Genomic DNA, 115,343 nt, shown 5'->3' with positions numbered 1-115,343 from the left:
CCGCAGGTCCGTCAGAAAGGTATAAGGCTGGCAGTCCTAACCGGGGAGTAGGCACTATGGTTCCCACAGCTCCGGGTATGCCCTCTCCCGGATCAACACTTCCCATGGCCGAAGCAAGACCTGAACCCTTTAACAGGTGGATCTTTTCTTCTGTTGTCATCCGGGCCAGCACATCCTCCACCCGTGCATCGACGGGCAAACGACTATCCTCATAGGCATCCAGCGTACCATTTCCATTGCGGTCTGTAAAAGTAAAGCCCTCACTGTTTAGCTCCGGAAAACTCCTTTTCTCTGTAAAGTCGTTTTCAAAATCCAGGAATTCGGATTTCACATAGATCCAACCTCCAAGGGCAACAACGGCAAGCAATAAGAGTAGTATTCCAAGGATGCGGAGGGTTATTCGAACAGATCTCTTCAAGGTATTTCGGGTTTCAGTTTCCTTAAATATAAAGAAAAGCAAGTATTGGACGTTTTAACTTACTGTATTTCGAATATATCCATATATTAGAATCAGGGTACCAATCCCCATTGAACCCTGAGTTTACCATAAAAAACCTCAAAATTTTAAACATGAACTTGAAACCCCTTTTTATTATCCTGTTTACCAGTCTCACTGTCGTTGCACAGCAAAAAGATGTAAAGCAGCAAATTGCGAACGAATTCACCGAATACCAGGAAGCGATTTCGGATAAAGATTTCGAAAAGGCCCTGGATTATATAGTGCCGGGCTTCTTTGAGATCTATCCAAAGGCAGATCTGCTTAAACTTATGGAGCAATCCTTTAACAATCCCGACATTACCTTTGAGATCACCAACCTGAAGATCGAAAATATCGAAGCGCCTGAACACATCGATGAGAAACATTATGCCCTGCTCACCTATTCCAACCAGATGAACATGAAATTCATGAGCCAGGACTCACTTACGGATGAAGAGAAAAAATCACGAATCAGTATGACCCTGATCTCGCTGGAGCAATCGTTCGGATCAAACAATGTGAGTTATGACGCCGCTACCGACTTTTTTAGGGTGAAGGCTGAAAAACAGGTCTATGCCATTTCAGAAAATGGCAGCTCCGACTGGAAGTTTCTCGCCATAGAAAAGGGGCAGAAAGCGATCCTGGAACAATTGCTTCCGGCAGAACTTTCCAGGAAGCTCTGATCTTTCCCCGAAATAAAAACAGGGTTCAAAGCTATTCCTGAAACAGGATTAATGAACTCCGGAGTTCATTAATCCATTCTGATTTTTATGATCAAAGCCGAGATCAATGTTAAGCATGCAATGACTCCAACAGATGGTAACACCCCCCACATATCGGCAATGACCCCGGTCAAAATAGCTCCTGCAGCATAACCAAGGTCTCTCCAGAGGCGAAATACTCCTATACTCTTTGCGCGTTGTTCCGGATGGGTAAATTCTGCCACCCCGGCCAGAAAGGTAGGGTATACCAGTGCGGTACCTGCTCCCAGAACCACAGAAAGAAGCAGGAATTCTGAAAAGCTAACCGCCCAAAGCATAGCACATAGGGCAAAAGCCTGGCTTAGCATTCCTGTAAAGAGCAACTTTTTTTTCTGAAAATGATCCGCCATCTTGCCGGTCAGCAGTTGTCCAAGCCCCCATACAGACGGATAAACCGCAACAATAATCCCGATCTGATCCAGGGAAAAGGACCTGGATGCTAATAGTATGGGAAGTAACCCCCAAACCATCCCGTCATTCAGGTTATTCACGAAACCGGCCTGGGTAATCGAGCCCAGGTTCCTGTCCGTCCAGGTCGTTTCCCTGAAGATATGCCTTAGTTTACGTACGGAGCTGGTCTTTGTCTCGGCAGCCACATGGTGGCGGGTATCCTTTACCAGCAACCAGGACCCCAGTATGCCCATTACTGCAAAAAAGATTCCCAAATAAAACGGATATGGCCGGATACCATAACGGGAAGCGATCCATCCTGTTAGAAAAGCTACCCCTCCAACGGCCAGGTACCCGGCAGATTCATTCAGGCCCATGGCCAGCCCCCTGTCTTTCTCCCCCACCAGGTCGATCTTCATGACCACTGTACTAGACCATGAAAGACCCTGATTGATCCCCAGAAGTATATTTGCAAATACGATCCATCCCCAGGTAGGGGCCAGCATGAGTATCAGCGGCACAGGAAGGGCAAACACCCACCCGATGACCAGCAAGTTCTTTCGCCCTACCTTATTTGCCCAGGCCCCTGCATAATAATTCGCCACTGCCTTGGTGATGCCGAACACCACAATAAAAGACAGGATGGTCGACTTTACCACCATCCCGAATTCCTGCTCGGCAAGTTCAGGCAAAATAGTACGCTCTAATCCAACCATACCTCCGACGAAGGCATTGATAAGAACGAGTAAGGTAAATTGTTTCCAGTTTTCCCGGAGTCCGAGGGAGATGGATGGGTTTTGGGAATTATTTATCAAAGCAAAATCTCGTTTGTGGTCTCTAATTTGAATCCTTAAAATGGAATACCCGCATTCGCCCGGCTTTATGCAGCACCTGCTGTCCGGGGAAAGGAGTCATATCTTTCCCCAGAATTTTCATGCAAAACTGATAACAGGAACAATCCCTTGTGTGGGGAGATCCTGTCGTTATTCTGAAAGCAAACAGCTCCTGCAGGCAGAAATTACTCCTACGAAATTAAAGGTGGAGTACAGTTAGATCTGCGACCCTTAAGATCCCTTTTTAACAACAACCCGACCCGGGCGTACATGCTCCTGCAGTCGCCTGCAATTCAGAAAGTCGCACTTTTGGCTTTTTCTCCGGGATACCACAGGCTTCTTTAGCCAGGCAATCGGTATGAGTGGGAGTCAACATAAAGTGCTTCCCGTTAAATTCCAGGCCGTATTTTTCAATGGTGCTCCCCTGGTACTCCACTTCGATCTCATGGTCATCCAACAACAACTGCTTTTCCGATACAGCGATGATATCCTTTAACTTGGTTGCAAGAAGCCTGTGATCATAGTCTTCTGCAGTGAATAATTGAAAATTGATCACCGTCTGTTTTCTCAGTGTTCCCCCGCAGTCAATAAAGCGCCTTTGCACTTCCCCTATCTCGGTAACATGGAAATGTGACGGTACCATACTTCCATCCGGCAATTCAAAATACAAGGCATCAATCTGTGCCAGAGCTGCTTTTACTTCCGATAATTTCATGAGTGTTCGTTTTATTTATTTTTTGATGAATTACACTTTTCTGTTGGGGCTTCCATACAGGCAGATAATTGCGCGAAATATTCCATAACTGCATTCCAACCCTCCCGGTCGATACAATAGCACATGTTTTTTCCTGAGATCTCTCCTTTGATCAGCCCTACCTTTTTGAGTTCCGATAAATGCCTTGATACTGTTGGCTGCGCCAAAGGCAATTCAGATATGATATCACTGCAGATACATGATGGACTTTTTGCCAGGTATTCCATGATGGCCAGACGGGCCGGATGCCCTAGGGCTTTAATGACCTCTGACATGTGCAGGACCTGAGGATCGAATCCTTCTGTTTTCGTTATTCCCATATTGCAATATTACAATATGTTATTTTAATGGCAAAGAGTTTTTTTAAAGGTGGGGATATAGGGATTTGGGGATGTAGGGATGTAGGGATGTAGGGATGTAGGGATGTAGGGAGATAAGAAAACAAATCCGGATCCTTCAATATAGCATCCATCTATAGGTTAGTCGCGTATTCCTACCCTTAGCTGGTGGGCAGCCGGCTGGTATGCCATAAGAAAAACTGCACACCTCTTTAGTAAGTATGCGTTACCCGATCTATCCCATTAGTGTCCTACCCGAACAGATCCTTCTTCCGTTTCTCCATCTCTTCGGCAATGGCCCTTGCATTGGGATCTCCTTCCCGGAGATGGGTGATAACATTCTCAAAGCTTTCCCTGTCCTTATCCTGGCTGAGCTTAAACACATGGTCCATATCCTCTACCTCCACCTCAAAAGCCACGATATAGTCCAACAGGCGGCTGGTATAATGCCCGGGGAGGTTCTCATAAACAGTCGGAGAGTCTTCCCTGTATTTTTCAAAATGAAGCGTCGTTTTTTTAAGGATATTTACAAGTGCTTCCCTATCCCGAAAATGTATCTTACCCCTGATCTGGACACTCATATAATTCCATGTCGAGGCCTGACTCTGATGGGCATAGGCAGTGGCACTCACATAGGTATGAGGCCCGGGGAACACCAGCATCACCCTTGGGTTTTCCTGAAAGGCCTTATGGTGCTCGGCATCCCGAATCAAATGTCCGCGAACCAGCCATTTTCCCTGTTCTTTTTCGAGAAATACCGGCACCTGGGTGGCTACAGGATTATAATTTATATCGCAGCCCGATAGCACGGCAAAGGGGTGGTTTGCAACGAATTCCCGGATCGCATCGGGATCCTTGTCCTTGTAGCTATTATCCTGATACATCTGTTCTCACTTTTTGGTCATGCAATTTAATACAATAAGCCCGAAAGAGGAGTTTAACTCCAATAGATTGTATTTCATATTGTAAACTGTGCAGCTGCCCCCAAAAAAGTCCGCCTACACTACAGAATACCTTATATTTAACAATAAAACAGAACCACGATGTCGCTTCATATCAGACTGATAGCATTACTGCTAATAGGACAAGGACTTTTATCGATTTCCTGTAAAAATGAAAAATCGGTTACTGCCGGCCCAACAGCATCATCTTCGGATGTAACTCAAATGGCCCCCGACCCTCCTGAAGACATGGTGTATATTCCAGGCGGTCAATTTACCATGGGTGCCCCTGAAAGCGACCGGCAGGCATGGCCTCATGAAAAACCGGCACATCCGGTAAAGGTAACTCCCTTCTTTATTGATAAAACCGAAGTGACCAATGCCCAATTTGCTGCCTTTACAGCAGCGACGGGTTATAAGACCATTGCCGAAAGGGCTATTGACTGGGAAGCGCTTAAAACACAGGTCCCTCCCGGTACGCCAAAGCCTCATGACTCTGTCCTGCAACCGGGGTCTCTGGTCTTTAAGCAACCCGAACAACCGGTAGCCAATCTTCAGGATTATTCCCAATGGTGGATATGGAAAACCGGGGCCAACTGGCGTCATCCGAAGGGCCCGGAAAGCACCATTGAAGGCCTGGAAGATCATCCCGTGGTGCATATTGCCTATGAAGACGCCGTAGCCTATTGCGAATGGGTGGGCCGAAGACTGCCAACAGAGGCTGAATGGGAATTTGCTGCCCGTGGCGGATTATTGAAGGAAAGATATCCCTGGGGCGATGATCGCGAAAAACTGGAAATCTCAAACAACAGCTGGACAGGTGCCTTCCCGATGTCGAACGACCAGGAAGATGGGTTTATCACCACCGCTCCTGTAGCCTCCTATCCGCCTAACGGTTTTGGCTTATACGATATGGCCGGAAATGTTTGGGAGTGGACCTCAGACTGGTACAACAGCAATTACTACGCCCGCGCCCTGGAACAGGGTATCCTTGAAGATCCGGAAGGTGCTTCCGAACATTACAATCCCGGGCAACCCTATGTCCTTCAAAAGGTGGTAAAAGGCGGATCTTTCCTTTGCAGTGACAGCTACTGCGCCAGTTACCGGGTATCGGCACGCATGGCTACCGACCTGGATTCCGGCCAGCAGCACCTGGGCTTCAGAACGGTTAAGGATATTGAATAGAACACCTGTACAGATATGCCATTTCTCTGTAAGGAGGGCACCACACTTCCTACCAATGCTAAAACCCTTCAAAACATGAAAGTCAGCGACTCCATTTCCTGTTTACTTTTTAGCGGGACCCATTGTGGTATCTGCCAGGCCATAAAACCGAAACTCCAAGCCATGACAGCACAATACCCGGAAGTAGAATTCCATATTAAAGACAGTGCGGAGCAGCCTGAACTGGCTGCCCGTCATTCCGTATTCAGCATTCCCACCCTTCTTATTTTTGCCGAAGGCAAGGAGTACCGAAGGTATCATGGTGCCTTTTCCATCCAAACGGTGGAAGATGACCTGGGACGACTTATTTCCCTGATGCATTAAAAAAGTCCGCAGTATCAATGCTACTGCGGACTCTCCTACTAACTAACTTAAAAATATAAAGCTTAAATACCGCCTGACCCGGCGATCAATTCTGCAAGTTTTTTTGTATCTCTTTGTATCTGCATCTCCAGATAGCAAGCTTCAACACTTTCTGCCGGAACCCCTTTACATTCGGTAAGTTCCCTGTATTCTTTCAAAAGTCTCGCTAATTTCGATGACAGTCTGGCGACTTTAAATTCAACCGCCTTCAGTTCACCCCTTGATTTCAAGTTCAGGATATCCCTGGGAGTGTTTTCATTAGGTATCGATTTTTTCATAGATGGTTGGTTTTAGAGGATTACTCACCTCCGCAAGTAACTAAACCTTAGTTGAAAATTGATTGTTTTGCAATGGACCAATTAAATTAACATTTTTTTTAGATATACAATAGTAAAATCGCAAAAATCTCATTATCACAACATTAGGTTAACTTATGATGAAATTCATATCAATTGCAAACCAGGGTGCACACCACACTACCAATTTATAGGCGCACATTGCATCTCCACATAGGCGTCATCTACAATCGCATTGATCTCATCCTGTTCAAGAAAGAAAAAGAAATCCTCACAATTACTCAGTTCTTCCAGGAGGACACGGCAAAATTCCCTGGACCGTTTAAAGCTGTTGGTGATAAAATCCATCTGGGCAGCGATCACAGGGATTCCCACTGCTTTCAGATCGCGTTCGAGGTTTTTTAGAAAGGTCTTTTTACAAATGTCTTTTAGCAATTCTTTTTTCATAGCAATTTTTTAATTCTCCAGTAAATCGATTGGTTGTAATCCAAATGTAAACATTAACCCGCTACAGACAGAAAATCTCCTATATTCTTCGTCAAAAAGTTGTAATTCCCCCCTTAAAATAGCGTGGTTAACATGGTCTTAGTCCTGGGCTTACAATTCCTTAACATTGTTACTGTAAGGAATTCCCCATGGTATCCATCCTGGATCTCACCTAAATTTTCTATCTTAGAGCTGCCGGATCTTCCTTTTAAACTCCCTGCCCCGAATAACCTGCGCCACGCTGTATTCCCCCATCATTTCTTAGCTCAACCGCTTATGCCTGCATAACTTCATCAAAAACATTCAGGCTATTATGAGCATTCGATCTTGTCTAATTATTCTCTTGTCAGCAGTATTGTACAGTTGCGGACCTGCATCTGTAACCAAAGGCAAAAGAGCGCAGTCTGTACAGGTAAACATCGACCTTACAGCAGTATCAGACGACCAGGTACAAGTTTCCATTATCGCTCCGGAAATAACCCAGGAAACCATCCACTTCATGTTTCCCAGTATTATTCCGGGCACCTATTCCATAGCCGATTACGGCCGGTACGCAGAAAATTTTCAGGCTTTAGATGCCGATGGAAACGAACTGGCTGTGACCCGTTTAAACGACAATACCTGGCTCATCGAAAATGCCACTATTCTGGAAAAGGTAACTTACAGGGTCAACGACACCTTTGACAACGAAGAGGCCGATTTCTTTACCCGGGAGGGGACAACAATATTTTCCCCGGCGGGAACTAATATTTTGGAAGGGCAGAATTACCTGTTAAACATGTGTGGATTTGCCGGGTATTTTGAAGGTAAGGAAGAGCTGTCCTACACCATAACCATCGACCACGAGGCCACCTTGTATCCCGGTACCGCACTAAAAGACATGGACCCGGCAGAAAACAGGGTTGTCTACCAGACGGCCAGGTATGCCGAACTGGTAGACAACCCCATTATGTTCTCGAATACGCCTGCTATTTCTTCGGAGGTCGCCAACCTGGAGGTCCTGCTTCAGGTGTATGCCCCTTCGGAAAGTTCGGTTACGGCCACAGCACTGATGCTGGATCTGGAGGCCATGATCGCAGCTCAAAAGCACTATCTCGGCGAGATCAATAACACCGGTAAATACGCCGTACTTACGTATATAACTTCGGGAGCTGAGGACGATGCCAAGGGTATCGGAGCCCTTGAGCACAATTATTCGACCACTGCGGTCTTCAGCGAAGACATGACCTCAGAAGACCTTACTGATGTGATCTCACATGAATTCTTTCATACCCTGACCCCCTTGAACGTCCACTCGGAATACATACAGTATTGGGATTTTAACGCCCCGGAACTTTCCAAACACCTATGGATGTACGAGGGGATCACCGAATATTTCGCCCAGCATTTCCAGGTGGCAGAAAACCTGATCGGGGAAGAGGAGTTCTACCGCAGGATGTATGAAAAGATGAATTTTTCCATGCAGTTTAAAGATCAGCTTTCTTTTACCGAAATGAGCGCGAACATACTCGATCCGGATATGAAAGAACAGTTTCCCAACGTTTACCTGAAGGGCGCCCTCATGGCCATGTGTATGGACATCATTATCCGGGAACAATCTGAGGGAGAAAAGGGACTTCTGGACGTTATGGGCGAACTCAGCAAGCGGTACGGGCCTGACCAGCCTTTCGAGGAAGACGGGATCATTTCTGAATTCACCAGCCTGACCTATCCTGAGGTGGGGGATTTCCTGCAAAAACATATTGTGGAAGGCGGCCCTGTAAACTACGATCAATACCTGGCAAAGGTTGGGATAACCCGCGCAGCAGCGATGGTTCCGGAACAAATTGCCTTCATCATAGCCAAAAAGCCCTATATCCGTATCGACCAGGCCAGGGAGCAGGTAATCGCTTCCTTCCCGGACGACAAAAACGTTTTCTTTAATACCCTCGGGGTAAAAGAAGGAGATGTATTGCTAGAGCTCAACGAGAAACCCTTCGAGAGTGACGATCTGATGAAAGTGGCTATGCTGGGCTACGCCCTTGAAGAGAATACGCCTGTACGCCTTAAAATACTCCGGGACGGACAGGAGATGCTCTTAGAAGGTCCGGTGCAACTTAATTATAAGAAAGGGGAAACCTATTCGTTTACTGATAATTCAAAACAAGCCCTGAAAAATGACTGGCTGATGCAGGATTAAAACCACTTTGCCCTTCAGTGCTGCCACCCCTCCTTATAGAGGAGGGAATCACGGCAACTATTCATGGAGGTTTGTTAAGGAATTCCACCGAGGCACATGGCATAAGCCGCCGCCAAAAACCAGGCAGATCGCCACCGTTTACTTCTCAAACTTCACGAATACAAATACCTTCCAACTCCATAACCCTGAAAAACAAAAAACCCGGCTCCAGGAGCCGGGTTTTTAAAAAGAAAACTTAACACTTAATTCTTCACAATCTTCTTCACAGACTTCGCATTCGCTGTCACCATTTCTACATAGTAGACTCCTGGTGTCAGGTCAGAAACCGAAATTTCTATTGTGCCGTCTGATCCGTCAGACTGTGCAGACTTGATCAGCATACCAAGTGCGTTATAAAAATTGATATCCATAGATTCCATCACCGGGCTGTACATCCTGATATTCATGATGTCGTCAACCGGGTTAGGATGTACTTTCCAACTGGCATCGAGCTGGGCATCCTCGGTTACATTACCGATAACAACCACATCGAAACTGGTGGTGATCTCTCCACCTCTCGGATCGGTACCTTTCAGGGTAACCGTAGTAGTTCCGAGCTTGATCGGAGTGACCATAATGGCATTGTCGTTCCTGAACAGATCAGCAACACCTTCATCCGAGATCGTTGCAGTGTAATGCACCTGCTCACCGTCCGGATCGGCAAATATATCGCCAAAATTAAGCTGGTAATCTCCGCTGTACAGGTTGATGTACTGCGTAGGTATTTCTGCCACTTCCGGCTTTCTGTTGACATCCTGAACGTCTACACGGATCACCGAAACCCCTTTTATGCCATGTTCATCTTCTGTGGCGATATCAAAGGTATGGATTCCGCTATCCTCATAACCCGGAGTATAGGTAAAGGTGATCATTTCATTCTCAAAGGTCATTCCTGCCCCTGCTTTTTCCGTAAGAAGAACAGCCCCGGAGATCATATCACCTTCCAGGTCATCCAGCTGAAGGTTCAGGGTGAGGGTATCATTTTCATTTACATAATACACCTCATCTGCCACCACCTTCGGAGCCTGGTTGATATCCAGTCTCACCGGGATGCTTACGTTTCGCATTTCGGGATCGTTGGTCGTGATCAACAGGCTTCCCGTATTTACAGCAGCAGACGCCCTTTGAGGATTCAATTGAATTCCGAGGTCAAATGTACCTCCGGCTGCAACCTCTCCCTGCATATCTCCAGGAATACTGATCCAGTTCTTCTCTGCAGGCGTTACTTCTCCGGCACGTACCATCCAGCCTGAACCGGAGTATCCGGCATCAGCAAGATCATACCAAAAACCTCCGGAAACGAACTGGAACCTGTTCGTCACATCTTCCGCCACTTCGGCAATTCCCTGAGGGTACTCAGCTCCCAGTGGGTAGGTGAATACAACATAAAACTGCTCGTACGGCAACAACTCTACGGTTTTCCCAAGTTCAAAGGTAACCAGGCTTCCGTCAAAATCTTCTTCACTAACCGCATAGGACAGGGTTTCCTTATGCAACACTTTTCCGGATGCCACATTGCTACCCACGCGAATCTCCACCTTGATGTCAGAATCAAGCCAGGTTCCCGGTGCATACCACGTTTGTACATGCGACAGGTTAAATCCGCCTTCTGGAGCAACAAACCGAGTCGAGGTGGTAAACTCAGATCCTCCTCCATACCCAAGAGTGGTATACGCCTGCTGGTTATTATCATGGGCCAGCAGATTGGCAAATGTGGCATTGGCCGGTATTATTGCCGGGGTATTTCCGGCCGGGCTTAGCGCATTGCTCAACAATACAGCTTTACCTTCCGAAGCCTCCATAGCCTCTGCGGCAGTAGCATCGGGTCTTTCATAATCCATCCCAAGGGTATAGACCAGGGGCGATTGTCCTTCCGCATTCCCCATCTGAAGCGTATGATCATATACATCATTATTGTATGCCATATGATACACCGGCTCCTCATTCACTGTAAAGGAAGGCGGCAACTTGAAGTCGGCCATGATCGGCATTTCTTCGGTAGTACCGAAATCGGTTGTTGCTACCACCTTATTCACATATTCAGGGTTCGCCTCAGCAGGCGTTACCGTAAGTCTGAACGTTTTGGATTCAAATCCGGGAGCTACCGTAAAAGCGTCCGTTGATCTGACCGCTCTCCAGCTCGGACCAAAGAATCCGTCTACCAGATGTTCAAGAATAGCCGTAGCGCCATCTTCAACATGCAGGTTACTTACCGTCATCTCCTTTTTCCCGGTATTAGAGAAAGAGATATCATAGGAATATGATTTTCCAGGCAATACCATTTGTTCTCCCATATCAAGGGTGTCCGGGTTAAAGGTGAATCTTGGTTCTCCGTTCACCGTAATTTCCACGGGTACTTCCACCTCAGGTGTCAGCGGAGTATTATTGATCACTTTAAGGGATTCAGTGTACACTCCGGCATCAGCCCCCATGGTGCTAAACTTCAGGTCATAAGACCTGCTGGCTCCGGCTTCAAGGGTTTCCTTTTTCGCGGGATAGATATCCACGGCCACGCCATCTGCAAAGAAGGGCTGGAAGTAGGCAATTTCGAATCCTTTCGTTCCATCCTCATTCTCAATACCAATTAATCCGCCAGAGGCTGAACCATCCTTGTACTGGAATTTGATCTTTCCGTTCTTATAGAGAATGGCCTGGAAGCTGTAGGTACCTCCAAATCCACCGGGGGTATACGATCTCCACTCAAAAACCACCTTATCATCAAAGGCTTTCATAAAGCGGCCCCAGGCAGCTTCGTCTGAAGTTACATTCGGACCACCCCTTCCAAAATATGGAGAGATGATGGCATTCAGGTTATCATCTTCGGGGATCCTGTTCGGGATGAATGTACTGTATGATTCATCTACTTCCTCCTGCAGGCTCAGTACCCCCTGGGTACCCATCCAGATCTTGGTATACTTTTTCTGGTAGAACTCAAATTCAAATGGAAGATCCAGTTGCTCCCAGTTATCACCCTGTGCCAGATAGAATGGCACCTTATCTTCCAGTCCAAGCTTTATCCACTGGAAGGTAGGCTTGGAACCGTCATCATAGGTAGAGCGGTATACATAAGTGTACTCTTCTACAGCATTTACAGCAGCTTCCGGTTCATTTACCGTAACGTGTTCTGAAGCAGCAAGGGCATACTCCAGGGTAGCGTTACCGGTATTGGTTACCTTAAACGAACGCATGACCTCCGTATCGGGTTCCATGGTTTCTGCATAGGCAGCTTCCATGACCCCGATCCCGGGCGCATCAACGATCTCACCACTAAAGGTGGTCTCGTAGGTGCTGCCCTGGGCATCCGTCACCACAAGCACATCAGAGATCTGTCCGAGGTCCTGCGTGTTCAGGGTATAATCAATATAATAGGTTTGGTTGGGTTCGATAATTAAACTGGTCTCCCCGTCAAAGCTCAGCTGACCATTGGCAAATGCGATATCGGTGATATCGATCTGACGTGAACCGTCATTCTTTACTTCAATAACTCCGGTTACATCCGCCTGTTGGAATACATTTCCAAAATCCACCCCGGTTTCACTAAGCGTGAGCTGGGAAACGCCTCCCCCGATCACATTGAGGTTGATCTCAATAGCCTGGGAACTGTTATTCGGATCGTTGGAGAGCACAGAAATATACTCGGTGTGATTCCCTTCGATCAGTTTCTCCTCATCAATAACGATAAGTAGTTCTTTAGAACCACCGGGCTGCACCAATCCTTTTGGCTCCGTAACGCTCTTGATCAGGCCAATCCCGGGACTGTGAATGTGAACGATCTGCTGGGGCGCATGGGGTAAACTCACCTTATCGTTCTGGGAATGAACTATCACCCCATCAGTTTTTGATTCATTTTCGATACCACTATAGTACCCGTTCAATTGAAAGGAGAACAATCCATCGAACTTATCATAGATAAATTTAATGTCTCCGTTACTGTACAACTCGATCTGGAAGGTTAGGGCCACGGTGGCTCTATCCCTGCTGTTTCTCACATCGGTATACTGCAGGATAAATTTACCCGGCTCTCTTTTATAATGCACACTTCCCCCAAGGGTGAATGCGTATTCCCTAAGTGCAGCCGCAATGTATCCATCCGGCATAAATGAACGCCCAAATCCCGGGGAGGAAGCAAAATTACTGTTAGTCCCAATGGTCAGGGCCCCCTGGTTGGTAATATTCAGGTTATCATAATACCCTCCGTAATACGGGAAGTCGAATCCGAGTTCCACATTGTAATAATCTACTCCCGAATTATTAATAAAGAAGTCTGTTACATCGGTACCGGTAGTGGAGATATCGTTAAACACGTAATCGTTATACGGGGTTTTCTCCATGACATAATTGTACTGCGGCACATTATCAGGCAGGTTTTCAATATGACTCAGATCATCTGCAAAAGCAGGAAAACCATATTGTAAAGGATATTCCCCGTTATTGGTAAGGGTAACACTTGCCTGGGCAGGCTCTCCTACCATAAGGCTATCCATATCGATCACAACCGGTGCAACCTCCATTTCAGCAGTTGCAGTACCCACACCAAAGACATTGAATTCATGAACATCACCATTGGCACTGGTCATGGTGATCACAGCGTTTTCGTTACCAATTCCCGAGGGCGTGTAGGTAATGGATAATGTATATTCTGATTTAGCATCGATATTCGGCAGACTCCACCCTGTATTCACTACAAAGGCAGGATTGGAAGAGGTAATAGACTGTGTCTTAAATCTTCCAAGTCCACTATTAACGATGGTCATTTCCCTGGTGGAGGAAAGCCCTTCAAATACACTTCCAAAGTCAAGGATATTAACGGTGCTCAGTTCAGGCTTCTGTCCTGAAACACCAACACGCACAGGTACCCTGTAAAAAGGCTCATCTGCATCGTTAGATTGTATTACAATATTGGAATTATAGGTACCATTGATCAGGTTGCTGGCGTCAACAGCCACTTCCATATCTGTTGTACCAATACCGGCGATCTGCCCTTCACTAGGTGTAAGGGTCGTATATTGCCCCAGGGGCGCATACTGGCTGGAGGCGGTTACCACCCAACCCCAGGCATCACTTCCAATGGCTTGCGAAATCGGCACCCAGCTCTTTCCAAGGTCAAAACTCATCAAACAGCGGTCTGAATAACCCGGAGTAGTCTCCGGAGCCATACCTACTGGATACAGATTATTGGCAGGCACATGGAATACCACCCAGAAGCTTTCTCCCTGCTCAAAGAACAATTGTTCCTGCATGCTGCTGAAGTAATAGCGCGTATCATTTTCCTTATTACCCTCGAAATTATTATCGCGGTAGATCAGGTTATCCTCATGGATCTGAGTTCCTTTGTAGATCTCCATTACTGCAGGCCCATCTTCCTTATCCAGGTTTAAATAGGTAGTGATACGGGTAAGGTTAAACCCATCCGGCTCGGTAACGTCGAACCTGGTGGCCGTGGAATTGGTCATGGTCGTATCCTCTTCCCCGATTACATAAATCGGGCTTGCGGTATAATCCCTTTTCTCCGAAGGCTCCCATGCATACAGCACTGCCTCCTTTGTCGGGAATGGCTCAGGCATTTGTATTTCCTGCATTTCCACATTGAGCTGTGCTGTGGATTTTGCTGTACCTGCAGCAGGCATCTGTACACTGGTCCAGGAAGCCTGGTTGGAAACCTGTCTGGTTTCTGCAGTCCAGTTCAAGATTCCATCCTGGTCGTTTTGGATCTGTAACATTTCCGCTACAGAAGTGACCGTGGTCACATCCAGGGTATAGTTCAGGCTGGTCAGGTCTGTATTAATATCAGGACCCTGGTTGGTTTTATCAGAAATGATCTGTGACATTTCAGACCTGTTCCCCCATCGGTCTTCAGCGACAACTGAGAAATAATACACGGTCTCGAAATCCAGGTCTTCAATAGTAACTTCGATCACATCTCCAACTTCCCGGAAATCATTGGTAACGATCAGTTCCGATTTTCCGCCCATGTTTTCGTTGGCAGACCAATACACGTGGTATTTTTCCGGAGTACCGTCTCCTTCATCAGAAGGAACGCTAAAACTCAAAGAGGCAAAATCCTGAGAAATTCCCACCAGGTTTAAATCGGTTATCGTATTAGGGGCTGTATTATCATTTTCTGCAAGCGCCAGGGCTGCATCCATGAAACCAAGTCCTAATTTCCCGGCATATTCCGGGTTATACGATTCAATATCTCGTACTCCTGTAAGTAATCTTTGCTTAAGCTCCTTATTGGTAAAGGTTGAAGATCCATATTTAGACACGATAAGTGCTGCCACACCCGAAGCATGTGGGGTGGCCATGGAGGTACCCTGAAGGTATCCGTAACCATTCGCGGGAATGGTACTGAGCACCTGGTTCTTAACGCCCTGGCTAACATCTCCACCGGTGGTGGTAAGATCTACCCAGTTTCCGTAACTTGAGTAAACTGCTTTTTTGTAGTTTGCACCGGTTGCCGCAACGGCAATGGTCTTTTCATATACCGATGGGTAATGCAATTCTTCCACTCCATTGTTACCGGCTGCAAATAACACTACTCCACCCTTCATCGGGCTTCCCGGATAATTCCCGGCTTCTTCCACAAAGTAGTCGATAGCGTCCAGTACGGCCTGCTCGTAGTATCCACTGGTCTGGTACCCCCAGGAATTCTGAGAGATCACTGCCCCGTTATCTGCACCGTAAACGATGGCAGCAGGGAAGTTCCCTCCTCCTCCATTGGGAGAAAATACCTGGGCCGAGATCATACGAACCCCGTCTCCGTTTCCGGATCCACCGGCTACCCCGGCAACTCCCTTACCATTATTGCTGGTAGCAGCAACAGTACCAGCTACGTGGGTCCCGTGCTCATGAGCAACAATGTCCCCCTGACGATCCACAAAGTTATACCCGTGTACATCATCAATATACCCGTTAAAGTCGTCGTCTACTCCGGGCTCTCCATTCAACTCGGCTTCATTCACCCATAAATTATCACGCAGGTCCTCGTGTTCGGTATCGATACCTCCGTCTACTACTGCCACGATCACATTTGGCGTACCGGTGGTAATATCCCAGGCCGGTCTGACATTGATATCAACTCCCGGCTCGGATTGCGGAAGGGTTCCGTCATTGAAAAGATGCCACTGATCGGCCAGATACGGATCGTTGGTGCTCATTGGCATCGCAGGGGAAGAAGGCATTTCCACCCTTTCAACTCCCGTGTAATCCACAGATTTTACGCGAATGGCCTCTGCCATTTCCACGTACTCGTTTCCTCCGTATTCACTAACAACGGTTAGCAGATCGGCCTCATTTTCTACATCGATCTCATACCACAGGTGAAGCCCGTGCTTAATGTGGCGGGATTCATTTTTTCCGGCATGGGGGAATACCCGCTCCATTTTGGTAGCGGCAAATTTGGCACTGATCTTATCGAAACTGCTCAGTCCGATTTTAAGTTGCCCGATGGCCGTGGACTTTTTCATGCCCTTGGCGACCATCTCTACCTGGTTCGGTTTTATTTTGACCCGAACCTTACCCGGCACAAAATCCTTATTTTGTGCCATCACATTTAAAGAACCGGCCATCCATAGGACTAAGGTCAGGACGCCCAGTTTTTTAAACAACTGTGTAATTTTAGTCATAATCTTGTTTTTAGTTGCATTACTTGTATCGTGATCCTCTTCAGAATCAATCTCTTGTAATTCTTCATTTTTCAATGCGTGAAGCATTGAGCGAAGTGCCTTTCGCTGAGACGCATTGCGTTTGAGCCAGCTATCGACACCATCTTTGTCCAGCTCATCCATTTTCTATTAATTTAGTGCCGCGACGTCGTCTGTGGAGTTCTGCTGAACATTGGCGTTATTGCCAAAAACAAAACTCAGGGAAAACCGCAGGGTATTTTCCAGCGGGCTTACCACATCGGAGGTGTTCACCAGGTAAGAGATGTCCAGACGGGCATTCCTAAATGCCACCCCTCCACCAAAAGAAGCGAACTGCCTGTTCCCGGAATTTTCTCCTTCATGAAAGTATCCGGTACGCAAGGCAAATACATTATTGTATTTGTACTCTGCGCCCAGGGCATAAATAAGGCTTCCGATATCGTTATTAGACACAAGGAGGGAATTCAATTCCAGGTTGGTGGTCAGGGAATTTTTGGCATCCAGTAAAAACTCGTACCCCGTTCCCAGTTTCAGGGTGGTTGGCATCTGAGACTTTTCAGCTCCTTCCACTAATTCCACCTTGGAACCGATATTATTAAGGGATAGTCCGGCACGCCAGATACCCTGCATCTTACCGATTTGCTGAAGATCAGACTCGTAGTACCCTCCAACATCGGCCACCACGGTATTCACCGTCCTCAGATCCGAGTTTTCAACGCGCAATGCGTAATCAGAACGCACGTAGCGCCCGGATACGGCCATGGCAAAATTTTCACTGAGCTTAAGAGAGTACGAACCGTCGAGTGCCAGTTCATAAGGCGTCTCCGTTCCCATACCGTTTCCTGCCCCATCAGACAGTTGTATAGCACCCAGGGAGAAATAACGCATCCCAACACCCCATGTACTTCTTTCATCTATACGTTTCGCAAAAGAAAAACTACCGAGAAACACTTCGTTTGTAAGGTTTCTTAACCATGGGGTATAGTTAAGACCTACCAACATATCCTCTTCCATAAAGGCATATTTGGCCGCGTTGAAGAATTGAGAATTCGCATCGGTAGACGTAGCCACCCCCATATCAGCCATCCCCCCGCTTCGGGCATCAGGCACAATTAAAAGAAAGGGTGCTGCGGTAGTTTGCACTCCTGAATTCTCCTGGGCTAAACCAACTTTCACCGACAAAGGCAAAAGGAGAATCCAAAACAATAATTTTTTCATCTTAATTCAAGTTTTTGGCGCTTAATGAAAACCGCCGATTTCTGATATCTCAAATGAAAAAAACAATAGCGAACCACCCCTAATAAACAGGGTCACAAAATCTATACAACCCCATTTTTACAGGTTACAATATGTATACAATGGAAAACAAACAGCTGATTTACAGCGAAATGCACTAAAGGCTGTTAAGAAAGGTAGTGAGATTCACATCTGCGTTATTGATCCCTAATTTTTTGCGCAAACGGTACCTCCCTACATCAATGGTACGGATACTTTGCCCGGTCAGGGAGGAGATCTCTTTGGATGAGAGTTTGAGTTTTGAAAAGGCCGCCAGTTTCATTTCGTTAGGGGTTAACTGAAACTTTGAGGAAAGCTTGGCGTAAAAATCGGAATGGACCTCCTGGAAATACAGGTCAAATTCTTCCCAGGATTCGGCACTGTGATGGTGCTTAAGCTGGAGGATGATCTCTGAAATGATCTTATCGCCCTCTGCCTTATTTCCCTTTTTGGCATCCCGAAGTTTAAGAATAAGACTGGAGATCAATTCATTTTTCTGGAGCAGGAACATCAGATTAGACATGAGTTTCTTGTTCTTATAATCCAGCTCCTGCCGCAGCAAATGCTTTTCCTTTTTTATATTCTCGTTAAGCAACTCGCCCTGGCGCGTCTTACTTTTCTGAAGCAGGTAAAGGATCAGGGCGATGATGAGCAGCAACAGCATGACCCCGAAAATAAATTTATAGACCGTTTCCCGGAATTCGCGGTTTTTGGCGGCGATCTGCTTTTCCAGCTCGTATTCGTATTTTGCCTTCAGGCGCTCCTGGTTTTTTACACGCTCTTCATTAAACACCCGGTCTCTGAAATCAAGCTCCAGTTGCTGCACCTCAAAAGCCCTGGCAAATTCTCCTTTTTGAAAATAGATATCTTTTAAGGGTACCGAAGCCTCTATAACCTGTTTGGCATAACCCATTTGCACTCCAATATCCAAAGCTCTTTTAAAATTCTCCTCGCTTTTTGCAAGATCTCCAAGAAGGGAATAAACTACACCCAAATGATTCAGCGACTGACAAATACCCAGGCTTAAATTTTCTTTTTCCCTTATTTCCAAAGCCCTGCGATGCCACTCCAATGCCTTAGGATAATCCTCCATCCTGGATTTCAGGGATCCCATGTTGCTGTAGGCGTTGGCCAGGTTGTACTTCTCAGAAATCTGCAGGGAAAGATCGATGGCTTTCCGGTAAAGCGTTTCTGCCTCAGCATAGTTCCCGAGATTCTCATTGGCAACCCCCTCGTTGTTATAGATCACACAATAAGGTAGTAAATTAATATGCGTGGAATCTGTTACCCGATAATGCTCCCGGATATGCTGATAACGCCCGAGCGCCTTCTGATAATCCTCTCCATCGAGGTAAATTCCGGCTATACTGATCTCTGCATATAATTTATAGGTAGAATCCTCTTCTGAGCCGGTAAAATCGAGAATCTCAAGGTAGATCTCCAGGGCACGGTCGGCCTGTCCCTTTGTCAGGTAGGCATTTCCAATTTCTAAAAGCACGCCAAGACGCTGGCGAAGGTAATTCTTATCCTCCAGGAACACATCCAGCTGCTCGTAGTAATACAAGGCAGAGTCCAGGTCGGTTTCCCTTAACCTGTTCGCCTGCTTGTAAATCTCTGAATAGAACAGACTATCGGCCGGGGCCAGGTGATCGGTTTGACTCCAACCATCGAACCCCCATAATAAAAACAACAATAATAGCTTCTTCATTATTTTCCCTTGTCTGGCAATTTTGATCCCGGTTTTCAAAAAGCCCCTCATATTGGTTCCCATGAACTGTGATTTCTCATGAAAAATCAATTGTCGCGCAAAAGTAGAAATTTTGATCTACTTCCCTTGAATTCAAGATACTTTTCTGAGGAGGGAGATGGGAAGGTGGGGATATAGGGATGTGGGGATATGGGGATGTGGGGATATGGGGATGTGGGGAGGTAGGGAGGTAGGGAGGTAGGGAAAATGAGGAATTTAAAATTAATAAGTCAAGGCAGGAGTGCGAGGGGTTCTCAACGCTAAAGTTCCGTAACAAAAAAAGCCTTCCAAATTAGGAAAGCCTTTCATTGGTTTAACTACTAAACCACGATCGCGACAAGCGCGATCAAACAACACAACTAATCTTAACACGCCAAAAAAAGCCTCTGAATTTGGAGGCTTTTCAGGCTTCCGGTTTCCCGGATTGTTGGCGGTCTGGACGGGACTCGAACCCGCGACCCCATGCGTGACAGGCATGTATTCTAACCAACTGAACTACCAGACCTTTCTTGATTGCGGTTGCAAATATACACCCCATTTTTAATACCGCAAACGTTTTGTGAAAAAAAATGAAACTTTTTTCACCCCCTATCAGGCAAACTTTTGTCGCTCAACCAGGTAGGTCATTAAAATTTTTTGCAAATCTCTGGAGGTATCTGCCTCCACATACTTAATACGGTATTGAAGACACTTTAACCGGATCTCATTCAGGAAGCTATTTACGTATTCCCGGTAGGGTTCTCTCACATTCTCTGCGAACAACTCCAGCTCCTCCCCGGTTTCCACATCCTTAAATTTCCGGGGGGTATTATCAAAATTAAAATCGACCTCTGTTTCCTTGTGGATCACATGAAACAGGATCACTTCGTGCTTGTTGTATTTCAGATGCCTGAGGGCGTTAAAAAGCTCTTCCCTTCCGGTTTCTACCTGGAACATATCGGTAAAAAGAAAGATCAGGCTGCGACGGTGAATCTTTTCGGCGATCTGATGCAAATAGGTATACGTCCGGGTTCCCGACCCGGCAGCCTTGGGACTCACCAGGTCTTCCAGATGGGCCATCAATTTCTGAAAGTGACGCTCACTACCCTTCTCAGGCGCATACAATTCATAGGCATCCGAGAAAACACTTAACCCCACAGCATCACGCTGGCGTTTGAGCAATTGCATAAGACTGGCGGCAGCCAGAACAGAGAACCCTATTTTATTGAGGTTAGCGGCAGTTTGTTCCTTCACCCGGGGGTAATGCATGGAAGACGAATTATCGATGATCAGATGACATCGCAGATTTGTTTCCTCCTCGTACTTCCTGGTATACAGCTTATCCGTTTTGGCGTACAATTTCCAGTCGATATGCCTGGTACTTTCTCCCTGGTTGTAGATCTTATGCTCGGCAAATTCTGAGGAAAACCCATGAAACGGACTCTTATGTAGTCCGCTGATAAATCCTTCAACCACCTGTTTGGCCAGAAGGTCCAAATTCGAAAACAGCTGTACCTGCTGTAATTCATTCTGTATGTTCATAGGCTTTTTCCTTTCTTTTCCCTCGCCTGTTCCTCCATAGGACGCAGGGTATAATAAATAAATGTATTTACAGGAACCGACAAACCAAGACGGGCTGCTTCCTGCACAATATAACCATTAAAATCGTGGATCTCCGAGGGTTTTCCATCCATCATATCCCGTTGAAGAGAAGCGGTAGAATGATATTCCTGGGCATCGATGGCACGAAAGGCGCGATCCATATCGTTGCGGGTAAGTCCCACCCCCTTATGGGCGGCAACCTCCAGGATCTCTTCTGCAGATCTTTCCATAAGCTCCCGGATCCCGGCATCCTCCCGCATCACTCCAATCTCCTGTCTGCAAAGGGCCCCCATGCCGCTTATAACACAAATGAAGAGGAACTTCCTCCACATATCCAACCGGATATCCTCAGATATCCGGGCATCAATTTTAGCAGACCGGAAAAGGGCTTCCAAGCGGACAGTCCGTTCGCTCCTGCTGCCATCAACCTCTCCGAAAATAATTTCGGGATGAAATGCAAAATGATCGATGACCCCGGGCTGTTCCATTTTAGAAATGATCTTACACAATCCGCCCAAAACCTGCTGCTCCGGCACATGCTTTATAAGCCGCTCCACGCTGCTCACCCCGTTTTGCAACGGCAGAATAACGGTGTCCCTGTTGATGCGGCTTTTAAGCTCCTTCCCTATGGCCTCGAGCTGCCAGGATTTGGTACAGATCAGTACCAGGTCCGGGGCTTCAATGGTTTCCAGGCTGCTGTGCACCTGATCCGGATAAGCGATGAAATCGCCATCCACGCTTTTCACCTTCAGTCCGTCGGCTGCGATCGTCTTCCCGTGCAGGCCCCTGGCCACGAACTCTACCCTGTGACCGGTAAGTGCCAGGCGACCGCCAAAATACCCTCCGACACCACCAATACCAATCACAATAATATGCATGACTTTCCTGTTAAGAGATTATATCGATTAAATTTACTTTATTACTTTTACACATCCAATTTTACTATCCATGAGCAGATCTTTTGAACGCTACCAGCGGCGCAAACTAATATCTTCATATTTCTCTGTTGTCCTGAGTATTGGTCTGGTACTATTCCTTCTCGGCATTTTAGGATTACTGGTAATCAACACCAAGAAACTGGCCAACCACTTTAAGGAACAGGTCGCGGTAACGGTTTTCCTGAAAGATAACGCCAAGGAGGTGGAGGTAACCCAGCTGCAAAAGAGCCTGGCCATGGCCCCGTATACCAAAACGGCCCGGTTTATATCAAAGGAGGAAGCGGCAGAGCAACACAGCAAGGAGATCGGTGAAAACTTCCTGGAATTTCTCGGTCATAATCCCCTGCAAAACTCCATAGAGGTCCATTTGAAAGCCAATTATGTGGAATCAGACAGCATACGTGTTATTGCGGATAAACTCGCCGGGAAAGACTATATCGCCGAGGTCGCCTACGACCAACCCCTGGTATCACTACTCAATGAAAACGTGAAACGCATCAGTTTGTGGATATTGATCGCCAGCTCGGCCTTCACCCTGATCGCTGTATTACTGATCAACAGTTCGATACGGCTTTCCATCTATTCGAAAAGATTCATTATTAAGACCATGCAAATGGTGGGAGCTACCAAGAGCTTTATTCGTCGCCCGTTCATTATGAAAAGCGTACAACTCGGTATCCTTGGAGCGGTTATCGCCCTGCTGTCTATCGGAGGCCTGCTTTATTACCTTTCGGGAAAATACCCCCAATTAGGGCTGTTTGACGATTTGCCGGTTATCGGAATGTTATTCGCAGCAATTTTTCTCGGGGGAATTGTAATTACATGGATTAGCACTTATATTGCAACCCAGAGATTTCTCAACCTCAGAACAGATGATCTCTACTATTAAAAACGATTTATGAAAAAAGTTCAGGGTAAAAACAACACGAAGGATCAGGCTTCTCCCAACGGAGAAAAGGATTTTGTATTTCACCGTAAAAATTACACCGTCATGTTTATTGGCCTGGCCATCATTGTGCTCGGGTTTATCCTTATGAGCGGGGGCGGAAGTGACAATCCGGAAGTCTTCAACCCTGACATCTTCAGCTTCAGACGGATCCGTCTCGCCCCCACCCTGGTACTGATCGGGTTTGGGATCGAGGTCTATGCCATCCTGATGAATCCTCACAAGAAAAGAAAGAATAAATAATCCGGCCTCCTGCTGCTTTTATGGAAATACTTGATGCCATTATCCTTGGAATCATTCAGGGGCTGACCGAATTTTTACCTGTTTCCTCCAGCGGACACCTGGAACTTGGGAAAGCATTGCTGGGTGACAATATGGTTCCTGAAGAAAGTCTCCTGTTCACGGTTATCCTGCATTTTGCAACGGCCCTGAGCACCATCGTGGTATTCCGAAAAGACGTGGGCGAGCTCTTTGGCGGACTTTTTTCAAAAGGGTGGAATGAAGAAAAGAAATTTTCCCTGAAGATCATCCTTTCCATGCTTCCCGCAGCCCTTGTAGGCGTGTATTTTGAAGACCAGCTGGAGGCGCTTTTCGGAGGGAACATCCTGTTGGTAGGCTTCATGCTTATTGTAACGGCACTGTTGCTTTACCTCGCAGACAAGGCCAGGGAAACAGCTAAAGACGTGAGTTATTCCAACGCTTTTGTGATCGGAATATCCCAGGCCATTGCCATGCTGCCCGGTATTTCGAGAAGCGGCGCTACCATATCTACCTCTGTTTTGCTGGGAAATGACAAAAGCAGGGCTGCACGATTTTCATTTCTCATGGTAGTCCCCCTGATCCTTGGTAAGATCGCCAAGGACATTTTGTCGGGAGAGCTGAGTTATGAGAACACCCAGATCAAAATTCTGTCCATCGGATTCCTGGCTGCTTTTGTATCGGGAATTATCGCCTGTACCTGGATGATCTCCCTGGTGCGGCGCAGTAAATTGGTGTATTTCTCCTTCTATTGCTTTATTGTAGGTCTTCTTGCCATTGTTCTGGGCTATTATTATACCTAACTTTGTCCTGTTTAAACCGGAACAGGTAATGGTATGATAAAATACACCCAGGAAGACATAAAACAAGGCCAGATCCTCCTTGTAGACAAACCCCTTGAATGGTCGTCATTCCAGGCAGTTAATAAGATCAAATGGGCCATAAAAAAAGGCTTTAAGCTCAAAAAGATCAAGGTAGGACATGCGGGCACCCTGGATCCGCTTGCTACAGGACTCCTGGTGATCTGTACCGGAAAATTCACAAAAAAAATACCCGAACTTCAGGGAATGGTCAAAGAATACACAGGGACCATTACCCTTGGAGCCACAAGACCCTCCTTTGACATGGAAACCGGCATTGACGCCACATTTCCCACGGATCATATCACCCCGGAACTTATCGACGAAACCATTGCGAATCAGTTTCTGGGCACCATAGAGCAGTATCCGCCGGTTTTTTCTGCCGTAAAGAAAGACGGAAAGCGATTGTATGAATTTGCCCGGGAGGGAAAGGAAGTAGAGATCAAACCCCGGAATGTACATATCGACGCCTTCGAGATCACAGGGGTGAATTTCCCGGAACTTTCCTTTCGGATCGTATGCAGTAAGGGCACTTACATCCGGTCTATGGCCAGTGACCTGGGCAAAGCCCTCAACAGCGGGGCCTATCTTTCTTCCCTGCGAAGAACCAAAATTGGTGATTTCAACGTAAGTAATGCCATGAGTCCTCTTGACTTTCCCGACATGCTGGAAAGAGAGGCTTTGTAATTTTTACTATATTTAAACACCAAGTCCCTGTATAATGAACCTGAATAACAAACAATTATCCTTTATCATCACCTTCTGCCTGATGGGGATCATTGTGCTCACTGCCTACAATATCAAGCTCCGCGACCAGCAGGAAGAAGAATATCTCTATGAACTTTCTTTTGACGAGGAACTTCCCGAGGAAGAGATCCCGGAAGAAGAACCTGTTCCCATGCAGAAGCTGGAGACCCATATGGCTTATAACGAAGCGAACGAGAGCAGGTTTGCACAGGAACTGGAAGACTTTAAAACCCTAGAGGAATTGCAGGAAGAGATCGAAAAGATGGAGGCTGAACAGGAAGCAGGTGAAGAGCTGAATGAGCTTTCTGAAAACCTCAACCTTGCCAAGGAATATTCCGAAAAGCTAAAAAAGCAGAAGGAAGCTATGGAGAAGCTGTTGAAGGAAGAAAAGAAGGAGCCTCTAAATATCAAAAGGCGAACTACCATTACCTATTCCCTGAAAGACCGCTATAAACTCGATATTCCCAATCCGATCTACACCTGTGAAAGTTTCGGGAAAGTAGTCATCAACATCGAGGTGGACGATAAAGGCATGGTGATCGACGCCGAATTCAACCAGAAAAGTTCTACCACCACCAACAAGTGCCTGGTGGAGAACGCCATCTACTACGCCCAACAGGCCAGATTCAACGCAGAATCCGGGAAATTAAAACAACTCGGATCTATAACGTACCTATTCCAGGGAGAGTAGCCGGATAAGATCCCCGGCGATATCCCTGCCTTTATCCTTATTATACCACATTTGGAGTGCGGCCCTGAATTCGGGGCTAAGCGTTCCTTTCTCTTGTTTCTCCCGCTCTACCATGGCTGTAGCTTTTGCAGGCCTCGGGCCCCAGGTAGCCAGCACCACTCCCGAACCATTATCGATCATAATAAGCTTAGGTATGGAGCGTGCCCCATTGGTAAGATAGGCATCCATAAGGGCCGGCCATTCGTCCCGTATCACAATCCTCAGGGCAATCCCTTCATTGAGGTCTGCGATCCTTTTCATGACAGGAAGGGCATGGGCGCCATCTCCGCACCACCCTTCTGTGATCACCAGCCAGGTGACATCTCCCGAAAAAGCCCTTACCTGTTCCACCTGATCATCAGACATTTTAAACGTCTTTTCCCAACGATCCATACGCTTTTCATTCATCAAGGTGTAATGAAGGTAGGCATCGCTCTGCTGTATTCCCGTCACCCGATTGGTATCGAGCAGGGATTGCACTTCCGACCGAAAATCTTCATAAGACAAAGCCTCTTCCAAAGCGCTGTACAGAACCGGGTCAAGAACCTGGGAACGGTTATTTTCCATCATACTCAAAGTCACTTTTAAAATCCATCTGTATAACTTAGTGGCAAAGTTACAGAAACCTTACAAAGCGTATCTTTGCCTTTATTAAATCAATTGTGATCTTCATGAAAAGATGTTCCTGGTGCAAGGGCGACCCCTTATACGAAACGTATCACGACACCGAATGGGGGGTCCCGGTAAAGCATGACGACAAACTATTTGAATTCCTCATTTTAGAAACCTTCCAGGCCGGCTTAAGCTGGATCACCATCCTGCGAAAAAGGGAGAATTTCAGAAAGGCCTTCGACGGGTTCAACTACAGAAAGATCGCCGCCTATTCAGAAACTAAACTCCTGGAACTCATGGAGGATCCGGGAATAATAAGAAATAAACTGAAGATCCGTGCAACGGTATCCAATGCCAAAGCGTTTATGGAGGTACAGAAGGAATTCGGCAGTTTCAGCGAATACATTTGGGGTTTTGTGGATCACCAGCCCATACAAAACCACTTTGCATCGCATTCCGACATTCCGGCCAACACCCCCCTGTCTGACCAGATCAGTAAGGACCTCAAAAAGCGGGGATTCAAGTTTGTTGGCAGCACCGTGGTGTACGCCCATATGCAGGCTACGGGTATGGTGAATGACCATGTTACCGATTGCTTCCGGTATGAAGAAGTGCAGAATTGAAAAAACAGGCAGTTATAATTACAGAGAAAGATGAAAGATCATACGGTAGTTTCCATTTTTGAACAAATCAATAGCAACCCGAAAAAACCGGCTCTTGCACTCCTTAACTCATCTACCGGCCAATGGGAGGACCTCCGGGGAGGGATCATTGAAGAACAGATCAGGGAAATTGCTGCTGCCCTAATCGATCACGGAATAGCCCCTCAGGAAAAGGTGGCCATTTTTGCCCAGAATTCCATAGAATGGATACTCACCGACCTGGCCATTATGAGCATAGGAGCGGTTACGGTACCCATCTATGCCACCAATACTTCTAAACAGGCTGAATATATTATCAACGATGCTGCGATCCGGTTGGTTTTTACCGGAAGCAGGGAACAGTTCAACAAGGCCCATGCCATCCTGGAGCGTGGTTTAACCCCATTGGAAACCATTGTTTCTTTTGAGGATACAGGGAAAACGAATGACCCTGCGCCCCTCTTATTATCTGCATTCAGAAAGGTCACTCAGGGTCCGGAAATCATTGCTGAACTTGAATCCCGGATGAAATCCACAGGGAAAGACGATCTGGCCACAATAATCTATACCTCCGGAACCACCGGAGAACCCAAAGGGGTCATGCTCTCTCATTCCAATATGGTTGCCGCCTTTGATATCCACGATAAATACCTTTCGTTTATTACAGACCAGGACCATTCGCTTTCCTTCTTACCCCTGAGTCATGTTTTTGAACGCACCTGGACGCTTTATTGCCTGCACCGGGGGCTCAAGGTTTCTGTACTGACCCACCCGAAAGCGATCATGGAAGCCCTTCAGGCGGTAAAACCCACGCTTTTCTGCACGGTACCACGGCTGTACGAGAAGATCTATAATGAGATTCAAAACCGTCTTGAAACCGCTTCTCCAGGCAAAAAGAAGGTCTTCCATTGGGCAGTGGAACAGGGCAGAAATTACCAGAAGATCATAAATCAGCATGGGAGAGTGCCTTTTTCTACAGGAATAAAAAAACGCATCGCAGATCAACTGGTACTGAACAAGATCAAAGATATAGTGGGAGGCCACCTGAAAATGACCCCCACTGCCGGCGCCCCCCTTTCCCCGGAGATCCAGGACTTTTTGATTGCTGCGGGCATCCCGGTAACCATAGGATATGGCCTGACGGAAACCACCGCCACCGTTACTGCCTTCAGCAGGCACCACTATAAGATCGGTTCTGTTGGAAAGCCCCTGGAAGGCATTGAGATCAGGATCGGGAAAGATGACGAGATCCTGGTAAAGGCCCCGACTGTTATGAAAGGGTATTACAACAAGGAACAGGAAACCAGGGCGGTCTTTGAAGGCGAATGGTTCAGAACCGGAGACGCAGGTCGCATAGAGAGTGACGGGAGTCTGTATATTACAGACCGGATAAAAGACCTCATGAAGACCGCAGGGGGTAAGTATATCGTCCCCCAGCAAACGGAAAGCCTTTTGACCAATGATAATTTCATAGAACAGGCCATGCTGGTGGCCGAGGGTAAGCCTTTTGTTACTGCCCTGGTCGTACCCAACTTTGAAGCCCTTAAAAATTACGCTTCCCAGTTATCGCTCGACTATCAGGGTATAGCAGACCTCCTTAACCATACAGAAATCAAAAAATTCTTTGAAGACAAGATCAACCTGTTGCAGGAAGAACTTGCCGAATTTCAGAAGATCAAAAGGATCAAACTGCTCCACAGGGAGTTTTCCCAGGAAGAGGAAGAGCTCACCCCTACCCTGAAGATCAGACGAAAGATCATATCCGCCCATTTTGAAAAAGCCATAGATGAATTGTATGCGTCTAAAATGACAGATTTCGTGATTTAGGTAGAATTATGAGATTATGAAATAATGAGATTATGGGATTGTAGAGCCTCCCAATGGGCTTAAGCATTACAAAACAGCGTACCTCCTCCGCCACACGTTACCCGAACCACCTCCTCCTTCGAGGGGGAGGGTAGCAATCCTTTTCTCCGTCCACTGCATATGAACCCCTCCTCTCCCCGCCAACGGCGTGGCAACCCTTTCCTGAGGGAGAAGAGTCTCTTTTTTTCCGCATAAACAGTATAATGTGAAATCGGGGGATACCCCCGCCTTTCCAAGGAGGGCCTGCCATCCCTAACGAGAGGAAATCCTGCCATTACCTACAGACAGGGTGACTCAGGACAACGTCCTGAGACGGGGCGGTTACCCCCTGTTCAGAATACTCAGAAACACCTCCCTGTCGATCTCCCGAGCCCCGAGACTGGCAAGATGTTGGGTATACACCTGGCAATCGATAAGTTTACATCCTTCCGACTTTAATCGCTCTACATGCTTAATAAATGCCAGTTTGGAAGCGTTACTGGTTTTGGCAAACATGCTTTCACCACAGAAAACATGTCCCAGGTTAATGCCGTATAATCCTCCAACGAGTTCTTCTCCATCCCAAACCTCTACCGACCTGGCGATACCCCGATGGTGCAAGGTAGTATATGCTTCTATCATTTCTGCCGTGATCCAGGTCCCGGACTGTCCCGGGCGATTGATCAGGGCACATTCGCGAATGACCTGTCCGAAGGCTTTATCCCAGGTAACTTCCAATTGGGTATTTCGCATGAACTGCTTCATACTCTTATGAATTTTCAGTTCTTCCGGATAAAGCACCATTCTGGGATCCGGGCTCCACCAAAGGATTGGAGTCCCATCCTCATACCAGGGAAAAATACCTGAGCGATAGGCCAGGATCAGGCGATCGGGATGAAGGTCTCCCCCGGCAGCCACTACTCCTTCAGGTGAAGCGGAAGATACAGGAGGGAAATAATGGGTTGAGCTCAGAAAAAACATATAACGCAACTATTTTACTAAAAAATTAATGACATATCAATTTTTGATGATTTTTCTTGGCAAAACAAAAAAAATATTTAAACTTTATAAAGCCTTTAAAAACCACTTATTTCATCATTGCTTTTTGAGTTTATATAAAGGCAAAACCTAAAACCACAACATTAGTCCCGGTTAACCTCCGGGGCTTTTTTTATACAAAAAAAGGAAGGTGAACCACCTTCCTTTTTAATATGTTACACGTTTCTAGAACGGCAGATCATCGTGATCTTCCTCCTTAAAATCATTTGCCGGTTCAAATGCGTCTGCCGGTGGTACCGGTGGCATTCCTGCAGGAGCATCCTGAACGAGATTTTCTATTCTCCACCCCTGAACGGTATTGAAGTACTTGGTTTCCCCCTGCGGGCTTACCCATTCTCTACCCCTGAGGTTGATACTTACCTTTACTTCCTGCCCAACGTTAAAATTATTCAACAGGTCGGTCTTATCCTGAACGAATTCGATCATAATGTGTTGCGGGTATTGCTCTTCAGTGGTAACCACCATCTCTCTCTTTCTAAAACCGTTGTTTCCGAAGGTCTTAGTCTCTCCGATCATCTTGATTCTTCCTTGTACTTCCATGTAAAAATGATATAATTAAATAAAGTTATTTAACAGCCGCCAGAAGTAGTTTCCAGGCGTCTGCTGTTTTATCTGTTCTCAATAATTCCTGTGCCATAAGATGCACCTGATCCAGCGCTCCTGAACTCAGTACTTTTTTGGCCTGGAGCGAACTGCTTACAAAAGCCTCCACCTCTTCCGGATCGGGCAAGCGCTCCACATTACCCAGTTTTCCCAGATCATTCCCGGTAAGCACCTTACTGAGTCTTACCTGTTCAGGTATCCGGTCTACCCCGATTCCGAGACTGGACAAGGGCTTAGGCACTTCGAAGAGACCGGCGTTCGCCCGGGAATACCAATTACCCCCCATCCGGCTTACCAGGTCTATTTTATCCTGGTCTATCTGTCCTTGTGCGTCGAGCACCTCTTCGTTGATATGAAGCCTGACGACCTCACAGATCACCAGGTTTCCGGCACCACCTTCGGTACCGAGGGCTTTAACCTCAAGCACCCTGCATTCGAACTGCACCGGCGATTCCTTAACCCTGAAAGGCGCCACAATTTCTGAGGTCTCCATAGTGAGTCCGGCCTTCTCAAACTCATTTACCCCTTCAGGATATTCGGTACTGCTAAGCGACATCTGCTGTACCATGTCGTAATTTACCACATTGATCACCACCTCTTTGGTGGCAATAACATTTTCCAGGGTATGCTTGGTCGTATTATCGCGTACCCGCCTTGCCGGAGAAAAGATCATCACCGGAGGATTGGCACTGAACACATTAAAAAAGCTAAAAGGAGACAGGTTAACTTTTCCATCTTTACTCAATGTGCTTGCAAACGCTATAGGCCTTGGTCCAACAGCCCCCAGAAGGTAGCCGTGCAACCTGGCCGTCGGAATGTCTTTGGGATCAATGGTTAGCATGGTGAAATTTTGAACAAAAATAGCCATTCTCGGATAGCTGAGAAAATGTTTTTGCAGCAGAGCAGACAATAATCGTAAAGGTTTTTCATTTATATTTATAGTAACGCTTAGTCAAATGAAAGCACTTTCATGAACAAAACCACCCGCTGGATCCTTATAATATCTTCCTTTGCCATCGTTGTTTCCATTCTTTTCAATACCTACATTTTCTTTCAGAGGTTCAAGGAGGAAGAACGCACCAAGATGAAGATATGGGCGCAGGCACAGGCAGAGTTTCTTCAGACCACCGACCTGGACCGCGACCTCGGAGACCTGACCCTGGAGGTCCTGAAAAACAACAGAAGCACCCCGATGATCTATGTGGGGATGGACGGAGAACTGCGGTTAAACAACATCCCGGAAACCAAAGTCAATGACAGCATTTACCTCTTCAATAAGATCCATCAATTCTCCCAGGAGAACGCGCCTATAGAGGTCACATATAAAAACGATAAGTACGGCACCCTGTATTACGGAAATTCAGAGGTACTGAACAATCTCAAATACTACCCCATAGCGCTGATTCTGATCATTGTACTTTTTGCGGCAGTGGTTTACTTTTTTTACCACACTTCCATGATTAGTGATCAGAATAAATTATGGGCTGGAATGGCCAAGGAAACTGCTCACCAGATCGGTACCCCGATCTCCTCACTATTGGGATGGACCGAGATCCTGAAAAGCGAGGAGGGCGTAGATCCGGAGGTGACCAGGGAAATCGAAAAAGACATCAGCCGACTGGAGACCATTACCGAGCGATTTTCTAAAATAGGGTCTATCCCCTCCCTGGAGCGAAAGAACCTGGTAGAAGAGACCCTGGCTACCCTGGAGTACCTGAAGGCACGCACCTCCAAACAGGTGAATTTCGCTTTTAAAAGCGACCAGGAAGCCCACTATTCCATGATCAATACCCAGCTCTACAGCTGGACCATTGAGAACCTGGTAAAAAATGCCATTGATGCCATGAAGGGAAAGGGAGACCTGAAAGTTACGATTTCCGGCGACCATAAATTTGCCCGAATAAATATTACGGATACCGGAAAGGGCATTCCCAAAAACGATTATAACCGTATATTTGACCCGGGTTTCACCACCAAAAAAAGGGGGTGGGGTCTGGGCCTATCGCTGGTTAAGAGAATTATAGAGGACTATCATGACGGAAAGGTGAAGGTGTTGCACTCTGCGATAGATAAAGGAACAACCATGCAAATCATCTTAAAAACCGCTTATCCATGAACCTGAGCAAAAAGGTATTTCAAACGGCAACGCTATCGAGCAATTGCCCTGAATGCTTCTCCAACAACAGCTTACTTTTTACCGTATCCCAGAAGGAGGTGAACACGCCCTGGTTTTACCGCCTTACGGACGATCTTTCCGAAAAGATCGAGTGCCAGAAATGCGAGACCACCATCTACCCGGTGCGTTATACCGATGATATTGAACGGGTAAAGGCCTTTTACCTGAGAAGTATGGGTACTCCAACCACCACTTTCCGTTTGAAGGGACTCACCTACGCGATCCTTGCCCTTATCATGGTGGCTGCGGTGGCTTCCTACCTGTTTTTAAACACCCCGGAACTGTTTACAGCTGCTCCCTGACCCTGGCAGCGAGTTCATCGAACTGCTCCGGAGTCATTTTTTCCTTTTCCTGAAAGGTCATCTCCCCCATATGATTTAACGGGATAAGGTGTACGTGAACATGGGGAACTTCCAGGCCTATAACCGCCATCCCAACGCGTTTACAATCTACGGCCTTTTCCAGGGCAATGGCCACTTTTCTTGAAAATGCCATAAGCCCCAGATAGGTTTCCTCATCGAGGTCAAAGATCTTGTTCACCTCCTTCTTTGGCACGCACAGGGTATGCCCTTTGGCATTGGGGTTGATATCGAAGAAGGCAAAATAGTTTTCGTCTTCAGCTATTTTATAACAAGGGATCTCCCCATTGATGATACGTGTGAAAATACTTGACATATGGCGGAATTTAGTGGTTCATATCTTATGCGCAAGGGACAGCAGCGTCATCCTTTTTAAGCCCGGCTTAAAAAGATACAGCGGATGGCCCGGTCCCGTGAATTTTGCGAAGCAAAAACTTCACAGGGATGCGCCCTCTTAAAAATAAAAAAGGTTTGACCTACCGCCAAACCTTTCTTTTATAATGAGGATGTTACTTCTTCTCAGAGCAGTTTATCGATGGCCTCAGAGTATACGTTCTTAGGAGCCACACCTACTTGTCTTCCTACAACTTCTCCGTTCTGGAACACCAATACGGTAGGAATGTTACGTACCCCGTATTTCGCGGCAAACTCCTGATTTGCATCTACGTCTACCTTACCAACTACCGCCTTACCATCGTACTCTTTGCTGAGCTCATCGATGATAGGACCTACCATACGACATGGTCCGCACCATGCTGCCCAAAAATCAACCATTACCGGTTTGTCACTTTTTAAAACTACTTCATCAAAAGTAGCATCGGTTATTTCTAATGCCATTGTATTTAATTTTAATTTAATTTTTCCTTTCTGACGTTAAACCGCAAAGTTTGTCAAATAATTACCTAATCCTTACAGCCTGAATATATGTTTTGGTTATCCTGTTATTTATAAACTCAATAGATTCATCTAATTGAGCTTGTAAAGTACTTCGGCCTGTTTCAGCTCCTGCAGGAACTCGGTACTGATCTCTACCTTCTGTTTCCTGCTGGGCATTTTGATCTGCATATTATCTTCTATACCATGCACGGTAACATAGAGGGGCTTATCTCCTTTATGCAGGGTAACGATATCCTTCAGGGCCACCACCTGCTCTTCTTTCAGGTCCTCCAGTTTGAGGTGTAAGGTAATCTTTTTTGCAAAAGTTTCCATAACATCCTGCAACTGCATCATGCTGTTAAACTGCAGGCGGGGATCGCCCTTTTTCCCGGTATCCTTATTGGTCCACCCTTCCCTCACAAAAACCTTAAAGAACACAAAGCTGTTAGGCACCAGGAAGTGGCGAAGCTTCAGGTAGTCTTCCCCGAAGATCCGGAACTCATAGGAGTCATTATAATCTTCCACCATAAACGCGGCCCAGCCTTTCCCGTTCTTCGACACCTTATGCTGCACGTCTGAGACCACCCCGGCAAAGGCGATTTCCCGGTTTACAATACTGTGCAGATCGTGGAACATCCCTATATGTCCGTTACAGAAGGTTTCGAGTTCGGTCTTGAAGTCGTCGAGGGGGTGACCGGAGATATAGATCCCCACCACCTCTTTTTCCTTGCGGAGCTTTTCCATGGTTCCCCAGGTATCGCAAGGAGGTACTACCGGTTCCGGAATCTGCACTTCGCTGGCTTCCCCGAAAAGGCTTACCTGAGAAGAGTTGGCATTTTCCTGGTATTTTGCCCCATATTTGATAGCCTTTTCCAGGAAGGTGATCCCGTCGCCTTCGTTATGGAAATACTGGGCTCTGTGGGTATCTGTAAAGGAATCGAATCCGCCGGCCAGGGCCAGATTCTCAAAGGCCTTCCTGTTTGCCGCCCGCAGGTCGATGCGTTTGGCCAGGTCGAAAACCGAACGGTAACGTCCGTCCTTCCTGTGCTCCACGATAGTATCTACAGCACCTCGTCCAACACCCTTGATAGCTCCCATACCAAAGCGTATCGCATATTCCTTGTTTACGGTAAACTTGTAAAAGGATTCGTTTACATCGGGCCCCAGCACTACGAGTCCCATTCGCTTACACTCTTCCAGGAAGAAGGTAACCTGCTTGATGTCGTTCATATTGTTTGACAACACAGCAGCCATGTATTCTGCAGGATAGTTGGCCTTGAGGTAGGCGGTTTGGTAACCGATCCATGCATAACAGGTAGAGTGCGACTTATTAAATGCATAGGAGGCAAAAGCTTCCCAGTCTTTCCACACTTTCTCCAGCACATCCCTGGGGTGTCCGTTGGCCTCTCCTCCATCCAGAAACTTGGGCTTAAGTTGCTCCAGCAGGGCAAAGATCTTTTTACCCATAGCCTTACGCAAGACATCTGCTTCCCCCTTGGTGAACCCGGCGAGCTTCTGGGAAAGGAGCATCACCTGCTCCTGGTATACCGTAATCCCGTAGGTTTCCTTGAGGTATTCTTCCATGGCCGGGAGGTCGTAAACGATCTCCTCATCTCCGTGTTTCCTGCGAATAAACGACGGGATGTATTCCAAAGGACCCGGACGGTAGAGGGCGTTCATGGCAATAAGGTCTGCGAAAACCGTTGGCTTGAGATCCTTCATGTGTTTCTGCATCCCGGCAGATTCGTACTGAAATATCCCCACGGTTTCTCCCCGCTGGAAAAGCTCATAGGTCTTTTCATCGTCCAGGGGGATCTCATCGGGATTCAGGTCTATCCCGTGCCTGTATTTAATAAGCTTTACAGTATCCTTGATAAGGGTCAGAGTCTTTAACCCAAGGAAATCCATCTTAAGCAGGCCTGCGCTTTCCACAACCGAGTTGTCGAACTGGGTCACATACAGGTCAGAGTCTTTAGCGATGGACACAGGTACGAACTTGGTAATATCATCGGGGGTAATGATCACCCCGCAGGCGTGTATCCCGGTATTCCGCACCGATCCCTCCAACACCCTGGCCTGGTTAACCGTAAGGGCTTCCAGGTCGTCGCCCTCAGATATTCCGATCAGTTCCTGAACCTTTTCCAGCTCTTCAGATCTCAGCTTCTCCTTTAAACCTTTCTCATCCAGGCCAAAGATCTTACCGAGTTTCATGTTGGGAATGAGCTTGGCGATCCTGTCGGCATCACTCAGGGGAAGATCGAGAACCCTGGCGGTATCCCTGATAGACGACTTCGCTGCCATGGTACCGTAGGTGATGATCTGAGCTACCTGGTTGGCGCCGTATTTTTCGATCACATAATCCATGACCCGGCTTCGGCCTTCATCATCAAAATCGATATCGATATCGGGAAGGGACACCCTGTCCGGGTTGAGGAACCGCTCAAAAAGCAGGTCGTAGGCAATGGGATCCATATTGGTAATTCCAAGACAGTAGGCCACTGCAGACCCTGCTGCAGACCCCCTTCCGGGCCCCACCGACACCCCCATCTTCCGGGCAGCATCAATAAAGTCCCAAACAATAAGGAAGTACCCGGGGTAACCGGTATTTTCAATTACACTCAACTCGAAGTCCAGACGTTCACGGATCTCATCGGTGAGCTCTTCGTACCGCATCTTAGCCCCTTCATAGGTAAGGTGCCTGAGGTATTTATTTTCTCCCCGCTTACCGCCGTCGACATCATCTTCGGCTACCTGAAACTGCACCGGGATATCAAATTTAGGCAACAGTACATCCCGTGCCAGTTCAAAGGGCTCCACCTTGTCTACGATCTCCGCAAGATTCGTGATCGCTTCGGGAAGATCCCTGAACAACTCTTTCATCTCATCCTGCCCCTTGAAATAGTATTCTTCATTAGGCAAGCCATAGCGATAGCCGCGGCCGCGACCAATGGGGGTATCTTTTTTCTCTCCGTCTTTAACGCAAAGCAGAATATCATGCGCATTCGCATCTTCCTGGGCGATATAATAGGTGTTATTGGTAGCCACCAGTTTAACGTGGTGTTTACGCGCCATTTGCACCAATACCTCGTTAACGCGATCTTCATCCTCCTGACCATGCCTCATGAGCTCCATATAGAGATCGTCTCCAAACTGCTCCTTCCACCACAGGAGTGCTTCCTCGGCCTGGTTCTCTCCTACATTAAGCACCTTGGAAGGTACCTCCCCGTAGAGGTTTCCGGTGAGCACCATAATATCTTCCTTGTACTGCTCCACCACCTGTTTATCGATACGCGGCACATAATAGAACCCTTCGGTAAAGGCAATAGACGACATTTTCGCCAGGTTGTGGTATCCCTTTTTATTCTTGGCCAGGAACACCACCTGGTAGCCGTTATCCTTAACCGACTTATCCTTATGGTTCTCACAAACGTTCAGGGTACACCCCAGAATGGGCTTCATCGGGATGGTCTCCGGTTCTTCCCCGTTTGCCTCTGCCTCTTTAAGATGGGCCTCGGCATTCTTGTTATGGGCGCCAACCTCCTTCACGAAATGAAAGGCCCCCATCATATTACCGATATCGGTAAGTGCTACAGCGGGCATTTTTGCCTTTGCTGCGGCCTTCACCAGATCAGGAACACTCGAGGTGGCCTGGAGAATGGAGAACTGAGAATGGTTATGGAGATGTACAAAACTTACATCGGCAAGTTCCGCTATGTTCTGCCTGATCTCTTCCCGGGAAAGTTTATCTGAAGGGGCTGCCTGTTTAAGGGCCTCCCTTATCTTTTCCGATTCAGCCTTGAGGTTCAGGTGTTTTAACCCGATAAGGGGAATGGTCTGAGGATTCTCCCTGGAAAAGCGGTCAAAATAATCCGGGGTTACATCCAGCTGCTCGGCCGTAAACCCTTTCCCTCTTCGGATCAGCTCGAAAAAACATCTTGTGGTAGCCTCTACATCGGCCGTAGCATTGTGCGCCTCAGCAAAGGGTTCCCCGAAGAGGTATTCATGCAGTTCAGTTAGTGTAGGCAGTTTAAACTTACCTCCACGTCCCCCGGGAATCTGGCATAACATGGCAGTCTCCTCTGTACAGGTATCGAGCACCGGAAGTTCCTGCAGGGCATTGTTAACCTCCCTGCGGTAAAATTCGGCGCCCATGATATTCACATCAAAACCCACATTCCGACCCACGATAAAGGTGGTTTTCCTGAGGGCTTCGTTGAATTTTTCGAGCACCTCATCCAGGGGAATCCCCTGTTGCTCGGCCAGTTCCGTGGAAATTCCGTGCACCTGCTCCGCGTCGAAGGGAATATTGAAACCTTCCGGACGGATCAGGTAATCCTGGTGATCTACCAGGTTCCCCATATCGTCATGCAGCTGCCATGCGATCTGAACGGCTCTTGGCCAGTTCTCGGTATCGCTTATGGGCGCATCCCAACGTTTGGGTAATCCGGTGGTTTCAGTATCGAAGATCAGGTACATAAATTCTCGTTTTGACGCTTTTTTTAAAGACTATACCCCGCATAATGCAGGCCGATACCACAGACTTTTAAGGGCTTACGCTTCAAGAGGATACGACACTGCTACCAGGGGGTGTGGGGGTTAAAATTAAGCAGAAATTTTACCCGACAAAAGGGGAGTTGTTAAGAGTTATCAACGGAGGGACGGAGGGACGAGTTTGAGTTTGAGTTTGAGTTTGAGTTTGAGTTTGAATTTGAGTTTGAGTTTGAGTTTGAGTTTGGGTTTGGGTATAAGGCTTGAGTTATGAGGTACGAAGTAACCGAAAGGGTGTTGTGAATGGCAAATGGATCGTCTTCGCGAGGAGCATCTGACTCAGATGCGACGTGGCGATCTCCTTAATAAGAGTTCGGAGGGACGAGTTTGAGTTTGGGTTTGAGTTTGGGTTTGAGTTTGGGTATAAGGTTTGAGGTATAAGGTTATGAGGTACGAAGTAACCGAAAGGGAGTTGTGAATGATTACTGGATCGTCTTCGCGAGGAGCATCTGACTCAGATGCGACGTGGCGATCTCCTTAATAAGAGTTCGGAGGGACGAGTTTGAGTTTGAGTTTGAGTTTGAATTTGGGTATAAGGCTTGAGTTATGAGGTACGAAGTAACCGAAAGGGAGTTGTGAATGACTACTGGATCGTCTTCGCGAGGAGCATCTGACTCAGATGCGACGTGGCGATCTCCTTATTAAGAGTTCGGAGGGACGAGTTTGAGTTTGAGTTTGGATTATGAGGGTACGGAGGTACCAGTTTGAGTTTGAGTTTGGGTAGAAGGCTTGAGTTATGAGGTACGAAGTGAGCCGGAAGGGAGTTGTGAATGACTACTGGATCGTCTTCGCGAGGAGCATCTGACTCAGATGCGACGTGGCGATCTCCTTAATAAGAGTTCGGAGGGACGAGTTTGAGCTTGAGTTTGAGTTTGGGTATAAGGCTTGAGTTATGAGGTGCGTAGTGAGCCGGAAGGAGGGGATAATTTCCTTTCCAAAATAAACAGCCTCCTAGCATCACGGGGTAACCGCTCAAATCCATACCTCCATAACACAGCACGGCATCTCCGCATCACAAAAAAAGCTGCCTCAGGGCAGCTTTTTTTTTAAAACACGTAACTTAAAATATAATGATTGTCGACTTTAAAACGAGACGGTTATACAAGTTCCTTTTGGGGGCCGGAACCTCAACCTGCCTCAAAAATAGGTTAAGCAATATCTTCGAACGGCTGATGCAATCGCACCGTGATCTTTTCTGATTTTCAACGATGCAAAGATACGCCGGTACACGGGTTGACAGATTGTAAAATCCGGGCTTTAAATTGCTGATTTAAAAACCTTTTGAAATTTTCGTGGAATTAGACCTGCACCTTAACGAACTCTTCCCTACCCCATCATAGCTACTGAAAACCGGCTCAGCTCACAAAGGAACTCTTCCGATTTCCCACCTCTTTTCTCGCTTAAAATTGTGCGCTAATCGAAGGATTTAAAATCAAATTTCCGTAAATTGTAGACAGGAATTGTAACGGGAAGACCCCTTAAAAACTTTTCTTTAAGTAAGATTTCATCAACTTTTCAAACGCAAATTTAACACCGTAAAAATATGTCTATATCAGATCTTTATTCAAGCGGGTTCAGAGAGAGAAACCGCGATCATTTTGCAGCCATAGTCAGGGTCGCGTTATCTGACGGGGAGATCACTCCCGAGGAGCATGAGTTTTTGAGCAGGCTGGCAAAAAACCTGGATGTGGAGCCCCCTGAATACGAGAAGATTCTTGAAAACCCATTTATCTATCCTGTAAATCCACCCTTATCGCATGAAAAACGACTTGAGCGTTTGTACGATATTGCCCGCATGGTCTACGTGGATGAGATCGAAGATGAACCGGAAATTCAGATCATGAAGCGGCTATGCATCGGGTTGGGGTTTAAAACAGACAAGGTGGATGCTGTCATTCAAAAGGCAATGGACCTGATTCATGAAGGAGCCACCCTTGATCGATTTAAAGACGAAATGAAATACATGCCGGAAACGCATAAATAATTTTCCATTTCCATTAAATAAAAGGCCGGTATAACAACCGGCCTTTCGTATTATTTTGAAGAATACTCCTGCATAAAGGCCTCTGCCTTTTCCACCATCTTCCTGCTTCCGCAGAAAAACGGGACCCGCTGATGCAATTCTTCAGGCTGTATATCCAGAATGGGCTCAAAACCGTTACTTGCTTTTCCTCCCGCCTGTTCCGCAAGAAAAGCCATCGGGTTACACTCATAGAGTAAGCGGAGCTTTCCATTTTCATTTGCACTGCTCTTCGGGTACATATAAATTCCACCCTTGATCATATTCCTGTGAAAATCGGAAACCAGGGAACCTATATATCTCGATGTATACGGCCTGTCTCCTTCTTCTTTCTGACAGTATTTAATATACTGTTTCACCCCCTCCGGGAAATGGATATAGTTCCCTTCATTCACAGAATAGATCTTCCCGGTTTCGGGAAACGTCATATCCGGATGAGAAAGGTAAAACGTCCCTATCGCCGGGTTCAGGGTAAACCCGTTTACTCCGAAGCCCGTGGTGTAGACCAGCATGGTAGAGGTGCCGTAGATAATATATCCGGCGGCCACCTGCCTTCTGCCAGGCTGCAGAAAATCTTCCAGGGTCACAGGGGTTCCTATAGGCGTTACCCGACGGTAAATACTAAAAATAGTTCCTACAGAAACATTCACGTCGATATTACTGGAACCATCCAAAGGATCGATCAGCACCACATACTTGTTCTGATGGTTGTTATCTGCGCTGTTGATGCGGATAAAATCATCTTCCTCTTCCGAGGCGATCCCGCAAACGATCTCCCTGTTTGCCAGGGTCTGTATAAAGCGTTCGTTGGCAAGCACGTCCAGCTTTTGCTGGGATTCTCCCTGGATATTGGTATCACCACTGGCTCCAAGAATATCCACCAACCCTGCCTTATTCACCTCGTGGTTTACCACTTTGGCTGCTAATCGGATGGCATTGATGAGTTTGGATAACTCTCCTGAAGAGTACTTAAAGGCGGTCTGGTTTTCAATAATGAATTCTCCCAGGGTTTGTTTTTTTATCGACATTTAGGAATTAGTCTTGTGTTTTGGGTCACAAATATCGGTATTTTTGTGAAACTACAACGTTTTCGTAAAACTTCATTTTTTTGCAATTATAACTTAATGTTATATTTGTAACAGTTATGGAATACACAATTCGCGATGCGCGCCCGGAAGACATGGGCCAGGTTTTAGAACTCATTCAGGAATTAGCCACCTTTGAAAAGGAACCCGAGGCTGTAGAGATCTCCAGGGAAGACCTGGAAAGAGACGGATTCGGGGAGCAACCCTTATTTCACTGTTTTGTGGCAGAGACCGGAAATACCCTGGCCGGGATGGCCCTGGTGTATCCGCGGTACTCCACCTGGAAAGGAAAAACCATTCACCTGGAAGACCTGATCGTACGGGAACCTCTGAGAGGCACCGGCCTTGGCAGCGCCTTATTTTCCAGGGTTATCGCCTACGGCCATGAACAAGGGGTTAAGCGTATCGAATGGGCCGTACTGGACTGGAACGAAGGCGCCATACGGTTTTATGAGCGCAATGGCGCACAGGTCTTACGCGATTGGGATACCGTACAACTGGATGAAGATGGTATTAGAAATTATTTATCAATTTAACACATGAGGATTTTTAAGTTCGGAGGGGCTTCTGTAAAAGATGCCGATGGGGTAAGAAACGTTGTAAAGGTTTTACAAACCACGGGATACGAGAACACGCTTCTGGTGATCTCGGCCATGGGCAAAACCACCAATGCCATGGAGGTGGTGGTAAAAAATTATTTTGATAACCGCGATGCCGTCCCGGCAGCCATTCAGGATGTTGCCGACTATCATCTCGGCATCATGGAAGAGTTATTTGAGAATAAAAATCATCCCGTATATGACCGCTTTCAGGAACTTATCGGCGAACTGAAAGGATTCCTGGCCTGGAACAAATCGCCAAAGAAAAGCTTCGTGTACGACCAGGTAGTAGGATATGGCGAACTCATCTCCACTGCCATTGTAAGTGCATATTTTCACGATCAGGGTATTGTTAACACCTGGTTGGATGTACGTAATTATATCAAGACCAACAACGAATATCGCGACGCCAAGGTAGACTGGGACCACACCCAGCAACGGATCCAGACCGGGATCAATACCAAAATCCTGAACATCACCCAGGGATTTTTGGGAAGCGACGAAAACAATTTCACCACCACCCTGGGCAGGGAAGGATCCGATTATACGGCTGCAATTTTTGCTTACTGCCTTAACGCCGATTCTGTAACCATCTGGAAAGATGTTCCCGGAGTGCTCAATGCGGACCCGAGGCATTTTAGCGAGACCCGTCTGTTAAATACCATTTCCTACCGGGAAGCTATCGAGCTGGCCTTCTACGGTGCCTCGGTAATACACCCCAAGACGCTGCAGCCCTTGCAACGCAAGGAGATTCCGCTTCACGTGCGTTCGTTTCTCCAACCCGAAGTTCCGGGAACCATGGTTTCCAAAGGAAAAGGTATTGAACCGAAGGTTCCGTGTTTCATTATCAAGAAAGACCAGGTACTCATGAAATTGTCATCACTTGACTTTTCCTTTATTGTGGAAGACAATATCAGCGAGATCTTCCGCCTTTTTCACGATTACCGGATGAAAGTGGATCTGATCCAGAACTCGGCGATTAGTTTTTCAGTTTGTGTCGACAATAAATTTGACAAATTAGAAGACCTTCTGCAAACCTTGCGATCGAAGTTCAAAGTATCGCATCACGAAAATGTAACCCTTTATACGATAAGACATTTCAATGAAGAATCCATAAAATCCCTTCAAAACGAAAACAGGATTTTACTGGAGCAGCGTACCCAGGAAACGGTTCAACTGGTAGTACAATAAACCCTTGAAAACTTAGTTTTTCTATATTTGTACATACTGTTAAACTGCCAACACATGGGATTAGTTACCGCAAAGGAAGTTGCTCAGGTCATCAACGCAGACAAATACGGACCCCTGGGTACCTTTATGGGATGGATGCTTATGAAGGTTCTTAAGATCGAAACGCTGAACGAGATCTATCTGAAGCACCGGGACAAGGAGGATATCGACTTCCTTAAAGCGATCCTCGATGAGTTTGAGATCAAGTTTGAAATTCCGGAAGAGGACCTGAAGCGGTTACCAAAGGACGGTGCCTATATCACCATTTCCAATCACCCCCTTGGGGGCATAGACGGGATTTTGCTGTTAAAACTTTTACTGGAACAGCGTCCGGATTACAAGATCATCGCCAATTTTCTCCTGCACCGTATAGAACCTTTGGCTCCATACATCATGCCGGTGAATCCTTTTGAAACCCATAAGGATGCCAAGAGCAGTCTGGCGGGGTTCAAACAAAGTCTCCGGCATCTGCACGATGGCCACCCCCTGGGGATCTTTCCTGCCGGAGAGGTGTCTACTTACCGCGATGGCAAACTTATTGTTGACCGTCCCTGGGAAGATGCCGCCATGAAACTTATCAAAAAGGCCGAAGTACCGGTAGTGCCCATTTATTTTCACGCAAAGAACAGCAAGTTGTTCTACCGGCTGTCTAAACTTAACGACACCCTCAGGACCGCCAAGCTTCCCTCGGAGCTCCTTACCCAGCGAAACCGGGTCATTAAGGTTCGTATAGGGCGCCCCATTTCGGTGGCGGCTCAAAAGGAACACGAAAATCTCAATGAGTTCACCGATTTCCTGAGAAGAAAGACCTATATGCTTTCTAACGCCTATGAGAAAGAAAGCCTGTTTAACAAGGTGCCAACTTCCTTTAAAATTCCCCGCTCTCCCAAGGAGATCGAAACCCCGGTAAAAAAGGAGCTCATGGCTGCCGAAGTTACCGAACTGCGCAATACGGACCACCGATTGCTCCAAAGCAAAAACTACGAGGTTTTTCTTGCCACGGCAGATAAGATGCCCAATATCATGAGAGAGATCGGCAGGTTACGGGAAATAACCTTCAGGGCCGTTGGGGAAGGCACGAACAAATCCATAGACCTGGATCAATACGACAACTACTACCACCATCTTTTCCTATGGGATAACGAGGAGGAAGTGCTGGTTGGGGCCTACAGGATGGGATTAGGAAAGCATATCTATGAGAATTACGGGATAGACGGATTTTACCTGTGTGAGCTTTTCCGCTTCGAACCGGAACTCCACAAGATGATGAGCGAATCCATTGAGATGGGCCGCGCCTTCATCATCAGCGAATACCAGCAGAAACCCATGCCGCTGTTCCTGCTTTGGAAAGGGATCGTGCACACCACGATCAGGCATCCGGAGCACAAATACCTGATTGGCGGGGTCAGTATAAGCAACCAGTTCTCCAACTTCTCCAAGTCGCTGATGATCGAGTTTATGAGATCACATTACTGGGATCCGTATGTAGCGAATTTTGTAAGTCCGAAAAAAAAGTTCAAAGTTCAGTTAAAAGACGCAGACAAGGAGTTCATTTTTGATGAAACGGAAGCCGACCTCAACAAGTTCGACAAACTCATAGATGAAGTTGAGCCGGGGGAACTGAGGCTACCTGTACTGATCAAAAAATACATCAAACAAAATGCGAAATGTGTGGCCTTTAACGTGGATCCGCTGTTTAATAACTCTGTAGACGGCCTCATGTACATTCGCATCGCCGATCTACCGGAAAGCACTGTAAAGCCAGTAATGGAAGAGTTCCAGGCAGAACTGGAACGTAAATTCATGAACAACGGTATGCCCGAGAACCCGGAGCAAGAGGAGCAGGAAAATTAAGATGCTAAAAATTCAATAACAGTTCTGATGCGTGGTGTTGAAGAATTGGTTCAACACCTGCTTTACCTCGTAAAGCTTGTCGATATTGATACGGTAGTACATCTTTTTTCCATAGGCCTTGCCTTCGATGATACCGGTTTTCTTCAACTCCGATAAGTGTTGTGAAATGGTAGACTGAGCGAGATCGATCTCTTCCACCATATCGGTACAGATGGAATTTGGCTGGGTGGAAATATATTGCAGGATGGCTATTCTTGCCGGATGGCCAAAGGCCTTAAAGATCTCTGCCAGTTGATTTTGCTCAAGTGTATGAGCCATGCGTTTGGTATATCCCATAATAGCAGGTTTAGGTAGTTAACAACACGGACACCCCGCTCAGAACCAGGGTTTATGCCCTACGACATAGGTATTATAAAAATCGATATCACTCTTGGTCAAATAGATCACGCCTTCAATTAACCCCACTACGGCTACCAGGTAGGCCGCCACCCCGCAGGTAAAGGGCCCCAGCAGCAAACTCACCCCCAGCATCACCAGACCTTCGCGGGTATACCCCAATACGAACTTATGTACTCCGAAAGCGCCAAGAAAAAGGGCGAGAACACCAGCAAGCAACCGTTTATTTTCTCCGTCTGCAAAGGTTTCCTCTGCACCTTTACGAAATTCCCTTGCGGTTTCCCGGGCCTCCCTTCCGGCCTCTTCAAAAATCCTTTTAGCCTTATCTCCAAGATCTTCTTCCTGTTCAGACATGTATATGCTCTAAATTATTGACCTTTACTAATTTAGTAAAAATTCCTGCTAACCGATTAAAAATCGTTCAGCGGTTGCCATAACTCTATCTTATTCCCTTCCGGATCAATGATCCAGGCAAATTTCCCGTAATCATAGGTTTCCGGTCCACCGGCGAGTTGTACACCCTCGCTTTCCAGGACAGGCAATAAGGCCTCCAGGTCCTCCACTCTGAAATTGATCATCCAGGAGCCTGAAGCGGGTTTAAAATAGTCGGTGTCTTCGCCAAATACGCCTAGTTGCGTCATAGGCGCCGGCAGCTGGTCGTCCTGCCATTTGAACCCCCACCCGTATTCATCCGTAGCTATCCCCAGATGCTTTTTATACCAGGCGAGCAATGCGGCAGGATCTTTTGCTTTAAAAAAAATGCCCCCAATACCTGTTACCCTTCTTTTCATCTTTTTACATTTTTCTCATATACTGCGATCCACTGTTCAGGGGTTACCTTCCCAAAAAGTTTCGCCAATAACGCATAGGGGATGTCGTCCATTTTTTTGAACCGGACACAACTTTTCCCCATATCCAGGGCATAACGGCAATGGCCGGGATATTCTTTCACAAACCAGTCATGAAGCGATTTATCGGCATAGATCCCGCTGTGATAAACGGCGATGAAATTCTTTTGCGAGGCCAGGTTCAGGAATGGCAACGGAAGTTCGGGGTCGCAGTGATACCCGGGTGGATAGAGTTCATGGGGAACCACATAGCCAATCATGCCGTAGCTCATGGTTTCTTCGAACCCTTCAGGCAGGTGATCTGCGGCAAGTTTTCTAAGGTTGCGGATCACTTCCCTTCGATCTGCGGGTAAGGCTGCCTCATAGTCATCGGGGGTATTGGCCTGGTATTTCATCCTGAACGGTTTTTACGTAAGTCTATTTTAAAAATGCAGCCTCGATCTTATCGACAATGGTTTGTGCTAACTTCTGTTTGCTTTCGGCCGTCCATCCGGCAATATGCGGAGTAAGCAATACATTATCGGCATGCAGGAGGTAGTCAAAGGCTTCCGGCACCTCCCCACCGTCAAAGAGCTGTTCGAAGGAGGCTTTCTCATATTCCAGCACATCCAGGGCTGCTCCAAGTACCTTGCCGGTTTTCAGGGCCTCAACCAGGTCGGCTGTAACCACGCTCTTCCCCCTGGCTGTATTGATAAACCAAAAAGGGTTGGCAAAAGATTCGATAAAATCCCGGTTAACGAGACCAAGGGTTTGCGGGGTCTGGGGTGTATGCAGGCTCACCACTTCAGCATTTCGCTGAAACTCCAGGATACCCACCTGTCGCGCGTTCTCATCTCCCACTCCACCTTCAATGTCGTAACAGATCACTTCCACATCCATTCCCCTGAGTTTTCTGGCAAAGGCCTTTCCCATATTTCCATAACCATACAGGCCAACAACCTTCCCTTCCAGTTCAAAGCCACGGTTCTCCTCCCGGAGCCAGGTGCCTTTGGACACTTCCCGATGGGCTTTTGCGAAATTATTCATCAGTGCAAGCAACATGCCCAGGGCATGTTCTCCAACGGCATTGCGGTTGCCTTCCGGGGCATTAATGAGAGTTACACCCAGTTGCCTGGCATACTCGATATCTATATTCTCCAGGCCCGCTCCGACCCTGCCAATAAATTTTAATTGGGTAGCCGCATCGAGAAAGGCACGGTCCACAGGGAACCTGCTGCGTATGATCAATCCGTCATATTGAGAGATCTTCTTCATGACCTCCGCCTTGCCAGAGGTATAATCCTCTTCATTTATAAATCCCATGTCTTCCAGCTGCTCCTTAAGCAGTGGATGGTTGGTGTCTACGTGAAGTATTTTCATCTATTAAAAGCTATTCCAGAATTAAAAGAAGATCAGGTAAGGTTATGCTTTGGAAAGGGACTGCTATCTCAAAGTTACAAATTATGACAAGAAAGGTGGGGATTAAAATCCGAGAATGACCTTGGCGATATAAAAAAACAGGAAGATCCCGAAAATATCATTACTGGTGGTAATGAAGGGTCCTGTAGCGATCGCAGGATCCACACCGCGCTTATCCAGGATAATAGGCACGAAGGTACCGATCAGGGCCGCCACCACGATAACTGCCATCATAGACAAGGCTATGGTTGCACTAACGGCGAGGGGTTGATTGATCACAAAACCAAAAGCTATCACCAGCAGAGCCAGGGCACCACCGTTAATAAGACTTAATCCGACCTCTTTAAGAAGGCGATCCAGCAAACTTCCTTTTACCACATCATTGGCAAGACCCTGTACGATGATCGCAGATGACTGCACTCCCACATTCCCAGCCATAGCCGCTATAAGTGGTGTATAAAAGAAGAGGCTTCTGTATTCCGGGTTCGCCATAACATCCTCGAAACCTTCAAGGATAAACACAGATCCGAGTCCGCCCAGCAAACCTAAAACCAGCCATGGTAATCGCGCTTTGGTGAGTTGCCATACACTGTCGTCGGCCTCCACCTCCTGGGTAATACCTGCCGCCAGCTGGTAATCCTTATCGGCCTCTTCCTTGATCACATCCACAATATCATCAATGGTAATGCGACCTACCAGTCTTCCGATCTCATCGATCACCGGCACGGCCTCCAGGTCGTATTTAGACATCATCCGGGCTACGTCTTCTGCCCGGTCGCCTACCCTTACATAATCTACTTTTGGAATATAGATCTCACTGATCTGGGTTTTGGTGGAGGTGGTTAACAGGTCTTTTAAAGACAAGCGTCCCTTTAGTTTTTCCTCGTCATCCACCACATAAATAGAATGCACCCGGGTCACATTTTCTGCCTGTCTGCGCATCTCTTTAACACAGGTAAGTACATTCCAGTTTTCATTGACCTTTACCAGCTCTTTAGCCATCAGTCCCCCTGCAGAATCCTCATCATAGCGCAACAGCTCGACAATATCCTTTGCATGCTGAGGGTCTTCGATCTGGCTGATGATCTCCCGCACCCGTTCTTCAGGCAGCTCGGCAATGATATCGGCAGCGTCATCGGTATCCAGTTCCCCTATCTCTTCCGCAATCTCCTTGGCAGAAAGCCGGGTAAGGATCTGTTCCCTTTTATACTCATCAAGTTCGGTAAGAATATCTGAGGTGCGCTCGCTATCAAGGAGCTTGATAATATAGGTACCTTCATCCAGGTTCAGGTCGTCTATAATCTCAGCAATATCCGCATAGTGGAAGTCCTCCATCAGGTCCAGCAAAGACTGGTCGCTTCTGGACTCTATTAAGGTCTTGATATTTTCCAGTAACTCTTCGCTTAGCTTGAAAGGAGTCATGGCAGAGTGCTTTTTATCTGGCCGCTTGGCACTGGCAGTCCGGAAAGGAAAGGACGGAATCCCAGGGCTATTCCGGTTGCAAGGGTTATTGTTCAGTTTCCAGCATCCGAACCAGTTCAATAAAGGCAGAAACACTTAATTGCTCCGGACGCCGACCAAAGATAGCATCTTCTTTTAAATTATCGGGCACCCCTAAACTTTTTAAACTGTTGCGGAGGGTTTTCCTTCGCTGCTGGAAGGCCATTTTAACCACCTGGAAGAAGCGCTGCTCATTACACGGCAATTTGTAATTTTCACGTCTGCGCAAGCGAAGCACTCCCGAATCCACCTTGGGCGGCGGATTAAAAACTCCGGGGGGTACCGTAAACAGGTATTCTGCTTCATAAAAGGCCTGGGTTAATACCGATAGTATACCATAGGTCTTACTCCCCTCCTTCTCACAGATACGCTGGGCAACCTCCTTCTGAAACATACCGGTAAACTCCGGTACCTGGTCTCTTAATTCCAGGGCCTTGAACACGATCTGAGAAGAGATATTGTAGGGATAGTTCCCGGTTATGGCAAATGGTTGATCCCCGAAAAGGGCATGGATGTCATATTTCAGAAAATCGGCCTCCAGAACGGTAAAGCCCTCCTTTCTTCCGGGGAGGTACTGACTTGTAAAGGGACCATTGAGGTAGGCTATCGAATCAGAATCCAGGTCCATGGCATACACATCAACAGGTTTTTCCAGGAGGTATTTGGTAAGCACCCCCATTCCAGGACCAATTTCCAGGACCTGGTCGTAACCTTCCAGGCTCAGGGTATCTGCGATCTTTCGGGCTATATTCTCATCTTTCAGAAAATGCTGTCCGAGGTGTTTCTTTGGCCTTACTTTACCGCCCTCTTTAACAGGTTTACTGTATTTGCCCGGAGTTCTCCCTTTTTTCATATTAATGTTCGCTTATGATCTCCAGTTCGGTTCTGAAAGCGACGAACTTATCCGGGAATTTTTTCAAGGCATCCGAACGAAGCCGTTCGGCATCTTCGCGATAATAGCGCTCCAGGGTATTTTTATTCTCGGTGTAATACTGCACCGAATAGGTGATACCCCCCATTTCCTCTTCCACCATTACCCGTACCATGCGCGCTCCCGAAAACTTCCCGGTTGCGATCATATCCGGGATATGCTGCTCCAGCATCCATTGCACCCATTCCCGGTGAACGGTTTCCTCAATATTTATCGTAACATTATAGATCAACATAAAATCCGCGTTTTGATTAGAGAAATTGCATTAATTAACAGGATCTCCCCGGAGTTCCCTGAATTTTTTCCGGGCCTCCGGAAAATAAATGCTGTCCTGGTGGTCAAAGATAAGGCGTTCCAGCAAGGGTTTCGCCTTTTCCGGTTCATTTAATTCGCCGAGATAGAGCTCGGAAAGCCTGTACAAGGCGTCATCCATAAAAATGTCCTGCGGAAAGAATTCGATCACTTTCAGGTAATTGAGTTCTGCCCGTTCATAATCCCCGAGTTTTTCAAATAACCCTGCCTGCATCATCAGTGCTTCATCTTCAATAGCTTCTCCTTTATGGTTCTTCAGGATATCGTCTATGGTTGCTATGGCAGCCTCATCCTGCTCCTGGTACGCCAACAGGTGAGCCCTGGCATAGGTCTTCAATGCCGTTTGAAGGGAGTCCTGGACAGAGTTATCCGAAATGATCAACTTGAGCTGCAAGGCATCGTTCGCTATAAGCTGGGAAGTAGACGATTTTAAAACCTTTAACTGGGATTCTGCCCAGTCAAAATCGCCTTTGTAAAAACTGGTTCGCGCCACCTTAAACCTGGCCATCTGACCGGTAACGTCATTTTTAAGTTCCTTTTGCACCTGGGAGTAATAGATAAGAGCCTGGTTGAACAATTCCTGATAGACCAGAATATCGGCCAGTTCCATCTTTACCGTGGCCAGGCTGTAGCGGTCCATGGGCAGTTCCATAAGCGCCTTCAGATCGGCAACAGCCTCCTCAGGCAGGCCGGCGTGAAAAGCCATGAAATTAGCCCTTAGCACCTGCAGCCCCACCGTGGTCTGGTCCCTGCCATATTCATCCAAAAGGTTGTCAAAAGCAGTAAGCAGGGTTTCTTCCTGTCCCTCTTCCATTTCTGCTACGGCAATCTTCATCAGATAATAATCGGCCTGACCCCGGTAAGAAGGGTCTCCTGAATTTTTAACGATGAACTCAAAAGCCTCCCCCGCTACCCCGTTCTCACCGTCAGAATAAGCGATCAATCCCAGGTCTCTGATACCATCCAGATGCGGCTCCTCCGATCTCTTGTATATCGCCTTTTCCTGGCTCAGGGCATTACTGTATTGTTTCTGCTGAATAAACAGCCAGCTTAAAAGTTCGTTCCATACGATGTTCGGGTCCGATTGCACCCGCTGCAAAAGCACTTTGCGCAGCACCTCATTGCCCTGACTGCTTCCATCCTCGAAAAGGAATCTCCCGATATTTCTTTTAATATTTTCCTTCAGATTGGTACGTTCCAGGATCAGGTCCAGATAGGTATTGTACATCTGTTCCAGATCGCCCTGTTCCCCGTAGATATAGGCCAGGTCGTAGTTAAAATTAAGTTTGGGATTCAATTCCATTCCCTTCTTAAAGGCCTTTACCGCCTCCTCCAGCAATTGTTTCGACCGGAATCCCTGCCCTACCATATAGGCGTAAGACGGATTTAATTCAATGGAAGCCATAGCAAGATCGTACTGCTCCTTTGCCAGGGCCTCTTCTCCCATCAGGCTGTAATTATAACCCAGTTCGATATGCACAGCAGGAGGTATTCTGGGCCTGGACAACTGGTCTTTGAGCAAAACCTCAGCCTTTTCCGTCTGTTCCAGCTGCTGGTAGCACTTTACCAATGCACCCAGGTAATTCATATTGTAGGGATTGGATTCAAAGAGCTTTTCGTAATAAAACAGCGCCTTCTCATATTCACCCTTATCCATATACACCTTGGCCATGGCATCTTCGGCCTGACAGTATCCGGAAAGGGAAAGAAGCAGCATAAAAAATATCAGGAAGGTTCTTTTCATACGTTCGTGCTTACTCAAAGATAGCGCACATGATTTTAAATTCCTGTTAAGATAAAAAGATAAAGCCCAAAAACGCGGTGTTTTTGGGCTTTATGCAGGGATATATTATTTCATGACATCAGGAAATGATATCAAAACCTGTATAGGGTCTCAGGACCTCAGGAACCACAATACCCTCGGAGGTCTGGTAGTTTTCAAGAATCCCGGCAAGCACTCTTGGCAGGGCCAGGGAACTGCCGTTCAGGGTATGAGCAAGGCTCTTTTTTCCCTGGGCATCCCTGAAGCGAAGCTTCATACGGTTCGCCTGGAAGGTTTCAAAATTAGAAACCGAACTGATCTCCAGCCAGCGTTCCTGGGCGGTGGAATACACTTCGAAATCGTAGGTGAGGGCCGACGAAAATGTCAGGTCCCCTCCGCATAAGCGCAGGATCCTGTATGGTAATTTCAATTCTCTGAGAATTCCTTTAATGTGATCTACCATCCCTTCAAGGGCTTCATAAGACCTTTCGGGATGCTCGATGCGCACGATCTCAACTTTATCGAACTGATGCAACCTGTTCAGTCCGCGCACATGGGCCCCATAACTACCGGCTTCTCTTCTGAAGCAGGGCGTATAGGCTGTTGCCAGCAGGGGCAGATCGCCCTCATTGAGCAATTCGTCCCTGTAAAAGTTGGTGACAGGCACCTCGGCGGTTGGGATCAGGTAAAGATCATCCTGGCCGATATAGTACATCTGTCCTTCCTTATCCGGAAGGGAGCCTGTACCGATCCCGGAAGCCTCATTGACCAGATGCGGAACCTGGTATTCGGTATAGCCGGCCTCTGTATTTTTGTCCAGGAAATAAGCGATCAGCGCTCTTTGCAGGCGGGCTCCTTTACCTTTGTAAACAGGAAATCCCGCTCCTGTGATCTTGGCGCCAAGGTCAAAATCGATGATGTCGTATTTTTTGGCCAGCTCCCAGTGTGGTAATGCCCCATCCTGAAGACTTGGAACTTCACCCTCTTCAAAGATCACCTCATTATCTTCATCAGAATTTCCTTCAGGAACAGAATCGTGAGGTATATTAGGCAGGGTATAGAGAAGCTCTGTTAATTGCGCTGCCACCGAATTGAGCTTTTCGGTCAGTTCCTTAGACTCCTCTTTAAGACCGGCCGTTTTTTTCTTGATCTCATTGGCCTCCTGGGCTTTTCCGCTTTTGAATAGCATCCCTATCTCCTTGGACAATTTATTGGACTCTGCCAGGATCGCATCCAGGGTGGTCTGGGTAGCTCTGCGTTCTTCATCCAATTGCAATACCTGCTCAATCTGACCGGAAACTTCAAGATTTCTCTTTGCCAGTTTTTGAATTACCTCTTCCTTGTGGTCTCTGATAAATTGTACCTGAAGCATATTTAATAGGGATTTAAATTAACAAGGCCCAAATGGGCCTGATTCCGCAACAAATTTAAGGCATTATGCGGTTTTAGGAAATCTAATCCTGCTCTTTTTTAAAGGGTAATATCCAGGGTTGATGCTTCCAGATATACCAGCGTTCATCAGCCAGGTCTGCTTCGGGATCGATCAGCCGCTGCGCCTTTCTTCCGTTCACACTTACCCCGCTTCGATCCACATATACGGCCACCTCCTTACCCCGGGCAGCGTATTCCTTCTTTAACCGCTGTGCAAACTGCCAGATCACATCCGGTTTCGTAGCAATTATACCCTGCTGTTTATCAGACAACCTGTTCCCCGGATGTACCATATACGTTTCCCCCGTAGCTTTATCCACCACCTTAAAGCGGATGTACCCGGATTTGGTTCGCAACATCATCCGCCAGCTTAACCGGTGTCCCTCTTCCGTCCATAAGACATCCCCGGGAATGAACCAGTGTCGCAGCGGCAAGGCAAGTTGTACAGCAAAATAGACGGCTCCGATACCCAGCAGCCATGGCCTGTATGAAGGAACAACAACCTCCCCTCCTGTATACGGTTCCTTTTTCGGAAGAAAAATCTTCCGGATGGTTTCCGGCTCAAAAAAGAAGAGGGTAAAACCTAAAGACAGGTAAGGGAAGATTCCGATGTGAAAGATCACAGAATTGAAAATATGGAAGAAAACGGAGGCAATAAAGGCAAATATCCGGGTGCGCTTCCACAACAGCAGGGGCACCACCAAAAGGTCAAAAAGGATACCGAAGACTGCTATAGAAACATGCATCCAGGGTTCCTGCAAAAGATCCCCTACCAGGTAATAATGCGAGCGCGCCTGCATCAGCCGGGACGGAACGGTCAGATCGATCCAGTCAGGATACCATTTGGCTACAGACGCATAGGTATATACGATCCATACCTGTAAAATGATCAGCCAGGAGTTCCATCGGTACATCCAGTTGCGTTTAAGAGAAGGTTCCCGTTTCACATCGAGAGAAGCATAACGGTGTGCCGGCAGCAACAGCATAAGCACACACAGCAACATCAACAGGTAGTAGTGATTGTTATAACTGGCCTTTTGCATGAGATACACCCCGCTCCAAAGAAGGGTGAAAACCGAAAGGCTCCATCGGTAGCGGTAGCCAAGCATTACCAAAATACCACAACATGCCATCACGCCAAAATATACATGCATCCAGTTGCCGGGTAGCGGCTGCAAAAACTCAAACCCGATAAAATTAAAGGTGAATTCCGGTTCAATAAGGGTCCGTTTAACCCAGCCCGTAAGGATGGCACCCCCGGATTCGAGAAAGATCAGTAGTCCGAAGATTACCCTGAAAACGATCAGGGCACTGTTATCGATACGTTTGAACAACCAACGGTCAAGCATGGGAACGCGAAATATAAGCCAAAGACCGTTCTTTATCCTTATACAATTGCTGTTTAAGCTCGTCTATGGAATCAAACCGGGTTTCCTCCCTCAGGCGATGCAACAGCAACACCCTGATGTTTTTCTCGTACAGGTCTTCCTGAAAGTCGAAAAAATGCACCTCAATGGTTTTTTCAGTTCCGTTCACGGTGGGATTATACCCGATATTCATCATCCCGAATACCTCCCGGTCATCGATCCGGCTTTTCACCACATAAACCCCGTTTTTCGGGATCAGCTTGTAGGATTCTTCAATATGGAGGTTCGCAGTGGGAAAGTCCAGTTGCCTGCCCAAGCCCTTACCCCGGGTAATATTGCCGGATAACATGTATTCATACCCCAGGTATTCATTAGCCGTTTCCACATCACCTTCGTCCAGCGCTTTTCTGATCTTGGTGGAACTTACCGAAACCTCATCGATCTCCTCGGCAGAGATCTGCTCCACCTCAAAGCCATAACGCTCTCCGAACACTCTGAGGTCTTCAATGGTGGCAGTGCGGTTCCTTCCAAAGCGATGGTCATACCCGATGATCACTTTTTTAGTTTGCAGGGCACCGACCAGCACATCGCGAACGAACTCCTCGGCGGTCATTCTGGAAAATTCTTTGGTAAACGGATGGATGATAAGTTGCTCAAGTCCGGTAGCCTCCAGGATCTCCATCTTTTCATCAAGGGTATTCAACAGCTTCAGATCGCTGGCTTGCTGCAATACCATTCGGGGATGGGGAAAAAAGGTAAGGATGGTTGACCTGAGACTATTCGCCCTGGCGTTAGCCACCAGTTTTTCGATGATCTTTTTATGGCCTACATGCACCCCGTCAAAGGTTCCTATGGTAACCACCGTATGGTGATTATCTTTTTTATCAAAAAGATTGCGCTTTACGATCACTTAAAGGCTGTTTAATTAAAACATGATGTACTGCACAAATTAACAAATTCTAATCCGAAAAAATAATTATTTCAACGAGTCTCTATCGATTTCGCGAAGAAAACACCATCTATTTTTACTAAATTTACTGTAGACCGACATAGAATGAAAAAAAGATTCCTCCTTACTTTACTTACCGGGGTATTTATGGGCCTTCTGGCCCTCCAGGCACAGCAAGCCCAACCCTGGACCAAATCTGCTATGCTGTCTGAACACAAAAATCTTAGAAAGGGGGTACAGGTAAGCACGTACAGGCTTGACAAAGCGCTCTTAAGGGAAGAATTATCAAAAACAGACAACCGCAATCTGAAAAACGGCTCCGCCAGACAGGGCTCAGCTATCTCTTTTCCTTCCCCGGAGGGAAACCCGGAAACATACCGGATTGTTCGCACCAGCGTACTTTCTGAAGGCCTGTCAAAAAAATTCCCGGAAATACAGTCTTACAAGGGGATTTCCACGGAACACCCCGGCAGGTCCATCTACTTCTCTGTGGATAAAACAGGGTTTCACGGGATGATCTACGAAAAAGGCCGCTCCTGGTATCTGAATCCTGAAACCACCGGAAGCTCACAGGTATACCTCGCTGCGAAAGCAGCGCTTAGTCCGTCTGACTACCAGTGCAAGGTTGAAGATCAGATCGTAAAACAGGCTGCCCGGGAGTCCCAGGTACTCCTGCGTTCTTTCGACGATTCGGTTTTACGAACCTTTCGCCTGGCCCTTGCGGCAACCGCCGAATATTCCATCTATCATATCAATCAGGCCAACCTTTCCAACGGTACCGAAACCCAGAAAAAGGAAGCTGTACTCGCCGCCATGAATACCACCATGACCCGGGTCAACGGAATTTTTGAGAACGACCTGGCCATTACTATGGAGCTCATCGAAAACAATGAGGAGATCATATTCCTGGACCCGGAAACAGACGGACTCACTAATGATGACGGAAGTGCGCTCTTAAATGAGATCCAGGACATTATAGACAATGCCATAGGATTTGACAATTACGACATTGGACATGTCTTCAGCACCGGCGGTGGAGGAATTGCGCTGGTCTCTTCGCCCTGTACCCCCAACAAGGCCAAAGGAGTTACAGGCCTGAACATTCCTGAGGGCGACCCTTTCGATATCGACTTCGTGGCCCATGAAATGGGACACCAGCTGGGCGCTACCCACACCTTTAACAACTCCTGCGGAGGCAACCGTACAGACATCTCCGCAGTGGAACCCGGAAGTGGCTCGACCATCATGGCCTATGCCGGTATTTGTCCGCCTGATGTTGTGGGGCAGAGTGACGATTATTTTCACGCGCTGAGCATTCAACAGATCTGGAGTAATATCACTATCGGGAACAGCAATTGCGCAGCCACCACAACCCTTGCCAACAATGCGCCCGTGCTCAGCACTTCTTTGGATTACACCATCCCGGCAGGAACCCCTTTCGTGCTCGAGGCAGTGGCCACAGATGCAGATGGCGACCTGCTCACTTACAGCTGGGAACAGCAGGACAATGAGATCACCCAGCAACCACCACAAAGCACAGCGACAGAAGGACCTCTATTCCGTTCATTTCCCCCAAGTGAATCCCCTAACCGTTATTTCCCGAATCCGGGACTCCTTTCCAACAACCTTTCTCCCCAATGGGGGCCCTTACCTACGGTTTCCCGCAGGCTGAACTTCTCCATTCTGGTGAGAGACAACAACTCGGCAGGAGGACAAACGACAAGGGGCGATTCCCAGATCCAGGTTATTGAAACCGCCACGCCCTTCAGCGTTACTTCTCAAAGCACAACACAGACCCTGGAAGCGGGGCAGGTAGAAACCATTTCCTGGGAAGTGGGAGAAACCAACCTGGAACCTATAAATACCGGCTTTGTCGATCTTTTGCTCATTGTTGACAACAACCTCGACAACCCGGTAATCATTGAAGAGAATACCCCCAATGACGGGAGCCAGGACGTGGTGATACCTTCGGGAATCACTACTTCGAATGCGAGGATCATGGTGAGAGCCGTTGATAATATTTTCTTTGCGCTGAATAAGGAGGCCCTCCGGGTGGAACAATCGGGATATGCCCTTGACCTGCCTTCACTGGAATATAACATCTGCCAACCGGACAACCTGGTATTGCCCTTCACCTACCTCACCTATGCGGGCTTTAATGAGACCACCACCTTTAGCGCCACCGATATCAGTCCGGGCTTGTCTGTTGCATTCAGTCAAACCACTGCCACTGCCAACGACACCGCTATTGAAGTCACTGTATCCGGAACTTCTTCTGCCACGGCAGGAGCCAACGGCTTTACACTTATAGCCACCTCCTCCGGAGACCTGGTCAAAACCTATCCGATTTCTATTAATATTTTTAACGATACTTTCGAAGCACTGCAGCTGCTAAACCCGGCGAACAACAGTTCAAACCTGCTACTGGATACTACCTTAAACTGGGAGGCCACTCCTAACACGGCTTCCTACCAGGTAGACCTGTCTACTGACGCCGGCTTTACCAACATCATAGAAACGGCTTCTGTTACCAACCCCATTTTCAACCCGGAAAACCTGGAAGGCGGAACCACCTATTACTGGAGGGTGAAGCCCATTAACGACTGTGGGGAAGGCAATTTCTCACAAACCTTCAACTTTACCACTATTGTTATAAATGCTGCCAATTATGAAAACTCAACGGTCATCCCCATTCCGGAAAAAGGCACCCCGGTGGTGAACTCTACCATATTCGTTGATAAGGAAGGAGACCTGAATAAGTTAAGCGTAGGAGTAGACATTTCGCATTCCTATGTCCAGGACCTTACTATTACCCTGACCTCCCCTAATGGAAGAAGGGTTACCCTGTTAAGCCTGCCCTGCGGGGAAGAAAATGATATCGATGTTATTTTTGATGACGAAGGCGACAATCTTACCTGCGGCACGAACCCGGCAATTTCCGGTGTTGTAATTCCGAAGGAAGCGCTCGCAGCCTTCAAGGGCGAACCTATCCTAGGGCCATGGACTCTTACCGTGAGTGACGGCTATGATCTTGACGGGGGCAGTCTCAATAAGTTTTCCCTTGAGATCCTTGTTAACGGAGCGTTCAAGGAAGACCAGGACAGGGACGGCGTTTTTGATGAAAATGACCTGTGTCCGAATACCCCGGCCGACACCAAGGTAGATGTAACCGGTTGTCCTATATTTTCACTTCCCGTTGCCAACTACCTTATCCAGACTGAAGGAGAAAGCTGCCGGAACAGGGAAGATGGCCAGGTAGCGATAACCACAGCAGAAAACCAGAATTACACCGCCCGTATTACCGGAAACGGGATCAGCGAAACCGCCAGCTTTAACACCACAGCCTCCTTCAATTCTTTAGCCTCAGGAAATTATCAGCTATGTTTTACGGTAGAGGGACAGCCAGACTATGAACAGTGTTTTGAAATCACCATTGAGGAACCCGAAGCACTTAGCGTGCTCTCCAAACCTGACGAACAAACCAGGCAGTTAAAACTCGATCTTTCGGGGGCCGAACTGTATTTCATTGATCTGAACGGAACACTCATCACCACAGAAGACGGGGTGATCGATCTGCCGCTTCGCGAGGGACTGAATCTCCTGGAAGTAAGTACTTCCAAAGCCTGCCAGGGCGTTTATAAGGAGGAGATCCTGATTGGGGAGGTATTCCTGGTATACCCGAATCCGGTGAATACAAACCTGTTCATACATACTATGGAACAAAACACCACCCTGGAATTAAACATTTACTCCGTAACGGGGCAACGCATCTGGAATCAGAGCGCCGTGACCAACGCAACGGGAAAAGCCGAGGTAAACGTTTCGGAACTGCCCAACGGGGTCTACCTTTTAGAGATCGATGGGACCAGCACCAATAAGACCATAAAACTCGTGAAACGATGAAAATGACCCGGCTTTTGATTTGTATTCCAATCCTTCTGCTCGTATGGGCTTGTGGTGGCGATAATGACCAACCCGCTCCGCCATCGGCACCTCAGCTGCAGTTCCCGGAAAATAACAGTGAATGTTTTGAAGGGGTTGTGAACAGTGTGAATCCGAATGTTTCTTCCATAGAATTCCGCTGGGAGCCCGCTTCGAATGCGAGCAGTTACCAGCTCAATATTAAAAATCTCATTTCGGGTCAGATGCGCAGTCAGACCACCAGCGGCGCCTCTTTGGCTGTAGAGCTGGACCGGGGAACCCCGTATTCGTGGTACGTTGAAGCCTCCTCCTCTGCCACCCCAAACGAAACCGCCCAAAGTGCCACCTGGAAATTTTACAATGCGGGAGAAGGCATCGCCTCTTATGTTCCCTTTCCTGCCGATCTCATTTACCCGCCATCCGGGGCTTCTCTTAGTCTCAACGGATCTTCAGCACTTGATCTGCGCTGGGAGGGAGCAGATCTCGACAATGACATTTCTGATTATGAAGTGTTTTTTGGTACGGATTCTCCTCCGGCAACCTCGATCGGTAGCTCCGGAACCGCTCAGCAGATAAGGGTGGAAAACCTTTCTCCGGGCACCACGTATTACTGGAAGGTGATCACCACAGACCAACAGGGCAACAAAGCCGATTCTGAGATCTCCGAATTCCGGATTGCAAACTGACCTAGGTATTGTTAAAGGTATTCATGGTATTGGCAAGTCCGGCCGTACCAAAAGAGCGCACCAGGGCAGCACCTCGTTTCAGGCGCTCCTTGAGCTTTTCTGTTTCTTCCGGAGACCATTCCCCGAGGACATAATCGACCTGCCTGCCTTTGGCGAAATCATCCCCCACTCCAAATCTGAACCTGTTGTATTTGGTAGTACCGAGCTTTTCCTGAATATCCTTTAACCCGTTATGCCCCCCATCACTTCCCTTAGCTTTCAGGCGAATGGTACCAAAGGGGAGATTAATATCATCGGTGATCACCAGGAGATTATCCGGTTCGATCTTCTCCATCTTCATCCAGTACTGAATAGCCTTTCCGGACAAGTTCATGTAGGTACCGGGCTTAAGCAGTACGAAGGTGCGCCCTTTATACCTGAAGCTCGCCATATCTCCCAGTTTCCGGGTCTCGAAAGACACCCCTTCTTCTTCCGCGAGGGCATCCAGCATTTTGAATCCGATATTGTGCCGGGTATTTTCATATTTGGCACCGATATTGCCCAGGCCGGCGATAAGGAACTTTTTCATGTCAGGTGTACGTTGTTTTTTAACAATGCCCAGCCATTGTAACAGGGAATCGAGCATGAGTGGTTTTTTCACAAAAATAAAAAAGCACCCCGAATAATCGGGGTGCTTTCATCAGAGTGTGATCTGAAATTATTTCTTGGCAGCTTCTTTTTCTGCTTTGGCAGCCTCCTGAGCCGCTTTCATTGCCGCACGAGAGATTCTTACCTGACATACCACCGTGTTGTCCGGGTGCATGATCTTGAAGTTCTCCTGCTCAATAGCAGTAACATAAAGCTTGTTACCGATGTTCAGGTTAGAAACGTCTGCATCGATAAAATCAGGAAGGTTAGCAGGAAGTGCTTTAACCTTAAGTTTACGCTGATTCATACGCAGTACCCCACCAGCGATAACCCCCGGAGAGTTTCCTTTCTTTCTTACAGGAATGTCGATGGTTACCTCTTTGTCATCAAACAACTGGTAGAAGTCGATGTGCAGGATAGCATCGCTTACAGGGTCAAACTGAATGTCCTGTAAGATTGCGTTATGCTCCTTACCATCCTCCAACTTGATCACCACAGTGTGTGCATTAGGAGTGTAAACCAGGTCTTTGAATGCAAGTACTTCTGCTGAAAAGTGCAATGGCTTATCCCCTCCGTATAACACGCAAGGAACCTTTCCAGCATTACGTAAGGCTTTAGTCGCCGACTTGCCCACGCTTTCTCTTTTAGATCCTTCGATAGTGATTGACTTCATTATATAAAAATTAAATTAATATTCTACATTAAAAACTTCGATGCGATCGAAGTATTGTGATGTACCCTGTGCATCACATCTGCAAACAGATCTGCACAGCTCAACACCTTTATTTTTTCACTCTCCTGCTTTAACGGGATCGAATCGGTTACGATCAGCTCCGTTAGTTTTGAGTTTTCAATTCGCTCATAGGCGTTTCCTGAAAGAATAGCGTGTGTGGTAATTGCTCGCACACTAAGTGCTCCTCTTTCGATCATCAGATCTGCAGCCTTGGTCAGTGTTCCGGCAGTATCTACCATATCATCCACCAATACCACGTGTCTGCCACTCACATCCCCGATAAGCTCCATATGATCGATCACGTTGGCAATTTTGCGCTGTTTGTAACAGATCACCACCTCACTGCCCAGGAACTTACTGTAGGCATAGGCCCTCTTGGAACCTCCCATATCGGGGGAAGCCACCGTCAGGTTTTCCAGCTTCAGGCTTTCCAGGTAAGGCAAAAAGATGGTAGAGGCAAACAAATGATCCACCGGTCTTTCAAAGAATCCCTGGATCTGGTCTGCGTGAAGATCCATGGTAATGATTCGGGTTGCCCCGGCCTCTTCCAGTAATTTGGCAATAAGCTTGGCCCCTATCGGAACTCTTGGCTTGTCTTTTCTATCCTGGCGCGCCCATCCAAAATAAGGCAACACCGCGGTAATATGTCGGGCTGAAGCCCTTTTGGCCGCATCCAGCATCAGGAGCATTTCCATCAGGTGATCTGAGTTGGGGTGGGTAGACCCGATGATAAATACACGGGACCCTCTTACCGACTCTTCGAAGGAAGGTTGAAACTCTCCGTCGCTATACCTGGAAAATTTAACATTCCCCAATTCCTGCCCGAAGGCTTTGGCAATTTTCTCTCCTAATTCTCTACTTTGAGTACAGGCAAAAATCTTCGGATCCGGCACTGAATATGGCATCTTAATGTTCTGTTTAGTAGTTTGTTAATGTTGTGTTGTTTTAAACAGGGTGCAAATTTAGAAATTTATTCCTAGTGGTAAAGGATAAATCTTGGTATTTTTGGGTTTACAAATAAAAATATTTTATAGTTTTGCAGACCGAAATGCTCGAGTGGCGGAATTGGTAGACCTGTCTGCCGACAGGCAGGCGCGCTGGACATGATTATAGTATATGCCATAGCGAGTGAGGAGTTCAACTACATTTACGTAGGGCAAACTCAGGATCTGGAGAACAGATTGAAAAGACATAATAAAGGATGGGAGGCCACAACCAAGTCATACCGTCCATTTCGATTGATCTTCACTGAAGAGTGCAGTAATCGGAAAGAAGCCAGAATCCGGGAAAAGTACTGGAAGTCTGGCACAGGAAAAGAAAAATTACGATCTCTCCGAGATCAACCATAATGCTCGAGTGGCGGAATTGGTAGACGCGCTGGATTCAAAATCCAGTTCTTTCGGGAGTGTGGGTTCGATTCCCACCTCGAGTACTTTTAAAATTCCAATTCACATCAAAACCCCGTAAAACACCAGTGTTTACGGGGTTTTTCTTTTTTACTGATTTCATTTGATATCAAAAAACACCACTTAAAAGGTGTCTAATTCGGTGACTATCATCAGCGCAGATCTTGCGCCACCGAATTAAACGCAAACCCCTGAAAACAAAGGCACTCCCGTTTTATTTTAAAATTCTTTTCGTCTATCTTTAAGTAGAAATCAGGCACTTTTTTATGCAAGATCTGCTCTCCATATTGTTCTATATCAGAAAAAACAGGCTTAAAGACCCGGAAAAAGGCATGATCTATTTGCGTATCACCTACAATGGCATGCGCGCAGAAGCCAGCACCTTCCTCTCTGCAAATCTCAAAAGATGGAATGCAAAGGCCAATAAGGTGATGGGACATTCGGCAGAGTCAAAATATGTAAACCACCATCTGGATATTATCAGAAAGCATGTATTTATCACCTATCAGGAATTATTAGACCGGGAAGAGGAGATCACAGCTAAAAGGATCAAGAACAGATATCTCGGTATTGAAGAGACTCACAGGTACATCCTTGACGTCTTAGAAGTCCACAATCAGAAGATGGAGAAACTGGTAGGCAAAGAATTCTCCTTCCGCACCCTCCAGCGTTATAAAACCACCAAGAGCCATCTTAGTGACTTCATTCAGGCCAATTACGACGCTGAAGACATCAATGTCAAACGCATTCAAACCACCTTTATCAATGCGTTTATATACTACTTAAAAACAGAGAAACACCTGGCTCATAACTCGGCAATGAAATACCTGGCATACTTTAAAAAGATCGTCCGGATATGCTATGGTAACGGATGGATCGACCAGGATCCCTTTTACAACTTCAAATTAAAATTACAGCAAAAGGACAGGGAGTTCTTAACCCGGGAGGAGCTTATTAAGATCATCAAGAAAGAATTCAAATTCACCCGCCTGGAACAGGTAAGGGATCTGTTTATTTTCTCCTGCTACACCGGACTTTCCTATAGCGATGTCTGCAAACTCACCCCGGACGATATTGTTCTGGGTATCGATGGTGATCAATGGCTAAGGGTGAAGCGAACCAAAACAGGAACGATTAGTAACATCCCCTTACTGGAAATGGCTCAGGAAATCATTGAAAAATACAGGGGCCAGGAACTTCCCAACAACGGCCTACTACCCCACTCCAGCAATCAAAAGACCAACAGTTTTCTAAAGGAGATCGCTGTGCTCTGTGGCATCACCAAAGACCTTACCTTCCATATGGCCCGTCATACGTTTGCCACCACGGTAACCCTGGCCAATGGTGTGCCTATCGAATCGGTAAGTAAGATGCTAGGCCATCGATCGATCAAGACTACCCAGCATTACGCGAAGATCATTGATCAAAAGCTGGGAGAAGATGTAGGCTTGCTCAAAGAGAAATTAAAGCATCTGGACCAAAATAACTCCGCTATCAAATAACCCTTCTTTCCCTATTAATTTTTTATCCTTTTTATGTTTGGCTTGTTTGGATGGTTCCCTGAAAAGGGAAGCATAAAAATAGCTCGTTTACCCGGCCTGGTTCGAGGGCCTGTAAACGAGCTTGAGAACTTATTACTTATAGTTTATATACGGTGTTGTGTTTAGTTTTGATATTCTGTTCGTTCTGGCGGCCAATCAATTTTTACTCGTTCAATTATTTGATTTCTATTTTGAGCCCATTCTGGATATCTTTTCCATTCTTTTTCGGAATTGAAATAGAGTACTTTACTTTTTCTGCCTACAAGCATTTCTCCTTCAATTTCAATGCCTTTCCATTCATTTCCAATTTTCTCCTGATAAATAATATTGTCTCTTCCGGAAGACTTTGTTCGCCAACCTCTTTTGTTTTCTTTTGGGCGTTGAAACAGGAACCATTTAATGTTGTAGAACAATATTATTCCAATGATTATTAGAATAATTAAAGCCAAAACATATATTATCAGTTTATAGATCATTGGTCTTGAAGTTGTTTCCCAAAATTAAACACAACGGTAAGGCTATGGCTCGTGGCGGGCGGTTGCAATGCTGTGTCCGACGGAGATGGAAGGCCTGGTTGAGTTCATGAATTTATTATTTTTTGGAGTAAGAAACTAGCCATGAGATATAGCCAGTGTTGTGCTACGTTATTTTTTTTATAAGCTTATCATATTCATATTCAATTTCCTCTCTATTAATAGCCTTCCCTTTGATTAGCCCGTAAACTGTGTTGGATTCCGGTTTGTATTCTATCGAAGTTTCTGAGCATCCCCACATAAAGAAATCATCTTCTTTTTCATTTGAAAATCTGTCAAAAGAGTACTTAGATAATGTTGGTGCAATCAAATAACTGTTACCCTTTTCAAAGTGTTCAATTCCTGATCTGCAAACAGCACCTCCGAATGAACCAAATAGTCGTATTTTTTTCTTTTTCAGGACACCTTTAATAACAGATAAAATTTCTAAATCTACAGATTTCCAAATTTCTGCAGATCCCTTATAATCTAATTTCAATGTTTCATTAATTGATTCTTTAAGCGAAGGAAACGTTTTACCATTGTCAAGATGGAAATTTTCTTCAATAACTTTTACTAGAATTACTAATTCCGCATTTTTACCAGTTCGAATAAAATTCCCTCCCCATTCACAAGTACAAGCAAGTCCGTTTAGGGAATTAAGCATTACAAAAAGTATGAGAATCTGTTTTTTCATAATGGAGCACAACGGTCAGGCTATTGCTCGTGGCGGGCGGGTTGATTAATGCGTCCAATGGAAACGAATAGCCTGGTTGGGTTCATGAATATTTTTTTCTTTTTTAGAAGTACTACACTAGCCATGAGATATAGCCGATGTTGTAGCTAGTCTTTTTTTACTTCCTTTTCTGTTTTAAGTGCTTCCCTTTTTAATCTTTTCTTTTTTTGTTTTTCAGTCTCAATTACAAAGACAATAGGCATGGAGAAGGTTACTGGACCTATAAACTCACCACTTTTACTTTTCGGTGGGTCTAATGTAGGAACCATATTTAATAGTTTTATTGCTTCTTCTTCAAAGGCTTTATGTGGTGCCCTAACCTTAAGTACTTTCAATTTACCAGTACTATCTATTTGGAAATTAGTGTAGACTCTAATTTTATCACCTCCTTTAAGATTTAGAACTTTAGCGATACTGTCAATTTTATCGTAATCTGTATTTTCTTCTATTAACTGAGATGTTTTTTGAGGGTCTATCTGTGCTGAAATATTTTGGCAAAGAATCAAGACAATGAAAGTAAGTAGGATGTTTTTCATGTGTTTTTTTAAGATTAGCTACAACGGTCGGGCTATGCACCGGTGCGGTATGGGGCAGCTGGGCGACCTTTTGGCCTTTGGCGTTGGCGGAGACCAGCAACCTTGACGAGGTGCATTTTTTCTTTTTGTTCAGGAGATTAAGATAAAGAAAATAGTCTAATTCTTGTAGGATCTAGCACTGGGGTATAGCCTCATGTTGTGTGTAGTGTTTTGATTAATTTTTGTTTTTCCTCATTATTAGGAAACCATAGCCAAAGCCCAATTATACCAAGAAATATGATCTTCCAAGTATTATCCCATTTTTCCTTCTTTTCAATAGGGTATCTACTCCAAATGTACCAAAGAATGAATCCGATGTAGATTAAGTGAATCATTCTTACTATAGAAATTGTAAAAAGTAGAATAAAAGGGCTATAAAAAATTATCAAAACTAAATAACCGAGAGAAAGAACTGTATAAATTTGGAGGCTTACTTTTATTGCTTTTAATTCTTTTAGAAGTTTCTTAGGATCTATCATTGTTATTGACATTACACACAACGGTCAGGCTATGGCTCGTGGCGGGCGGTTTTAAAGCTGTTTCCGACAGCGATGGAAAGCCTGGTTGGGTTCATGAATTTATTATTTTTTGGAGTAGGAGCCTAGCCATGAGCTATAGCCAATGTTGTAAGTAGTTTTAAATAATATAGAGTAAAATGCCGATTGCTATTATGACGATTAATCCTAGTAAAATCAGATTATTTCTCCTTTCTACCTTGAATTTTTCTCTTATTTCACTTTTGACTTTTTCTAATTCAGATTCAGAAAGTTTTGGGAAATCAAACTCTTCTTTTTCGCCTGAATTTTTAAAGCCCATCTTTTTACGATCGAACTTACCTTGGGCTTTTTCCTTTCTAGCCATTTTCCTGGCTAAGGTGGCTTTAAATTGAGCTAAACTTCCATCAGCCATTTTTCATTGTTTTTTGATTTCTTAAAATTACTTACAACGGTCGGGCTATGCACCGGCGCGGTCTGGGTTGCTGGGCGACCTTTTGGCCTTTGGCGTTGGCGGAGACCAGCAGCCTGGACGAGGTGTATTCTTTCTTTTTTGGTTCTGGAGATTAAGATACAGAAAATAGTCTAATTCTTGTAGGGTCTAGCGCTGGGGTATAGCCGATGTTGTGCGTAGTATGTTATTTTTCGCTTTTAATAGGAACATTAAATTCCGTTCCAGTTTTTTCTCCATTTATTTCAAAACGCAGTTTTATATTTAGAGTATCAGAGTCCAAATAGTTACTTGGAACAGTTATTTCTGTTTTTGTGATTCCATTATCAGTTCCGAGCATTTTTATTCCAGTTCCTAAAATTGAACCCGTTTTTGGATCGATCTTTTTCCATTTAAAATCGGCAAGGATCGGAACGTCATAGATCAAGAAATCATTTCCATTCAAGATTACTAATTCTACACTACTCTCACCATTTTCATATAGAAAACTCGATTTGTTTTTACTAGACTTTGAACAGGAGATTAATGTTGTAATTAGCACCCCTAATAGGATGATTTTATTTAAGGTCATGAGTTTTTTCATATTACGCACAACGGTCAGGCTATGGCTCGTGGCGGGTGGTTTTAATGCTGTGTCCGACGGAGATGGAAAGCCTGGTTGAGTTCATGAATTTATTATTTTTTGGAGTAAGAACCTAGCCATGAGATATAGCCAGTGTTATGCAATGGTTTTTATTCCCTTAATGAAATTTACAAGGTAATTTTGGTTTTTGGAAGCAATTTTACTCTCGCAAATATTATAGCTAATGATGTTAAGTCTCCTAACTTCATTTGAATTTGCAAAAGTAATTGCGGGCACATGTATTTTCTCTTTAAAAATCTTTTCGGAAAAAACATGAATATAAATTTTGCTAGTTAGTGGTATACCGATATAGGCAATTTCCCTAATATCGGGATTAAAATAGGTGTTAATTTTAGCTCTTTCTGTTACTGAAGAACAGTCTGGCAAAACAAAATAATCGTTTTGATTTTTAGGAATTACGACATTAAAAATTAATTTACCCATTAACTGTAATATTTTATCTGACAATTCGGAGTAATCAATTAAATTACTGAATTGACCACCCTTCTTATAGGCAAGCATGTCCCCGATTTTTTCTTTAAACTCTGATGTGTTATTACCAAAAATTTGAAGCATGGCTTCCTTAAATTCATTAGCCATTAGCTGTTTATGCCGAGGTGTTCTGAAGTCACCTATTACGCCATATTTTGAAAAATAATTGAGAGCATTATTTACCTCTGACGTAAGTTTTAAATCTGTAATAAAACGTTTTAATACAATTAGATTATCTTGAAAGTCCTTCTCAAAATATTTATTTAGATCACTTTCTAAAGAGTTGAAATCTTTTTCATTGTCAATATTTCTGGTATTTAAGTCCTTTTCGCTAAAAAGTGATTTCGTTGTTGTCTTTTTATAATGATTGTCTAAATTTTTGTCGTAAACGAAAATACATCCTTCATTTTCATTGAAAAATTGCTTCAAATGGATTTGCGAGACAAAATGATGATTTCTAGGTGTACTCATTTAAACTATTGCATAACGGTAAGGCTATGGCTCGTGGCGGACTGGTTGTATGCTGCGTCCGATGGAAACGAATAGCCTGGTTGGGTTCATGAATATTTTTTCTTTTTTAGAAGTACTACACTAGCCATGAGATATAGCCAGTGTTACCTACAGTTATTTTATTTTTTCATGAATAGAGTATGTTTTTTCATTCCCTAATTCAAGTTTTTCTTTAGTTAAAAGTTTGATTTTGATTTCAATAGGCTGTTGATATATTAATCCATCAGAGCCTTTAGTTATTGCTCCTTTTTGAACAAATTTCTCACTTCTTTCTTTATTGGAGAGAACTGTTTTAGGAGATATTCTGTGTGTTAAAATTAAAATGCTATCCTGGATTTCCCATTTACCCTGTTCGGTAAGATCATTTGTGTAGTAATTAGTAAATTCTCCGTTTTCAATGAAGGTCCTAATTGGATATCCAGTTCGATCATCAGTTTCAATAGGGTCCCAAGGAATATCTTCATATTTACTTTTTTCATTCGTTGATCTTAAATCTATTGTTTTTATATATTTCCAATTCCCCAATATTAATTCTGAAGATTTTTCCTGAGCACTAGAAACTTCAAAAAGGAGTAATACTATTATTAAAAGACGAAATCTCATAATTGTAGGTAACGGTCGGGCTATGCACCGGTGCGGTATAGGGCAGCTGGGCGACCTTTTGGCCTTTGGCGTTGGAGGAGACCAGCAACCTTGACGAGGTGCATTTTTTCTTTTTTGTTCAGGAGATTAATATAAAGAAAATAGTCTAATTCTTGTAGGATCTAGCACTGGGGTATAGCCTCAAGTTATGTCTTGTTTTATTTTTTCACCATTCTGTTTTCTATAAATTGATCACTGAAGAATATTATTATCAATGAGAGCAAGATCGTTTTGAAATCTTCTTTTAGCAGGGTAATTAATTCTTCCGCAAAGCTGAAATAATAATTGTTTGAAAAGTATATGACGTATTGAGCCAATAAAGCGCTTAAAGCTAATCCTGATAAGACTTTTAAGTAAATGACTGTGCTTTTGTGTTTTGAAATAACGACTATTAAACTGACTGAAAAAATCACAGCCCAAATGTATGTGTAAACGGAAGGGGAGATGAATGAAGCTAAAATTAGTATTGAGGCATAAACAAATAACAAAATACAGGAGCAATAATATAACCACTTGCTCTTGAAAAATGCCTTTTCTATTAGTTTAGGCTCAATGATTTTAGGTTCAATTTTTTTCTCTTCAGATTCAATTTTTGCACCTTCCTCAGTTTTTATTTCTAAGAGCCATTTGGCTGCTTCAATAGCTTCTGGTTGATATCTATTTGGGTTTTCTACGTAATCCAATAATTCATCAATTTCTTTCCTTTCAAATTTTTGGATGAATTTATTGTTTTTAGGTTGTTCCATAAAATAAGACATAACGGTAAGGCTATGGCTCGTGGCAGGCGGTTTTAATGCTGGATCCGACAACGACGGAAGGCCTGGTTGCGTTCATGAATTTATTATTTTTTGGAGTACGAAACTAGCCATGAGATATAGCCAGTGTTGTGGGTAGTTTTAGCTTTGTTCTCATAATTCGATCCTAATAAGTTTCTCCTTATTGAAAAAACAAAGGAGATTCTTTTCCGAGTCTTTTATTGGGATACTACATACATTGTAATTTTTTGAATCATTATAAACTTTCATTGGTTTTAATTCAGAGCAACTTATAGGGTAATTGTCTTTTAAGCTTTCGTATGAAGTACTTTTATCAAGTTTAATCCTCCCAATAATGAGTGAGTTTATTTTTTCATCAAAATCAATGGATGCTGAAATGCATTTGTTGTCTTTTGTTGTATACTCAAAATAACTATTTCCAATATAAATTAAAGAGTCGGCGGTAGACATGTCCATCAATTCTGGAACAGATATTATGCTGTCAATTTCAATTTTGGATTTTAGTTCTTTTAAGGTTGTTATAGCCTTAATTTCCCCATTAACTTTTATTGTATTCAAGTCTATAGCTTGGGAGTTTCCAAAAAAGGAAATTGAAGTTATTAGAAGAAGAATTACGTTTTTCATTTTTTCTAAAATTACCCACAACTCTCTTATATAGATTGATTTATGGCTTATACACCCCATTATTAGATGGTAAACTCATAATTTTTCAATATTGTCGAATATAGCCTATAAATCTTAATGTTCAAAGAAAACCATATTGTATCGTGATCTAATTCCTACGTTTTGAAGTGGACAACATTTTGAGTTTTGATTGGCTTTTATAAAGTCGATGAATATAAAAACCCAAAAACATTGAATATCCAACTTATTCATAATTGGAAAGGGGAATAGCAAGAGGGCAACGCGCTGAAGCTCGTTGCTTTTATCCATAATTCCCCTTAGCCCCTATCATTACTGAAGAAATCGCATGTTGCATCTTAAACATGCGAAATAGCGTTTTTACCACAATTTTATCCCAAACATTACATAGGTTAGTTATGGAAGATATAGGGGCTGGAAGTTGTGTGAAAATTGGAATTTAATCACCTAAAAGGATAGACTTAATTTGCCGACGCGCCAGCTGGCCCCTTCGCTAAAAACAGCCACTGGCTGTTTTATTAACGCTCGGTCCCCCATGCCCAGGGCGGGGAGCCCGTATATAGTTGTATTCTGTAGAAATCCCCACAAATGACATCAAGATTCAAGCGTCAGGAAGTTAAACTTTGTTAAAAGTTTCGCATTCGGTGGCACTCCTAAACACACCTTTCGGAGGGCCTTTAAATACTGGGGAGATCTACTATTAAAACACTCCCACCTCGAGTACAGATGCATAAAAAGCCAGGACAATTGTCCTGGCTTTTTTGTTTTCAGACGGCCGTCAAAAACTCGTTTTTGTAAGGGCGGATGGAAACAAAAAAGCAAGACCCGAAGGGGCTCGGCTTTTTATGCTCAACATGACGTTATGGGAATCCAGCGACCGGAGGGAGCTAACTCCCACCATGCAGTTACGAGGTTATGAGGTTATAAAGTGATCCCCATAGGCTTGCTTTCTTTTAGTCAGCCAGCTAACTTCGAATACCCCTTCCGTCAGTGCTTTCAGCACTGACACCTTCCCCTTGAGAGGGGAAGGAGAACGTTCATCAACTAACATTTCAGGAAAAAAGCAAGACCCGAAAGGGCTTGGCTTTTTATGCTCAACATGACGTTCCCGGAGGGCCGAGCGAAAAAAAAAGATCCCGTGGACCTTTTTAGCGATGGAGCCAGAAGGCGCGCTGGCATTTCCTAAAATAATAAGGCCCCTGTTCCATTTTTCAACGCATTAGGCATATTTACTAACAAAGCGAGCTAACTCCCACCTTCGACACTTTTAAAACCAGCGTTCAGCTGGTTTTTTATTGGGTAAAACAGGAATGGCTTCACCGGTACCCGGAGTACCCGGAGAACCGAATCAAGTTTTAAAATTAAAAGCTGTATTTTATACGCTATAAAGTAAGAAAAATGATCAAGAAACTTCTTCTTAGCCTGGTGGTTATCATTTTAGTTTTTATAAGCTGGTTCACATGGTACAATCTCAAAAGTGACGACCCAATGACTGTCATCACAGAACTACCTTCTGACGTTCAACCCAAATACGATAGTTCAGACGATTGGTGGAAATCCACAACAGTATACCAGATCTACCCCCGCTCCTATTATGATTCTGATGGCGATGGTATCGGTGACCTGGCTGGTATCATTCAAAAACTCGACTACATAGATTCCATCGGGTTTGAAACCATCTGGATCTCACCCTTTTTTCAGAGTCCGCAGGAGGATCACGGTTATGATATCGCGAACTTTCGTGAAATAGACCCGGAATACGGCGATCTCGAACTGGCAGACAGTCTTATTGCAGAGGTTCACCGTCGTGACATGAGGATTGTTTTTGACATGGTTCTTAACCATACCTCTGATCAGCATGAGTGGTTTCTGGAATCAAAAAGCTCACGTGACAATCCGAAAAGTGATTGGTATGTATGGCGGGATGGAAAAAAGGACGCTCCCCCTAACAACTGGAAAAATATAGTCGGACAGGAAAGCGCCTGGAAATATAATGAAGCCCGCGATCAATGGTACTATGCAGCTTTTTTACCCTTTCAGCCCGATCTTAACATGCGCAATCCGGAGGTAAAAGCGGCTGTTTTTGATATGGCGCGCTTTTGGCTGGATCGTGGGGTAGATGGATTCCGGCTGGATATTTTTAACTTCATTTTTGAAGACGAGCAATTACGGGATAATCCGTTTACTTTTCGCTACCTACCCGATTTTGACAATCGCAAATGGCTCTTCAGAAATCATCTCTACAATTTTCACCAACCCGAAGTGATCGCCTATGCCAAAGAGCTTCGTAAAGTACTGGAAGATTACCAGGAAGAGAAGTTTATGGTGGGCGAAGTTTTTGGATCACATCACCACATGCGGGAATTGCTGGGCATGGAGTCACATGATGGGTTAAACCTGGTTTTTCTGTTTGATATCGTGGAAGAATTCGAGTTTTCAGCCGATTTCTTTCGAAGTAAATTGAGTGAGTTCGAAGCAGCCTATCCGAAACCCCTGGCACCAACCTATGTTTTCGGTAACCACGACCAACCCCGGATACTTTCAAGAGTGAATAATGACCCCGAAAAACATGAAGTGTTGGCTACCTTTCAATACACTGCACGTGGCGTACCCTTTACCTATATGGGAGAAGAGATCGGCATGCATTCCGGTGATATACCATTCGAAGAGGCACAGGACCCTCTGGCAAGCTACTGGGTGGATCTACCTGAGTTGATTCGTGAAAACTCCCCCATATTCAACCGCGATAATTGCCGCACACCCATGCAGTGGAACAGTGAGGCAAATGCCGGCTTTACCACAGGGCCAGATACCTGGTTACCGGTAGAAAAACACTACAAAGAGATCAATGTAGCGAAATCGGAGGCCGACAGGAGCTCGCTGTTACATCTTTACCGTGACATCATTCACCTGCGTAACTCCCATCCGGCCCTGCAGACCGGAGACCTGGAATTGATCACGGAAGACGCATTGCCTGATAATATTCTTGCCTACCATCGTCAATCTCCGGAAGAAAAGTTGCTCATTTTATTAAATTTTTCAGAAAAGGAAGCATTGATCGATGCGCAGCGCCTGAATTTACCTTCCGAAACGCTGTATGCCCGAAGAGCACAATCAGACGGTAAGAATTTGACCTTGGGTGGATTTGGAATTGCCATTTATCGTTTACCATAAAACGGATACACTGTGTTCTTCATCCTTTTAGAAAAAGGATGAAATACGGCATTGGCTGATAACACATAAAGATCATAAGTAATGGTAAACCCCGGCAGAAGACCTCTGTAGCACCGGATTCAAAATCCAGTACTTTCGGGAGTGTGGGTTTCCCCGACGCTTCCGGGTCACCTCGAGCCGAGATGAACACAAAGCCAGGACGAATGTCCTGGCTTTCTTCTTTTCAGATGACGTAGAGCGCTTGGTTTTTATTCAATATAAATCGCAGATCTCTTGAATATAGAGCATTCTGTATCAAAAAAGACCTCCTACTGCCTGTCGCTTTAAATGTCTCACTATCTTTGCCCTGCATTTCGGAGGACTGCGTTTATTCTTCCCATTAAAAAGCAAATACATGTCATCTTTTCAAGAATTCAACATTTCCAAACGATTACAGCAAAGCCTGAGCGAACTTGGGATTACCCAACCTACACCTATTCAGGAAAAATCATTTTCGGTTATTAAGTCCGGGTCTGACATGCTCGGAATAGCACAAACAGGTACCGGAAAGACCCTTGCCTACCTGTTACCGGTATTAGATCAACTGAAATATTCCAAAGATCCGCATCCCAGGGTGCTGATCGTAGTCCCCACAAGAGAGTTGGTCGTTCAGGTTGCCGATACTGCTGAGACCCTTTGCAGGGATCTAAACCTCCGGGTTCTTGGGGTATATGGAGGAACGAATATCAACCGCCAAAAAGATATGCTAAGCTTCGGCTGTGATATCCTGGTAGCTACCCCCGGAAGGCTATACGACCTGGTCCTTTCCAGGGCTGTGCAACTACGTGCTGTGGATAAATTTATACTCGATGAAGTAGATATCATGCTGGACCTGGGTTTCCGATTTCAGCTGACTAATATTTTTGACCTGCTTCCCGAACGCAGACAAAACATTATGTTTTCTGCTACCATGACCGAAGATATTGAAGCCTTTATATTGAATTTCTTTACCAATGTGACTAAGGTTTCCGTAGCGCTTAGCGGTACCCCCCTGGAGAACATTACCCAAACAGCCTATGCAGTCCCTAACTTTTACACCAAAGTAAATCTGCTGCGTGATCTCCTTGCAGATGAGGAAGAGTATCGCAAGGTCCTGGTGTTTGTTTCCAATAAAAAAAGTGCCGACCTGCTGGCTGGAACCCTGGAAGATCCCTTTGGAGAATCGCTTGGCGTTATTCACTCGAATAAAACCCAGAATTACCGCTTGCGGTCCCTGGATCAATTTGAAAATGGCCAGCAGCGCATATTGGTTACCACTGATGTGAGTTCCCGCGGACTCGATCTAGATAAGATCTCACATGTGATCAATTTTGACACACCGCATTACCCGGAAAACTACATTCATCGTATAGGCCGCACCGGTAGGGCCAAAGAAATGGGTTCTTCTATATTATTGTTCACTGAAAAAGAACAACCCCTGAAAGACGCAATAGAAACCCTTATGGATTTCAAAATCCCGGAAATTTCGATGCCCGAAAACATCACGATCGCAACGGAGCTCAGCCCCGATGAACGGCCACATAAAAAGGAAGCCCACAATCCATTGACCTATTCCGATAGCGATGCCCCCGGACCGGCATTCCATGAAAAAAAGGAAAAGAATCAGAAGACCAACCAAGGTGGTTCCTATCGCAGGACCATCAAACAGAAATATAAAAAGCCTAAAACGAGAGGTGATAAAAGATTTAACAATCGTAAAAAAAAGAAATAGTCCACATAGGCTTCCGACACTTCATCCTGCAGAAGCACTCCACGTCTGAGGAGCACTCCTACTTAGAAAGGTGGGGATTGTTGGATTTCCAAAAAAGTTTTTGGTAGGCTAAGATCATTGACCAATAGTCGGGAAAGGCTATTGGCCTGTTGAAAGAATAATTGAAGCAATCGGACCAAATCACCTCCGCTACCAAACAACTCTTTCCTCCTTTTATTTTTTACCCTTTTAGTATTTGACCTTTTACAGCATAACACCCTACTGATCCGGCCTCAAAAACGGGCTTATACATGTGCTGGATTAAAATCACCCGGGGGACTAATCCCAATATCATCCCCCGTATTTACTGGGTTTACCTCAATTGCAGGGTACATTTGTTCAAAATCAAACACTGAACATCATGAATCAAAAAACAATCGTATTCGCACTGGCTTTGCTTTTTATAGCAAACGTTATTGCTCAGGAAAAAAGGACTATTAAGGTGATCGTGCCTGATCAATCTGACGAGGTTTATATCACCGGCAACCAGGACGCTCTCGGGAACTGGGATCCGGGTGCTGTGAAAATGAATAGAATATCGGATTTCGAAAGAGAAGTTGTTCTGGACATTTCCTATCCGGTGGAATTCAAATTCACAAAAGGTAAATGGGACAATGAAGGGATCGTTAATGATCTTGAAAACAATCCGAACCAAAAGCTGGAAAACAGCGATTCAAGAAACATATTTTTCATCAAGGGTTGGGCGAACGATTCCAATGCCGGGGCATTAGGGCTGGACTATACTATAAAGAATTTCAAATCCGAGTACCTGGAGGCCGAGCGTATGATCAAAATTGTGCTGCCAAAGAATTATGACCCAGCCAAAAAGTATCCTGTTTTTTATACCACAGATGCCGGATGGAATATCTTTTCTGTAGTGAAAAATTATATGGCCAACCTGGCCCTTGAAGAATATAAACTCATGCCGGAATCTATTTTGGTTGGAATTGTTCACGGAAGCACAAATGACCGCTCCAACAGAAATGACGACCTGGATGTTTATTACCAGGAAAGCGGCAAAAAATTCAAGGACTTTGTATTTAAGGAACTTGTTCCCTATATCAACACGACGTATAGTACCTCTGACTTCAATGTCATGATCGGACATTCCAACGGAGCTGAGTATAATCACTTCCTGTTACTCGAGGAAGAAAACCCATTCAGAGGATTTATATCGTTATCCACCAATTTCTACGCCAGGGATGTCAGAAAGGAAATAGGTGACCTTATGAACAACTACACAGGCAAAAACCTGAACTACTTTGTTGCCAATGCTACCTCAGATTCACCAGACCGCATTGAAGCAGGAAATGACTATGAAAAACTATACGAGGGGAATACGAATCCGAACTTCCACTTCAAAAAGAATACCTACGAGGCCAATCACAATTCGGTAGTGCCCCTTGCGTTAATCGATGGTATTCAATTTATTTTTAAAGACTATAGAAACCTTAAGAACTATGCCAACCTTGCGGCGTACAAAGATCATTATCTGGAAGACATGCGGGCTAACTACGGCATAAAAGAAGCGTATTCTATTACCGATATGGATCCTGTTTTTACGGATATCATGAAGGGCAAGAAAAAGGATGAGCTGGAGGTACTCTTAAAGTTTGTTGAAGATGAAAAATTATGGAAATTTCCAAAAATGAAAGAAGCCGGAGGTTTTGACGGGGCCAACAAAGGGAATTTCTACTATATCGTAGAAGATTATAAGAAAAGTGCAGAAAGTTACACATTGGCATTCGATCAGATCCATACGTTCCTGCCTCCGGTAATTTATTTGGCCAACTTTGACAAAGCGATCACAGCATTCAATAAAATTCAAGATTATGATGGCTTGATGGACCTTATGCTGAAGACCAAAGCCTATTTAAATACCACTGCAGATCTCGAACCTAAGAGTATAAAATACTACCAATTGTATTTCAATTATCACATTGCGAAACTGGCGAATGAACAAGGAGTGCAGCCAAAAGAAGGTGAAGCAGCACTGACCTATTGCGCTGAAAACTATAAGAAGAATAAAATATTCACCATGGAAGAGCTTGAAGCTTTACAATAGAACTCAACTTTCTAAACTTGATTTAGACCGATTGATGATACCAGGGTTCTATAAGAGTGTGGCTAATAACAGTTGTTGTTAGCCACATTTCATTTTATCCTTTTCCGGGAATATATCAGGGGGCACATAGATGTCCTGTGTTGCATTCCCTTCATCACGACGCACAAAGCTTCATAATTACGGGGGTTAAAGTTTTCAATTGATTTTTATAATCATTGAAAATCTTTACTTTTATTCGTTATATGAAGCGCTCCTTATTCTTTATTGGATTTTTCTTTTTAATCTCAGGGTATTTTTGCTTTGGGCAATATTCCATTTCAGGATACCTGGATACCCCGACCAGGAATAAGAGAGTGTACCTCAGTTTGCTGAAATACAATGAGCAAAGTACGATCGCTACAGAACAAATCTTAATGTCTACGCTCACCGACAGCCTGGGTTATTTTTCTTTTGAAGGCCAATTACTTTCCGACAAGCATGCCTTATATCGCATCCATTCCAGGGTTGATGAGAATGAAGGGGCCTTACAAATGGCCAATCATGAGGAGCTAAAGAACTTGCACAATTTTGTGTTTTCTAACCAGGATACCATCGTTTTTGAAAAAAACAACAAATATTGGTTTTCCAGCAACACCAATACGAACCCTGTTGACAAGCAATGGCAGGAATACCACAGCTATGCGAATCAATTAAAGAGAGAGCTCTTATCGGTAAGCGAGTTCAATCAAAACAAACAATCCACTACCCAGCTGTTATCAGAATTGAAGGCCTATGCCATCAACAAAGAAGTCCACCCCTTAGTCACCCTGATCTTACTTTCTGATGTTGAGACCAGCATTATCAAGGAGGACCTTAAAAATAATCCCGGATTTTATAAGGAGCTTCAGGAGCGCCTTAATGGCTATTACAATAACACCGGGTATGCCCAACAATTCAAAGAGTTGCTCAATTCGCTTACCAGGGAGGAAAGGGATCAAAAATTGGACTATTACCAACGAATGACTTACCTCCTGGGGGCTGTTAGTTTTATTTTAGGAATAGGTGTGATCTTTTTGTTGATAAAACTAAAACGAAGAAAAAAGGCAGACCTACCAGAGGAGAGTATCAACTTAACCTCCCAGGAAGAACGCATTGCCGAACTTATCGCTCTGGATAAAACGAATAAGGAAATAGCCACCGAACTCTTCATCTCCCTGAATACGGTAAAAACGCATATCCGAAATATTTACGCGAAATTAGAAGTGGGTAACCGTCAGGAATTCATTGACAAAATGAAAAATCAATCCGGGGATTGATCATCTATTTCATCCTTTTGCCAAATTATTCCGTGCTACACCTTTGAACGATCAAACCGCCCTGACTGGCGGCAGACCGGGGGGCCAGGTGGTGCGATGGTAATTCCTTAAAAATAAAATTCCATTTTTCACCGTCGTAGGTTTATTTTTTACCAAGGCGAGCTAACTCCCGCCATGCTCTATGAGTTGACGCCATAAAAAAGCTCGTTTACCCGGCCTGATGTGAGTGCCTGTAAACGAGCTGAAGGAATTTTTATTTATGGTTTATACACCGTATTTAGCTACGGTATGCTGGAATAGTTATTCAGTAGTATGGTCCATTTTCTTTAGTAGTAATTCTGCCACCAATTCTGATGAAGCCGGGTTTTGACCAGTAATTAAATTTCCATCTTCAATAGCATAAGATGCCCAATCGTCCTTTTTAGAGTAGTTACCACCGTTCTTTTTCAACATATCTTCTACTAAAAAAGGTACAATATCAGTTAGTCCCACTGCTGCTTCTTCAGAATTTGTAAATCCTGTTACTTTTTTACCTTTTACTAATGGGTCCCCATTGACGCCTTTAACCTCCTTTAACGCTGCCGGTGCATGACATACAAAGGCAATAGGCTTTTCCTGACTATTAAATTTTTCAATCAAAGCAATAGAATTCTTATCGTTTGCTAAATCCCATAACGGACCATGTCCTCCCGGATAAAAGACAGCATCAAAATCGTCCGGATTCATATCTGCCAACACTTTTGTATTTGCAATTCTTTCTTTTGCTTCGGCGTCGTTATTAAAACGTTCTGTATCTTCTGTGGCCGCATCCGGCGAATCACTGCTCGGATCTATTGGGGCAGCGCCTCCTTTTGGTGTTGCAATCGTAATATCTGCTCCTTTGTCTAGTAATGTGTAATAAGGATTCGCAAATTCTTCCACCCAAAATCCTGTCTTTTTTCCTGTATCTCCTAATTTATCATGAGACGTTAATACGAATAATACTTTCATTTGTTTTGCTTTTTGAGATTCATTTTTTTCTTCTGAAACTCTTTCAGAAGGCATTTCTTTTTTTGTGTTATTACAACTTAATGCTGTAATACCAATTAGTAGTAATACTACTGTTTTCAGTCTTTTAATAGGTACCGTTAGTAAGCCATTTTTACAATTTTCTCAACTTTTTTTGGTGATAATGACTGATGTTCTCCTAAGCCTAACCAACCACGGTCTGTAAAACGTTTTGCAATTTCTTCCGCTGTTCCGTCGTATTCGTTGGTATAATCAGACAGTTTCGTGTCGATTCCCAAAGATTTGAAAAATGCAGTTGTTTTTTCGATAGCGGCATAGGCTTTATCGTCGATACTTCCTTCATTAATATTCCAGACGCGTTCACCATATTGGGCTAATTTTTCCTTTTTAGCTTCAAAATTATATTTGTAATGACTTTCTGTTATGATCGCCAATGTTCTTGCATGATCTATACCATATAAAGCCGTCAATTCATGTCCCATTGCATGAATAGCCCAGTCTGTAGGTACTCCTTTCTGAATTAATCCGTTCAATGCCATGGTACAACTCCACATAAAACTAGAAGCTGCTTTATAGTCAAACTCCTCTTTCAACATTGGTGGTGCAATTTCAACCAACGTTAGTAAGATGCTTTCTGCAAAACGATCTTGTAGTTTAGCATCTACCGAATAGGTCATGTATTGTTCTAATACATGGGTAAACGCATCTGCCAGACCATTTGCTATCTGACGTTTAGGAATTGACTTTATGACTTCCGGATCCAGAATTGAAAATTTCGGAAATAAACCCGGCCCGCCCATAGCGAGCTTTTCCCTGGTTTCCTTGCGGGTAATTACAGCTCCGGAATTCATTTCAGAGCCTGTTGCCGGCAAGGTGAGCACCGTTCCAAAAGGCATTCCGTTTTCGGTTCTAATGTTTTTAGTTAAAATATCCCAAGGCGTGTCGCCTTCGTATACCGCTGCGGCAGATAAAAATTTAGTGCCGTCAATTACAGATCCCCCACCGACAGCTAATAAATAGGTGATATTTTTCGCTTCAATCACTTTTAAAGCGTCCATTAATATTTCATATTCCGGATTTGCAGGAATACCTCCAAACTCCGTGAAATCGACATTTGCTAATGCCGCTTTTACCTGGTCGTAAATACCATTCTCTTTAATACTTCCTCCACCATAAAGAAATAGTACGTTAGCATTTGCAGGAATTTCGTCCTTTAGTTTTTCTATAGTATCCTTACCAAAAATAATTTTGGTTGGGTTTTTAAATTCAAAATTGTTCATCTACTTCCAGCTAATTTTTTTTTTTAGTAAATGCATTATTCAATTACGGTTACTAAATCTTCTGTGCTTTTTCTAACCTTCACAAGATTTACCAACCAATCGTTATCGGCATCTCTGTAACCAATGGGTAACATGACTGCACTGCGTAAACCTTTCGCTCTTAAGTCCAGTATTTCATCTAACTTTTCAGGATCAAAACCCTCCACAGGTGTTGCATCTACACCTTCGTATGCGGCAGCTGTAATAGCTTGTGAAAATGCAATGTAAGCTTGTTTGGCAGCATGATTAAAGTTTACTTCTTCATCCTGTGACGGATACAATTGCAACAACTTTTGACGGTAGTTTTCCCACCCTTCGTTTTTGAATCCCCTGATCTCGTTTGTTAGATCGAACATATAGTTAATTCTGTCTTCTGTATAGGTGTCCCAGGCAGCAAAAACGAGCAGGTGAGAGCAGTCTGTTATTACAGATTGATTCCATGCTATGGATCTGATTTGTTCTTTAATTTCCTGATTTTTAACTACAATTATTTCGAAAGGTTGTAAACCACTTGATGTAGGAGCCAAACGAGCAGCCTCGATAATATTGTCTATCTTATTTTGAGGTACTATTTCTCCATTCATTGCTTTTGCAGCATATCTCCAGTTTAATTTGTCTAATAATTCCATTTTTTGAATTTTTATTTATTGTAATCCTTTTCGTTTAGCGTTTAATACTATCCCAAGCTGTTAGAAATGCTTCTTCGACATGTACTTTAGTTAATTCAAATTCGCCCTGCTTTTGAGCTATCATCAAATAGGATATAGGATTTATCGAATAGGCATATAAAATGTAATCTGAAATGGGCTTGATAACCCCTTCCTTCTTCCCACGCTCCCATAGGTCAAGGAGGGGTTGCAGATGTCTTATTCCTTCTTTTCTGCTAGGCTCATCGATTATTGGGGTATTATTACATTGGTTTAAGAAAAAAGAGTATTCACATTCATTAATATTAAACTCTGCAATACGTTTCCATATCAGTTCAAAGCCAGTTTTAACTGAGGCACGCTCATTATACGTCTTAAAAACAAAATCTGTGTATTTCGTTTTTACTTCTAAATAAGCTTGGTTTACCAAGTCTTGCTTATTTTCAAAATATAAATAAATCGTGGCAGGAGAGACATTGGCCATTTTCGCAATTTTACTCATAGGAGTTGCATGGAAACCACTGTTGTTCACTAATTCGATGGTAGCCTTTATAAGCGCATTACGTTTATCTATGCTTTTTTGAAGTTTAGCCATGAAGTCTTGTTTGATGCCTCAAAGATAGAAATAAAAATGAATGTTCATTCTTTTTTATCAAAGCTTTAAGATATGTCTTGAACTTAAAAGGCCCTAAAACCAGTAGCTAACATTATGGATATCAGGCGTTTTGGTTGGAGCATCTGAACATACCTGCCCCCTTTGAGTCCGTTTATGAGTGATACGGTGGTGTCCCTGTCACTCCTCTTTAGAAGAGGGAGTTTCATATGGTTTTCAAAAAAGCTTACATCAAATTCCCATAAAAGATGCCTTCACGGTTCATAAACGTCCCATCCTTTTTGTTCAGATCTAACCTGCCTCCCGTAAAATTGGTTGCCGGCAAGCCCAGTTCGTTAAATATACAGGCCGTAGCGGCGAAGTCCCAGATACTCCCGCCACCAGCTTCCCTTTTCGGAAACTTTAGCATGCATGCCGGACCATTTTCCAGCACAAGGATGCCATTCATTACCGAACCTGCTCCGGCAAGTTCTTTTACCCCCTTCAAATTCAATTCTTTTACATACCCCGACAGTAAACTTTCTATTTCGGAGGCACGTGGCGTATCCTTTAATCTTCGATCGGTCACATAGGTGAGATAGTTGTTTGTACGGGTAATTTTCCAGGGCTCCCCATTCTTAAAAGCACCTTTCCCTTTAACAGCATGATACAATGCATCTGTTGAGGGGTCAAATACAACTCCGATGTACGGGGTTCCATCTTTTGCGATCAACGCTATGGATACAGAGAAACCAGGCTGCTTATTGATAAATGGAAGGGTGCCGTCCATAGGATCGATACACCAAAAATAATCGGCTTCGAATCGACTCCCGTCATCTTCTATCTCTTCCGATAAAAGCCCTAACCCGAATGCCGCACAGGTGGGGAGCAGATGTGAAAGAATTTCCTTTTCACAGGCCATATCGACTGCAGTGACCACCTGGGAAGCAAGGCTTGAACCTCCCTCCTTTTTTATGGTTTTAATGTCACCCTTCATGTGCTGCTGAATGATCTTTCCGGCAGCTATGGCAGCCTCGATGGCGATATCGGTAAGTTTCGAAAAGTCCATGGCTATAAATTATCGATCACTTCCGCGGTGATACGTTCACTATAACTATTGATCTTCCAGTGTCCTGGACTCCATCCTTTGAGAAAGCGATGAAAATCGGCCCATGCTACCCGGTATAAAGACCGCCATTCCGTTTCCAGGGCATCAGTCCGCTCTTTCAATGCTCCTTGCAAATATTCAAAATAGGTGTCCAGGATCTGGGCTTCCAAACGCTCACAATCCCTTTCGTTCAGACAGCTTCCTATAAAATAAGCGACATCTTTCATCCCGCATCCGCCACCGACATACTGAAAATCGACCCCACTAACCTGTCCGTCCTTTGCAAAACAGAAGTTGGCGAGTTTGGCATCGCCGTGAACAAAGGTTTTGAACTGACAGGCATTTAGTTTTTTATCAATGAGAGATGCGGCTTCTTTCAGCCTGAGATCATCCAATACTTCCAATTCCTGGGGCCTGGTTTCCAAATGCCAATACGTGCCAACTTCCCAAAGGACTTCCGGCTTTTTCCCCAGGTAACTGGCGTGGAATTTTGCCAACCATTCCAAACACCTGTCTATTTCCTTCCATGAAACAGTATTCTTACGCAAGGGATAGCCTGCTTCATCCAGATCTTCCAAAATCATAAGCACCTCATCATCTTTGGTCTCTATGGCCAGACAATGCGGCAGACGGGCCGTACTGATTTTACTATAGCGGTCATACCAGGTAGTTTCTACCCGGTACGACTTCAGCTTGCGTTGATGGCCGATATCGGTGTTCCATCCGCGAGGGTGTTTCTTATCAATGGGAATCTGCACATGCTTCACCACTACACTGGCCACAGAAGCATTCTCCAGACCCACCCGCATAATTTTCCCGTACCCACTCCACAATTCCTGGATCACCTCTTTCTCATAGCAGGAAGAAGCCCCGGTTTTTTGCAGAATGACCGATCTTAAAAATTCTCTCATAAGGCCCTAAATATAACAAAATGCAACCGGGAGGGAAGTACCAGGATCTTCCGCCAAGAGTAATTCCAAGAATATCAGGAATCTACATTCGCAGCATGACGCTTTCGGAAGAACCGAACACAAAAAAAAGGTCCTGAAGACCTTTTTAGCGTGCCAGGGAGTGGTTTACTCCGGCTTGGAATACTCGATCAATTCCTCCACGTATAAAAAATCACCTTGCGTCTGGGTAAGCTTAATGAAATTCTTTACTGCCGGCGCATACAACCAAACCTCCTCTTCATTCGCGCTATACCCCCTGGAATTCGAGATATTTCCGGTGTATTTTATGGTATAGGCCATGAATGTTCCGGCTGCCACCGTTTCTTCCCGGTAGGAAAGGACCTCAGCATCCTGACTCTGTTCACCTGTTGTTCCATCCTGACTTGTCCAGCTGTTCTCGAATTTCCACTTTTTACCCACTTCCAGAGGCCAGTCGTACTTAGGGGTTTTACTTTCATCCGGCTTCACAATGTCCGTAACGGAAATTGTATCATTTCCGATGGTCATCCCTAAGACGCCATCATAACTTACTATTTCTCTTGTATCCTCTCCTTCCGAGCGGACTTCTCCTTCGGCGCTAACGCCTTTATACTTCCAAACCCATTTTTCACCAACCTGGTAATCGGCCAAGACGGGTTGTTGAGTGATCCCCGAGTCTGTTGGACCGCTGCAGGCACTGAATATGATCAGGCCTAACAATACTACAATCTTACTTTTCATCTTTAAATATATTTAATTTATTCCTCCCCCAGCTCTTCAAGCAGTGCTTGCGCTTTTTCCTTCAACAAATCTTTGGCAACGAGATCTTCTAATACGTTCTTTGCTTTTTCTTTGTCACCTAAAGAACGATAGGTCTGTGCCATGACCATTTGCAGGTTTTCATCGAAAAAATAAGGCGCACTCAATTCGACCATGGTAACGCCCTTCTTCATTTCATTTTGATCTTCACCCGAGGCCAGGATCTTGTAATACCCCCAAACAGCGATCAACGGCATGTCAAAGGAGTTTTGGTTATTTTCCAACTCCTGTCCTGCCTGGGCCACAGATCTTTTGTTTTCCAAAACATCCAGAACCAGGTTGATACTCCTTTCATCCTGGTACAGGTCTCTCGCAACAGGCTCGATTCCCAGGGCTTTTACCACTTCCTCAGCCGACTTGGTTGTGGAAAACGGATTCTGTCCGGTGATGAATTTTCCGGATACCGACACATGGGAAAGCATGAAATCGGCCTGACTAAAACCCGCACCCCTTGATCTTAACTTATCTTCCAGTTTAAATGGAAATTCCTGAACCCATTTTTTTCCAAAAAGATCTTCTTCCAGGTTACAAAATCCGGTAACCTCAACGTCCTTGATGATGTATTCGTCCCCATCCTTCACGTTGACAAAAGCGGCCGGCCCATGACACACGGAAGAGATCACTGTACCTTCCCTTTTGTACAAATTCAATACAATATCCTGGAGGGAAGGATCAAAAGGCAGGTCAAACATGGCCCCTTTCCCGCCAACAACATACACGGCATCATAATCCGTTGGGTCTACGTCGGAGGTAGCCATAGTATTCTCTAACACATCCAGGATCTTTTGATCGCTTAACACAGCCTGGTTATAGGCCTTGTCTTTATTGAACTGATCTGCTTCCACCTTTCCTCCTTTGGGACTGGCGACATCTACGACCAGATTATTATTCTTAAATATCAAATAGGCCTGGGTAAATTCATCAAATTCATAGCCCGGACGGGTCTCCCCTAAGTCCTTTCCATAGCTGCTTACCACCATAAGGATCTTTTTAGTGTCATCCTTTGCCTGAGCCAAAAGCATAAAAGGAAATATAAGGACCAGACATATCATTGCTTTTTTCATACTGTTCTAATGTTTTTTGATGATTTATATAACTGACGAGTCTCCAATCTGTTTGTTACCATGAATTAATAATTAATTGACCTGATTTTTAATGATCGATAACGATCCGGTCTCGCTTTCTGCCCTCTTTAGCCTTTCAATGATTCGCCGGGCCACGTGTGCTGAAGAGAGGTAATTCTGACCTGTGATCAGGTTGCCATCTTCCTCAACATGCACAGAGTTTCTTGGGGAGTAATTAAATGTCCCACCGTGTTCTTCAATGGTTTTAGTGATCAAAAAAGGGAAATGACTAAAGTATTCCGCCCCTTCGCGCTCAAAAGCATCAGGATAGCCATTTACTGTTTTACCGTCAACAAGGTATTTCCCGTCTTTGGTTTTTAGGTGCACGATGCCCGCTGTACCATGGCATACGGAAGAAATGATCCCGTGCTGTTCCTCATAAATGGTCATCACGATCTGCTGTATCTCCTTATTTTCCGGCACCCCGAACATGGCGCCACCACCACCAATGTAATGAACTGCCTTGTACATTTCGGGGCTTACTTGTTCCGGGCTTTTGGTATGCTTTAAAGCGTACATAAAATCGGGATCGTACAGGTACTGCTTTTGCAAAGGGTCGGAAGTATTGATATAAGCCAGCGGAATACTTCCCCCCTGCGGACTCAGAAAGTCCACCGTATACCCCGCCGTTTTAAAAGCATGGTAGGCATTGACGATCTCCGAATAACTGTTTCCGGTGGGTAATTCAGAATTCCCATAAAAATGAGCATTGGAAACGATAAATAAGATCCGGTCGCCATTGGCATTGCTCTCCTCACTATATGCAGTTTTACTGATGATCTTCCACTGCCCATCCAACTTCTTGAGTAAAAACATATCTATAAAGGTCTGATCGCTTTTAGGAATATGGATTTCGGCCTTGGCCAGGGCAATGTTTCTAAAATGATCTATCGATAAGATCTTACCAAATCTTCCGTTGAATTGTCCCTGCTCTCCCTTCTTAAACCATCCCATATATTCCGCTACCGGAACGGTCCAGAGTGAAGTATCATTCTTACTCAAATAGAGATTGGCTTCCGAATAGAAGGCCTGGTCTATGAGTGCTGAATCATTAAAGGAAGTTCCATTGATGTATTTTATCAAGGAAGTTCTGATCTGCTCTTCATCATGCTGTGAAAATGCATTTAGACCAAAGATGATAAAAAGGAATACGAATGTAATACGTTGCATCTGAATAGGTTTTAATTACTGAATTTTCAGCAATACTACATCATGCAGACAGTACGATCGGTACAATTGTATACGTCAAAATTCCTGATGTATACATCAGGAATTCAAAATATCCCAGGAATTGGCGTATTTGGCGGGGGTTGTTTGGGTGATCTTTTTAAACGCGGTGTAGAAGGTACTTTTGGAATTGAAACCACACATTTCGGCCACCACTTCCATTTTTAGGTTGCTGTCTGAACCTAAAATTCTCCGGGCTTCAGAGATACGGTATTCATTGATGAATAACGAAAAGTTCTTATTCAGGTTATCGTTGAGCAGCTGTGATATGAGGTGCGGTCTGACCTTCACTTTCTCTGCCAATTGCGGCAAGGTTAAATTAGGGTCTTTGAACAGTTGTTGATCCCTCAAGATATGGTCAATAGAACCCAACAATTCCTCTGCGTCTGAAGCATCAATCTTATTTCCCTCATACTTGTCCCTTTTTACCGTCTCCGGTGCTGATTTTTCTCGCTGCTGATAGATCACCAGTATGGATAAATACAATACCAGTGTAAATGAGAGTCCGCCCATAATGTAGGAGGTATATGAAGCAAAGAAATAGGCTGCCCATATAATGAATACGCCGGTAAAGACACTTAAGGCCCAGAACTCGCGCGGAGATATTTTCCTTGATCTGTTTATCATTTTACTGAACGTATTTTTCATGGCATAGGCAGAGAGCAGGATGTAGAGCAACCATTGGTAATTAATGATCTTATAGAACACATCACCCCAAAGTTCGGGATACACCTCATAGGGATATATAATTCCGGTGATAAGGGTAACCAGCAAAAGCAACAGGATCTGGCCAAAAATGAGTTTTCTTTTGAACGACTTATCCAATCTGGTCTTTACATAAGCATATAGAAAAGGACCAATAAAAAAGCAAGCCGACAGTCCGATCTGCAGATAGACCCGGGAAAGATCGGGATTAAAATAAAAAAATACCGACTTCCAGATGCGAATACTCAACATCAGCAACATGCCCCCTAAAAAATAATTGGACAGGTGTTTTGGTTTGGCAAAAAGGAAAAAGTACAGCGACAGGATCGAGCCGTTAAAGGCGCCCAAAGCACTAAAAAAGAAAAGCAGTTGATGGTCAAATTTCATGGTTCGCCGGTACTAATAAAGGATTATTGGATCATATCGCATTAATGATTACCATGCTATAAAAGTAGTATCTCTGTATTCAACTCCAAAATTACCAGAAGTTAAGCAGTTAAAAATTCTTGAAAGTTTCAATGTTTATCATCGATCTCCACCCAATAGCCTTCAGGATCCTGGATAAAGGTTAGCCTGACCCGACTTGAAATATAAAAGGAATTTTGACAAGAGAAATAATGATCCTGTCAGGTTTCAAAATCCAAATTATTAGAATATTCGAAGACGCTAACCACCAACTCTATTACCTCCTTAGCGATCACCTACTTTCAACTGTAAAAGGACAACTGCTATTTTCGCCCTCCGGAGGGTGGTGGAGGTGGCGGAGGAAATGCCGGTCCGGGAGCATCTATATCCTCATTATTTATTAATCGTTGAAGGGTATTCTCAATACGCCCAAGGTTTTCATAACCCGTTTTCTTTGCCATTTCAAAGGCTTTGGTGTACATCGCTATGGCTTTTTCTTTCCTCCCTGCTACAACCAAAGCTTCTGCATAGCTATCATAAACATTCACCGAGTGTGGATAATAATTAATGGCCAGTGCGAATACATTGAGGGCATCTTCTATTTTTTCCTCCGTTAATAAATTATAACCCTCAGCATTCAAATAAAACTCTTCAGGAATATATTTCCTACCCAGGAGCTTACTGTAGGCTTCATAATGCTGTACGGCGGATTTTACATATCCTTCCTCAGTCGTTTTTGATTCGAAATTATCCATTAAAGCTTCCATGGCAGATAGGTCAACACCCTGATGAATTGCAGATCTGGTAAAATTCAGATGATTATACCAGCATACATTCCCCGGAGAAGTCATCAATCCTTTCAGTTTACCTTCTGCAAGCGAAATTTCCAAGGTAGCATTTCGGTCTCTGACCGGATCGAAGAGTGTCAGGGTCAATCGATCATCTTTGTGATCCACCTTTTCAATTTTCATTACATCCCTGGTGTGTGGCGATAAAAATGAAAGACAGACTACGGTTTTTCCCTCCTCCTCTTTGAAATCCAGAACCTGCCCGAGATAATTAAAGCCATAGGTTCCTGTACCATACCAACTTCCGGTAATATCTTTGAGACTGAAAGTTTCCCCATCTGCTAACACCGGAATAGTATAACCGGGCTCTGGTGCCTCAAAATTCAGATAATTTTCAGAGGTATTCATCGCTTCTACAACATCCCAACTCGCCTGCTGTATTTGTTGCGCTTTGTCTTCCGGGATCCGCACCAGGACGTTTTGATCTGCTGAAGGAACTCCCCTGTTTGATAATCGATGGCCGGAAATGGTTCCTGACACCCCTAGCGGAGTAGTGTCGAAAAGGGTAGCAAAAAGAGTAGCTGCATACAAATAAGATCCCACAGGAGAAGGATGAGAGCCATCGGGACTGTACAGGTCGAGTTCGGGATGGGTTCGCACGGTGTCCCAGGCCAACCCTACAGGAACTACAATAGCCTTGAGCTCTTTTGCTATGGCTGTGTAGGCATGAGATAGAATGGCCTGTTCTGTCGGCCGATCCCGTTCGGACCAGGTCATCAGGAACACGGTTTTCGCACCGGACTTCTTAATTTCTGCATTAAATTTCCTGGCGTGTTCAAAAAACAGGGTGGTATTTCCGAAGTAGGTATGACCATCAATAACTACCGGCATACCCAGTTTACTTTGTTCCTGAAGTACAACATAATCCCAATCTCCTTCCCTGATGGTCTCCAGTGTACTTTCTTCCTGCCAGTGACGAGCAAGGGTCATCCCTCCATTACTGATTAGTTTGGTTTCTACAGCCTGTTCCGGAGATCGTTCTCTGACAAAGGCTTCCACCAATTGCGGAGTGCTGTTAAAATAGGTGTAACTGTTTCCTATGAACAGTATCCTGGTGGCTTCTGAGGTATTATCTTGGCCGTAACCACAAGTTACAATAGCCAAAAGCAAGAGATATAAATACCTTTTTATATCATTCATGATGGATGGTTTTATAGATGGTGAAATCCTTTTAACAGGAGTATTTTGCAATGATCTTCAGTCAACAGCAACAAGTTTCTCATATCGCGAATCACCAAGGTACATTCTTAATAACTTGCACACTTTGGTGAACTACTATTTGTTTATCATTCCTGGTTTTGGAAATCATTTTCCGGCCTTATCCCAAAGATCAACAGATAGCCGATCATCCAGAATTCCCCTATGGTGGCCGGGAGGGTAAGAGCGCTCACCCAGGATCCAGAAACCCCGGCGTAGGCGATAATGGTACTCACCAGGTAACCTATACCTCCAAGGATGAGGGTTCTGCCCAACCAAACGGGCATTCTCCCCGAGCTGGTAATAATATATCCCAGGGGAAGAAGCCAGAGCCCGAAGAAAAGTCCGCCAACCCCCCAGGCACCCCTGATCAGATTGGTGAGCAGGTCAATCAGCAAGAGCTTATCATCTGCAGAATGATCCGACAAGCCTGTTTTAATGGCCGCAGCCATTGCGACAGCGCTTACCATAATGATCACAGCATTGACCGTACCCCAGACTCCGGTAGCCCAGGCAGCCCCATTGTTGATGTCTTTGAACAGCTTATAGAACCATACGGCAGTGAGCGCCTGAGATACGACAATAGCAAATTCCATAATCAGGCGCAGGCGTGCCATTGAAGTCGCCTCTACCAGATTATTCAGGGTTTGCTGCGGGTCGGCATTGTAGACCTTGGAATGAAGAATTAAAAATCCTACGATACCCGAAATAGCCATAAGCAGGTACCATACCCCTGCCCATCGGGCTGTTCTTAACAATTGTTCTTGCGTTTCTTTCATGATGGTTGATTTAGTTTAGCATGCTGATGAACATCTTCCCACTGAAGGACAACCAGCATCCAAAGGTTTTATATGCTTAAAGAATCAGGTTTATTCAGTCTTAGGCCAGTTCCATGCTTGCACGATGATCAGGACAAAAACCACGATCTCAATAAGGTTGAACAGCACGAAGAATTTTTGCCATGGATCTCCAATCCCGGATATTACGATAAGTACGGAAATACAGGTATACAAAAATGCGACGATCATGTTTAACCACCTGTTGAGCCGGGGTTTCAGGAAAATGGATAGAAAGATCATCAGTGCCGGAATGATCAAAATCACAGAAAATATCATTAATATTTCAGGCGTGGTTGGCCCCATGGGGGTTTTGAGTTGTATCATATGCTCAAGCTTTTCCGGGGTCATCAGCCTGAAATAGTCGGCATAGATGTACAGGAACATCAAAGAGGTCCAAAGTGCTGCCAGTTTAATTTTTGTATTGACCGGGTAATCGGCCAATGCTTTGCCCTCGGGCTTATTTTCACGCATTGTTTATATGTATTGGTCAGGGTTTCGACGAATCACAGCCGGGCTTGTTACAATCAAATACAATTTACAGTTAAATTAAATATGATAAAACCAGTCGGAAATTGACAACCACGGGTGATGTTTTCTTTTCATTTCCAGGGCGCTAAAACTATATTTCCAGAAACCCCGGAAAAGGTCTGATCCGACTAATTTCTTTTAACGGGATGGGGAGCAAACCATCGAACATCAAACGTCCGCTTTCTGGTTGGGTGAACATCCGGGTGCCTGGATTTCAGAAGAAACCATCTGATGTGGATAACTATGTGAATAAGAAATAGTTTACATCCGGGTACCGGCATTCTAAATTGTTAATTTCGAATCAAAGAGTTGTTCCGGACCTCATTGGAACAAAAAGGGGAATCATGTGAGAATCATGAGCTGTTGCGCAACTGTAAGTTAGATTTCTAACAAGCCAGATCACCTTTCGGAAACAACGACTTTTACTTTCGCATAAAAAGTAATGGTCAAGGATTCTTCAACAGCGCTGCTATCCATGCGCATCTGTCAAGTCCCTTCCATCAAATTTTATGCTTTTGATTTTTAACCTATAAAACAAAAGTAGTATGAGTATTTTTGACAAACGGCTTAATTACAAGCCTTTTGAGTATCCCGGAATTCTCGATTTCACTGACGCCATCAACAGGTCCTTCTGGGTACATTCTGAAGTCGATTTTACAGCAGACGTTCAGGACTTCCACGCCTATCTGTCGGAAGGAGAAAAGGACATCGTAAAGAAAAGCCTGCTTGCCATAGCGCAAATTGAGGTGGCTGTCAAGTCTTTCTGGGGAGATCTTTACAAACATCTTCCAAAACCGGAATTCAACGGTTTGGGCAGCACTTTTGCTGAGTGTGAATTCAGGCATTCCCAGGCGTATTCCAGGTTACTGGAGGTACTGGGCTATAATGACGAATTCTCAAAAGTGATCGAAACCCCTGCCATAAAGAACAGGATTGCCTATCTCTCTGAAGCGCTGGAGCACACCAGGGCCCGGGACCCTAAGGATTATGCCACCTCCCTGATCCTGTTCTCCATCCTTATAGAAAACGTCTCGCTTTTCAGCCAGTTCGCCATCGTACTATCCTTTAACCGGTTTAAAGGGGTCATGAAAAATGTGAGTAATATTATTGCCTGGACCTCGGTTGATGAACAGATCCATGCCAATGCAGGTATTTACATCATCAACCGGATACGTGAAGAATTTCCCGAATACTTTAACGAAGAGCTCACTGCAAAGCTCACCCGGATCGTTAAAAAATCCATAGCGGCAGAAGAGGAGATCCTCAACTGGATATTTGAGAACGGATCTTTAGAACAGATCAGCAAAAAGAACCTGATGGATTTCATGAAATTCAGGCTGGATGAGAGCCTGGAAAAGATCGGGCTCCCAAAGCTCTATGAGATCTCACAGAAGGAATACCAGCCCATGCTGTGGTTCGAAGAGGAAGTGTTTGCCAACAGCCTTGACGATTTCTTTGCCCGGAGGCCGGTAGACTACACCAAGCACGACAAGAGCATTACCGCCGCAGACCTTTTCTAATCTAACCCATCATTCCTTTTCGGAACACTAAAAAATATCGCTTATGACAACTACTGTCCAGACCCAACCCCTGATAACAAATAAGCCAGAGAATGAACGTTTATGGTGGCTGAATGAAGAAAGTCAGCAGATCCTGAATCGAGGATACCTCTTAAAAGGAGAAACTGTAAAATCTGCCATCGAGCGCGTGGCCACCGCGGCGGCCGGCCGACTTTACAAACCTGAGCTGGCCGAAGCCTTCATCGAAATGATCGAACGCGGCTGGATGAGCCTGAGCTCCCCCATATGGGCCAATATGGGCACCGAACGCGGATTGCCAATTTCCTGCTTCAATGTCTATGTCCCCGATTACATTGAGGGCATCACCCACAAACTGGGAGAGGTGATCATGCAAACCAAGATCGGAGGGGGAACCTCCGGTTATTTCGGGGAATTAAGAGGAAGGGGCAGCGCTGTAACCGACAACGGAAAGAGCAGCGGAGCTACGAGTTTTATGAAACTCTTTGACACCGCCATGGACACCATTTCCCAGGGAGGGGTTCGCCGCGGGGCTTTTGCCGCTTACCTGGATATAGATCACCCGGATATCAGGGAGTTTCTGGAAATTAAAAATATTGGAAACCCTATTCAGAACCTGTTTTACGGGGTCTGTGTACCCGATTACTGGATGCAGGAAATGATCGATGGAGATCTGGAAAAACGGGAGGTTTGGGCTAAGGTCCTGGAAAGCCGACAACAAAAAGGGCTCCCTTATATTCTGTTCAAAGACAATATCAACCGGTTTAAGCCCCAGGTCTATAAAGACAAGAACAAGACCATTCACTCGAGTAACCTGTGTTCTGAGATCGCTTTACCATCCAACGAAGAAGAATCCTTCATCTGTTGCCTCTCTTCCATGAATCTGGAACTCTATGACGAATGGAAGGATACGGAAGCGGTGAAATTAGCCATTTATTTCCTGGATGGAGTCCTCCAGGAATTCATCGCCAAAACGGAAGGTAATCACTACCTGGCCTCGGCCAACCGATTCGCAAAAAATCACCGGGCCCTGGGGCTGGGAGTTATGGGCTGGCACTCCTACCTGCAAAAGAACAGGATCCCGTTTGAAGGGATGCGGGCCAAAGGGCTAACCCATAAGATCTTTGAAGAGATACAGGCGAAGGCCACCAAAGCGAGTAAAGAATTAGCTGCGATCTATGGAGAACCGGAAATCCTTAAGGGGTATGGACTTAGAAATACAACCTTAATGGCGATCGCACCCACCACCTCATCCTCAGCCATCCTCGGGCAAACCTCTCCCGGGATAGAACCCTTCAGCAGCAATTATTACAAGGCCGGACTTGCCAAAGGGAACTTTATGCGAAAGAACAAGTACCTGAAAGCATTGCTGGCCGAAAAAGGTCTTGACAATGAAGACACCTGGAGAAGTATTATGCTCAACCACGGCAGTGTACAACACCTCGAAGCACTGACGCGGGAAGAAAAGGATGTGTTTAAAACCTTTAAGGAGATCAGTCAGCTGGAGATCGTTCAACAGGCATCGATCCGACAGAAATTCATAGATCAGGCACAGAGCCTGAACCTGAACATTCCGGCGAGTTTACCGGTTCGCGAAGTGAATAAATTAATGATCGAAGCCTGGAAGCTTGGGGTCAAAACGCTGTATTACCAGAGGAGCCAGAGCGTTTCCAAGGAATTTGTCTCCAATATCGTAAGCTGTTCCAGCTGCGAGGGTTAAAACGTCCAAAGCTCCTGTCATAAAAATAAAAAGCCACCGAAATTCCGGTGGCTTTTTATTGACAATATTGGTTTTGTTTTCTGCTCTTAGTACATTTAAAGCATATATCTGAAAAACATGACCGCATCCCTAAGAATTACCTCAGCCATCCTACTCTTTTGTTGTATGATAGCCTGCCAGCCTAAGCTCACCAATAAAGAAGCTTTAGAACAAAAAGTGCGCGCCCAGATCGATTCTGTTGAAGGGGATATTGCTGTTGCCTTCCTCGATCTTTCCGATCGGGCCGACAGTCTTTTCATCAACGGGGAGACGGAGTTTCACGCAGCCAGCACCATGAAGGTCCCTGTTATGATCGAGCTTTTCAAACAGGAAGAAGCCGGAAAGATCGACCTTAACGATTCCATACTTCTGGTGAATGAGTTTAAAAGTATCGTCGACGGCAGTCCATACCGAATGGATATCAATGATGACAGTGACGATATCATCTACAATAAGATCAATACCAAGGTAGCCTTACGTGACCTGATGTACAGCATGATCACTGTAAGCAGCAACCTGGCCACCAACGTCCTGATAGAGCTGGTGGATGCGAAAAAGGTAACGGCCACCATGCGCGATCTGGGGGCCGGTAAAATCGAGGTGCTCCGTGGGGTGGAAGACATAAAGGCTTATGAACAGGGCCTTAGCAACTCGACCACGGCAAAAGATCTACTGGTCATCATGGATGCCATAGCTACCAATAAGGCTGGAACCGGGGCAGATTGTGAGGCTATGCGATCTATTCTGAAAGACCAAAAATTTAATGACATCATTCCTCATGACCTCCCCCGGGAGGTTCAAGTAGCCCATAAGACGGGTTCGATCACCGGGGTGCACCACGATGCGGGGATCGTGTATTTACCGGATGGCAGAGCCTATGTTCTGGTATTGCTATCAAAGAACTTAAAAGACTTTGATAAGGGCACACAGCAATTGGCAGGCATTTCCAGATCCTTTTATGAGTATATGATCGGGAAATAATCCGCTTCGGGTCCGGCAGCGTTTAGATCAATTCCATATGACCATACCCAAGGGGGCTCCCTTTCTGCAGATCCTGAGTCAGACTTAATCCGGGGCGCCTTATATTTGCAGAAATTCTTAATTCGATGGCCCATACTTCGTCTATAGAACAGGCAATCACGTTGTTGAAGCAAGATCAGCTGGTGGCAATTCCTACGGAAACAGTCTACGGGCTGGCTGCAAATGCATTTTCTGATACCGCGGTAGAGAAGATCTATCAAACCAAGAACCGACCCGCCAACAATCCACTCATCGTCCATATTGCCTCGAAAGAGCAGTTAGCAACCCTGGCCATCAACATTCCGGAAATGGCCTTTAAACTGGCAGATCATTTCTGGCCGGGCCCCCTTACCCTGGTACTTGAAAAGGCCCCGCATATTTCAGACAAGATCACAGCCGGAAAGGAAACCGTAGCGGTTAGAATGCCCAATCACGAACTCACCTTAACCCTGCTGCGAAAACTGGATTTCCCCCTGGTAGCCCCCAGTGCCAACCGTTCGAATCATATCAGTCCTACCCGCCCGGAACACGTACAGAATTCCCTGGGCGATAAAACGCCCTTCATTCTTGATGGCGGTCCTTGTTCCAAGGGTATTGAATCGACCATCCTGGGATTTGAAGACGGGAAACCGAGGATCTACAGAATGGGCACCATCTCCAAAAAAGAGATCGAAGATGTATTGCAGTGCCCGGTGGAGGTGATTAAAGCAAAAGATACTTCAGTGATCACCCCCGGAATGTTTAAAAAACATTATTCGCCCACAACGCCGTTCCTGGCCACGAATAACGTGGCAAAGGCTATGGAAGCGCACGCTGAAAAAAAACTTGGCATTATCTATTTCAGCAGTCCTCCGGGTGATGATACGCGTTTCCAATACAGGACGCTCTCTCTTCAGGGTGACTTCCTGGAGGCCGCAGCCAATTTGTACGGAGTCATGCATGAACTGGATGGTATTGATCTTGAGCTTATCATTGCAGAACTGCTGCCGGATGAAGGCGTTGGGGCCTCCGTGAACGATCGTTTAAAAAGGGCGTCTTCAAAGTAGGGTACGGGGTACGGGGTACGGGGTACGGAGGTACGGAGGTACGGAGGTACGAGGGTTAAGATGTTCCGTTTCTAAGTCAAGGCAAAATTCCTGTCCCGGAATATAATCCAGATCTCCCACGCTCTCTGCCTGATTCGGTTGTAAAAATCGAGGGTTTAAAACTACTCTTAACTACCACGTTCCGGGCAAAGCTTACAGGATAATATACCTGAGTACGATTCCCACTCCCAGCCACAGATAGCAAACAAAAGACAGGTATTTCAGGACCTGTTCCAACACCTCGCTTTTTGGAGCCATCTCTCCCATGCTGTGCCCCACATCCTTTCTCTTAAAAAAACCGAGATAGACCAGGTAGGCCGAAATGGCCAGGAAAGCCAGGTTCAGAAAAAAGGTATAATCCAGTTTAAAGAATTCCCGGTTCTGAATCTTCACCAGGGATGGATCCGGAAGCTTTCCGAACAGATCAAAACCATAGTGTAATAAAAGCGATGTACCGATAAGGGAGGTGAATAAGAGGAAAAGGATAAACAAAGACATCTTCCAACCGTAATAACGGGCATTGATCCGCAATACGGGAAACACCACCAGATCACTGAAGATAAAAGCCATGACCCCGGCAAAACTCACCTTTTTACTAAAGAGCAGGGCAGCAAGTGGGATATTCCCCATAGAGCCTATAAAGGTTAAAAACGCGGCTACCGGTCCTACGATCACATGCTGAAGAATTTCAAAAAAGGTAAAATCGGCCTGGGCCTTCCCACTGTTTATAAAAAGTGTTCTGAAAAATTCATCCGGCACAAAAGCGGCAACGATTCCGGCGATGGTAAAACCCACCGTAACATCCTTCCATACCATTTGCCACTCCATTTTGTATTTTTTACCCACCCGGGCCCATTGGGTTTCGTTTTGCAGTTTATCCTGCCAGTTACTATTCTCCTTTTGTCCCTGATCCTTTTTTTCCTTTCCAAGGCGCTCCCTGGCCTGACTTATCAATTGCTCCGGATTGATCAACCGAATGAGGACCCAGCTTATCAGGATCAGCAAGACACCCCCAATGTATTCCCCGACAACGAATTGCCACCCGAGAAATATGGAGATGATGATTCCCAGTTCGATCACCAGGTTGGTCGAGGCGAGTAAAAATGAAATGGAAGCGACAAAGCTGGCTCCCTTTTTAAAGATGGATTTTGCAGAAGCCAGGGCAGAAAAACTACAGGAACTACTGATAAACCCGAAAAAGGCGCCCAGAAGTACGCCACTGGTTTTCCCCTTCCCCATGACCCTCTGCATGCGTTTTTCGGTAACGAACACCTGTATCATACTACTGATCACATATCCGAGGATAAAAGCCCAAAGAGCCATCCAGAAAAATCCGAGACTGGTATACGCGGCTTCCGCCCAATTTTGAAAAAAAGTACTCATCCTGAATAGGTTTTGTCCTGTATTTGCATACATCCTTAAAAGTTAATCAAATTCCTACTTAATGAAAATCTTTCATTCCGATTTGATTCCTGAGCCACCTTTATTTACCTGATCCCAAAGTCAACTTTCCGTCACCGATCTCTCTTATCCGGCTTTACCAAATATCCCTGCCCTGAATTCAGAAAGAAGCTACGAACAGCGTAGAAATATGGCTTGCAACACATTAGGTTATTTTCGTATCTTCATAATACCTGACTGAAACAACCCTTAAGATGAGATATGTCTTTTTATTACAGCTCATCCCCATTCTGATCTTCAACCTTAAAGTACACTCCCAGGATCTCCCATTTATACGAATCTATGACCTCCATGGTAAAAAAATAGGCAAAGGTCGCCTGGTGAAGACCTCAGACAACTTGCTTTATACCAAATTAAGAAAAGACACCCTTATTTTCACCTATCGGGAAATAGGGGAAATTCGCACCAAAAGGAGTTATGGAAACAATATTGTGGTGCCGGCCATTATTTTGGCCGCCCCGTCACTTCCGGGAGTTTTCTCCAAAGGCAATACGCCCTTCCTGGGGGATGATGCCTCCTGGGCGGCTGCCGGGATGGCAGCCGGGGCCATAACCGGAGTCATGATAGGTTCCATTTACTGGTTAGTCAAGAAAAAAGCATCTTTCACAATTAATGGTGATCAGGTGGCATGGGAGGAATTTCGGAAATCCATGGTCTTAATACCGGATCGCAAAGAAAAAGAACCACCCCGGAGCAATAACTATGACCCCTGATTCAAAAAGCCTTCTGAAGTATTTCAGTTGTTTTGTATATACTTTTAAATTCCTTTAAAATGAAAAATATCCTTTTTCTTTTTCTCCTGCTTATCCCCCTCCCGGGTCTTGCACAAGAAAAGAAATCTCATCTCAACCACGTAACCCTCGTGGTGAGCAACCTTGAAGAGAGCAAGGCGTTTTATATAGGTATTCTTCAGCTGGAAGCTATAGAAACCCCCTGGTGGGGTGAGGACGACCCCTATATGTTCCTTTCTCTGGGCGATGCCGGGGAATTGCATATCGGGGAGATCGAAGGCATCGAAATTGCCCCAAACGGATATAACCATTTTGCCATCGCCGTGGAGGATCTGGACGCTTTCCTGAGTTACCTGAAGGCAAAAGGGGTACAATACGGAGGACTTGGTGCCGATGGAGAACCATGGCTGGTGCAAACGCGACCCGACGGGGTACGGCAAACTTTTTTGCAGGATCCCGACGGATATTGGGTGGAACTCAATGACAAATACTGAACACCTGAGGATTAATACCCACGCAAACCCTTATACCTTTAGTAAGACATAGCCGAGGATGGCACCCCCGACCACGATCCAGAGGGCACTGATCTTTTTAAAACGGAATACCACAAGGCAGCTTAACAGTGCTATGACCCAGGCCTGCCAGTCTGTTAAAATTGATTTCCCCAGGGTAAAGGTCACCGCTACCATTATACCCACCGCCCCTATGTTTACAGCATCCAGAAAACCGGAAGCAAGCTTTGATCTGCGGAGTTCAGGCACCACCGGATTCAGAAGAAGTACAAAAAAGAAAGACGGCAAAAAGATACCTGCAGTGGCAGCCAGGGCTCCCGGAACTCCGTGAAGCTGGTAGCCTATAAAGGTGGCCGTTGAAAGTACCGGACCCGGGGTAAATTGCCCTATAGCGATCGCATCGAGTAACTCCTGTCGGGTTAACCATTCCAGCTTTTCCACCAGTTCTCCATCCAGGTATGCCACCAGAACATAACCACTCCCGAACAAAACCGCCCCGATTTTAAGAAACACCAGAAATACCTTCCATGAAGACACGGCAGCACCTGCAACCTTTCCCGCAAAGGCAAATACGAAAGGATAGAAACCCTTTATACTCCCCCTGTTTTTCAGAATTCCGCCACCACTCCATAGCAGCCCTGCCAATCCGGCCAGAAGTATGGCATAGATTTCACCAAGTCCAGACAGGGAAGCGATGATAACAAGCACCCCTATGATTCCGAGCACCCAACTTTTCAGGGCTTTCTTTCCCAGTTTATACAATGCACTAAGAATAATAGCCATCACTGCGGGTTTGATCCCGTATAAGAAGGGTGCCACGGCCGGAACCGTGCCATATTCCACATAAAACCAGGCCAGGATCCCTGTAAGGACAACGGAAGGAAAAATAAATGCAATTCCGGCTGTGAAAAGCCCTTTCCAACCGGCCCGTTCATAGCCACAGTGCATCGTCATTTCCGTAGAATTCGGGCCGGGAATCAGGTTGGTGGCACCCACCAGGTCAAGGAAATGCTCACGGGTAATCCATTGCCGCCTTTCCACCACCTCCTTTTCCATAATAGCGATATGAGCTGCCGGTCCGCCAAAGGCGATCCATCCTAATTTAAAGAATACGAAAAAGACTTCCCGAAGTCCGGCGCGGCCCGGGGCATTTGAATCTCCCATCTGCAGATATGATAAAAAGACGATTTAAAAATAAGCATCTGCTTCCGGATTCTCCACTAAGGAAAAAAGAAATAATGAAATATGCCTGTGAATCAGGTTGAAGACCACATTTGATACAATAAGGTAAAAAGGATAAAGGATTAAGACAGCAGATCTACAGCGGCAAAAAAGGATATCATTGCTTCTTTTCCGGGCTGGGCTCCAAGGGTTTAATTTCACCCTGGTAAGCAATAAAGTCCCTGCTTGAACTATTCACCCTTAGATTGGCCTGTAAGTTTGGAAAGACCGTTAAGAACACCACGTACCCCTGGATCCCCTGGGAGGCACTAAAACGGATCTCGTATTGATTCTTCTCTTCACTAAAATTAACCTGAAGGTCGTTAACCACTTCATCAAACTGAATGGCCTGATCCTGTGGATTTAAGGAAACATGCATCTGTTGTTCTCCGTAAAAGGGAAGATAGGCACGCACAGTATCTCCATGTATACTGAGGAAGTTCCGGTTGCCCATTAAATTGATCCTGTTGGGAGCATCGCCGGGACGCAGAAGGCCTGCATTCATCAAAACCGTCATATCCTGAGAAGAGATCGGAATGGCCCACTGGGCATCAAATTCAAATGCCTTATTCATAATGAGCTTTCTGGACGTTTCCAGCTGTTCGGGAGAGAATGTTCCCTTCCCGGATCCACAGCCCGAAAACAATACTACCAGCAATACGGTTATAACACTATTTAATACCCCGGATTTCATACCCTTTAAGGTACAACCTTATTCTGAGCCTTGAAAAAAAATGGTACGATTATTGGCTGTTAGCCTTCTCAGTTCAGAACTCGTTATACCCTGTGGGTAAAACGTTTCACGAATCAGATACACATTATTGACTACCAGTTAATTAAAAACTATATTTAATCTTTTAAATCTTTAGCGCATGAAAACTTCAGCTCTGCCTGCCATCCTCCTCTTCGCCCTCTTCTTCTCTTTCGGATGCGGGATAAAAGGAAAAAACAATAATGTGGATACTTCTTCACAATCGATTGCTGCTGATTCCGAAAAAAAGGCTCAGAATGCGAGCATTACAGATGGACGATGGAAACTTATTACCCTCTTAGGACAGGAAGTACAAACACAGGAGGGAGAGAAAGATGCCTTCCTCATTTTTAATGCAGAAGAACAACGCATGTCGGGCTATAACGGCTGCAATAGCATTTCCGGCGGTTATACTCTCGGAGAGGGCCAGCAACTAAGCTTTACACAAATGATCTCTACCCAGAGGGCCTGTATGAACTCCGTTGAATCTGATTTTATGAAAGTATTGGAGCGGGCAGACAATTATACCATACATGGAGATACGCTTTCCCTTAATAAGGCCAGGATGGCGCCTCTGGCCCGGTTTGTTCTTGAATCAGAAGAATAAGGAGGAGCAGGGTGAACCGCTGAACTCAACATACGAATTCTATTTACGATCTTCCCGATCAGAAAGAAATGAAAGGACCCGATAAAGATAAAACCTTCCCCCTTGAGCATCACGACAGGCTCTGCTTTTTAAAGAACGTTGTTAAAAGTGCGAATATCACCGTGGGCGATTACACCTATTACGACGATTTTGAAGATGTTAAAAATTTCGAGAAAAATGTGAGGTATCATTTTGATTTTATCGGGGATAAACTGAGTATCGGAAAGTTTTGCATGATCGCTTCCGGGGTCCGATTCATTATGAATGGTGCGAATCATCTAACCGAATCCGTCAGCGCCTATCCCTTTGCCATCTTTGGGAATGGATGGGAAAAGGCCATGGAGGGAAAATCCTATCCGATCAAAGGAGATACAGTAATAGGCAATGACGTCTGGATCGGGTTTAACACCACCATCATGCCGGGTGTAACCATTGGAGACGGAGCTATTATTGCAGCCAATTCTAATGTTACCAAAGATGTACCTCCCTACACCGTTGTTGGTGGCAACCCCGCACAGGAAATAAGGAAACGATTTCCTGAAGAAAAGATCAGAAAGCTTCTGGAGATCAGATGGTGGGATTGGGATATCGATAAGATCACCCGCAACATTCAACACCTTACGGGAAATTCCATAGAAGACCTGGTGAAATAAACGCGCTCCGGGATTGCTTTTACAAATTATGATCTGCAATCTTTCCGGAGACAGTTCAGGTTTTAAGATCGGCCAAAGGGTTTGGGAAATTATCCGACTCATCTTCATTCGGCCGTTTGTGCAGGCATTGGAAATCCTTTTCCACAAGAATGAAAAGATCAGACGGATCCTTCGCATCGACTTCATTATTGAATCCGACAAGGTTGGTATCGGTCCATTCATCTGCCGTGGCAGCGGGTACGTTAACCACGATCATATTCTGGGAAAAAGTAGCCTGCAACAGGTCACAACTTTCACATCGTTGAAGCACATAGATCAATTGCTGGGCTCCCGAGAGGTTAAAAGAGGTGATCGAACGCACAGTTCCCTGCTCTTTGAACTCAGTTACCTCTCCCTGACTTAATCGAAACCGGAGGGTATTCTCTTTGATCCTTAATTTCATGGCCTGAATTATTTCTAATAAAAGTACCCATTAATTTGCATTTCCCGAAGATTAATTACCTAACATAATATGGGACAATCACAAACCGAAACGTTAAAAAAATCTTTTACAGGCCCGAATCACACCGCACTATAGTTTTTATCTATGGCAAAATTCTGATACCGAAAAAGATTTCGCAGCTCCTTCATTATTACTTGTACGAAAAATAACCTTAAACCCCACGAGGTAAGCGATAGCAGCGGTTTAAAGCCAGGGCCAGATAAGGTGATATGCCCCCTCTTCCCCGAACCCCAAACAGGAGGGAAACACTCCCTGAATCTGAACATTTTCTATTTTACATAAAATATAACTATTTGACTTAAACGCCTGTAATCGCGTTATTTGACTTTATAATCTTAAATCATGGCTTTGATACGAATTAAACGAAAGACCAGAGTAGAGAAAAGGTACAGCAGAAAAATGGGAAGTGTAAGCGTAAAGGTAACTTATATCAGGAAGATGCTTTTAGGTTTGATCCCGTTGGGAACGCTGCACAAGTATCGTGAGACCTATTACGGTACTGTAAAAGACTGTAAAGACTGTGTGATCACAGCTTAAAAAAAATCCCCGGCTTTCACCGGGGATTTTTTTTATCCTTTAATTTTATCGAGTTTCTTTTTCAAGTCCGATTTTACTTTCTCGGCCTCATCTTCCAGCGCTTTCCCGGCTTCGCCGGCTGCATCTTCAAGTTCTTCCCCGGCTTCTTCCAGTTTTTCGCCTGCACTCCTGAGGGAGTCTTCAATCTTTTCTGCGGTCGTTTTTTCCCGGCAGGACAAGGTGGTAAACGCTACTCCCATGGCCAGTACCATCAACATTACATTTCTTTTCATAGTATAGTATATAATCAGGTTAAGTTAAGGGGGTTATTCTCCGGCAATGAAAAGGCCGGAGGCGACTTCAGCATTGCGGTCGATTTTCTTCACCAATCCCTGAAGCACTTTTCCGGGACCTACCTCTGTAAACAATGTAGCACCGTCTGCGATCATGTGACGAACACTCTGTGTCCATTTTACCGGAGCGGTAAGCTGAGCGATCAGGTTTTTCTTAATTTCATCCGGATCGGTCACTGCAGTGGTGGTTACATTCTGATACACCGGACAAAGAGGTGCAGAAAATTTGGTTTGTTCTATAGCGGCAGCGAGCTCTTCTCTTGCAGGCTCCATCAGGGGAGAATGGAAGGCCCCGCCCACGGGTAGTAAAAGTGCTCTTTTAGCACCTCGCTCTTTCATAGCTTCGCAGGCTTTTTCAACAGCGTGCAGTTCCCCGGAGATCACCAATTGTCCGGGACAATTGTAATTTGCCGGTACTACCACCCCTTGCATATTTTTACATACTTCTTCCACATCAGCATCTGAAAGTCCTAAAACTGCAGCCATGGTACTTTCTTCCAGTTCACAGGCTTTTTGCATGGCCTGTGCCCGTCTTGAAACCAGCTGCAGCCCGTCTTCAAATCTCAGGGTACCATTAGCCACCAGGGCAGAAAATTCTCCAAGGGAATGCCCGGCTACCATATCAGGGGTAAAACTATCTCCCATCATCTTACTTAGAATTACCGAATGCAGAAAGATCGCCGGCTGAGTCACCCTGGTTTGCTTAAGGTCTTCGGAAGAGCCTTCAAACATAATATCGGTTATAGAGAATCCCAGGATCTCATTGGCTTGTTCAAAAAGTCGCTGAGCTTCGGCCGACTTCTCGTATAAGTCCAGCCCCATTCCTGTATGTTGCGCCCCTTGTCCGGGGAAAATATATGCTTTCATTATAAGTGTTTTGAGAATTTATATGCAAAAGTAGCCAATAAATTCAAACCTCCCCAGTATCTTTAAACCAGGAGGCATACCTCACATAATTATTTGCGATCCTTTCGATTTCGCCTTTGCTGAGATCCGCACTAACCTCCCCGATCCTGCGGGCCGGTACCCCGGCATAAATACTTCCCGAGGAGACCACGGTTCCTTTGGTAACCACAGCTCCTGCCGCTATGATGGCGTTAGACTCCACCACACAATCATCCATAATAATACTCCCCATACCTACTAATACATTATCCCCGATGGTACATCCGTGAACGATCGCATTATGCCCTATAGACACCCTGTCTCCGATATTGACAGGACTTTTCTCGAAGGTGCAATGTATTACGGCTCCATCCTGCACATTCACCCGGTGACCCATTTTTATATAATGAACATCCCCCCGGACCACGGCATTAAACCATATACTGCACTCGTCCCCCATACTGACTTCCCCGATGATAGTAGCGGTCTGCGCAAAAAAACAATTCTTCCCGTATACGGGCTTCTTCCCTCTTACTTCTATACAATGCATATTAAGATTTTTATTCAAATTTCGTGTATTTATCATTTGGCCGTGTCAAATCATCTTTTAAAAAAATGGTACATAAACCTGCGAGCCATCCATCAGAGCACATTTCAATAATTCACTGCAGGACATTTGCAATCATAAGGCTGGCTGCCCTTTAGAAAATCATATCCCAAAGTTAGCTGATGAAATCCGCCATTATCGAAAACAGCATTTCCAAACTGATGGGAATAAGTATAGCCAAACATGAAGTTTTTATAGTTGAATCCAGCCAGTACCGTAAGAAGATCAAGGCCCGCATTATAGTTTGAAGCATCGGGCTGGGTGGCACTTCCCGATTCGAAACTCCCCCGGTATGAGATACCTCCCCAAAGTGTGAACTCATTGATACTCCGGTAAACCTTAAAATTAAGGTCTCCCGTAAGTTCCCTCGTGAATTCGGCATACTGAAAGAGGAATGAGGGTTCTGCACGCCAGTCGCCCTGCCCGAAAAGATACCCCGCAGAGACCAGGTACCTCCGAACATTATCGAACTCCTCTACCGTAAAAAGATCCCTGCCACTCCCTAAAAGGTTACGGATGGTGAGATGCGCAAAAAACTCAAGAAAGTGATAGGACAACCCCACATCGACATTAAAATAACTGCTTTGCCCTGCACTCGCACCTACAGCAGGATCCGGCACCAGTGATATAAATTCTGACTCATCCAACTGGCTTTGTATCATCCCAAGACTCAATCCGAAGGAGAGCTGATTCAGGTCCCTCATATCACGTGAGAACCTGAGATGGTGGGCATAGGTAACCTTTAATCCACTTTGGGCATGGTATCCGTTCTCATCGTTAAAAAATACGACCCCAAGACCACTGCTACGGCCTATTCTCATATGGGCATTCAATGTTTGTAAGTTTGGGGCCCGGTCAACGTCAAACCATTGTTTACGGGCTGTAAGGCGAATTTTTCCTCCCTCCCCCGCTCCGGCCATTGCCGGATGGATCAAATACCAGTTGTCTGTTAGATAATCGTGATAGACCGGAAGTCCCTGTTGCGCCCTGAGAAAGAAAAAGTTCAGGAAGAACAAAAGGAAAGTGATCCGGAAATAAAAGGACATGGATTTAAGAGGTTACGTCATTAGGAAACCTATCAAATATAAAATAAATCTAAAGTGATTTTGTAATTTTGCGCTAAAATAAAGTCTATGAAAAAGGTAGAGATCACAATAAGGCCAACGAACAGGCCTGCCATTGTCAAGTTCGAAGCGAATAAATTCATCTCAAGGGATAAGAATTACGAGTTCCGAAACGTGGATGAGGCAGCCAGCAGTCCATTGGCAAAACAATTATTTTATCTGCCATTTACCAAAACGGTTTACATCTCAGGGAATTTTATTGCTATTGAGCGATTCGACATTGTACAGTGGCCGGAGGTTCAGGACGAAGTCGCGGAACAAATCGAGAATTACCTGAACTCCGGAGAACCCGTTATTCTCGAGAATGAAGACCCAAACAAAAAAGTCCCCGTTACTGTCTATGCCGAAAGCACGCCTAATCCGGCAGCAATGAAATTCGTCGTGAATAAGAAACTGGTTCTGGCTCCTTACGAATTCAAAAACATCGAAGAGGCTAAACCTTCACCCCTGGCCACCGGCTTATTTCATTTTCCATTTGTCAAGGAGGTATTTATTGACGAAAATTACGTCTCTGTACTCAAATACGATATCGCCGAATGGAACGATGTGGCCATGGAACTCCGGGAATATCTCAGAGCCTACCTCGAAGAAGGTAAAGAGATTGTAAGCGATGAGGCGATCAGCAAACAACCCGGACAAACATCACAGGAGAACGGAACGGCACGACCTGCACAACCCGACCTTTCTCACCTGGATGACACCAGCCAGCAAATCGTAGCCATCCTGGAAGAATATGTAAAACCCGCTGTTGCCAGTGACGGAGGAAATATCATGTTTGAATCCTACGATGAGGCCTCAGGCACGGTTAAGGTGATTTTACAGGGAGCATGCAGTGGCTGTCCTTCCTCCACATTTACCCTTAAGAACGGTATTGAAACCATGCTCAAGAATATGCTTCATGACAAAGTGAATGAGGTCGTGGCAATTAACGGCTAAGCACTGAAAACATACCTTTAAAAACCGCGCATTTAGCGCGGTTTTTTATTTACTGATCCTGGAGTAATTCGTGTGGAACTCACTAAACAAACTCAACAGGTTCACCGTGCCCCGGATCAGGTCTTTGGTTTCTAAAAGCAGACTGAAATACAATTTAGTGTTCTTAGGACTGGTTTCGGTACTGCGTATCCTGGCCACCTGCTTTTCAATTAAAGCTGAAACCTCGTCCAGCAAGGTATTATGTTCGTCAATAATGTCCTGGATATTCTCAAAACTCTTCTGTTCAAAATCTGCCTTGATCCTGTCAAAGAGTTCCTGCAGGCGTTTATCTATGCGCTTGAGATCTCTGATCTGGTTAAATTTTAAATTCCGGTGATTGTTATTGACATGGGAATAACTATTCTTACTGATATACCCAATAGACTGAACCATATCCTGGAGATAATCAAGGATGAGGATATAAAACTTACTTGCAGCTACCGAGCTTTCATCAAGGGATTTAATAAAATAAAAAATATCACCCTTGAGCTCATCCACATCCTCTTCCAGCACAGACAGTTTTTTCTTGTACTTTTTAAGCTTTTTCAGGTCCTGCAGACCCAAATTGTCAATGGTACCTGTATAAATATTATTTACTCCACCGATCACCTTTGAGATATTATCGGAGCTTTCGGAAATGAGCTCATTTATGGTAATAAGGGAAGATCGGTCTATTTTCGCGATGGCCTTTTTTTCTTTTTCTGCCTTGCGATACACGACAAAACTCCGAATGATCAGAACGGCCGCCAAAAGCAGGAGCGCTACAAGTGCATATACCTTTCCAAAATAGATCATCGTTGCGAAGATCGCAGCCGCAGTAAAGGCTACAATGGCAGTTACGAACCATCCTCCTATCACATTAAAAACCCCAGCCACCCTGTAGACAGCACTTTCCCTGCCCCAGGCCTTATCTGCCAGGGAGGTTCCCATGGCCACCATAAACGACACATAGGTTGTAGAGAGGGGAAGTTTCATATTGGTGGCAATAGAGATCAGGATACTGGCCACCATGAGATTTACAGCAGCCCGAACCATATCAAAGGCAGGCTCTTCAGAACTTTTAGCCCTTTTCTCTACAGGTTTGCTGAAATTATCGGCAATGACCTCCTGCATTTTACTGGGCACTATCATTTTAAGGGCCCCGTTGAGATTAACCGATGCCCTTACAATAATGCGCGAAAGAAAGTTCGGTTCGAATTTTTCACTTCCCTCCCCGCTTCTGGCCAGGTTGATCTCTGTATACATAACCGACCTGGCTTTCTTGGAAAGCCAAAGGGTAACTACCATAACGATACCTGCAACTACCAGGAGATAGGCGGGAGTCTCGACCTTTCCGGCCAGAGAATCCATAGCAAATTCTGAGGGTAGAACTCCGGTAGCCTCATAAGAAGCGTGCCACAGCTCATAAGACTGATATGCCGCAATAGGCACCCCTATGAAATTCACGAGGTCGTTACCTGCAAAAGCAAGGGCAAGGGCAAAGGTTCCGATCAGGATAATGATCTTGAAAAGACTAAAAGGTGTCATGCTAACAATGATCTGAGACATCAGTCCGAAAATGATAAAACTCCCCAGCAGTATCAGCCACTGATTTTCATTGACCACGGTAAGAAAGGAATCGGGAATTACACTGATGCCTTTAATGCCCTTTATCAGGATAAAGAAAGTGATCGCACTTATGGCAAGGCCCCCGAAAAGGCCGCCTACCCATTTCATTCGTTTTTCGAACTGAAAGGAAAAAAGCAATCTCGAGAACCACTGTACCACGGCCCCCACGGTAAAGGCAATCCCCACAGAGAGCAGGATGCCCAGGATGATCTCGGTGGCTTTAGCTCCATTAATATAATTTCCAATATCTGCAAAACTCCCATTGGCCTGGATGATCTTGATGGTCGATACAGCCACAGCAGCACCGAGCAGTTCAAAAACTATGGAAACCGTTGTAGAGGTTGGCAGGGCAAGGGAGTTAAAAAGGTCAAGCAGAAGGATGTCGGTGATCATGACCGCGATAAATATGATCATGATCTCATCAAAAAAGAACTGACCAGGGTCAAAAATACCCTTCCTGGCCACTTCCATCAATCCACTTGAAAATATCGCTCCAACCGCCACTCCGATACTGGCAATAACCAGTATGGTTCTCAGGGTGGCGGCGTTTGAACCCACCGCAGAATTCAAAAAGTTAACCGCATCATTGCTAACTCCTACCACCAGATCGGTGACAGCCAGGAAGAACAAGGCGATCAACATGAAAATATATAATTGCTCCATAATGTAAACAGCTAACTTCAAAAGTGCTAAACCTGTGATAACATCCTGTTACATAAACATTAAAAAAAGATCAATTTCAATTAGCGATTGATCTTTTTACAGGGTTGATTTACAGTTATTTACACCTTTAATGCTTTTAAAATCCTTATCTTTAAATACTAAAGTTAAGTAAAATTTAAAATGTAAACCTATGTCCGTATTAAAAGTAATTGAAGTACTGGCCGACTCAGACAAAAGCTGGGAAGATGCAGCCCATCAGGCTGTTGAAAAAGCTTCGGCCACCGTACAAAATATTAAATCTGTTTATATTGCAGAGCACAGTGCCACCATTAAAGATGGAAAGATCTCCTCTTACAGGGTGAATGCTAAAATAACCTTTGGCCTGAAATAAGTTAATAACCACCAGTAAATTTCAACAAACGTCCTGCGAAGGGCGTTTTTTATGTACCCATCCATGGCAAACGAACTACACAAAGAGAACAGTCCCTACCTGCTCCAGCATGCAAACAACCCCGTTCACTGGAAAGCGTGGAGTCAGGAAACCCTTTCCCTGGCCCGGTCTGCCAATAAACCGATTTTAATAAGCGTAGGTTATGCTGCCTGCCACTGGTGTCACGTTATGGAAGCAGAGAGTTTTGAAGATCCCGAAGTAGCCGGCATTATGAACCGGTATTTCGTGAACATAAAGGTTGACCGGGAGGAGCGTCCGGATGTGGACCAGCTGTACATGACGGCTGTGCAGATCATGACAGGAAGCGGAGGCTGGCCTATGCATGTGGTGGCGCTTCCGGACGGGCGACCTTTCTGGGGCGGCACCTATTTTAAAAAAGAGCAATGGATGGCTATCCTAAAGCAATTAGGGGAGCTCTACAAGAGCGACCTACCAAAAATAGAGGAGTACGCCGGGAAACTAACCGAAGGGATCTCCCTGATAAATACAAACCCACCTTCGTCACAACAGCCCCTCCCCACGCTTGCCGATATAAGAAATGCAATTGCCGGTTGGATCCCATATATGGACATGACCCATGGAGGTCGGAAGGGTGCCCCAAAATTTATGATGCCGGTAAACCTGAATTTCCTGTTGAAATACAGTGACCTGGAAAAGGACAGCCAAGTAGATACTTACCTTAAAAACACCTTGTTAAAAATGCCGTCAGGAGGACTTTGGGATCATCTCGGGGGCGGTTTTGCCAGGTATTCAACAGATGAGAAATGGCATATCCCCCATTTTGAAATGATGTTGTATGACAATGCCCAGTTGCTTAAAACGTATGCACTGGCTTACCGTAAATTCCGGGATCCCTTCTACCTCGAGATCATGGAAGGTATATTTAGTTTTCTAATCAGGGACTTACTTGGAGAAAATGGCGAATTTTATTCGAGTCTTGATGCAGACAGCATAAATGCAAAAGAACAACTGCAAGAAGGAGCCTATTACACCTGGACAAAGGAGGAGCTGGAGGACATTCTCAAAGAGGATTTTGAGGTTTTCAGTAAAGTATTCAACATTAACGCAAAAGGGTATTGGGAACACGGGAACTATGTCCTGTTCCGGGAAGACCGCCTGGAAAATCTATCGCTAGCCCTCGAAATTCCGGAACCACAGCTAAGGGAGACGCTTGAATCCTGCCGGGTCAAACTTTTAAAGCAACGCAGTAAAAGACCGCGACCTTCCCTGGACGATAAATGCATCACCTCCTGGAATGCCCTTACCATTACCGGACTTACCCATGCCTACCTGGCCTCAGGAGAAGAAAAATACCTGGAGCTCGCTCTCAGAAATATGAAATTCCTCGAAGAGGTCATGATCCGTGAAGACATACAGCTTTCCCATACCTACCGAAAAGGCAGGACCGGAGATATCGGATTCCTGGAAGATTACGCGTTCCTTATAGAAGCCTGCATCACCTTGTTCCAGGCCGGATGCGGCCATCAATACATTCTTCGGGCCCGGTATTTATGTAATCATGTACTGGATAATTTCTTTGACGAAAAACAAAAGATGTTTCTTTTCTCTGCCCATAACGACTGTGCACTTATCAGTAATCCTGTGGAAAAGAGTGATAATGTAATTCCTGCATCTAATTCTGTAATGGCTAAAAATCTCTTTACCCTCGGGGCTATCTTCGGCAATGAGGCATACAACACCCTGGCCACCCAAATGCTGGGCCAAATGCGGGAAGATTTTATGGCGTACCCATACAGCCACGCAAATTGGCTGGATCTGGCCCTGAATTATGAGATGCCCTTCCGGGAGGTCGCTGTAACCGGACCAGGGGCCATAGCAGCTTCTTTAAGATTACAGGAGCGCTACCTGTCCAATACCCTGGTGATACCTTCAGAAACGAGCTCTTCCATAGCCATCCTGAAAAACCGGTATAATAGCGATCGTTTGCAATTCTTCATTTGTAAAAATCAGCAATGTGATCTGCCTGTACACACTCTTGAAGAGTGTATTAAACAACTGGAAGCAGCTACGTAATAACGACCATAATCGTCTTTTAACAGGTTAAGTTCTGACCTTTTATAGCACTTTTCTTAATTTTATAAAAAAGTGCTACTATGGAAAAAACGTACCAAACTGCAGAACTGCTGCAATCTTCTCTTGATTATATTGCCAGCCTGGACCTGACTTCTATTATTTTAAGTGTGCTTGGCGCACTGCTCTTATGGATCGTTGGATTCTGGCTGATTAAAAGACTGGTAAAGGCCGTCGACTTTATTATGGAGAAACGCGAGTATGAGCCCAGTTTGCGTTTTTTCCTGAAAAACCTGCTCTCGTGGTCTTTAAAGATCCTACTCATCCTTGCTATTCTTGGCACCCTGGGTATTGAAACCACATCTTTTGCTGCGATCATAGCGGCAGCCGGTCTGGCGGTCGGGATGGCCCTTCAGGGCTCCCTCTCCAATTTCGCCGGCGGAGTTCTTATTCTGATCTTTAAGCCCTTCAGGGTCGGTGACTTTATTGAAGCCCAGGGCATTTCCGGTACAGTTAAGGAAATCGGCATCATCAACACGAAACTAAGCACCTTCGGAAACCAGATGGCCATTATCCCTAACGGAAAACTAGCGAACGACAACATTGTAAACTTCAGTGCCGAAAATACAAGAAGAGAAAACTTAATTGTAGGAATCAGCTACGATTCAGACATTAAAAAAGCCAAAACCATCCTGCTGGATATCGTGAATACTTTCGAAAAGGTGGAAAAGGACCCCCAGCCTGAGGTCATGGTTGCCGAGCTGGCAGACAGTTCCGTAAACCTTTCCCTGCGCTACTGGGCCACCAATGCCAATTTCTGGGCGTGTCGCTGGCATGTACTGGAAGAGCTGAAAATGCGATTCGACGCTGAAGGTATCGAAATCCCTTATCCACATCAGGTAGAGATCCAGAAAAAAGGATAACAATTTCCGCTCCCACCCTGTCTTTTCCTGCTTCTTTTGCTAAGGTCATTTTTTAACCTTAACACCGTAAAACATGGAATTAGACAAGTGGATTGACAAAGGCATGGATGCCGTAATTATTTACGGCCCCAAGATC

The 115,343-nt window shown here is 45.1% G+C and carries 105 protein-coding genes, 2 tRNA genes and 1 riboswitch (2 of these 108 running past the window's edge); of the genes, 40 read left to right on the top strand and 67 right to left on the bottom strand.

What is annotated here, in order from left to right; translation table 11 throughout:
• Nucleotides 1–418: the beginning of a beta-glucosidase family protein gene (locus K7R11_RS03740; RefSeq protein ID WP_224488750.1), read on the bottom strand. The gene continues 1,991 nt to the left of window position 1, outside the view; only the first 418 of its 2,409 coding nucleotides appear in the window; it begins with the start codon at nucleotides 416–418; the stop codon falls past the left edge of the window.
• 152 nt (nucleotides 419–570) lie between these two features.
• On the opposite strand from K7R11_RS03740, the gene K7R11_RS03735 reads away from it, so the two are divergent.
• Complete coding sequence (locus K7R11_RS03735) at nucleotides 571–1,161, top strand: hypothetical protein (RefSeq protein WP_224488749.1); 591 nt, start codon at nucleotides 571–573, stop codon at nucleotides 1,159–1,161.
• A 68-nt stretch (nucleotides 1,162–1,229) separates the two neighbouring features.
• Here K7R11_RS03735 and K7R11_RS03730 read toward each other — a convergent pair whose 3' ends face one another.
• From K7R11_RS03730 to K7R11_RS03715, 4 genes are all read right to left on the bottom strand, one after another.
• A complete protein-coding gene (locus K7R11_RS03730; protein WP_224488748.1) occupies nucleotides 1,230–2,444 on the bottom strand; it encodes an MFS transporter in 1,215 nt (404 codons plus the stop codon).
• A gap of 262 nt (nucleotides 2,445–2,706) precedes the next feature.
• Entirely contained in the window at nucleotides 2,707–3,177 is a 471-nt protein-coding gene (locus K7R11_RS03725) for a DUF6428 family protein (RefSeq protein ID WP_224488747.1), read from the bottom strand.
• Between the two features lie 11 nt (nucleotides 3,178–3,188).
• Complete coding sequence (locus K7R11_RS03720; RefSeq protein ID WP_224488745.1) at nucleotides 3,189–3,536, bottom strand: ArsR/SmtB family transcription factor; 348 nt, start codon at nucleotides 3,534–3,536, stop codon at nucleotides 3,189–3,191.
• A 269-nt stretch (nucleotides 3,537–3,805) separates the two neighbouring features.
• Nucleotides 3,806–4,438 carry an FMN-binding negative transcriptional regulator gene (locus tag K7R11_RS03715; RefSeq protein WP_224488743.1) on the bottom strand — a complete coding sequence of 211 codons (633 nt, stop codon included), beginning with the start codon at nucleotides 4,436–4,438 and terminating at the stop codon, nucleotides 3,806–3,808.
• Nucleotides 4,439–4,597: 159 nt separating this feature from the next.
• On the opposite strand from K7R11_RS03715, the gene K7R11_RS03710 reads away from it, so the two are divergent.
• On the top strand, nucleotides 4,598–5,680 hold the full coding sequence (locus K7R11_RS03710; RefSeq protein ID WP_224488742.1) for a formylglycine-generating enzyme family protein: 1,083 nt from the start codon (nucleotides 4,598–4,600) through the stop codon (nucleotides 5,678–5,680).
• A 75-nt stretch (nucleotides 5,681–5,755) separates the two neighbouring features.
• On the top strand, nucleotides 5,756–6,043 hold the full coding sequence (locus tag K7R11_RS03705) for a thioredoxin family protein (RefSeq protein WP_224488740.1): 288 nt from the start codon (nucleotides 5,756–5,758) through the stop codon (nucleotides 6,041–6,043).
• A gap of 62 nt (nucleotides 6,044–6,105) precedes the next feature.
• On the opposite strand, the gene K7R11_RS03700 is transcribed toward K7R11_RS03705, so the two are convergent.
• Nucleotides 6,106–6,360 carry a hypothetical protein gene (locus tag K7R11_RS03700; protein WP_224488738.1) on the bottom strand — a complete coding sequence of 85 codons (255 nt, stop codon included), beginning with the start codon at nucleotides 6,358–6,360 and terminating at the stop codon, nucleotides 6,106–6,108.
• Nucleotides 6,361–6,558: 198 nt separating this feature from the next.
• Nucleotides 6,559–6,825, bottom strand: coding sequence for a hypothetical protein (locus tag K7R11_RS03695; RefSeq protein WP_224488737.1), 267 nt, complete (start codon nucleotides 6,823–6,825; stop codon nucleotides 6,559–6,561).
• A 352-nt stretch (nucleotides 6,826–7,177) separates the two neighbouring features.
• Here K7R11_RS03695 and K7R11_RS03690 point away from each other — a divergent pair, with 352 nt between their 5' ends.
• A complete protein-coding gene (locus K7R11_RS03690) occupies nucleotides 7,178–9,043 on the top strand; it encodes a M61 family metallopeptidase (RefSeq protein ID WP_224488736.1) in 1,866 nt (621 codons plus the stop codon).
• Between the two features lie 242 nt (nucleotides 9,044–9,285).
• Here K7R11_RS03690 and K7R11_RS03685 read toward each other — a convergent pair whose 3' ends face one another.
• From K7R11_RS03685 to K7R11_RS03660, 6 genes are all read right to left on the bottom strand, one after another.
• Nucleotides 9,286–16,869 carry a S8 family serine peptidase gene (locus K7R11_RS03685; protein WP_224488735.1) on the bottom strand — a complete coding sequence of 2,528 codons (7,584 nt, stop codon included), beginning with the start codon at nucleotides 16,867–16,869 and terminating at the stop codon, nucleotides 9,286–9,288.
• 6 nt (nucleotides 16,870–16,875) lie between these two features.
• Complete coding sequence (gene porV, locus K7R11_RS03680; RefSeq protein ID WP_224488734.1) at nucleotides 16,876–17,943, bottom strand: type IX secretion system outer membrane channel protein PorV; 1,068 nt, start codon at nucleotides 17,941–17,943, stop codon at nucleotides 16,876–16,878.
• Nucleotides 17,944–18,118: 175 nt separating this feature from the next.
• Entirely contained in the window at nucleotides 18,119–19,708 is a 1,590-nt protein-coding gene (locus tag K7R11_RS03675) for a tetratricopeptide repeat protein (protein ID WP_224488733.1), read from the bottom strand.
• A gap of 467 nt (nucleotides 19,709–20,175) precedes the next feature.
• A tRNA-Asp gene (locus K7R11_RS03670) sits at nucleotides 20,176–20,252 on the bottom strand.
• Nucleotides 20,253–20,338: 86 nt separating this feature from the next.
• Nucleotides 20,339–21,268, bottom strand: a complete 930-nt coding sequence (locus tag K7R11_RS03665) for a DUF58 domain-containing protein (RefSeq protein WP_224488732.1) — start codon at nucleotides 21,266–21,268, stop codon at nucleotides 20,339–20,341.
• On the bottom strand, nucleotides 21,265–22,206 hold the full coding sequence (locus K7R11_RS03660; RefSeq protein WP_224488731.1) for a ketopantoate reductase family protein: 942 nt from the start codon (nucleotides 22,204–22,206) through the stop codon (nucleotides 21,265–21,267). The genes K7R11_RS03665 and K7R11_RS03660 overlap by 4 nt, the downstream gene beginning before the upstream one ends.
• Before the next feature lie 70 nt (nucleotides 22,207–22,276).
• Between K7R11_RS03660 and K7R11_RS03655 the strand changes: the two genes are divergently transcribed.
• Genes K7R11_RS03655 through K7R11_RS03635 form a run of 5 tightly spaced genes read left to right on the top strand, consistent with a single transcriptional unit; the run spans nucleotide 22,277 to nucleotide 25,768 of the window.
• Nucleotides 22,277–23,155, top strand: coding sequence for a cell division protein FtsX (locus tag K7R11_RS03655; protein ID WP_224488730.1), 879 nt, complete (start codon nucleotides 22,277–22,279; stop codon nucleotides 23,153–23,155).
• Between the two features lie 9 nt (nucleotides 23,156–23,164).
• A complete protein-coding gene (locus tag K7R11_RS03650; RefSeq protein ID WP_224488729.1) occupies nucleotides 23,165–23,455 on the top strand; it encodes a DUF3098 domain-containing protein in 291 nt (96 codons plus the stop codon).
• A 20-nt stretch (nucleotides 23,456–23,475) separates the two neighbouring features.
• Nucleotides 23,476–24,273 (top strand): undecaprenyl-diphosphate phosphatase, encoded by a 798-nt coding sequence (locus K7R11_RS03645; RefSeq protein ID WP_224488728.1) that lies wholly within the window; start codon nucleotides 23,476–23,478, stop codon nucleotides 24,271–24,273.
• A 33-nt stretch (nucleotides 24,274–24,306) separates the two neighbouring features.
• Nucleotides 24,307–25,017 carry a tRNA pseudouridine(55) synthase TruB gene (gene truB / locus K7R11_RS03640; protein ID WP_224488727.1) on the top strand — a complete coding sequence of 237 codons (711 nt, stop codon included), beginning with the start codon at nucleotides 24,307–24,309 and terminating at the stop codon, nucleotides 25,015–25,017.
• 34 nt (nucleotides 25,018–25,051) lie between these two features.
• The gene (locus K7R11_RS03635) at nucleotides 25,052–25,768 is read left to right on the top strand and encodes a hypothetical protein (protein WP_224488726.1); all 717 of its coding nucleotides are present in this window, start codon (nucleotides 25,052–25,054) and stop codon (nucleotides 25,766–25,768) included.
• Here the strand turns inward: K7R11_RS03635 and K7R11_RS03630 are convergent.
• The gene (locus tag K7R11_RS03630; RefSeq protein ID WP_224488725.1) at nucleotides 25,751–26,377 is read right to left on the bottom strand and encodes a thioredoxin family protein; all 627 of its coding nucleotides are present in this window, start codon (nucleotides 26,375–26,377) and stop codon (nucleotides 25,751–25,753) included. The genes K7R11_RS03635 and K7R11_RS03630 overlap by 18 nt on opposite strands.
• Nucleotides 26,378–26,478: 101 nt before the next feature.
• On the opposite strand from K7R11_RS03630, the gene K7R11_RS03625 reads away from it, so the two are divergent.
• Nucleotides 26,479–27,042 (top strand): DNA-3-methyladenine glycosylase I, encoded by a 564-nt coding sequence (locus tag K7R11_RS03625; RefSeq protein WP_224488724.1) that lies wholly within the window; start codon nucleotides 26,479–26,481, stop codon nucleotides 27,040–27,042.
• A gap of 30 nt (nucleotides 27,043–27,072) precedes the next feature.
• Entirely contained in the window at nucleotides 27,073–28,887 is a 1,815-nt protein-coding gene (locus tag K7R11_RS03620) for an AMP-dependent synthetase/ligase (RefSeq protein ID WP_224488722.1), read from the top strand.
• Between the two features lie 360 nt (nucleotides 28,888–29,247).
• Here K7R11_RS03620 and aat read toward each other — a convergent pair whose 3' ends face one another.
• From aat to K7R11_RS03605, 3 genes are all read right to left on the bottom strand, one after another.
• Entirely contained in the window at nucleotides 29,248–29,886 is a 639-nt protein-coding gene (gene aat / locus K7R11_RS03615; protein WP_224488720.1) for a leucyl/phenylalanyl-tRNA--protein transferase, read from the bottom strand.
• Nucleotides 29,887–30,129: 243 nt separating this feature from the next.
• Complete coding sequence (locus K7R11_RS03610; protein WP_224488718.1) at nucleotides 30,130–30,504, bottom strand: DUF3127 domain-containing protein; 375 nt, start codon at nucleotides 30,502–30,504, stop codon at nucleotides 30,130–30,132.
• A gap of 25 nt (nucleotides 30,505–30,529) precedes the next feature.
• Nucleotides 30,530–31,408: a flavin reductase family protein gene (locus K7R11_RS03605; protein WP_224488717.1), complete on the bottom strand. Its 879-nt coding sequence runs from the start codon at nucleotides 31,406–31,408 to the stop codon at nucleotides 30,530–30,532.
• 129 nt (nucleotides 31,409–31,537) lie between these two features.
• Here K7R11_RS03605 and K7R11_RS03600 point away from each other — a divergent pair, with 129 nt between their 5' ends.
• Together K7R11_RS03600 and K7R11_RS03595 are read left to right on the top strand one after the other, a co-directional pair.
• The gene (locus tag K7R11_RS03600; protein WP_224488716.1) at nucleotides 31,538–32,683 is read left to right on the top strand and encodes a sensor histidine kinase; all 1,146 of its coding nucleotides are present in this window, start codon (nucleotides 31,538–31,540) and stop codon (nucleotides 32,681–32,683) included.
• Nucleotides 32,680–33,045, top strand: coding sequence for a hypothetical protein (locus K7R11_RS03595; protein WP_224488715.1), 366 nt, complete (start codon nucleotides 32,680–32,682; stop codon nucleotides 33,043–33,045). The genes K7R11_RS03600 and K7R11_RS03595 overlap by 4 nt, the downstream gene beginning before the upstream one ends.
• Here the strand turns inward: K7R11_RS03595 and K7R11_RS03590 are convergent.
• The 3 genes from K7R11_RS03590 to dnaE form a co-directional block, all read right to left on the bottom strand.
• Nucleotides 33,029–33,418, bottom strand: a complete 390-nt coding sequence (locus K7R11_RS03590) for an HIT family protein (protein ID WP_224488714.1) — start codon at nucleotides 33,416–33,418, stop codon at nucleotides 33,029–33,031. The two genes, K7R11_RS03595 and K7R11_RS03590, sit on opposite strands and share 17 nt — an antisense overlap.
• 203 nt (nucleotides 33,419–33,621) lie before the next feature.
• Nucleotides 33,622–33,939 carry a thioredoxin gene (trxA, locus tag K7R11_RS03585; RefSeq protein WP_224488713.1) on the bottom strand — a complete coding sequence of 106 codons (318 nt, stop codon included), beginning with the start codon at nucleotides 33,937–33,939 and terminating at the stop codon, nucleotides 33,622–33,624.
• 129 nt (nucleotides 33,940–34,068) lie between these two features.
• Nucleotides 34,069–38,454, bottom strand: coding sequence for a DNA polymerase III subunit alpha (dnaE, locus tag K7R11_RS03580; RefSeq protein WP_224488711.1), 4,386 nt, complete (start codon nucleotides 38,452–38,454; stop codon nucleotides 34,069–34,071).
• A gap of 1,615 nt (nucleotides 38,455–40,069) precedes the next feature.
• On the opposite strand from dnaE, the gene K7R11_RS03575 reads away from it, so the two are divergent.
• Complete coding sequence (locus K7R11_RS03575) at nucleotides 40,070–40,510, top strand: tellurite resistance TerB family protein (protein WP_224488709.1); 441 nt, start codon at nucleotides 40,070–40,072, stop codon at nucleotides 40,508–40,510.
• Between the two features lie 50 nt (nucleotides 40,511–40,560).
• On the opposite strand, the gene fbp is transcribed toward K7R11_RS03575, so the two are convergent.
• Nucleotides 40,561–41,574 carry a class 1 fructose-bisphosphatase gene (fbp, locus tag K7R11_RS03570; RefSeq protein WP_224488707.1) on the bottom strand — a complete coding sequence of 338 codons (1,014 nt, stop codon included), beginning with the start codon at nucleotides 41,572–41,574 and terminating at the stop codon, nucleotides 40,561–40,563.
• A 116-nt stretch (nucleotides 41,575–41,690) separates the two neighbouring features.
• Here fbp and K7R11_RS03565 point away from each other — a divergent pair, with 116 nt between their 5' ends.
• Genes K7R11_RS03565 through K7R11_RS03555 form a run of 3 tightly spaced genes read left to right on the top strand, consistent with a single transcriptional unit; the run spans nucleotide 41,691 to nucleotide 45,314 of the window.
• Nucleotides 41,691–42,167: a GNAT family N-acetyltransferase gene (locus K7R11_RS03565; protein WP_224488704.1), complete on the top strand. Its 477-nt coding sequence runs from the start codon at nucleotides 41,691–41,693 to the stop codon at nucleotides 42,165–42,167.
• 3 nt (nucleotides 42,168–42,170) lie between these two features.
• Nucleotides 42,171–43,421, top strand: a complete 1,251-nt coding sequence (locus K7R11_RS03560; RefSeq protein ID WP_224488702.1) for an aspartate kinase — start codon at nucleotides 42,171–42,173, stop codon at nucleotides 43,419–43,421.
• A gap of 54 nt (nucleotides 43,422–43,475) precedes the next feature.
• Complete coding sequence (locus tag K7R11_RS03555; RefSeq protein WP_224488700.1) at nucleotides 43,476–45,314, top strand: GNAT family N-acyltransferase; 1,839 nt, start codon at nucleotides 43,476–43,478, stop codon at nucleotides 45,312–45,314.
• A 12-nt stretch (nucleotides 45,315–45,326) separates the two neighbouring features.
• Here K7R11_RS03555 and K7R11_RS03550 read toward each other — a convergent pair whose 3' ends face one another.
• The 12 genes from K7R11_RS03550 to K7R11_RS03495 form a co-directional block, all read right to left on the bottom strand.
• Nucleotides 45,327–45,650, bottom strand: coding sequence for an ArsR/SmtB family transcription factor (locus tag K7R11_RS03550; RefSeq protein ID WP_224488698.1), 324 nt, complete (start codon nucleotides 45,648–45,650; stop codon nucleotides 45,327–45,329).
• Nucleotides 45,651–45,689: 39 nt separating this feature from the next.
• Nucleotides 45,690–46,064 (bottom strand): TM2 domain-containing protein, encoded by a 375-nt coding sequence (locus K7R11_RS03545; protein ID WP_224488696.1) that lies wholly within the window; start codon nucleotides 46,062–46,064, stop codon nucleotides 45,690–45,692.
• A gap of 56 nt (nucleotides 46,065–46,120) precedes the next feature.
• The gene (locus tag K7R11_RS03540; protein WP_224488694.1) at nucleotides 46,121–46,501 is read right to left on the bottom strand and encodes a VOC family protein; all 381 of its coding nucleotides are present in this window, start codon (nucleotides 46,499–46,501) and stop codon (nucleotides 46,121–46,123) included.
• Nucleotides 46,498–46,953: a DUF1801 domain-containing protein gene (locus tag K7R11_RS03535; protein WP_224488693.1), complete on the bottom strand. Its 456-nt coding sequence runs from the start codon at nucleotides 46,951–46,953 to the stop codon at nucleotides 46,498–46,500. The genes K7R11_RS03540 and K7R11_RS03535 overlap by 4 nt, the downstream gene beginning before the upstream one ends.
• A 22-nt stretch (nucleotides 46,954–46,975) precedes the next feature.
• Nucleotides 46,976–47,917: a 2-hydroxyacid dehydrogenase gene (locus tag K7R11_RS03530; protein ID WP_224488692.1), complete on the bottom strand. Its 942-nt coding sequence runs from the start codon at nucleotides 47,915–47,917 to the stop codon at nucleotides 46,976–46,978.
• Nucleotides 47,918–48,019: 102 nt separating this feature from the next.
• The gene (mgtE, locus tag K7R11_RS03525; protein ID WP_224488690.1) at nucleotides 48,020–49,378 is read right to left on the bottom strand and encodes a magnesium transporter; all 1,359 of its coding nucleotides are present in this window, start codon (nucleotides 49,376–49,378) and stop codon (nucleotides 48,020–48,022) included.
• 85 nt (nucleotides 49,379–49,463) lie between these two features.
• The gene (gene rsmA, locus K7R11_RS03520; RefSeq protein WP_224488689.1) at nucleotides 49,464–50,309 is read right to left on the bottom strand and encodes a 16S rRNA (adenine(1518)-N(6)/adenine(1519)-N(6))-dimethyltransferase RsmA; all 846 of its coding nucleotides are present in this window, start codon (nucleotides 50,307–50,309) and stop codon (nucleotides 49,464–49,466) included.
• Nucleotide 50,310: 1 nt separating this feature from the next.
• Entirely contained in the window at nucleotides 50,311–50,622 is a 312-nt protein-coding gene (locus K7R11_RS03515) for a DUF4286 family protein (protein ID WP_224488688.1), read from the bottom strand.
• A 30-nt stretch (nucleotides 50,623–50,652) separates the two neighbouring features.
• Nucleotides 50,653–52,443, bottom strand: a complete 1,791-nt coding sequence (locus tag K7R11_RS03510; RefSeq protein WP_224488687.1) for a tetratricopeptide repeat protein — start codon at nucleotides 52,441–52,443, stop codon at nucleotides 50,653–50,655.
• A 118-nt stretch (nucleotides 52,444–52,561) separates the two neighbouring features.
• A complete protein-coding gene (serS, locus tag K7R11_RS03505) occupies nucleotides 52,562–53,833 on the bottom strand; it encodes a serine--tRNA ligase (RefSeq protein WP_224488686.1) in 1,272 nt (423 codons plus the stop codon).
• Nucleotides 53,834–53,915: 82 nt separating this feature from the next.
• Complete coding sequence (locus K7R11_RS03500) at nucleotides 53,916–55,241, bottom strand: HTTM domain-containing protein (RefSeq protein ID WP_224488685.1); 1,326 nt, start codon at nucleotides 55,239–55,241, stop codon at nucleotides 53,916–53,918.
• Entirely contained in the window at nucleotides 55,234–56,169 is a 936-nt protein-coding gene (locus tag K7R11_RS03495) for a bifunctional riboflavin kinase/FAD synthetase (protein ID WP_224488684.1), read from the bottom strand. Before K7R11_RS03495 ends, K7R11_RS03500 begins: the two co-directional genes overlap by 8 nt.
• A gap of 144 nt (nucleotides 56,170–56,313) precedes the next feature.
• On the opposite strand from K7R11_RS03495, the gene K7R11_RS03490 reads away from it, so the two are divergent.
• Both K7R11_RS03490 and K7R11_RS03485 read left to right on the top strand, forming a co-directional pair.
• The gene (locus K7R11_RS03490; protein ID WP_224488683.1) at nucleotides 56,314–60,111 is read left to right on the top strand and encodes a reprolysin-like metallopeptidase; all 3,798 of its coding nucleotides are present in this window, start codon (nucleotides 56,314–56,316) and stop codon (nucleotides 60,109–60,111) included.
• A gap of 2 nt (nucleotides 60,112–60,113) precedes the next feature.
• The gene (locus tag K7R11_RS03485; RefSeq protein ID WP_224488681.1) at nucleotides 60,114–60,815 is read left to right on the top strand and encodes a fibronectin type III domain-containing protein; all 702 of its coding nucleotides are present in this window, start codon (nucleotides 60,114–60,116) and stop codon (nucleotides 60,813–60,815) included.
• Nucleotide 60,816: 1 nt separating this feature from the next.
• On the opposite strand, the gene pth is transcribed toward K7R11_RS03485, so the two are convergent.
• From pth to K7R11_RS03470, 3 genes are all read right to left on the bottom strand, one after another.
• On the bottom strand, nucleotides 60,817–61,440 hold the full coding sequence (pth, locus tag K7R11_RS03480; protein ID WP_224488679.1) for an aminoacyl-tRNA hydrolase: 624 nt from the start codon (nucleotides 61,438–61,440) through the stop codon (nucleotides 60,817–60,819).
• Between the two features lie 72 nt (nucleotides 61,441–61,512).
• Nucleotides 61,513–62,115 carry a 50S ribosomal protein L25/general stress protein Ctc gene (locus K7R11_RS03475; protein ID WP_224488677.1) on the bottom strand — a complete coding sequence of 201 codons (603 nt, stop codon included), beginning with the start codon at nucleotides 62,113–62,115 and terminating at the stop codon, nucleotides 61,513–61,515.
• A gap of 23 nt (nucleotides 62,116–62,138) precedes the next feature.
• The gene (locus tag K7R11_RS03470; protein ID WP_224488675.1) at nucleotides 62,139–63,080 is read right to left on the bottom strand and encodes a ribose-phosphate pyrophosphokinase; all 942 of its coding nucleotides are present in this window, start codon (nucleotides 63,078–63,080) and stop codon (nucleotides 62,139–62,141) included.
• A gap of 198 nt (nucleotides 63,081–63,278) precedes the next feature.
• Here K7R11_RS03470 and K7R11_RS03465 point away from each other — a divergent pair, with 198 nt between their 5' ends.
• The 3 genes from K7R11_RS03465 (at nucleotide 63,279) to K7R11_RS03455 (ending at nucleotide 65,083) form a co-directional block, all read left to right on the top strand.
• The gene (locus K7R11_RS03465) at nucleotides 63,279–63,524 is read left to right on the top strand and encodes a GIY-YIG nuclease family protein (RefSeq protein WP_224488673.1); all 246 of its coding nucleotides are present in this window, start codon (nucleotides 63,279–63,281) and stop codon (nucleotides 63,522–63,524) included.
• 1 nt (nucleotide 63,525) lies between these two features.
• Nucleotides 63,526–63,607, top strand: a tRNA-Leu gene (locus tag K7R11_RS03460).
• 240 nt (nucleotides 63,608–63,847) lie between these two features.
• Complete coding sequence (locus K7R11_RS03455) at nucleotides 63,848–65,083, top strand: site-specific integrase (RefSeq protein WP_224488671.1); 1,236 nt, start codon at nucleotides 63,848–63,850, stop codon at nucleotides 65,081–65,083.
• 161 nt (nucleotides 65,084–65,244) lie between these two features.
• Here the strand turns inward: K7R11_RS03455 and K7R11_RS03450 are convergent, their stop codons facing one another.
• The 9 genes from K7R11_RS03450 to K7R11_RS03410 form a co-directional block, all read right to left on the bottom strand.
• Nucleotides 65,245–65,598: a hypothetical protein gene (locus K7R11_RS03450; RefSeq protein ID WP_224488669.1), complete on the bottom strand. Its 354-nt coding sequence runs from the start codon at nucleotides 65,596–65,598 to the stop codon at nucleotides 65,245–65,247.
• Nucleotides 65,599–65,761: 163 nt separating this feature from the next.
• Nucleotides 65,762–66,331, bottom strand: coding sequence for a hypothetical protein (locus K7R11_RS03445; RefSeq protein WP_224484682.1), 570 nt, complete (start codon nucleotides 66,329–66,331; stop codon nucleotides 65,762–65,764).
• A gap of 146 nt (nucleotides 66,332–66,477) precedes the next feature.
• Entirely contained in the window at nucleotides 66,478–66,906 is a 429-nt protein-coding gene (locus K7R11_RS03440; RefSeq protein ID WP_203057920.1) for a hypothetical protein, read from the bottom strand.
• A gap of 675 nt (nucleotides 66,907–67,581) precedes the next feature.
• Entirely contained in the window at nucleotides 67,582–67,854 is a 273-nt protein-coding gene (locus K7R11_RS03435; RefSeq protein ID WP_224488667.1) for a hypothetical protein, read from the bottom strand.
• 223 nt (nucleotides 67,855–68,077) lie between these two features.
• Nucleotides 68,078–68,473 (bottom strand): hypothetical protein, encoded by a 396-nt coding sequence (locus K7R11_RS03430; RefSeq protein ID WP_224488665.1) that lies wholly within the window; start codon nucleotides 68,471–68,473, stop codon nucleotides 68,078–68,080.
• Between the two features lie 135 nt (nucleotides 68,474–68,608).
• On the bottom strand, nucleotides 68,609–69,475 hold the full coding sequence (locus K7R11_RS03425) for a DUF4238 domain-containing protein (protein WP_224488663.1): 867 nt from the start codon (nucleotides 69,473–69,475) through the stop codon (nucleotides 68,609–68,611).
• A 153-nt stretch (nucleotides 69,476–69,628) separates the two neighbouring features.
• Nucleotides 69,629–70,117, bottom strand: coding sequence for a hypothetical protein (locus K7R11_RS03420; protein ID WP_224488662.1), 489 nt, complete (start codon nucleotides 70,115–70,117; stop codon nucleotides 69,629–69,631).
• Between the two features lie 197 nt (nucleotides 70,118–70,314).
• The gene (locus K7R11_RS03415; RefSeq protein WP_224488661.1) at nucleotides 70,315–70,902 is read right to left on the bottom strand and encodes a hypothetical protein; all 588 of its coding nucleotides are present in this window, start codon (nucleotides 70,900–70,902) and stop codon (nucleotides 70,315–70,317) included.
• A 162-nt stretch (nucleotides 70,903–71,064) separates the two neighbouring features.
• Nucleotides 71,065–71,556 carry a hypothetical protein gene (locus K7R11_RS03410; protein WP_224488660.1) on the bottom strand — a complete coding sequence of 164 codons (492 nt, stop codon included), beginning with the start codon at nucleotides 71,554–71,556 and terminating at the stop codon, nucleotides 71,065–71,067.
• 1,416 nt (nucleotides 71,557–72,972) lie between these two features.
• On the opposite strand from K7R11_RS03410, the gene K7R11_RS03405 reads away from it, so the two are divergent.
• The 4 genes from K7R11_RS03405 (at nucleotide 72,973) to K7R11_RS15075 (ending at nucleotide 79,897) form a co-directional block, all read left to right on the top strand.
• On the top strand, nucleotides 72,973–74,748 hold the full coding sequence (locus K7R11_RS03405) for an alpha-glucosidase (RefSeq protein ID WP_224488659.1): 1,776 nt from the start codon (nucleotides 72,973–72,975) through the stop codon (nucleotides 74,746–74,748).
• Between the two features lie 394 nt (nucleotides 74,749–75,142).
• Nucleotides 75,143–76,498, top strand: coding sequence for a DEAD/DEAH box helicase (locus tag K7R11_RS03400; protein ID WP_224488658.1), 1,356 nt, complete (start codon nucleotides 75,143–75,145; stop codon nucleotides 76,496–76,498).
• Nucleotides 76,499–76,898: 400 nt separating this feature from the next.
• A complete protein-coding gene (locus K7R11_RS03395; protein ID WP_224488657.1) occupies nucleotides 76,899–78,602 on the top strand; it encodes an alpha/beta hydrolase-fold protein in 1,704 nt (567 codons plus the stop codon).
• 242 nt (nucleotides 78,603–78,844) lie between these two features.
• Nucleotides 78,845–79,897, top strand: coding sequence for a response regulator transcription factor (locus K7R11_RS15075; RefSeq protein ID WP_317196462.1), 1,053 nt, complete (start codon nucleotides 78,845–78,847; stop codon nucleotides 79,895–79,897).
• A 300-nt stretch (nucleotides 79,898–80,197) separates the two neighbouring features.
• On the opposite strand, the gene K7R11_RS03385 is transcribed toward K7R11_RS15075, so the two are convergent.
• From K7R11_RS03385 to K7R11_RS03325, 13 genes are all read right to left on the bottom strand, one after another.
• Nucleotides 80,198–80,887, bottom strand: a complete 690-nt coding sequence (locus K7R11_RS03385; protein ID WP_262899779.1) for a type 1 glutamine amidotransferase domain-containing protein — start codon at nucleotides 80,885–80,887, stop codon at nucleotides 80,198–80,200.
• A 137-nt stretch (nucleotides 80,888–81,024) separates the two neighbouring features.
• Complete coding sequence (locus K7R11_RS03380) at nucleotides 81,025–82,185, bottom strand: iron-containing alcohol dehydrogenase (RefSeq protein ID WP_224488655.1); 1,161 nt, start codon at nucleotides 82,183–82,185, stop codon at nucleotides 81,025–81,027.
• A gap of 35 nt (nucleotides 82,186–82,220) precedes the next feature.
• Nucleotides 82,221–82,853: an NAD(P)H-dependent oxidoreductase gene (locus tag K7R11_RS03375; RefSeq protein ID WP_224488653.1), complete on the bottom strand. Its 633-nt coding sequence runs from the start codon at nucleotides 82,851–82,853 to the stop codon at nucleotides 82,221–82,223.
• 34 nt (nucleotides 82,854–82,887) lie between these two features.
• Nucleotides 82,888–83,466 (bottom strand): TetR/AcrR family transcriptional regulator, encoded by a 579-nt coding sequence (locus K7R11_RS03370; protein ID WP_224488651.1) that lies wholly within the window; start codon nucleotides 83,464–83,466, stop codon nucleotides 82,888–82,890.
• 244 nt (nucleotides 83,467–83,710) lie between these two features.
• A complete protein-coding gene (locus K7R11_RS03365) occupies nucleotides 83,711–84,532 on the bottom strand; it encodes a 3'(2'),5'-bisphosphate nucleotidase CysQ family protein (RefSeq protein WP_224488649.1) in 822 nt (273 codons plus the stop codon).
• Nucleotides 84,533–84,534: 2 nt separating this feature from the next.
• On the bottom strand, nucleotides 84,535–85,482 hold the full coding sequence (locus tag K7R11_RS03360; RefSeq protein WP_224488647.1) for a phosphotransferase: 948 nt from the start codon (nucleotides 85,480–85,482) through the stop codon (nucleotides 84,535–84,537).
• 165 nt (nucleotides 85,483–85,647) lie between these two features.
• Nucleotides 85,648–86,241 carry a hypothetical protein gene (locus K7R11_RS03355; protein ID WP_224488644.1) on the bottom strand — a complete coding sequence of 198 codons (594 nt, stop codon included), beginning with the start codon at nucleotides 86,239–86,241 and terminating at the stop codon, nucleotides 85,648–85,650.
• 17 nt (nucleotides 86,242–86,258) lie between these two features.
• Nucleotides 86,259–87,383 carry a type 1 glutamine amidotransferase domain-containing protein gene (locus K7R11_RS03350; protein ID WP_224488643.1) on the bottom strand — a complete coding sequence of 375 codons (1,125 nt, stop codon included), beginning with the start codon at nucleotides 87,381–87,383 and terminating at the stop codon, nucleotides 86,259–86,261.
• 72 nt (nucleotides 87,384–87,455) lie between these two features.
• Complete coding sequence (locus K7R11_RS03345) at nucleotides 87,456–88,613, bottom strand: nuclear transport factor 2 family protein (RefSeq protein ID WP_224488642.1); 1,158 nt, start codon at nucleotides 88,611–88,613, stop codon at nucleotides 87,456–87,458.
• A 96-nt stretch (nucleotides 88,614–88,709) separates the two neighbouring features.
• Nucleotides 88,710–89,762, bottom strand: coding sequence for a helix-turn-helix transcriptional regulator (locus K7R11_RS03340; protein ID WP_224488641.1), 1,053 nt, complete (start codon nucleotides 89,760–89,762; stop codon nucleotides 88,710–88,712).
• A gap of 341 nt (nucleotides 89,763–90,103) precedes the next feature.
• Nucleotides 90,104–91,768: a DUF4886 domain-containing protein gene (locus K7R11_RS03335; protein ID WP_224488640.1), complete on the bottom strand. Its 1,665-nt coding sequence runs from the start codon at nucleotides 91,766–91,768 to the stop codon at nucleotides 90,104–90,106.
• 146 nt (nucleotides 91,769–91,914) lie between these two features.
• Nucleotides 91,915–92,604, bottom strand: coding sequence for a DUF4386 domain-containing protein (locus tag K7R11_RS03330; RefSeq protein WP_224488639.1), 690 nt, complete (start codon nucleotides 92,602–92,604; stop codon nucleotides 91,915–91,917).
• 90 nt (nucleotides 92,605–92,694) lie between these two features.
• Nucleotides 92,695–93,135: a DUF6326 family protein gene (locus K7R11_RS03325; protein ID WP_224488638.1), complete on the bottom strand. Its 441-nt coding sequence runs from the start codon at nucleotides 93,133–93,135 to the stop codon at nucleotides 92,695–92,697.
• 356 nt (nucleotides 93,136–93,491) lie between these two features.
• Nucleotides 93,492–93,617, top strand: a riboswitch (cobalamin riboswitch).
• A 120-nt stretch (nucleotides 93,618–93,737) separates the two neighbouring features.
• Between K7R11_RS03325 and K7R11_RS03320 the strand changes: the two genes are divergently transcribed.
• From K7R11_RS03320 to K7R11_RS03305, 4 genes are all read left to right on the top strand, one after another.
• On the top strand, nucleotides 93,738–94,712 hold the full coding sequence (locus K7R11_RS03320) for a ribonucleotide-diphosphate reductase subunit beta (protein WP_224488637.1): 975 nt from the start codon (nucleotides 93,738–93,740) through the stop codon (nucleotides 94,710–94,712).
• Nucleotides 94,713–94,755: 43 nt separating this feature from the next.
• Nucleotides 94,756–96,450 (top strand): ribonucleoside-diphosphate reductase subunit alpha, encoded by a 1,695-nt coding sequence (locus tag K7R11_RS03315; RefSeq protein WP_224488636.1) that lies wholly within the window; start codon nucleotides 94,756–94,758, stop codon nucleotides 96,448–96,450.
• A gap of 117 nt (nucleotides 96,451–96,567) precedes the next feature.
• Complete coding sequence (locus K7R11_RS03310; RefSeq protein WP_224488633.1) at nucleotides 96,568–97,470, top strand: serine hydrolase; 903 nt, start codon at nucleotides 96,568–96,570, stop codon at nucleotides 97,468–97,470.
• 125 nt (nucleotides 97,471–97,595) lie between these two features.
• Nucleotides 97,596–98,555, top strand: coding sequence for an L-threonylcarbamoyladenylate synthase (locus K7R11_RS03305; protein WP_224488631.1), 960 nt, complete (start codon nucleotides 97,596–97,598; stop codon nucleotides 98,553–98,555).
• 192 nt (nucleotides 98,556–98,747) lie between these two features.
• Here K7R11_RS03305 and K7R11_RS03300 read toward each other — a convergent pair whose 3' ends face one another.
• Nucleotides 98,748–99,977, bottom strand: a complete 1,230-nt coding sequence (locus tag K7R11_RS03300) for a permease (protein WP_224488629.1) — start codon at nucleotides 99,975–99,977, stop codon at nucleotides 98,748–98,750.
• Between the two features lie 272 nt (nucleotides 99,978–100,249).
• Between K7R11_RS03300 and K7R11_RS03295 the strand changes: the two genes are divergently transcribed.
• The gene (locus K7R11_RS03295) at nucleotides 100,250–100,768 is read left to right on the top strand and encodes a hypothetical protein (protein ID WP_224488627.1); all 519 of its coding nucleotides are present in this window, start codon (nucleotides 100,250–100,252) and stop codon (nucleotides 100,766–100,768) included.
• 59 nt (nucleotides 100,769–100,827) lie between these two features.
• Nucleotides 100,828–101,280: a VOC family protein gene (locus K7R11_RS03290; protein WP_224488625.1), complete on the top strand. Its 453-nt coding sequence runs from the start codon at nucleotides 100,828–100,830 to the stop codon at nucleotides 101,278–101,280.
• A 30-nt stretch (nucleotides 101,281–101,310) separates the two neighbouring features.
• Here the strand turns inward: K7R11_RS03290 and chrA are convergent, their stop codons facing one another.
• Nucleotides 101,311–102,462, bottom strand: a complete 1,152-nt coding sequence (gene chrA / locus K7R11_RS03285) for a chromate efflux transporter (protein WP_224488623.1) — start codon at nucleotides 102,460–102,462, stop codon at nucleotides 101,311–101,313.
• A gap of 175 nt (nucleotides 102,463–102,637) precedes the next feature.
• Complete coding sequence (locus K7R11_RS03280) at nucleotides 102,638–103,213, bottom strand: DUF4251 domain-containing protein (RefSeq protein WP_224488621.1); 576 nt, start codon at nucleotides 103,211–103,213, stop codon at nucleotides 102,638–102,640.
• A gap of 178 nt (nucleotides 103,214–103,391) precedes the next feature.
• Between K7R11_RS03280 and K7R11_RS03275 the strand changes: the two genes are divergently transcribed.
• Nucleotides 103,392–103,877: an META domain-containing protein gene (locus K7R11_RS03275; RefSeq protein ID WP_224488619.1), complete on the top strand. Its 486-nt coding sequence runs from the start codon at nucleotides 103,392–103,394 to the stop codon at nucleotides 103,875–103,877.
• Between the two features lie 68 nt (nucleotides 103,878–103,945).
• On the top strand, nucleotides 103,946–104,569 hold the full coding sequence (locus K7R11_RS03270) for a CatB-related O-acetyltransferase (protein WP_224488618.1): 624 nt from the start codon (nucleotides 103,946–103,948) through the stop codon (nucleotides 104,567–104,569).
• A gap of 55 nt (nucleotides 104,570–104,624) precedes the next feature.
• On the opposite strand, the gene K7R11_RS03265 is transcribed toward K7R11_RS03270, so the two are convergent.
• Nucleotides 104,625–105,011, bottom strand: a complete 387-nt coding sequence (locus K7R11_RS03265) for a DUF7009 family protein (protein WP_224488617.1) — start codon at nucleotides 105,009–105,011, stop codon at nucleotides 104,625–104,627.
• A 402-nt stretch (nucleotides 105,012–105,413) separates the two neighbouring features.
• Between K7R11_RS03265 and K7R11_RS03260 the strand changes: the two genes are divergently transcribed.
• A complete protein-coding gene (locus tag K7R11_RS03260) occupies nucleotides 105,414–105,608 on the top strand; it encodes a hypothetical protein (protein WP_224488616.1) in 195 nt (64 codons plus the stop codon).
• Nucleotides 105,609–105,640: 32 nt separating this feature from the next.
• Here the strand turns inward: K7R11_RS03260 and K7R11_RS03255 are convergent, their stop codons facing one another.
• From K7R11_RS03255 to K7R11_RS03240, 4 genes are all read right to left on the bottom strand, one after another.
• A complete protein-coding gene (locus tag K7R11_RS03255) occupies nucleotides 105,641–105,880 on the bottom strand; it encodes a hypothetical protein (RefSeq protein WP_224488615.1) in 240 nt (79 codons plus the stop codon).
• 33 nt (nucleotides 105,881–105,913) lie between these two features.
• Entirely contained in the window at nucleotides 105,914–106,807 is an 894-nt protein-coding gene (fabD, locus tag K7R11_RS03250) for an ACP S-malonyltransferase (RefSeq protein ID WP_224488614.1), read from the bottom strand.
• Between the two features lie 43 nt (nucleotides 106,808–106,850).
• Nucleotides 106,851–107,375, bottom strand: coding sequence for a gamma carbonic anhydrase family protein (locus tag K7R11_RS03245; protein WP_224488613.1), 525 nt, complete (start codon nucleotides 107,373–107,375; stop codon nucleotides 106,851–106,853).
• 104 nt (nucleotides 107,376–107,479) lie between these two features.
• A complete protein-coding gene (locus K7R11_RS03240; protein WP_224488612.1) occupies nucleotides 107,480–108,478 on the bottom strand; it encodes a PorP/SprF family type IX secretion system membrane protein in 999 nt (332 codons plus the stop codon).
• 87 nt (nucleotides 108,479–108,565) lie between these two features.
• Here K7R11_RS03240 and K7R11_RS03235 point away from each other — a divergent pair, with 87 nt between their 5' ends.
• Nucleotides 108,566–109,492, top strand: coding sequence for a NifU family protein (locus K7R11_RS03235; protein WP_224488611.1), 927 nt, complete (start codon nucleotides 108,566–108,568; stop codon nucleotides 109,490–109,492).
• A 45-nt stretch (nucleotides 109,493–109,537) separates the two neighbouring features.
• Here the strand turns inward: K7R11_RS03235 and K7R11_RS03230 are convergent, their stop codons facing one another.
• Nucleotides 109,538–111,802, bottom strand: a complete 2,265-nt coding sequence (locus K7R11_RS03230; RefSeq protein ID WP_224488608.1) for an inorganic phosphate transporter — start codon at nucleotides 111,800–111,802, stop codon at nucleotides 109,538–109,540.
• Between the two features lie 190 nt (nucleotides 111,803–111,992).
• Here K7R11_RS03230 and K7R11_RS03225 point away from each other — a divergent pair, with 190 nt between their 5' ends.
• The 4 genes from K7R11_RS03225 to K7R11_RS03210 form a co-directional block, all read left to right on the top strand.
• Nucleotides 111,993–112,193 carry a dodecin family protein gene (locus K7R11_RS03225; protein WP_224488606.1) on the top strand — a complete coding sequence of 67 codons (201 nt, stop codon included), beginning with the start codon at nucleotides 111,993–111,995 and terminating at the stop codon, nucleotides 112,191–112,193.
• 63 nt (nucleotides 112,194–112,256) lie between these two features.
• Nucleotides 112,257–114,287 (top strand): thioredoxin domain-containing protein, encoded by a 2,031-nt coding sequence (locus K7R11_RS03220; protein WP_224488605.1) that lies wholly within the window; start codon nucleotides 112,257–112,259, stop codon nucleotides 114,285–114,287.
• Between the two features lie 80 nt (nucleotides 114,288–114,367).
• Nucleotides 114,368–115,207: a mechanosensitive ion channel family protein gene (locus tag K7R11_RS03215; protein WP_224488603.1), complete on the top strand. Its 840-nt coding sequence runs from the start codon at nucleotides 114,368–114,370 to the stop codon at nucleotides 115,205–115,207.
• A 73-nt stretch (nucleotides 115,208–115,280) separates the two neighbouring features.
• Nucleotides 115,281–115,343, top strand: the 5' end (the start) of a protein-coding gene (locus K7R11_RS03210) for a mechanosensitive ion channel family protein (RefSeq protein ID WP_224488602.1). It continues 756 nt past the right edge of the window; 63 of the gene's 819 nt are visible here — the first part of the coding sequence; its start codon is at nucleotides 115,281–115,283; its stop codon lies off the right edge, out of view.

The sequence above is a fragment of the Robertkochia flava genome, assembly GCF_020166515.1.
In the GTDB taxonomy this organism is placed as follows: Bacteria; Bacteroidota; Bacteroidia; order Flavobacteriales; family Flavobacteriaceae; genus Robertkochia; species Robertkochia flava.
This window is presented reverse-complemented; position numbering and strand designations above follow the sequence as displayed.

Excerpts from the sequence above, each read along its gene's own strand:
- K7R11_RS03735 (WP_224488749.1), top strand. The coding sequence starts at position 571 with ATGAACTTGAAACCCCTTTTTATTATCCTGTTTACCAGTCTCACTGTC.
- K7R11_RS03725 (WP_224488747.1), bottom strand. The coding sequence starts at position 3,177 with ATGAAATTATCGGAAGTAAAAGCAGCTCTGGCACAGATTGATGCCTTG.
- K7R11_RS03720 (WP_224488745.1), bottom strand. The coding sequence starts at position 3,536 with ATGGGAATAACGAAAACAGAAGGATTCGATCCTCAGGTCCTGCACATG.
- K7R11_RS03715 (WP_224488743.1), bottom strand. The coding sequence starts at position 4,438 with ATGTATCAGGATAATAGCTACAAGGACAAGGATCCCGATGCGATCCGG.
- K7R11_RS03710 (WP_224488742.1), top strand. The coding sequence starts at position 4,598 with ATGTCGCTTCATATCAGACTGATAGCATTACTGCTAATAGGACAAGGA.
- K7R11_RS03705 (WP_224488740.1), top strand. The coding sequence starts at position 5,756 with ATGAAAGTCAGCGACTCCATTTCCTGTTTACTTTTTAGCGGGACCCAT.
- K7R11_RS03700 (WP_224488738.1), bottom strand. The coding sequence starts at position 6,360 with ATGAAAAAATCGATACCTAATGAAAACACTCCCAGGGATATCCTGAAC.
- K7R11_RS03695 (WP_224488737.1), bottom strand. The coding sequence starts at position 6,825 with ATGAAAAAAGAATTGCTAAAAGACATTTGTAAAAAGACCTTTCTAAAA.
- K7R11_RS03690 (WP_224488736.1), top strand. The coding sequence starts at position 7,178 with ATGAGCATTCGATCTTGTCTAATTATTCTCTTGTCAGCAGTATTGTAC.
- K7R11_RS03685 (WP_224488735.1), bottom strand. The coding sequence starts at position 16,869 with ATGGATGAGCTGGACAAAGATGGTGTCGATAGCTGGCTCAAACGCAAT.
- porV (WP_224488734.1), bottom strand. The coding sequence starts at position 17,943 with ATGAAAAAATTATTGTTTTGGATTCTCCTTTTGCCTTTGTCGGTGAAA.
- K7R11_RS03675 (WP_224488733.1), bottom strand. The coding sequence starts at position 19,708 with ATGAAGAAGCTATTATTGTTGTTTTTATTATGGGGGTTCGATGGTTGG.
- K7R11_RS03665 (WP_224488732.1), bottom strand. The coding sequence starts at position 21,268 with ATGAACATACAGAATGAATTACAGCAGGTACAGCTGTTTTCGAATTTG.
- K7R11_RS03660 (WP_224488731.1), bottom strand. The coding sequence starts at position 22,206 with ATGCATATTATTGTGATTGGTATTGGTGGTGTCGGAGGGTATTTTGGC.
- K7R11_RS03655 (WP_224488730.1), top strand. The coding sequence starts at position 22,277 with ATGAGCAGATCTTTTGAACGCTACCAGCGGCGCAAACTAATATCTTCA.
- K7R11_RS03650 (WP_224488729.1), top strand. The coding sequence starts at position 23,165 with ATGAAAAAAGTTCAGGGTAAAAACAACACGAAGGATCAGGCTTCTCCC.
- K7R11_RS03645 (WP_224488728.1), top strand. The coding sequence starts at position 23,476 with ATGGAAATACTTGATGCCATTATCCTTGGAATCATTCAGGGGCTGACC.
- truB (WP_224488727.1), top strand. The coding sequence starts at position 24,307 with ATGATAAAATACACCCAGGAAGACATAAAACAAGGCCAGATCCTCCTT.
- K7R11_RS03635 (WP_224488726.1), top strand. The coding sequence starts at position 25,052 with ATGAACCTGAATAACAAACAATTATCCTTTATCATCACCTTCTGCCTG.
- K7R11_RS03630 (WP_224488725.1), bottom strand. The coding sequence starts at position 26,377 with ATGATGGAAAATAACCGTTCCCAGGTTCTTGACCCGGTTCTGTACAGC.
- K7R11_RS03625 (WP_224488724.1), top strand. The coding sequence starts at position 26,479 with ATGAAAAGATGTTCCTGGTGCAAGGGCGACCCCTTATACGAAACGTAT.
- K7R11_RS03620 (WP_224488722.1), top strand. The coding sequence starts at position 27,073 with ATGAAAGATCATACGGTAGTTTCCATTTTTGAACAAATCAATAGCAAC.
- aat (WP_224488720.1), bottom strand. The coding sequence starts at position 29,886 with ATGTTTTTTCTGAGCTCAACCCATTATTTCCCTCCTGTATCTTCCGCT.
- K7R11_RS03610 (WP_224488718.1), bottom strand. The coding sequence starts at position 30,504 with ATGGAAGTACAAGGAAGAATCAAGATGATCGGAGAGACTAAGACCTTC.
- K7R11_RS03605 (WP_224488717.1), bottom strand. The coding sequence starts at position 31,408 with ATGCTAACCATTGATCCCAAAGACATTCCGACGGCCAGGTTGCACGGC.
- K7R11_RS03600 (WP_224488716.1), top strand. The coding sequence starts at position 31,538 with ATGAACAAAACCACCCGCTGGATCCTTATAATATCTTCCTTTGCCATC.
- K7R11_RS03595 (WP_224488715.1), top strand. The coding sequence starts at position 32,680 with ATGAACCTGAGCAAAAAGGTATTTCAAACGGCAACGCTATCGAGCAAT.
- K7R11_RS03590 (WP_224488714.1), bottom strand. The coding sequence starts at position 33,418 with ATGTCAAGTATTTTCACACGTATCATCAATGGGGAGATCCCTTGTTAT.
- trxA (WP_224488713.1), bottom strand. The coding sequence starts at position 33,939 with ATGGCATTAGAAATAACCGATGCTACTTTTGATGAAGTAGTTTTAAAA.
- dnaE (WP_224488711.1), bottom strand. The coding sequence starts at position 38,454 with ATGTACCTGATCTTCGATACTGAAACCACCGGATTACCCAAACGTTGG.
- K7R11_RS03575 (WP_224488709.1), top strand. The coding sequence starts at position 40,070 with ATGTCTATATCAGATCTTTATTCAAGCGGGTTCAGAGAGAGAAACCGC.
- fbp (WP_224488707.1), bottom strand. The coding sequence starts at position 41,574 with ATGTCGATAAAAAAACAAACCCTGGGAGAATTCATTATTGAAAACCAG.
- K7R11_RS03565 (WP_224488704.1), top strand. The coding sequence starts at position 41,691 with ATGGAATACACAATTCGCGATGCGCGCCCGGAAGACATGGGCCAGGTT.
- K7R11_RS03560 (WP_224488702.1), top strand. The coding sequence starts at position 42,171 with ATGAGGATTTTTAAGTTCGGAGGGGCTTCTGTAAAAGATGCCGATGGG.
- K7R11_RS03555 (WP_224488700.1), top strand. The coding sequence starts at position 43,476 with ATGGGATTAGTTACCGCAAAGGAAGTTGCTCAGGTCATCAACGCAGAC.
- K7R11_RS03550 (WP_224488698.1), bottom strand. The coding sequence starts at position 45,650 with ATGGGATATACCAAACGCATGGCTCATACACTTGAGCAAAATCAACTG.
- K7R11_RS03545 (WP_224488696.1), bottom strand. The coding sequence starts at position 46,064 with ATGTCTGAACAGGAAGAAGATCTTGGAGATAAGGCTAAAAGGATTTTT.
- K7R11_RS03540 (WP_224488694.1), bottom strand. The coding sequence starts at position 46,501 with ATGAAAAGAAGGGTAACAGGTATTGGGGGCATTTTTTTTAAAGCAAAA.
- K7R11_RS03535 (WP_224488693.1), bottom strand. The coding sequence starts at position 46,953 with ATGAAATACCAGGCCAATACCCCCGATGACTATGAGGCAGCCTTACCC.
- K7R11_RS03530 (WP_224488692.1), bottom strand. The coding sequence starts at position 47,917 with ATGAAAATACTTCACGTAGACACCAACCATCCACTGCTTAAGGAGCAG.
- mgtE (WP_224488690.1), bottom strand. The coding sequence starts at position 49,378 with ATGACTCCTTTCAAGCTAAGCGAAGAGTTACTGGAAAATATCAAGACC.
- rsmA (WP_224488689.1), bottom strand. The coding sequence starts at position 50,309 with ATGAAAAAAGGGAGAACTCCGGGCAAATACAGTAAACCTGTTAAAGAG.
- K7R11_RS03515 (WP_224488688.1), bottom strand. The coding sequence starts at position 50,622 with ATGTTGATCTATAATGTTACGATAAATATTGAGGAAACCGTTCACCGG.
- K7R11_RS03510 (WP_224488687.1), bottom strand. The coding sequence starts at position 52,443 with ATGAAAAGAACCTTCCTGATATTTTTTATGCTGCTTCTTTCCCTTTCC.
- serS (WP_224488686.1), bottom strand. The coding sequence starts at position 53,833 with ATGCTTCAGGTACAATTTATCAGAGACCACAAGGAAGAGGTAATTCAA.
- K7R11_RS03500 (WP_224488685.1), bottom strand. The coding sequence starts at position 55,241 with ATGCTTGACCGTTGGTTGTTCAAACGTATCGATAACAGTGCCCTGATC.
- K7R11_RS03490 (WP_224488683.1), top strand. The coding sequence starts at position 56,314 with ATGAAAAAAAGATTCCTCCTTACTTTACTTACCGGGGTATTTATGGGC.
- K7R11_RS03485 (WP_224488681.1), top strand. The coding sequence starts at position 60,114 with ATGACCCGGCTTTTGATTTGTATTCCAATCCTTCTGCTCGTATGGGCT.
- pth (WP_224488679.1), bottom strand. The coding sequence starts at position 61,440 with ATGCTCGATTCCCTGTTACAATGGCTGGGCATTGTTAAAAAACAACGT.
- K7R11_RS03475 (WP_224488677.1), bottom strand. The coding sequence starts at position 62,115 with ATGAAGTCAATCACTATCGAAGGATCTAAAAGAGAAAGCGTGGGCAAG.
- K7R11_RS03470 (WP_224488675.1), bottom strand. The coding sequence starts at position 63,080 with ATGCCATATTCAGTGCCGGATCCGAAGATTTTTGCCTGTACTCAAAGT.
- K7R11_RS03465 (WP_224488673.1), top strand. The coding sequence starts at position 63,279 with ATGATTATAGTATATGCCATAGCGAGTGAGGAGTTCAACTACATTTAC.
- K7R11_RS03455 (WP_224488671.1), top strand. The coding sequence starts at position 63,848 with ATGCAAGATCTGCTCTCCATATTGTTCTATATCAGAAAAAACAGGCTT.
- K7R11_RS03450 (WP_224488669.1), bottom strand. The coding sequence starts at position 65,598 with ATGATCTATAAACTGATAATATATGTTTTGGCTTTAATTATTCTAATA.
- K7R11_RS03445 (WP_224484682.1), bottom strand. The coding sequence starts at position 66,331 with ATGAAAAAACAGATTCTCATACTTTTTGTAATGCTTAATTCCCTAAAC.
- K7R11_RS03440 (WP_203057920.1), bottom strand. The coding sequence starts at position 66,906 with ATGAAAAACATCCTACTTACTTTCATTGTCTTGATTCTTTGCCAAAAT.
- K7R11_RS03435 (WP_224488667.1), bottom strand. The coding sequence starts at position 67,854 with ATGGCTGATGGAAGTTTAGCTCAATTTAAAGCCACCTTAGCCAGGAAA.
- K7R11_RS03430 (WP_224488665.1), bottom strand. The coding sequence starts at position 68,473 with ATGAAAAAACTCATGACCTTAAATAAAATCATCCTATTAGGGGTGCTA.
- K7R11_RS03425 (WP_224488663.1), bottom strand. The coding sequence starts at position 69,475 with ATGAGTACACCTAGAAATCATCATTTTGTCTCGCAAATCCATTTGAAG.
- K7R11_RS03420 (WP_224488662.1), bottom strand. The coding sequence starts at position 70,117 with ATGAGATTTCGTCTTTTAATAATAGTATTACTCCTTTTTGAAGTTTCT.
- K7R11_RS03415 (WP_224488661.1), bottom strand. The coding sequence starts at position 70,902 with ATGGAACAACCTAAAAACAATAAATTCATCCAAAAATTTGAAAGGAAA.
- K7R11_RS03410 (WP_224488660.1), bottom strand. The coding sequence starts at position 71,556 with ATGAAAAACGTAATTCTTCTTCTAATAACTTCAATTTCCTTTTTTGGA.
- K7R11_RS03405 (WP_224488659.1), top strand. The coding sequence starts at position 72,973 with ATGATCAAGAAACTTCTTCTTAGCCTGGTGGTTATCATTTTAGTTTTT.
- K7R11_RS03400 (WP_224488658.1), top strand. The coding sequence starts at position 75,143 with ATGTCATCTTTTCAAGAATTCAACATTTCCAAACGATTACAGCAAAGC.
- K7R11_RS03395 (WP_224488657.1), top strand. The coding sequence starts at position 76,899 with ATGAATCAAAAAACAATCGTATTCGCACTGGCTTTGCTTTTTATAGCA.
- K7R11_RS15075 (WP_317196462.1), top strand. The coding sequence starts at position 78,845 with ATGAAGCGCTCCTTATTCTTTATTGGATTTTTCTTTTTAATCTCAGGG.
- K7R11_RS03385 (WP_262899779.1), bottom strand. The coding sequence starts at position 80,887 with ATGAAAGTATTATTCGTATTAACGTCTCATGATAAATTAGGAGATACA.
- K7R11_RS03380 (WP_224488655.1), bottom strand. The coding sequence starts at position 82,185 with ATGAACAATTTTGAATTTAAAAACCCAACCAAAATTATTTTTGGTAAG.
- K7R11_RS03375 (WP_224488653.1), bottom strand. The coding sequence starts at position 82,853 with ATGGAATTATTAGACAAATTAAACTGGAGATATGCTGCAAAAGCAATG.
- K7R11_RS03370 (WP_224488651.1), bottom strand. The coding sequence starts at position 83,466 with ATGGCTAAACTTCAAAAAAGCATAGATAAACGTAATGCGCTTATAAAG.
- K7R11_RS03365 (WP_224488649.1), bottom strand. The coding sequence starts at position 84,532 with ATGGACTTTTCGAAACTTACCGATATCGCCATCGAGGCTGCCATAGCT.
- K7R11_RS03360 (WP_224488647.1), bottom strand. The coding sequence starts at position 85,482 with ATGAGAGAATTTTTAAGATCGGTCATTCTGCAAAAAACCGGGGCTTCT.
- K7R11_RS03355 (WP_224488644.1), bottom strand. The coding sequence starts at position 86,241 with ATGAAAAGTAAGATTGTAGTATTGTTAGGCCTGATCATATTCAGTGCC.
- K7R11_RS03350 (WP_224488643.1), bottom strand. The coding sequence starts at position 87,383 with ATGAAAAAAGCAATGATATGTCTGGTCCTTATATTTCCTTTTATGCTT.
- K7R11_RS03345 (WP_224488642.1), bottom strand. The coding sequence starts at position 88,613 with ATGCAACGTATTACATTCGTATTCCTTTTTATCATCTTTGGTCTAAAT.
- K7R11_RS03340 (WP_224488641.1), bottom strand. The coding sequence starts at position 89,762 with ATGAAATTTGACCATCAACTGCTTTTCTTTTTTAGTGCTTTGGGCGCC.
- K7R11_RS03335 (WP_224488640.1), bottom strand. The coding sequence starts at position 91,768 with ATGAATGATATAAAAAGGTATTTATATCTCTTGCTTTTGGCTATTGTA.
- K7R11_RS03330 (WP_224488639.1), bottom strand. The coding sequence starts at position 92,604 with ATGAAAGAAACGCAAGAACAATTGTTAAGAACAGCCCGATGGGCAGGG.
- K7R11_RS03325 (WP_224488638.1), bottom strand. The coding sequence starts at position 93,135 with ATGCGTGAAAATAAGCCCGAGGGCAAAGCATTGGCCGATTACCCGGTC.
- K7R11_RS03320 (WP_224488637.1), top strand. The coding sequence starts at position 93,738 with ATGAGTATTTTTGACAAACGGCTTAATTACAAGCCTTTTGAGTATCCC.
- K7R11_RS03315 (WP_224488636.1), top strand. The coding sequence starts at position 94,756 with ATGACAACTACTGTCCAGACCCAACCCCTGATAACAAATAAGCCAGAG.
- K7R11_RS03310 (WP_224488633.1), top strand. The coding sequence starts at position 96,568 with ATGACCGCATCCCTAAGAATTACCTCAGCCATCCTACTCTTTTGTTGT.
- K7R11_RS03305 (WP_224488631.1), top strand. The coding sequence starts at position 97,596 with ATGGCCCATACTTCGTCTATAGAACAGGCAATCACGTTGTTGAAGCAA.
- K7R11_RS03300 (WP_224488629.1), bottom strand. The coding sequence starts at position 99,977 with ATGAGTACTTTTTTTCAAAATTGGGCGGAAGCCGCGTATACCAGTCTC.
- K7R11_RS03295 (WP_224488627.1), top strand. The coding sequence starts at position 100,250 with ATGAGATATGTCTTTTTATTACAGCTCATCCCCATTCTGATCTTCAAC.
- K7R11_RS03290 (WP_224488625.1), top strand. The coding sequence starts at position 100,828 with ATGAAAAATATCCTTTTTCTTTTTCTCCTGCTTATCCCCCTCCCGGGT.
- chrA (WP_224488623.1), bottom strand. The coding sequence starts at position 102,462 with ATGGGAGATTCAAATGCCCCGGGCCGCGCCGGACTTCGGGAAGTCTTT.
- K7R11_RS03280 (WP_224488621.1), bottom strand. The coding sequence starts at position 103,213 with ATGAAATCCGGGGTATTAAATAGTGTTATAACCGTATTGCTGGTAGTA.
- K7R11_RS03275 (WP_224488619.1), top strand. The coding sequence starts at position 103,392 with ATGAAAACTTCAGCTCTGCCTGCCATCCTCCTCTTCGCCCTCTTCTTC.
- K7R11_RS03270 (WP_224488618.1), top strand. The coding sequence starts at position 103,946 with ATGAAAGGACCCGATAAAGATAAAACCTTCCCCCTTGAGCATCACGAC.
- K7R11_RS03265 (WP_224488617.1), bottom strand. The coding sequence starts at position 105,011 with ATGAAATTAAGGATCAAAGAGAATACCCTCCGGTTTCGATTAAGTCAG.
- K7R11_RS03260 (WP_224488616.1), top strand. The coding sequence starts at position 105,414 with ATGGCTTTGATACGAATTAAACGAAAGACCAGAGTAGAGAAAAGGTAC.
- K7R11_RS03255 (WP_224488615.1), bottom strand. The coding sequence starts at position 105,880 with ATGAAAAGAAATGTAATGTTGATGGTACTGGCCATGGGAGTAGCGTTT.
- fabD (WP_224488614.1), bottom strand. The coding sequence starts at position 106,807 with ATGAAAGCATATATTTTCCCCGGACAAGGGGCGCAACATACAGGAATG.
- K7R11_RS03245 (WP_224488613.1), bottom strand. The coding sequence starts at position 107,375 with ATGCATTGTATAGAAGTAAGAGGGAAGAAGCCCGTATACGGGAAGAAT.
- K7R11_RS03240 (WP_224488612.1), bottom strand. The coding sequence starts at position 108,478 with ATGTCCTTTTATTTCCGGATCACTTTCCTTTTGTTCTTCCTGAACTTT.
- K7R11_RS03235 (WP_224488611.1), top strand. The coding sequence starts at position 108,566 with ATGAAAAAGGTAGAGATCACAATAAGGCCAACGAACAGGCCTGCCATT.
- K7R11_RS03230 (WP_224488608.1), bottom strand. The coding sequence starts at position 111,802 with ATGGAGCAATTATATATTTTCATGTTGATCGCCTTGTTCTTCCTGGCT.
- K7R11_RS03225 (WP_224488606.1), top strand. The coding sequence starts at position 111,993 with ATGTCCGTATTAAAAGTAATTGAAGTACTGGCCGACTCAGACAAAAGC.
- K7R11_RS03220 (WP_224488605.1), top strand. The coding sequence starts at position 112,257 with ATGGCAAACGAACTACACAAAGAGAACAGTCCCTACCTGCTCCAGCAT.
- K7R11_RS03215 (WP_224488603.1), top strand. The coding sequence starts at position 114,368 with ATGGAAAAAACGTACCAAACTGCAGAACTGCTGCAATCTTCTCTTGAT.